The sequence below is a fragment of the Aquisalimonas sp. 2447 genome, assembly GCF_012044895.1.
GTDB lineage: Bacteria > Pseudomonadota > Gammaproteobacteria > Nitrococcales > Aquisalimonadaceae > Aquisalimonas.
Map to the genome: position 1 here is coordinate 2,951,618 of NZ_CP050695.1, position 115,343 is coordinate 3,066,960.

101 protein-coding genes and 1 tRNA gene (2 of these 102 running past the window's edge) are annotated in these 115,343 nt (G+C 66.3%); 35 read left to right on the forward strand and 67 right to left on the reverse strand.

Annotation, left to right across the window (positions count from 1 at the left end):
- Both KU884_RS13975 and KU884_RS13980 read right to left on the reverse strand, forming a co-directional pair.
- Positions 1-133: the beginning of a helix-turn-helix transcriptional regulator gene (locus KU884_RS13975; protein WP_167783189.1), read on the reverse strand. Its footprint begins 809 nt before the window's first position; the window shows 133 of its 942 coding nt (coding positions 1-133); it begins with the start codon at positions 131-133; its stop codon lies beyond the left edge, outside the window.
- A 112-nt stretch (positions 134-245) separates the two neighbouring features.
- A complete protein-coding gene (locus KU884_RS13980; protein WP_167783190.1) occupies positions 246-2,849 on the reverse strand; it encodes a PD40 domain-containing protein in 2,604 nt (867 codons plus the stop codon).
- 204 nt (positions 2,850-3,053) lie between these two features.
- On the opposite strand from KU884_RS13980, the gene KU884_RS13985 reads away from it, so the two are divergent.
- Positions 3,054-5,870: a hypothetical protein gene (locus KU884_RS13985; protein ID WP_167783192.1), complete on the forward strand. Its 2,817-nt coding sequence runs from the start codon at positions 3,054-3,056 to the stop codon at positions 5,868-5,870.
- 44 nt (positions 5,871-5,914) lie between these two features.
- On the opposite strand, the gene KU884_RS13990 is transcribed toward KU884_RS13985, so the two are convergent.
- The 6 genes from KU884_RS13990 to KU884_RS14015 form a co-directional block, all read right to left on the reverse strand.
- The gene (locus KU884_RS13990) at positions 5,915-7,369 is read right to left on the reverse strand and encodes a coniferyl aldehyde dehydrogenase (protein WP_167783193.1); all 1,455 of its coding nucleotides are present in this window, start codon (positions 7,367-7,369) and stop codon (positions 5,915-5,917) included.
- A gap of 11 nt (positions 7,370-7,380) precedes the next feature.
- The gene (locus KU884_RS13995; protein ID WP_217351376.1) at positions 7,381-9,027 is read right to left on the reverse strand and encodes a GMC family oxidoreductase; all 1,647 of its coding nucleotides are present in this window, start codon (positions 9,025-9,027) and stop codon (positions 7,381-7,383) included.
- A gap of 62 nt (positions 9,028-9,089) precedes the next feature.
- Complete coding sequence (locus KU884_RS14000; RefSeq protein ID WP_167783194.1) at positions 9,090-10,634, reverse strand: acetolactate synthase large subunit; 1,545 nt, start codon at positions 10,632-10,634, stop codon at positions 9,090-9,092.
- A gap of 168 nt (positions 10,635-10,802) precedes the next feature.
- Complete coding sequence (locus tag KU884_RS14005; RefSeq protein WP_167783195.1) at positions 10,803-12,023, reverse strand: CaiB/BaiF CoA-transferase family protein; 1,221 nt, start codon at positions 12,021-12,023, stop codon at positions 10,803-10,805.
- Positions 12,024-12,322: 299 nt separating this feature from the next.
- Complete coding sequence (locus tag KU884_RS14010) at positions 12,323-13,264, reverse strand: electron transfer flavoprotein subunit alpha/FixB family protein (RefSeq protein WP_167783197.1); 942 nt, start codon at positions 13,262-13,264, stop codon at positions 12,323-12,325.
- Between the two features lies 1 nt (position 13,265).
- A complete protein-coding gene (locus tag KU884_RS14015; RefSeq protein ID WP_167783198.1) occupies positions 13,266-14,015 on the reverse strand; it encodes an electron transfer flavoprotein subunit beta/FixA family protein in 750 nt (249 codons plus the stop codon).
- 317 nt (positions 14,016-14,332) lie between these two features.
- Here KU884_RS14015 and KU884_RS14020 point away from each other — a divergent pair, with 317 nt between their 5' ends.
- From KU884_RS14020 to KU884_RS14040, 5 genes are all read left to right on the forward strand, one after another.
- Complete coding sequence (locus tag KU884_RS14020; RefSeq protein WP_167783199.1) at positions 14,333-14,842, forward strand: Fur family transcriptional regulator; 510 nt, start codon at positions 14,333-14,335, stop codon at positions 14,840-14,842.
- Between the two features lie 105 nt (positions 14,843-14,947).
- Positions 14,948-16,339 (forward strand): TolC family outer membrane protein, encoded by a 1,392-nt coding sequence (locus tag KU884_RS14025; RefSeq protein WP_167783200.1) that lies wholly within the window; start codon positions 14,948-14,950, stop codon positions 16,337-16,339.
- Between the two features lie 57 nt (positions 16,340-16,396).
- Positions 16,397-17,335, forward strand: a complete 939-nt coding sequence (locus KU884_RS14030; protein WP_167783201.1) for a PA2778 family cysteine peptidase — start codon at positions 16,397-16,399, stop codon at positions 17,333-17,335.
- Positions 17,336-17,430: 95 nt separating this feature from the next.
- Complete coding sequence (locus tag KU884_RS14035; protein WP_167783202.1) at positions 17,431-17,676, forward strand: DUF1244 domain-containing protein; 246 nt, start codon at positions 17,431-17,433, stop codon at positions 17,674-17,676.
- Between the two features lie 88 nt (positions 17,677-17,764).
- Positions 17,765-20,362: a fused MFS/spermidine synthase gene (locus KU884_RS14040; RefSeq protein ID WP_167783204.1), complete on the forward strand. Its 2,598-nt coding sequence runs from the start codon at positions 17,765-17,767 to the stop codon at positions 20,360-20,362.
- A gap of 20 nt (positions 20,363-20,382) precedes the next feature.
- Here KU884_RS14040 and KU884_RS14045 read toward each other — a convergent pair whose 3' ends face one another.
- The 6 genes from KU884_RS14045 to KU884_RS14070 form a co-directional block, all read right to left on the reverse strand.
- Positions 20,383-21,168 (reverse strand): metal ABC transporter permease, encoded by a 786-nt coding sequence (locus tag KU884_RS14045; protein WP_167783205.1) that lies wholly within the window; start codon positions 21,166-21,168, stop codon positions 20,383-20,385.
- Positions 21,168-21,743 (reverse strand): ATP-binding cassette domain-containing protein, encoded by a 576-nt coding sequence (locus KU884_RS14050; RefSeq protein WP_167783206.1) that lies wholly within the window; start codon positions 21,741-21,743, stop codon positions 21,168-21,170. The genes KU884_RS14045 and KU884_RS14050 overlap by 1 nt, the downstream gene beginning before the upstream one ends.
- On the reverse strand, positions 21,744-22,643 hold the full coding sequence (locus KU884_RS14055; RefSeq protein ID WP_167783211.1) for a metal ABC transporter substrate-binding protein: 900 nt from the start codon (positions 22,641-22,643) through the stop codon (positions 21,744-21,746).
- Between the two features lie 13 nt (positions 22,644-22,656).
- Positions 22,657-24,144, reverse strand: a complete 1,488-nt coding sequence (locus KU884_RS14060; protein ID WP_254432064.1) for a zinc-regulated TonB-dependent outer membrane receptor — start codon at positions 24,142-24,144, stop codon at positions 22,657-22,659.
- A gap of 406 nt (positions 24,145-24,550) precedes the next feature.
- Entirely contained in the window at positions 24,551-25,621 is a 1,071-nt protein-coding gene (locus tag KU884_RS14065) for a phosphotransferase (RefSeq protein WP_167783215.1), read from the reverse strand.
- Between the two features lie 36 nt (positions 25,622-25,657).
- On the reverse strand, positions 25,658-26,416 hold the full coding sequence (locus KU884_RS14070) for an SDR family NAD(P)-dependent oxidoreductase (RefSeq protein ID WP_167783216.1): 759 nt from the start codon (positions 26,414-26,416) through the stop codon (positions 25,658-25,660).
- Between the two features lie 139 nt (positions 26,417-26,555).
- Between KU884_RS14070 and surE the strand changes: the two genes are divergently transcribed.
- Entirely contained in the window at positions 26,556-27,347 is a 792-nt protein-coding gene (gene surE, locus KU884_RS14075; protein ID WP_167783217.1) for a 5'/3'-nucleotidase SurE, read from the forward strand.
- 26 nt (positions 27,348-27,373) lie between these two features.
- On the opposite strand, the gene KU884_RS14080 is transcribed toward surE, so the two are convergent.
- Complete coding sequence (locus KU884_RS14080; RefSeq protein ID WP_167783218.1) at positions 27,374-27,832, reverse strand: MaoC family dehydratase; 459 nt, start codon at positions 27,830-27,832, stop codon at positions 27,374-27,376.
- Positions 27,833-28,073: 241 nt separating this feature from the next.
- On the opposite strand from KU884_RS14080, the gene KU884_RS14085 reads away from it, so the two are divergent.
- The 5 genes from KU884_RS14085 to KU884_RS14105 all read left to right on the forward strand — a co-directional run bounded on the left by KU884_RS14085 (position 28,074) and on the right by KU884_RS14105 (position 34,603).
- Entirely contained in the window at positions 28,074-29,255 is a 1,182-nt protein-coding gene (locus KU884_RS14085) for an acetyl-CoA C-acyltransferase (protein WP_167783219.1), read from the forward strand.
- Positions 29,256-29,339: 84 nt separating this feature from the next.
- Complete coding sequence (locus KU884_RS14090) at positions 29,340-30,533, forward strand: acyl-CoA dehydrogenase family protein (protein WP_167783220.1); 1,194 nt, start codon at positions 29,340-29,342, stop codon at positions 30,531-30,533.
- A 30-nt stretch (positions 30,534-30,563) separates the two neighbouring features.
- The gene (locus KU884_RS14095) at positions 30,564-31,715 is read left to right on the forward strand and encodes an acyl-CoA dehydrogenase family protein (RefSeq protein ID WP_167783221.1); all 1,152 of its coding nucleotides are present in this window, start codon (positions 30,564-30,566) and stop codon (positions 31,713-31,715) included.
- 269 nt (positions 31,716-31,984) lie between these two features.
- The gene (locus KU884_RS14100) at positions 31,985-33,790 is read left to right on the forward strand and encodes an acyl-CoA dehydrogenase (RefSeq protein WP_167783222.1); all 1,806 of its coding nucleotides are present in this window, start codon (positions 31,985-31,987) and stop codon (positions 33,788-33,790) included.
- Between the two features lie 48 nt (positions 33,791-33,838).
- Positions 33,839-34,603 (forward strand): class II aldolase/adducin family protein, encoded by a 765-nt coding sequence (locus tag KU884_RS14105; protein ID WP_254432065.1) that lies wholly within the window; start codon positions 33,839-33,841, stop codon positions 34,601-34,603.
- A gap of 290 nt (positions 34,604-34,893) precedes the next feature.
- Here KU884_RS14105 and KU884_RS14110 read toward each other — a convergent pair whose 3' ends face one another.
- The 12 genes from KU884_RS14110 to KU884_RS14165 all read right to left on the reverse strand — a co-directional run bounded on the left by KU884_RS14110 (position 34,894) and on the right by KU884_RS14165 (position 46,705).
- Positions 34,894-35,901: a patatin-like phospholipase family protein gene (locus KU884_RS14110; RefSeq protein ID WP_167783223.1), complete on the reverse strand. Its 1,008-nt coding sequence runs from the start codon at positions 35,899-35,901 to the stop codon at positions 34,894-34,896.
- Between the two features lie 74 nt (positions 35,902-35,975).
- On the reverse strand, positions 35,976-36,386 hold the full coding sequence (gene sufU, locus KU884_RS14115; protein ID WP_167783224.1) for a Fe-S cluster assembly sulfur transfer protein SufU: 411 nt from the start codon (positions 36,384-36,386) through the stop codon (positions 35,976-35,978).
- A gap of 17 nt (positions 36,387-36,403) precedes the next feature.
- Positions 36,404-37,198 carry an XdhC family protein gene (locus KU884_RS14120; RefSeq protein WP_167783225.1) on the reverse strand — a complete coding sequence of 265 codons (795 nt, stop codon included), beginning with the start codon at positions 37,196-37,198 and terminating at the stop codon, positions 36,404-36,406.
- Positions 37,195-37,794: an NTP transferase domain-containing protein gene (locus KU884_RS14125; protein ID WP_167783226.1), complete on the reverse strand. Its 600-nt coding sequence runs from the start codon at positions 37,792-37,794 to the stop codon at positions 37,195-37,197. Before KU884_RS14125 ends, KU884_RS14120 begins: the two co-directional genes overlap by 4 nt.
- The gene (locus KU884_RS14130; protein ID WP_167783227.1) at positions 37,791-38,687 is read right to left on the reverse strand and encodes an XdhC family protein; all 897 of its coding nucleotides are present in this window, start codon (positions 38,685-38,687) and stop codon (positions 37,791-37,793) included. Before KU884_RS14130 ends, KU884_RS14125 begins: the two co-directional genes overlap by 4 nt.
- Positions 38,688-38,694: 7 nt before the next feature.
- A complete protein-coding gene (locus tag KU884_RS14135; RefSeq protein WP_167783228.1) occupies positions 38,695-39,828 on the reverse strand; it encodes a VWA domain-containing protein in 1,134 nt (377 codons plus the stop codon).
- Positions 39,828-40,703 carry a MoxR family ATPase gene (locus tag KU884_RS14140; RefSeq protein ID WP_167783229.1) on the reverse strand — a complete coding sequence of 292 codons (876 nt, stop codon included), beginning with the start codon at positions 40,701-40,703 and terminating at the stop codon, positions 39,828-39,830. The genes KU884_RS14135 and KU884_RS14140 overlap by 1 nt, the downstream gene beginning before the upstream one ends.
- A 3-nt stretch (positions 40,704-40,706) precedes the next feature.
- A complete protein-coding gene (locus KU884_RS14145) occupies positions 40,707-43,790 on the reverse strand; it encodes an aerobic carbon-monoxide dehydrogenase large subunit (protein ID WP_167783230.1) in 3,084 nt (1,027 codons plus the stop codon).
- An 82-nt stretch (positions 43,791-43,872) separates the two neighbouring features.
- Positions 43,873-44,367 (reverse strand): (2Fe-2S)-binding protein, encoded by a 495-nt coding sequence (locus tag KU884_RS14150; protein WP_167783231.1) that lies wholly within the window; start codon positions 44,365-44,367, stop codon positions 43,873-43,875.
- A 1-nt stretch (position 44,368) separates the two neighbouring features.
- Positions 44,369-45,238 (reverse strand): xanthine dehydrogenase family protein subunit M, encoded by an 870-nt coding sequence (locus tag KU884_RS14155; RefSeq protein WP_167783232.1) that lies wholly within the window; start codon positions 45,236-45,238, stop codon positions 44,369-44,371.
- A 195-nt stretch (positions 45,239-45,433) separates the two neighbouring features.
- A complete protein-coding gene (locus KU884_RS14160) occupies positions 45,434-46,165 on the reverse strand; it encodes a LytTR family DNA-binding domain-containing protein (RefSeq protein ID WP_167783233.1) in 732 nt (243 codons plus the stop codon).
- Between the two features lie 84 nt (positions 46,166-46,249).
- Complete coding sequence (locus KU884_RS14165; RefSeq protein ID WP_167783234.1) at positions 46,250-46,705, reverse strand: hypothetical protein; 456 nt, start codon at positions 46,703-46,705, stop codon at positions 46,250-46,252.
- Positions 46,706-46,772: 67 nt separating this feature from the next.
- Between KU884_RS14165 and KU884_RS14170 the strand changes: the two genes are divergently transcribed.
- Positions 46,773-47,882: a PQQ-dependent sugar dehydrogenase gene (locus KU884_RS14170; protein ID WP_167783235.1), complete on the forward strand. Its 1,110-nt coding sequence runs from the start codon at positions 46,773-46,775 to the stop codon at positions 47,880-47,882.
- Between the two features lie 25 nt (positions 47,883-47,907).
- Complete coding sequence (locus KU884_RS14175) at positions 47,908-49,080, forward strand: nitrate/nitrite transporter (protein WP_167783236.1); 1,173 nt, start codon at positions 47,908-47,910, stop codon at positions 49,078-49,080.
- Between the two features lie 22 nt (positions 49,081-49,102).
- On the opposite strand, the gene KU884_RS14180 is transcribed toward KU884_RS14175, so the two are convergent.
- From KU884_RS14180 to KU884_RS14215, 8 genes are all read right to left on the reverse strand, one after another.
- Complete coding sequence (locus tag KU884_RS14180) at positions 49,103-50,194, reverse strand: PAS domain-containing protein (RefSeq protein WP_167783237.1); 1,092 nt, start codon at positions 50,192-50,194, stop codon at positions 49,103-49,105.
- 13 nt (positions 50,195-50,207) lie between these two features.
- On the reverse strand, positions 50,208-51,023 hold the full coding sequence (locus KU884_RS14185) for an alpha/beta fold hydrolase (protein ID WP_167783238.1): 816 nt from the start codon (positions 51,021-51,023) through the stop codon (positions 50,208-50,210).
- Positions 51,013-52,482, reverse strand: coding sequence for a protein adenylyltransferase SelO family protein (locus KU884_RS14190; RefSeq protein WP_217351377.1), 1,470 nt, complete (start codon positions 52,480-52,482; stop codon positions 51,013-51,015). Before KU884_RS14190 ends, KU884_RS14185 begins: the two co-directional genes overlap by 11 nt.
- Before the next feature lie 44 nt (positions 52,483-52,526).
- Entirely contained in the window at positions 52,527-54,026 is a 1,500-nt protein-coding gene (locus KU884_RS14195; protein ID WP_167783240.1) for a PH domain-containing protein, read from the reverse strand.
- Complete coding sequence (locus tag KU884_RS14200) at positions 54,023-54,574, reverse strand: PH domain-containing protein (RefSeq protein WP_167783241.1); 552 nt, start codon at positions 54,572-54,574, stop codon at positions 54,023-54,025. Before KU884_RS14200 ends, KU884_RS14195 begins: the two co-directional genes overlap by 4 nt.
- Positions 54,575-54,596: 22 nt before the next feature.
- Positions 54,597-55,190 carry an RDD family protein gene (locus tag KU884_RS14205; RefSeq protein ID WP_167783242.1) on the reverse strand — a complete coding sequence of 198 codons (594 nt, stop codon included), beginning with the start codon at positions 55,188-55,190 and terminating at the stop codon, positions 54,597-54,599.
- 58 nt (positions 55,191-55,248) lie between these two features.
- Positions 55,249-55,806 (reverse strand): NUDIX domain-containing protein, encoded by a 558-nt coding sequence (locus KU884_RS14210; protein WP_167783243.1) that lies wholly within the window; start codon positions 55,804-55,806, stop codon positions 55,249-55,251.
- Between the two features lie 149 nt (positions 55,807-55,955).
- Positions 55,956-56,357, reverse strand: coding sequence for a DUF4168 domain-containing protein (locus KU884_RS14215; RefSeq protein WP_167783244.1), 402 nt, complete (start codon positions 56,355-56,357; stop codon positions 55,956-55,958).
- A gap of 186 nt (positions 56,358-56,543) precedes the next feature.
- Between KU884_RS14215 and KU884_RS14220 the strand changes: the two genes are divergently transcribed.
- Together KU884_RS14220 and KU884_RS14225 are read left to right on the forward strand one after the other, a co-directional pair.
- Complete coding sequence (locus KU884_RS14220) at positions 56,544-57,350, forward strand: sulfite exporter TauE/SafE family protein (RefSeq protein WP_167783245.1); 807 nt, start codon at positions 56,544-56,546, stop codon at positions 57,348-57,350.
- Between the two features lie 75 nt (positions 57,351-57,425).
- Positions 57,426-58,748 (forward strand): DUF3422 family protein, encoded by a 1,323-nt coding sequence (locus KU884_RS14225; RefSeq protein WP_167783246.1) that lies wholly within the window; start codon positions 57,426-57,428, stop codon positions 58,746-58,748.
- Between the two features lie 155 nt (positions 58,749-58,903).
- Here KU884_RS14225 and ffh read toward each other — a convergent pair whose 3' ends face one another.
- Entirely contained in the window at positions 58,904-60,295 is a 1,392-nt protein-coding gene (ffh, locus tag KU884_RS14230; protein WP_167783247.1) for a signal recognition particle protein, read from the reverse strand.
- A 242-nt stretch (positions 60,296-60,537) separates the two neighbouring features.
- Here ffh and KU884_RS14235 point away from each other — a divergent pair, with 242 nt between their 5' ends.
- A complete protein-coding gene (locus tag KU884_RS14235; protein ID WP_167783248.1) occupies positions 60,538-61,338 on the forward strand; it encodes an inner membrane protein YpjD in 801 nt (266 codons plus the stop codon).
- 42 nt (positions 61,339-61,380) lie between these two features.
- Positions 61,381-62,661 carry an HlyC/CorC family transporter gene (locus tag KU884_RS14240; RefSeq protein WP_254432066.1) on the forward strand — a complete coding sequence of 427 codons (1,281 nt, stop codon included), beginning with the start codon at positions 61,381-61,383 and terminating at the stop codon, positions 62,659-62,661.
- Between the two features lie 165 nt (positions 62,662-62,826).
- On the opposite strand, the gene lnt is transcribed toward KU884_RS14240, so the two are convergent.
- The 5 genes from lnt to miaB form a co-directional block, all read right to left on the reverse strand.
- Positions 62,827-64,368 carry an apolipoprotein N-acyltransferase gene (lnt, locus tag KU884_RS14245; RefSeq protein WP_167783249.1) on the reverse strand — a complete coding sequence of 514 codons (1,542 nt, stop codon included), beginning with the start codon at positions 64,366-64,368 and terminating at the stop codon, positions 62,827-62,829.
- Between the two features lie 77 nt (positions 64,369-64,445).
- The gene (locus KU884_RS14250) at positions 64,446-65,342 is read right to left on the reverse strand and encodes an HlyC/CorC family transporter (protein ID WP_167783250.1); all 897 of its coding nucleotides are present in this window, start codon (positions 65,340-65,342) and stop codon (positions 64,446-64,448) included.
- 64 nt (positions 65,343-65,406) lie between these two features.
- On the reverse strand, positions 65,407-65,886 hold the full coding sequence (ybeY, locus tag KU884_RS14255) for an rRNA maturation RNase YbeY (RefSeq protein ID WP_167783251.1): 480 nt from the start codon (positions 65,884-65,886) through the stop codon (positions 65,407-65,409).
- A complete protein-coding gene (locus KU884_RS14260) occupies positions 65,883-66,881 on the reverse strand; it encodes a PhoH family protein (RefSeq protein ID WP_167783252.1) in 999 nt (332 codons plus the stop codon). The genes ybeY and KU884_RS14260 overlap by 4 nt, the downstream gene beginning before the upstream one ends.
- Positions 66,882-66,897: 16 nt before the next feature.
- Positions 66,898-68,268 carry a tRNA (N6-isopentenyl adenosine(37)-C2)-methylthiotransferase MiaB gene (gene miaB / locus KU884_RS14265; RefSeq protein ID WP_167783253.1) on the reverse strand — a complete coding sequence of 457 codons (1,371 nt, stop codon included), beginning with the start codon at positions 68,266-68,268 and terminating at the stop codon, positions 66,898-66,900.
- A 261-nt stretch (positions 68,269-68,529) separates the two neighbouring features.
- Between miaB and rpsT the strand changes: the two genes are divergently transcribed.
- Entirely contained in the window at positions 68,530-68,793 is a 264-nt protein-coding gene (gene rpsT / locus KU884_RS14270) for a 30S ribosomal protein S20 (protein ID WP_167783254.1), read from the forward strand.
- Positions 68,794-68,900: 107 nt separating this feature from the next.
- Here the strand turns inward: rpsT and proB are convergent, their stop codons facing one another.
- The 4 genes from proB to rplU all read right to left on the reverse strand — a co-directional run bounded on the left by proB (position 68,901) and on the right by rplU (position 71,790).
- Positions 68,901-70,043 carry a glutamate 5-kinase gene (proB, locus tag KU884_RS14275; RefSeq protein WP_167783255.1) on the reverse strand — a complete coding sequence of 381 codons (1,143 nt, stop codon included), beginning with the start codon at positions 70,041-70,043 and terminating at the stop codon, positions 68,901-68,903.
- Positions 70,040-71,077 carry an Obg family GTPase CgtA gene (gene cgtA / locus KU884_RS14280; protein WP_167783256.1) on the reverse strand — a complete coding sequence of 346 codons (1,038 nt, stop codon included), beginning with the start codon at positions 71,075-71,077 and terminating at the stop codon, positions 70,040-70,042. The genes proB and cgtA overlap by 4 nt, the downstream gene beginning before the upstream one ends.
- A gap of 124 nt (positions 71,078-71,201) precedes the next feature.
- Complete coding sequence (gene rpmA / locus KU884_RS14285; RefSeq protein ID WP_167783257.1) at positions 71,202-71,459, reverse strand: 50S ribosomal protein L27; 258 nt, start codon at positions 71,457-71,459, stop codon at positions 71,202-71,204.
- 16 nt (positions 71,460-71,475) lie between these two features.
- Positions 71,476-71,790 (reverse strand): 50S ribosomal protein L21, encoded by a 315-nt coding sequence (gene rplU / locus KU884_RS14290; RefSeq protein WP_167783258.1) that lies wholly within the window; start codon positions 71,788-71,790, stop codon positions 71,476-71,478.
- A 268-nt stretch (positions 71,791-72,058) separates the two neighbouring features.
- Between rplU and ispB the strand changes: the two genes are divergently transcribed.
- A complete protein-coding gene (gene ispB / locus KU884_RS14295) occupies positions 72,059-73,027 on the forward strand; it encodes an octaprenyl diphosphate synthase (protein WP_167784270.1) in 969 nt (322 codons plus the stop codon).
- A gap of 21 nt (positions 73,028-73,048) precedes the next feature.
- Positions 73,049-73,125 (forward strand) — tRNA-Pro (locus tag KU884_RS14300).
- A gap of 41 nt (positions 73,126-73,166) precedes the next feature.
- On the opposite strand, the gene KU884_RS14305 is transcribed toward KU884_RS14300, so the two are convergent.
- From KU884_RS14305 to KU884_RS14315, 3 genes are all read right to left on the reverse strand, one after another.
- The gene (locus KU884_RS14305; RefSeq protein ID WP_167783259.1) at positions 73,167-73,607 is read right to left on the reverse strand and encodes a hypothetical protein; all 441 of its coding nucleotides are present in this window, start codon (positions 73,605-73,607) and stop codon (positions 73,167-73,169) included.
- The gene (locus tag KU884_RS14310) at positions 73,525-74,427 is read right to left on the reverse strand and encodes a hypothetical protein (RefSeq protein WP_167783260.1); all 903 of its coding nucleotides are present in this window, start codon (positions 74,425-74,427) and stop codon (positions 73,525-73,527) included. The genes KU884_RS14305 and KU884_RS14310 overlap by 83 nt, the downstream gene beginning before the upstream one ends.
- 445 nt (positions 74,428-74,872) lie before the next feature.
- Positions 74,873-76,366 carry a phospholipase D-like domain-containing protein gene (locus KU884_RS14315; RefSeq protein ID WP_167783261.1) on the reverse strand — a complete coding sequence of 498 codons (1,494 nt, stop codon included), beginning with the start codon at positions 76,364-76,366 and terminating at the stop codon, positions 74,873-74,875.
- A gap of 250 nt (positions 76,367-76,616) precedes the next feature.
- On the opposite strand from KU884_RS14315, the gene KU884_RS14320 reads away from it, so the two are divergent.
- The 13 genes from KU884_RS14320 to KU884_RS14380 all read left to right on the forward strand — a co-directional run bounded on the left by KU884_RS14320 (position 76,617) and on the right by KU884_RS14380 (position 92,163).
- A complete protein-coding gene (locus KU884_RS14320) occupies positions 76,617-78,647 on the forward strand; it encodes an EAL domain-containing protein (protein WP_167783262.1) in 2,031 nt (676 codons plus the stop codon).
- Between the two features lie 12 nt (positions 78,648-78,659).
- Positions 78,660-80,084: a sigma-54-dependent Fis family transcriptional regulator gene (locus KU884_RS14325; RefSeq protein ID WP_254432067.1), complete on the forward strand. Its 1,425-nt coding sequence runs from the start codon at positions 78,660-78,662 to the stop codon at positions 80,082-80,084.
- Between the two features lie 275 nt (positions 80,085-80,359).
- Positions 80,360-81,466, forward strand: a complete 1,107-nt coding sequence (gene dctP / locus KU884_RS14330; RefSeq protein ID WP_167783263.1) for a TRAP transporter substrate-binding protein DctP — start codon at positions 80,360-80,362, stop codon at positions 81,464-81,466.
- Positions 81,467-81,589: 123 nt separating this feature from the next.
- Positions 81,590-82,084 (forward strand): TRAP transporter small permease subunit, encoded by a 495-nt coding sequence (locus tag KU884_RS14335; protein WP_167783264.1) that lies wholly within the window; start codon positions 81,590-81,592, stop codon positions 82,082-82,084.
- A gap of 3 nt (positions 82,085-82,087) precedes the next feature.
- Positions 82,088-83,413, forward strand: a complete 1,326-nt coding sequence (locus KU884_RS14340; RefSeq protein WP_167783265.1) for a TRAP transporter large permease subunit — start codon at positions 82,088-82,090, stop codon at positions 83,411-83,413.
- Between the two features lie 55 nt (positions 83,414-83,468).
- The gene (locus KU884_RS14345; protein ID WP_167783266.1) at positions 83,469-84,251 is read left to right on the forward strand and encodes a 3-hydroxybutyrate dehydrogenase; all 783 of its coding nucleotides are present in this window, start codon (positions 83,469-83,471) and stop codon (positions 84,249-84,251) included.
- A 62-nt stretch (positions 84,252-84,313) separates the two neighbouring features.
- On the forward strand, positions 84,314-86,293 hold the full coding sequence (locus KU884_RS14350) for an acetoacetate--CoA ligase (protein ID WP_167783267.1): 1,980 nt from the start codon (positions 84,314-84,316) through the stop codon (positions 86,291-86,293).
- A gap of 294 nt (positions 86,294-86,587) precedes the next feature.
- The gene (pilB, locus tag KU884_RS14355; RefSeq protein ID WP_167783268.1) at positions 86,588-88,312 is read left to right on the forward strand and encodes a type IV-A pilus assembly ATPase PilB; all 1,725 of its coding nucleotides are present in this window, start codon (positions 86,588-86,590) and stop codon (positions 88,310-88,312) included.
- Between the two features lie 5 nt (positions 88,313-88,317).
- The gene (locus KU884_RS14360) at positions 88,318-89,544 is read left to right on the forward strand and encodes a type II secretion system F family protein (protein WP_167783269.1); all 1,227 of its coding nucleotides are present in this window, start codon (positions 88,318-88,320) and stop codon (positions 89,542-89,544) included.
- Positions 89,545-89,562: 18 nt separating this feature from the next.
- Positions 89,563-90,435, forward strand: a complete 873-nt coding sequence (locus KU884_RS14365) for an A24 family peptidase (RefSeq protein ID WP_167783270.1) — start codon at positions 89,563-89,565, stop codon at positions 90,433-90,435.
- A 75-nt stretch (positions 90,436-90,510) separates the two neighbouring features.
- Positions 90,511-91,149 (forward strand): dephospho-CoA kinase, encoded by a 639-nt coding sequence (coaE, locus tag KU884_RS14370; protein WP_167783271.1) that lies wholly within the window; start codon positions 90,511-90,513, stop codon positions 91,147-91,149.
- The gene (gene zapD / locus KU884_RS14375; RefSeq protein WP_167783272.1) at positions 91,149-91,940 is read left to right on the forward strand and encodes a cell division protein ZapD; all 792 of its coding nucleotides are present in this window, start codon (positions 91,149-91,151) and stop codon (positions 91,938-91,940) included. Before coaE ends, zapD begins: the two co-directional genes overlap by 1 nt.
- A 10-nt stretch (positions 91,941-91,950) precedes the next feature.
- Positions 91,951-92,163 (forward strand): DNA gyrase inhibitor YacG, encoded by a 213-nt coding sequence (locus tag KU884_RS14380; protein ID WP_167783273.1) that lies wholly within the window; start codon positions 91,951-91,953, stop codon positions 92,161-92,163.
- A 118-nt stretch (positions 92,164-92,281) separates the two neighbouring features.
- Here the strand turns inward: KU884_RS14380 and KU884_RS14385 are convergent, their stop codons facing one another.
- The 3 genes from KU884_RS14385 to secA are packed head-to-tail and all read right to left on the reverse strand — an operon-like array spanning position 92,282 to position 97,194.
- Positions 92,282-93,211 (reverse strand): Nudix family hydrolase, encoded by a 930-nt coding sequence (locus KU884_RS14385; protein ID WP_167783274.1) that lies wholly within the window; start codon positions 93,209-93,211, stop codon positions 92,282-92,284.
- Between the two features lie 10 nt (positions 93,212-93,221).
- Entirely contained in the window at positions 93,222-94,433 is a 1,212-nt protein-coding gene (gene argJ, locus KU884_RS14390) for a bifunctional glutamate N-acetyltransferase/amino-acid acetyltransferase ArgJ (protein WP_167783275.1), read from the reverse strand.
- Between the two features lie 13 nt (positions 94,434-94,446).
- The gene (gene secA, locus KU884_RS14395) at positions 94,447-97,194 is read right to left on the reverse strand and encodes a preprotein translocase subunit SecA (RefSeq protein WP_167783276.1); all 2,748 of its coding nucleotides are present in this window, start codon (positions 97,192-97,194) and stop codon (positions 94,447-94,449) included.
- A gap of 134 nt (positions 97,195-97,328) precedes the next feature.
- Here secA and KU884_RS14400 point away from each other — a divergent pair, with 134 nt between their 5' ends.
- Positions 97,329-97,790 (forward strand): DciA family protein, encoded by a 462-nt coding sequence (locus KU884_RS14400; protein ID WP_167783277.1) that lies wholly within the window; start codon positions 97,329-97,331, stop codon positions 97,788-97,790.
- Between the two features lie 6 nt (positions 97,791-97,796).
- On the opposite strand, the gene lpxC is transcribed toward KU884_RS14400, so the two are convergent.
- The 16 genes from lpxC to rsmH form a co-directional block, all read right to left on the reverse strand.
- Positions 97,797-98,717: a UDP-3-O-acyl-N-acetylglucosamine deacetylase gene (gene lpxC / locus KU884_RS14405; RefSeq protein WP_167783278.1), complete on the reverse strand. Its 921-nt coding sequence runs from the start codon at positions 98,715-98,717 to the stop codon at positions 97,797-97,799.
- 227 nt (positions 98,718-98,944) lie between these two features.
- Positions 98,945-100,081: a cell division protein FtsZ gene (gene ftsZ, locus KU884_RS14410; RefSeq protein ID WP_167783279.1), complete on the reverse strand. Its 1,137-nt coding sequence runs from the start codon at positions 100,079-100,081 to the stop codon at positions 98,945-98,947.
- Between the two features lie 66 nt (positions 100,082-100,147).
- Positions 100,148-101,386 (reverse strand): cell division protein FtsA, encoded by a 1,239-nt coding sequence (gene ftsA / locus KU884_RS14415; RefSeq protein ID WP_167783280.1) that lies wholly within the window; start codon positions 101,384-101,386, stop codon positions 100,148-100,150.
- A gap of 16 nt (positions 101,387-101,402) precedes the next feature.
- Positions 101,403-102,206 carry a cell division protein FtsQ/DivIB gene (locus tag KU884_RS14420; RefSeq protein ID WP_167783281.1) on the reverse strand — a complete coding sequence of 268 codons (804 nt, stop codon included), beginning with the start codon at positions 102,204-102,206 and terminating at the stop codon, positions 101,403-101,405.
- The gene (locus KU884_RS14425) at positions 102,203-103,141 is read right to left on the reverse strand and encodes a D-alanine--D-alanine ligase (protein WP_254432068.1); all 939 of its coding nucleotides are present in this window, start codon (positions 103,139-103,141) and stop codon (positions 102,203-102,205) included. The genes KU884_RS14420 and KU884_RS14425 overlap by 4 nt, the downstream gene beginning before the upstream one ends.
- Positions 103,138-104,052, reverse strand: coding sequence for a UDP-N-acetylmuramate dehydrogenase (murB, locus tag KU884_RS14430; protein ID WP_167783282.1), 915 nt, complete (start codon positions 104,050-104,052; stop codon positions 103,138-103,140). The genes KU884_RS14425 and murB overlap by 4 nt, the downstream gene beginning before the upstream one ends.
- On the reverse strand, positions 104,049-105,500 hold the full coding sequence (murC, locus tag KU884_RS14435; protein ID WP_254432069.1) for a UDP-N-acetylmuramate--L-alanine ligase: 1,452 nt from the start codon (positions 105,498-105,500) through the stop codon (positions 104,049-104,051). The genes murB and murC overlap by 4 nt, the downstream gene beginning before the upstream one ends.
- A complete protein-coding gene (gene murG / locus KU884_RS14440; protein WP_167783283.1) occupies positions 105,497-106,585 on the reverse strand; it encodes an undecaprenyldiphospho-muramoylpentapeptide beta-N-acetylglucosaminyltransferase in 1,089 nt (362 codons plus the stop codon). Before murG ends, murC begins: the two co-directional genes overlap by 4 nt.
- On the reverse strand, positions 106,582-107,769 hold the full coding sequence (gene ftsW / locus KU884_RS14445; RefSeq protein WP_167783284.1) for a putative lipid II flippase FtsW: 1,188 nt from the start codon (positions 107,767-107,769) through the stop codon (positions 106,582-106,584). The genes murG and ftsW overlap by 4 nt, the downstream gene beginning before the upstream one ends.
- Positions 107,766-109,100 carry a UDP-N-acetylmuramoyl-L-alanine--D-glutamate ligase gene (murD, locus tag KU884_RS14450; RefSeq protein ID WP_167783285.1) on the reverse strand — a complete coding sequence of 445 codons (1,335 nt, stop codon included), beginning with the start codon at positions 109,098-109,100 and terminating at the stop codon, positions 107,766-107,768. Before murD ends, ftsW begins: the two co-directional genes overlap by 4 nt.
- A 12-nt stretch (positions 109,101-109,112) precedes the next feature.
- Positions 109,113-110,195 (reverse strand): phospho-N-acetylmuramoyl-pentapeptide-transferase, encoded by a 1,083-nt coding sequence (mraY, locus tag KU884_RS14455; protein WP_167783286.1) that lies wholly within the window; start codon positions 110,193-110,195, stop codon positions 109,113-109,115.
- Between the two features lies 1 nt (position 110,196).
- Entirely contained in the window at positions 110,197-111,552 is a 1,356-nt protein-coding gene (murF, locus tag KU884_RS14460; RefSeq protein ID WP_167783287.1) for a UDP-N-acetylmuramoyl-tripeptide--D-alanyl-D-alanine ligase, read from the reverse strand.
- On the reverse strand, positions 111,549-113,072 hold the full coding sequence (locus KU884_RS14465; RefSeq protein WP_167783288.1) for a UDP-N-acetylmuramoyl-L-alanyl-D-glutamate--2,6-diaminopimelate ligase: 1,524 nt from the start codon (positions 113,070-113,072) through the stop codon (positions 111,549-111,551). The genes murF and KU884_RS14465 overlap by 4 nt, the downstream gene beginning before the upstream one ends.
- Complete coding sequence (locus KU884_RS14470; protein WP_254432070.1) at positions 113,069-114,799, reverse strand: penicillin-binding protein 2; 1,731 nt, start codon at positions 114,797-114,799, stop codon at positions 113,069-113,071. The genes KU884_RS14465 and KU884_RS14470 overlap by 4 nt, the downstream gene beginning before the upstream one ends.
- Before the next feature lie 19 nt (positions 114,800-114,818).
- On the reverse strand, positions 114,819-115,106 hold the full coding sequence (gene ftsL / locus KU884_RS14475; RefSeq protein WP_167783290.1) for a cell division protein FtsL: 288 nt from the start codon (positions 115,104-115,106) through the stop codon (positions 114,819-114,821).
- Positions 115,103-115,343: the 3' end of a 16S rRNA (cytosine(1402)-N(4))-methyltransferase RsmH gene (gene rsmH / locus KU884_RS14480; protein WP_167783291.1), read on the reverse strand. 695 nt of this gene lie beyond the right edge of the window; the window shows 241 of its 936 coding nt (coding positions 696-936); the start codon falls outside the window, past its right edge; it ends in the stop codon at positions 115,103-115,105. Before rsmH ends, ftsL begins: the two co-directional genes overlap by 4 nt.

Below are 115,343 nucleotides of genomic sequence, written 5' to 3' on the forward strand. Positions count from 1 at the left end.
CCGCAAAATCGAAGCCGACAAAACGCTTGAGGCTTGCCAGTGTCGTCTGTTGAAAGCTGGCCGGCGCCAACGTACGGGCGTTCTCGTAGAGTTCCAGGAGAAACTCGCTGAGTGCCCAGCGCTCGTGCTTCATCGCGCCATGACCGCATCCTCGCAGACGGCCGGTTTCGGAATCAGTCTCTCCCAGATCTACGGGGCTGTCGAGTGACGGTAAGCCGACGACCGCGCCATCGCGGTGGTCGACGTCAATGCGACCAATGCGGCTGCTCACCCTCGGTGATGAATTCGGGCGGCTCGTCCGGCTGCTGCCCGGATGCCCGGTAGATGCTGCCATCCCGGTAGAACGCCACCCATACACCATCCGGTGACCAGGTCGGGGATTTGCCTTCCGCCAGGGTAATGACATCGCCACTACCATCGCGATTACGAATGCGCACCATGCCGTCGAGAACATAGGCCAGGCGCTCACCATCGGGCGACCAGGCCGGCTCGTTGGCGTCGGTAAAGCCCGGGATTCGTCCACGGTTGCCGCCGGCACGCTCCACGGTGTAGAGACGCACACGCGTGGAGTTTGGATCGAGGGACCAGTCCTCACGCACGCTGAATGCCAGCTCCTCGCCATCGGCTGACCAGTGCGGGTAGCGCTCCATGTCGTGGGCGCTCTGCGTCCCGGTCAGATGACTGCCCTGACCGCCGTCCGGACTCGTTACATAAATGAGGAACGGGTTCGACCCCTGCCCTTCCGCACGGCGGACGTAGGCGATCTCGTCGTGGACCGACCATGACGGCTCTGTCGCCGCGACGGTGTCGACATTGGTCAGGCGCACGGTTTGCTGATCCTCGATGGAATAGCGCCAGAGGTCGGAATTGAAGATGGCGCCATCCACGAAGACGATCTGACTGCCGTCCGGAGACCAGGCGGGGGCCGGACTGAAGCTACTGGTGCTAACCAGTAGCCGGGGATCGGATCCGTCCGGCCGGATGGTTCGAATATCGCCGCCATTGTGGAAGACGATGCGCCCGGGGATACCACCGAACGGGTCGGAACTGCTGCCGAGGAAGAGATTGCCGCCGCAGTCGATGAAGTCACCGTCGTACACGGGGTTGCTGTTGTCGGTGAACGTGGTCGTGCAGAGTTCTCCGGCCACTGCGACCAACAGGCTTTGCGGAAAATCGGTCTGGTTGTCAGTGAACTCCGAATCGAACACGCGGATATCAGCCTCGTCGGCGAACAGCATGGCCCCCGCTTGCTCACTGCGATTGCCGGAGAAAAGAGAGTCGCGAATCAGGATATCGCCGCCGGCGATCAAGTCTTCCCCCGAGAACTGCCCGATCCGGGCATTCGTGCTGACCGCGACGGCACCGCCAAGCGACGTGTTGTCCTCGAACACCGACTCTGACACCCGCACCGTGCTGGCACGGGACACCGCCAGCGCGTCGACGTAGATCGCGCCCCCGCGACCTCCGGCAGCGTGATTGCCCAAGAAAACGGTGTCGTGTACGTCGATGTCGTGAGGGCCTTGCCGGTTCGGGACACGGCGAGTGGCAATCGCGCTGCCGCCGGCGCTGATTCCGGATGTCGCCGTCGGGATACTGGATTGCTCATTACCCTCGAATCGTGAGTGGCAAACGCTGATCCCAGACTCCGCCAAAACGGCTCCGCTCCAAGATGCGGCGCGATTGTCCCGGAATTCGGCGTGTGCGATCAGCACCGGACTTGTGGCGTAAACGGCACCGCCGCGCTGAGAGGCGCGATTGTTGGCGAAGATCGTGTCATGCAGAATCAATCGCTCTTCCTGACGCACATGGATCGCCCCACCCCTGCCCGGGAAATTGGGTGCACGGTTCATGACGCGACCGTTGCGCAGCTCCAGACCGGAGAGAATCATTCCTTCGCCCCTCGGCGGCGCATACAGGATCCGGGAGTTGCCCTCGGCATCGATGACTGGCCGGCTGCCGTCCGCCTTGCGGCCAATCAGTACGAGATCCTTGCCACTCTCAACTTCCCACTGGTCGGTGGACTCGTTGAAGCCGGCCGTAATGTCGTCGGTTATGGCGATGACCAGCCTGTCGCCTGCAAGCTCGGATGGATCGGTCAGAGCGCCCACCATCTGTTCGTGGGTCTCGACCTCGTAGTGGATGTCGTCCTCGCGAATGTCGAGTTCGAACCCGGTGCAGGCCAAATCAGGCTCGAAATCGGAGTCCGCTCCCGGATCGGACTCCGGCACCAGAATGCCGGCCGGCAGCTCGCCTACATCCTCCGTGATCCAGATGAGTAGCGCTTTGAGCCAACTCTCGAGATTCCTGCCAACATCGAGATGACCTCGAAGCGCGAGCAGGTCGAAGCGGCCCTCCGCATCCTCTGGAGAGGCGAAGGGGTCGAAGGCGATACCGATACGATTGCGCAGCAAGGCGCGCGCATCCTCGAACCCCGCCCCCTGCTGTTCCATCAACTGGACAATCGCCGTACTGACGGGTGTGACGGCGCACGTCACGTCCCCATTGCAGCGGGCTCGGAGGCGACCTGCATAGGCTGTCCCGTTGAGGATTCCCCCCGATGTCTCCACCGTGTACGGACCAGGCTCGTCGACCTCGACGGAAAACGCGCCGTGCGCGTCCGCAGTGGCAGCGGTGAGAAGGTTCAGATCAGGCCCGAAGATCTCGATCTCGGCATTGGCCAGCGGACCATTGACCACCTGACCCGACAACGTGACCGTCTGGCTTTCGGCAGGCGGGTCCGATGCAACGCTGCCGCCGGAGCTGCCACTGCTTGAAGAGCCGATACAGCCCGCAAGTGCCCCGATACAGGTGCCGGCCAGAAGCATTGAGGCGGTCGTTGATCGGCTCATTTCGCGGACTCCTATGAAGTGCAGACTCGGGCCCCGCACAGGCAACCGGATTTTCATTCTTGCTAGCTCTCCGCTTCGCGCGGAATAGTGCAAATGCACCATGTCGCCCCTGGTGGACAGTCACTAATCTGAAAGGACCGCCCTGACGGCGTTGAACGCCGTTCGCGGGCGCACCGAACAACCTGACTGAACAAGGGACAGGGCATGCTGAAAGGCTCCGGAGTGATCATCCTTATGCTGGCTACCCTGCTCATGGGCGGCTGCCTGAATTCCGGCTCAGGGTCCAGCAATGGATCGGGCAATAACCCTGCGAACGGCACTGACAACCAACAGGGGGCACAGGGCCCCCTGGATTTGTCGGACGTGGCGCTGGTTCGAGCGGGCGCCGAGCCTCTGGATCTTTTGCTGATGACCGGGCTGCCCGAATCCCCCGGTGTCCATACGCTCCATGCGGAATACCGCTTGGCCGGGGATGACTTGCCCATCGGCCCCGATGCCGAAGCTGGCGGACTCGCCGTCATGCTGGAGGCGGACGAGCCGGGCACCGCGTACTTGTTGGTGCCCCTGATCGAGGCGCTGGAAGGGTCGGAAATCAGGTTACGGGTGACCGATGGCACAAGTTACAGCGACACGCTGACCCTGCAGATCGGCTCGCTTGCGGCGCCGCGGCCAGGGACAGTGACACAGTGGCTGGATGCCATTGAAGGCCTGATCCAGGCCACCACGGAGGCCTACGGTCTGCAGTATCCCGATGACCTGCAAAGTTACCTCGCCTCGCCACAGAGTATCGACTACGAATTCATTCCCCTCATCCGCGGCTACCACGCGGTGACCAACCCGGATAACCCGGACAACTTGCGCAATATTGCCGCCACACTGGATGACGATGAACAGCGCCTGCTCGAGCGTGTTTTCGCGCAAACCGGCGTCATCTCAGAGATTCAGGCACTGACAAGATTCGCCGCCAGCAACGACACGCTGATCGCGGAGGCGTTACCGCATCTGCAGGTAATGATCACGCAGCCATCGCTCACCCAGTCGTTGATGATAGAGCCAATGACCGATCCGGCAGGCGAGGGCCAGATCATCCTGGATGCACCGTACGGGATCCATGGGCCAGCAGACCTCAAGGAGCGGTTGCGCGTTTACAACCAGACCCGCTTCGTCCAGCAGACCGCGGAAACCACCCAGGAATACGCGGGGTATTTCGTCACGGGGGTTGGTATCGGGGCAGCATTCGTGGTTGCGGGGCCCGGCGGCGGCGCGGGCGCGGCCAAGGCACTCAGTAGCGCAAAGGTCGCCTCGAAAGTTTTTCATGGGGCGGACGCGGTGGGCGGCGTGATGACCATCACGCGCGGGTTCTTCCCCTGCTGCCTCGTGGATGTACGCATGAGCTTGCTACCGGATTCCGGCGTGGTGCAGCACGAAGACGAAGACGACCCCTCACTGATTGTCGAAGGTGCCGTGGCCACGGTGCACAGCGACGGCATCGATCTGGTCGACGATGTTGCCCTGCGGGTCGCCAAGCTGGCGGGCAAGAAACGGATCTCCGACGCCTACAAGGATGCCTACGGCGGCGATGCGTTTCGCGATGAACTGATCGATGCCGGTATTTCGGAGATCCTCAAACAGATTGGCATCGAGGGCACCGAAATCGTGTTCGAGTGGCCGGAGGTGGACATTGCCGGCGATGCGCCCCAGGACTGGCTGGAGGTCGAGATTGAGGGTTTCGCCGGGGCGACTTCGATCTTCGAACTGTCCCCTTTCCAGGCCCCCGGTCTGGTCGCTTATCAACTGAATGCCGAGACCTTCTTCGGCAGCGAAGATGTCACCAATGTCCTGCGGGTCGGCCCGGATCCGGAGGCCTTCGAACTGAAATCCTGGCATCCACCCCTCCCGGGGGACTCCCGCACCGTAGGCGCCCGCGCCATTGAAGTCGAGTTCGACCCGCCCGCCGTGCGGCTGGATGAGCCGGGCGGGATCGTGCCCTTCACCGTCACCGCACGGCATGCACGCAACTCGGACATCGAGCTGCCGCTGCGTCACGAACCGGAAATCGGCAGCATTGTCGGCCCGCTGAATTCCGGGCAGGACGGCACTTATAACTTTGAATACCACCCACCGCCCGATGAGCTGCCAACCCCAAGCATCCTGATTGGCACTTCGGCAATTACACGCGACGGCGTTCGTGGTCGCGGCGAGCCGCCTGTACGGTCCGGCGAGTTGGTGATCACCACCGATGCGGTGGCCGTGGCCGTCACGCCGCGGCATGTCTGTCTCGAACAGGGCGAGTCCGAGATCTTCCAGGCGGCCGATCCGCTGCTCGGCAACGCCGTTGCGGTGACCTGGAGCGCAACCTTGGGCAGCATTACCCCACAAGGCCACTACACCGCGCCGGCAATGCAATCCCCCGGCTACGCCGTGATCACCGCCACTTCCACTCAGGATCCAGACGTGAAGGCCAACGCCCGCGTGACATTCGGCTGCAGTTGCTGGTGGGACGGCAGCGTCGGCGGCGACTTTGCCCAGCACCACGCGGACTGGGCCATGAGCTATTTCCTGGATGATGCCGAGAACATTACACGCCTGATGGTCACGGAGGGACAGGGCGACAGTGGTATTTCGGTGTTCATCGAGCTGGATACCCCGGTGGGCCCGGGGGTGACCGGTACGTTCACCGGCCGCACCAGTGGCGGCACATTCACCAGATCCCTGCTGCCGGAGAACATCTGGTCGAACCGACTCACATTCGTCACCCCGATGCAGAACAATCAACCACCGGTGGATCCGCTACAGGTCACCATCAGCCGACACGAGATGCTGGACCCGAGCAACCCGAATTCGAGCCGACCCAACCGGGATCTGGAAGCGACCATTGCCGGTACCGTCTACCATGAAACCGCAGACGATACCCGGGGTTTCTACTTCAGCCGCTCCGGTTCGCTGAACCTGACCATGCAGGGCAACCGCTGGTTCTCCGTCGGTTTCGGCGGGCAGTACCGGTGCAGCCCTCCACGGTAGCGCACAGTGGCCAGCATCCGGTAAGCGCAACCACCAGGACGCGCCTACCGGATGAGCAGTCGCCGCACCAGCTTCTGCATCACACCCCCGTAGGGCGGATACAGCAGCTTCGACGGGTTGATCCGCCCCCGGGTGAACACGGCTTTTTCGTGGGAGAACGTGAGAAACCCGGCGTGGCCGTGGTACTGCCCCATACCCGACTCCCCCACTCCACCGAACGGCAGCTCATCCTGGGCCACGTGCATCAGGGTGTCATTGATGCAGACGCCGCCGGCATGACTCTCCTCCAGGACCCGCTGCTGGGCGGCCTTGTCCTCGCCGAAGTAATACAGCGCCAGCGGGCGCGGTCGCTCACGGACGTAGGCCAGGGCCGCGTCCAGATCCGGCACCGTGACCACGGGCAGAATGGGCCCGAACAGCTCCTCCTGCAGCACCCGGGCATCCGAAGGCACATTCAGAACCAGATGCGGAGCGATCTTGCGTGTACCGTCCAGGGGCTCGTCACGGGGGTTGAGGGGAATCAGGCTGGCACCACGCTTCCCGGCATCGTCCAGCACCGCCTGCAAGCGGCCGTACTGGGCGTCGTTGATGATGCTGGCGTAATCGGGGTTGTCCCGCAGCGACGGATAGAGGCGCGGCAGTGCCGCTTGCATTGCCTCCACAAGTGCGTCCCGTCGCGCCGAGGTACAGAGCACGTAATCCGGGGCGATGCAGGTCTGGCCACTGTTCACCAGTTTGCCGAACAACAGCCGCTCCACCGTCTGGTCCAGGGGGGCGTCCGTGTCGACAATGGCCGGCGACTTGCCACCCAGCTCCAGGGTCACTGGCACCAGATGCTCCGCTGCGGCCGCCATCACCTTGCGGCCGACGCCCGTGGAACCGGTGAACAGCAGATGATCGAAAGGCAGGCGTGAGAACGTGGCGCCGGCTTCCACACCACCCTGGAACACCGATACTTCTTCCGCGGCAAAGGCCTCGGTGACAACGCCCTCCAGCACCGCGTTGGTCTCCGGCGTGAACTCCGAGAGCTTGATCATGGCGCGGTTGCCCGCTGCCAAGGCCCCGACCAACGGCCCCAGAGAGAGAAACACCGGGTAGTTCCACGGCGCAATGATGCCCACCACCCCCAGCGGCTGGTAGACCACCCGCGCCCCGGCGGGCTGCATGAGGGGATGCGGCCACCGGCGGCGGCTGCGCATCCAGCCCTTGAGGTGGCGACGGGCATGACGGGCGGCGATCAGCGTGGGCATGATATCCACTGTCAGGGTTTCGTCCACCGAGCGACCGCCGAAATCACGGCTCACCGCGTCGGCCAGGGTACGGCGGTACCGGAGCAATGCGCGACGCAGGCGGTTCAGGGCATCACGCCGTGCCGCAGCATCCGGGTGTGGTTCCGCCTGAAAGGCCTGCCGCTGTTCCTCCAGACGTGAATGCATCGCAGCGATGATCTGCTCGTCGCCGGCTGCAACCTCGTTCTGCCCTGCACTGGCTGTGCTCATGTTTTCTCCATTCAGGCATTCACCGCATTCGCGAAATCCTTGATCTCGGAAACCTTCTCCCTGCCGCGGATCAGGTCTGCGGCGCGCTCGGCTACCGCGGTAACCGGTGCGTTGGTGTTACCACCAACGAGGCGCGGGAACACCGAGGCGTCCACGACGCGCAGGCCGCGCAACCCGTGGACGCGGAGCTCCGGGCCCACGACGCTTCCGGCATCGACACCCATCCGGCAGGTGCCCACCGGGTGATAGATGGTCTCGGCGTGGGCGGCAACGTATCGCCGGAGCGCAGCCCGGCCCCGTACGTCACTGCCCGGTTTGAGTTCCAGGTCACCGATGGCAGCGATAGTGGAGTGCGACAGGATATCCCGCGCCCGCTCCAGGGCGTCCACCAGCCGTTCAGCGTCGGCGTCCACGGAAAGGTAGTCGGGATCAATGCGTGGCGACATCTGCGGCTGGCCAGTATGCAGCCCAATGCGGCCGCGACTCTCCGGACGCAGGAAACAGGTCCGCAGCGTATACCCGTACCCGGCGATGGTGCGCCGAAGGTCCAACCCGTGATCGTCCTCGATGGCCGGCAGAAAGTGCATCTGCAGATCCGGAATCTCGCTGGCGGCGCTGCTGTGCAGGAATGCCCCCGCCTCGGCCATGTTGCTGCACAGCTCACCACGACGGTGCCGGAAATAATCCCACAGGCCCCGGGCGCCCCGTGGCATGTAACTGGGATGGAAGGAAACACCGCGCCGGTCTTTCGTGCTCCAGGCCACGGACACATCCAGGTGATCCTGCAGGTTCCCGCCGACCCCTGGCAGCTTATGTCGCACGGCCACGCCGGCCGCCTCCAGTTCCAGGGGCGAGCCGATCCCGGAGAGCTGCAGAATATGGGGGGTACCGATGGCCCCGGCCGCAAGGATGACCTCGGTGCCGGCCATGACGCTGTAGCGATGGCGACCCTTGCTGTAGAGCGCGCCATTGATGCGATCGCCTTCCTGGAGCAGTTGATGCACCAGGGCACCGGTAATCACGGTGAGATTGGGGCGCTTGCGCACCGGGTGCAGATAGGCCCAGGCATTGCTGCAGCGACGCCCATCCTCCTGCATCACGTGGTAAGGGCCGACGCCCGCCTGAGTGGCTCCGTTGAAATCCGGATTGTGCGGAATGCCCGCATTCACCGCGGCATCGACGAAGGCCTGACAGAACGGGTTGAAGGTGCGCAGCGGCTCCACCGACAGGGGGCCGCTGTCGCCGTGCCAGGCGTCCGCGCCACCGGCGAACCGTTCTGAGCGCCGAAAATAGGGAAGCAGCGACTGCCAGTTCCAGCCGGTAGCACCATCGGCTTCCCAGGCGTCGTAGTCCGCCGGGTGGCCTCGGGTGTAGCACATGGCATTGATGGCGCTGCTGCCGCCCAGGGTCCGTCCGCGTGGCCAGAACATGCGGCGGTTGTCCAGCCGCGACTGTGCCTCCGTGCGATACGCCCAGTTGAACCGGCGGCTGCGCATCAGGCCGGTAATACCCACTGGCACCCGGATCAGCGGATTCCAGTCCGGCGGCCCCGCCTCCAGCAGGCAGACCCGCACGTCGGGATCTTCGCTCAGGCGGTTGGCGAGCACGCACCCGGCCGATCCGCCACCAATAATGAGGTAGTCCACAGACTCCGCCACGATCCATTCCTCCCTGATTCGTGTTACTGCGATCCCGGCATCTTAAGGGCAACCCGGCCTGATCACAGGACCACCTCAAGCAGTCGCGGGCCCGGCTCGCGCATGGCGGCGGCGAAGCGGGTGTTAAAGGCGTCGATGCTCTCGATGCGATGGGCCTCCAAACCCATGCCCCGGGCCAGCGACGTCCAGTCCAGGTCCGGGTTGCCGATATCCATCAGCGCCCGGGCGCTGGCGCCGACCTCGCCCAGCCCGAGCCGGTCGAACTCGTTGTGCAGGATGCGATAGCTACGGTTGGCGTAGACCACGATGGTGATATCGAGGCGTTCGCGGGCCATGGTCCACAGGGACTGGACGTTGTACATGCCGGCGCCATCCGCCTGCAGGCAGACTACCTTGCGATCGGGACAGGCCACCGCGGCACCGATGCCCATGGGCAGGCCGCCGCCCAGGGCACCGCCCGTCAGCGACAGCCAGTCATGGGGCGGGCACCCCGCCGTCGCCTCCGGCAGGCCGCCGCGAGAGGTGACCGCCTCGTCGGAGATGATGGCACCCTCGGGCAGATGGGCGGCGATGCTCTGCCCCACGGTCTGTGGGGTGAGAGCCCCGGAGGCGGGTTGGGGCACGGAGGACTCCTGTACCGTTGCCCCGTCGGCGGCGGCACCCAGCCGATCGCACAACTGCTGCAAGGCACCGATGGAATCCTCACCCGGCGCGGCCAGGGTGTGGATATGACAGGAGTCCGGCGTCAGCCAGCTGGGCTGCTCCGGGTAAGCGAAAAACCCCACCGGCGGCACAGTCTCCACCAGGATCAGGTGGCCAGCCTCGCGCAACAGCGCCTGCCCCTGGTCCGGGTAGCGCGGGAAACGCTCCACGGGACTGCGGCCAGCGCCCCGCTGGAGCCGAGGAGTGAAGGTATCGGCGAAAACCTGAGCACCCGTGGCATTGGCCAGGCGACTAGCGGCCTCCAGGCCGTCGGCGCGCACCGCGGCACCGTTCATGAGCACCACCACCGGCTCCCCGGAGCGCAGGACTTTCTCCAGGTGGTCGAGCACGGTGGCATCCACCGGGGCGCGCCGGGGGGCCTCCAGGGCCGGTGCGGGCTCGCCCGCCTCGTTCCAGCTGCAGTCTGCGGGCAGGATCAGGCTGGCAATCTGGCCCGGAGGGCCGTAGGCGGCATCCACCGCTGCGCGGGTATCCGCAGCCAGCAGGCGGGACGAGGCGCAGGTCCGCAGCCAGCCGGACACCGGACGCGCGTAGGCGGCGACGTCCGAAGCCAGGGGCGTGTCGTACTGCCGGTGCCAGGTGGCATGCTCGCCCACCACGTTGACGATGGGTGTCCGGGCCTTCATGGCGTTGTGGAGCTGGGACAGCCCGTTGCCCAGGCCCGGGCCAAGGTGGAACAGCGTGGCCGCGGGCTTGTCCGCCATGCGGGCGTAGCCGTCGGCGGCACCGGCGACGACACCCTCGAACAGCCCCAGCACCGGGCGCATCCCCGGCACCCGATCCAGGGCTGCCACGAAGTGCATCTCGGAGGTCCCCGGATTGGCGAAGCAGGTATCAACGCCGCTGTTCAGAAGCGTGCGTAACAGCGTTTCTGCACCATTCATGAATCTCTCCCCCTCTGACCGGATCGGCCGCGTTCTTGTTATGTACCGACGGCGCGCCGCCGGCTCCGCCAGCGATCAGCGCACGAGTGCCCACTCTGCGCAGGCCCTTTCGGGTTACGAACCATCAGTTGAACGCAACAGCGACGCGCCGTCAAAGGCGGCGAAGGATCAGCCCAGCACGCCCTTCTCTCGCAAAGCGGCGATGTCCTCGGTGGAGTGGCCAAGTAGATCGCGGAGGACCGTATCCGAATGCTCGCCAAGCCCCGGTGCCGGTGCATGATCACCCAGCGGCGTGGCGGAATAACGAATCGGGTTGGCCACGCCGGGGATTGTGCCCAGTTGGGGGTGATCGGTGTAGGTCTGCATGCCGCGCGCCCGGATATGAGGGTCGTCGAAGACGCGGTCGATACGGTTGACCGGGCCGCAGGGTACACCTGCGGCTTCCAGGTCCCGCAGCCAGTCATCCGTGGTCCGGGTGCGGAACACGGCGGCAAGCTCGGGGACCAGCGCATCCCGGTGCGCGACCCGCCCGGCGTTGGTGGTAAACCGGTCGTCCGCCGCCAGGTCGGGGCGACCCATGATCTCGCCCAGGCGCCGGAACTGGTCATCGTTGCCGACGGTGAGCACGAGATACCCGTCCCGGGTCGGGAAGGTCTGGTACGGCACGATGTTGGGGTGGGCGTTGCCCATCCGTTGCGGCACCTGCCCGCCCACCAGGTAGTTCATGGCCTGGTTGGCCAGGGTGGCCACCTGGACGTCCAGCAGCGCCAGGTCGATGTGCTGCCCTTCACCGGTGCGCTCGCGGTGGGCCAGCGCCGCCAGGCTAGCCACGGAGGCGTACATGCCGGTGAGGATGTCGGTGAGGGCGACGCCCACCTTGGTGGGCTCGCCGCCCTGGTCGTCCGGCGCCCCGGTGATGCTCATGAGCCCACCCATGGCCTGCAGCAGGAAGTCGTACCCGGCACGCTCCCGATAGGGGCCAGTGTGTCCGAAACCGGTAATCGAGCAGTAGATGAGCGCGGGGTTCACGGCCTGGAGGCTGGCGTAATCGAGCCCGTACCGGGCGAGACCGCCCACCTTGTAGTTCTCCAGCAGGATGTCGCTCTTCGCCGCCAGCTCCCGCACCAGCGCCTGCCCGTCGGGCCGGGTGATGTCGATGGCCACGGAGCGTTTGCCGCGGTTGGCGGAGAGGTAATAGGCGGATTCAGCGTCGTTGCCTTCGGCGTCCTGCAGATAGGGCGGCCCCCAGCCGCGCGTATCATCCCCCCGCCGGGGCCGCTCGACCTTGATCACTTCGGCACCGAGATCAGCGAACAACTGGCCGGCCCACGGACCGGCGAGGATACGGCTCAGATCGAGAACTCTGACGTGGCCGAGAACGGAGGTCATGACTGTCGCTCCTGAGTCGTGTGGCCTCCTGACGGAGACATACGGATGGGTCGGCGCAGGCAGGTGGTGGTCTCGACTCCGCCCCCTGCGCGACAATCCGCGTAGGGTGGACCTTCAGGTCCACCATGGCTGGCCTCGATGAGCCACCTTGGCTTGCATGTCCGGGGAAGGTGGACCTGAAGGTCCACCCTACGCAGGCTTGATGCACCCTACAGCCGACCCGCCGGCCTCTCTCGAACGACAAGCGGGGTGCCAGCAACACGCTGCGCACCCCGCTCCAGGGACCGAGGTCCGAAGGCTCAGCGGACCTTGTCCAGCTCCTTCGAGAACTCCGGCACAGCTTCGAACAGATCCGCCACCAGGCCGTAGTCGGCCACCTCGAAGATCGGCGCCTCCTCGTCCTTGTTGATGGCGACGATCACCTTCGAGCCTTCCATGCCGGCCAGGTGCTGGATGGCACCGGAGATGCCCACCGCCAGATACAGGTCCGGAGCCACGATCTTGCCGGTCTGGCCCACCTGGTAGTCGTTGGGCACGAAGCCGGCGTCCACCGCGGCGCGGGAGGCGCCCATCGCGGCGTTGAGCTTGTCGGCAACCTCTTCCAGGATCTTGAAGTTGTCGCCGCTGCCCATGCCACGGCCACCCGAGACCACGATCTTCGCGGAAGTCAGTTCCGGACGATCCGACTTGGTGAGCTCCTGGCTGACAAAATCGGCGACGCCGCTGTGCTCCAGGGCATCCACCGACTCCACCGAAGCGGAGCCACCCTCAGCAGCTGCCGGATCGAAGGCAGTCGGGCGCACTGTGATCACCTTGATCGCATCGGTGGCCTGCACGGTCGCCATGGCGTTACCTGCATAGATCGGCCGCACGAAGGTGTCGTCCGATTCCACACTGGTGATCTCGGACACCTGGCCAACGTCCAGCAGTGCCGCGACGCGCGGCATCACGTTCTTGCCGAACGTGGTGGCCGGCGCCAGCACATGCCCGTAGTTGCCGGCCATGGAAGCAACCAGGCTGGCCAGATCCTCGGCCAGTCCGTGCTCGTAGTGCGGCGCGTCGGCGAGCAGGACCTTGCTGACCCCGTCCACCTTGGCCGCGGCATCCGCCACGCCACTGCAGTCCTTGCCGGCGACGAGCACGTGCACGTCACTGCCGATTGCCTTGGCGGCGCTCACGGTACCCAGCGTCGAGGACGCCAGGTGCGTATTCTCATGTTCTGCTACGACAAGAATGGTCATCTCAGATCACCTTCGCTTCGTTCTTGAGCTTGTCGACGAGTTCGGCCACGTCCGCCACCTTGATACCGCCCTGGCGCTTCGGCGGCTCGGAGACCTTGACGGTCTTCACGCGGGGCGTCGTGTCCACGCCCAGCTCATCCGGCGTCATGGTGTCGAGCTGCTTCTTCTTGGCCTTCATGATGTTCGGCAGCTTGGCATAGCGCGGCTCGTTGAGGCGCAGGTCGGTGGTGACCACCGCCGGCAGCTTCAGGGACACCGTCTCCGCGCCGCCGTCGATCTCGCGGGTGACCTGGACCTTGCCCTCCTGCACGTCCACCTCGGAGGCGAAGGTGCCCTGGCCCCAGCCCATGAGCGCGGCGAACATCTGACCGGTCTGGTTGGCGTCGTCATCGATGGCCTGTTTGCCGAGGATCACCATGTCCGGGTTCTCCTTCTCGGCCACGGCCTTGAGCATCTTCGCCACTGCCAGCGGCTCCAGCTCATCACTGGTCTCCACCAGAATGCCGCGGTCACCGCCCATGGCCAGCGCCGTGCGAATGGTCTCCTGACACTGGGTCACGCCCATGGAAACGACGACCACCTCTTCGGCAACGCCCTTTTCCTTGAGCCTCACGGCCTCCTCGACGGCGATCTCGTCGAAGGGATTCATGGACATCTTGACGTTGGCGGTTTCTACGCCGCTGCCGTCCGCCTTCACGCGGACTTTCACGTTGTAGTCCACCACGCGCTTCACAGGCACCAGAATCTTCATAGCATCTCCATTCTGCGTTAGTGCGCTTGGCGACAGTCGATTGATTCAATCGTGCCGGACCGGGACCGGCTATTCCGCTCTGCGAAATCGTGTTTCGCTACAGTGCGGTGAGCATAGATAAGCATCTGATAGCTGTCAAATTGCACCGGCGATGACCAGGGGCGGATGACACACTACGACGCATTGTACATAAGGCGCGCCTGCTGTCGCTTGTCCAGCAGCGAAATCCGCCGTTGGCATTGTGTCGCGACCCCGGATCCGGCACACGACGCCGACGACGTGTTACATTATTGCTTGAGCAGTATGGAGCGGGCGCGATGAGCACGACAGTGGTAACACCGTTCAAGCACGAAGACCATGATCACGATCATTGCGTGGACGACGCCCTTGCGCGTGCGGAGCGTCAGTGCGAGCGACGCGGCGTCCGGCTGACGCCGATCCGGCGGCGGGTGCTGGAACTCATCTGGCACCGGCACGAGCCCATGAAGGCCTACGATCTCCTGGACATGCTGCGCGCCGAACGGCGGAGCGCCGCGCCACCCACGGTGTATCGCGCCCTGGATTTTCTTCTCGAGGAAGGCCTGATCCACCGGATCGAGTCCCTGAACGCCTACGTGGGATGCGGTGACCCCGATCGACCGCATGTCGGACAGTTCCTGATCTGTCAGCACTGCAATGCGGTGGCCGAAATGAATGATGCCGACGTCCATCAGGTGCTGGCGGACAAGGCCGGGGATCTCGGCTTCCAGGTCAACACGCAGACCATCGAGATCAACGGCCTGTGCCCGACCTGCCGTGACCAGGGGTATGCCCTGAACGCTGTCTGATCTCTCCTCGAGAGACCGGCTGACCGCGCGGTCGGCTTGCCCCTGACCGGTATCCGTCATAAGGTTATCCCGCCTGCTTCAATGTACACGGAGAAGTCCCTCGTCATGCGTGCACTCACCCGGCGGCTCGGTTTCGTCCTCTGTTTCGGCGGTGTCTCGCTGATGACCGCCCAGACGGCCATCGCCAACGACACCATGGACCTCAGTGAGGCCTACCGGCTCGCGGTGGAGCAGGATCCGCAGCTGCGCGCTGCCCAGGCACGCCTGCGCGCCAGCGAGGAGCTCAGCAATCAGGCCCGTGCGCTGTTCCTGCCGGATATCAACGTCCAGGCGGGGGCAAACCAGAACTGGGAGAATTCCCAGTTCGGCGACCAGTCCCGGAACAGTGTTGACTACCAGAGCTGGTCCGCCGGCGTTGAGCTGGTCCAGCCCCTGTTCCGCCGCGAGAGCTTCGCCATTGCCGACCAGAACGAAATCCTTCAGGACCAGGCAGGGCTGCAGTACGCCCAGAGCCAGCAGGACATCCTGCTGCGGGTCAGCGAGGCCTACTTCGACCTGTTGCTGGCCCAGGACACCCTGGAATTCACGGAAGCGGAACTGGAGGCGGTGGAGTCGGAACTGCGGCGGGCCGAGCGCGCCCTGGAGGTCGGTAGCGGCACTGTCACCGACCGCGACGAGGCGCGGGCCAGGGTGGACCAGGTGGAGGCCCAGCGCCTGCGGGCCCAGAACGACCTGCAGATCGCCCGGGAGAATCTGCGCAGCCTCATCGGGCGCCCTCCCGCTGAACTGGTGGGCCTGCGCGAGGACTTCACTGCCCAGCCACCCTCCCCCGATTCGCCGGAAGTCTGGGCGGACCGCGCCGAGCGCAACAACCTCACGGTGCGTCTGTCCGAGGGCGAGTTCCGCCGGTCCCGGGCCGAGATCCGCCGGATCGAGGGGGAGCGTAGCCCGCGGGTGGATTTCGTCGCCAGTTACGGCCGCAACTACCAGAGCGACAGTCTCGGCTTTGGCCAGCAGGAGCTACCGGGCATCGACGGCGAGATCGACAGCGAACAGACCCAAGTGGGCATCAGCGTCACCATGCCCCTGTATACCGGCGGGCGTATCGGATCCCAGTCCCGCGAGGCCCAGGCGGAACGCGATGCCTTCTTCGAGGAGTCCATCGACGCCAAGCGCCAGGCCCGCCTGCAGGCGGAATCCGCCTACCTCAACCTGGTGTCGAACCTGCGCCAGATCAGCGCGCTGGAGCAGGCGCTGGAATCGGTTCGCAGCACCGAACGCTCCACCCGGCGTGGTCTGGAAGTCGGACTGCGCACCACCCTGGATGTGCTCAACATCCAGCGGGACCGCTTCGCCACCAAGCGGGATCTGGCCGAGGCCCGCTACAATTACCTGCTGAACTACCTGCAGCTGCAGGTCGCCGTGGGCTCCGGGCTGGACGGCTCCACCGTGGACGACGTGAACTTCTTCCTCGCCGGTGACGGCAACACGGAGTAGCCCGACGTGGCGGCCGCGGCGCTCCCCGGACCTGCCCGAGGCATCCGCCGGGTACTGATGGCGTCAGTGGTCCTGGCGGTGCTCGGCGGCTGCGCCTCGTTCACGGCCATGGACGCCGACCAGGCGTTCAGCGACTCCCCGGAGGCGGTGGAACTCACCGACGTGCCCTGGTTCCCCCAGGAGGCCCTGCAGTGCGGGCCGGCCGCGCTGGCGGAGATGCTCGGCTGGAGCGGTTACACCACCACGCCGCACGCCCTGGAAGGCGCCCTGTTCATCCCCGCCCGCGAAGGCACGCTGCAGACTGAAATCCTCGCCCAGGCGCGCACGCGCAACCGGGTCCCCTACCGCATCCCCGGCACCTACGACGCCCTCATGGACGAACTCCGGGCGGGCCATCCGGTGATGGTGTTCCAGAACCTCGGCCTGGCGTGGCTGCCGGTCTGGCACTACGCCGTGCTGGTGGGGTACGACCCGACGGACCAGGCGTTCATCCTCCGCTCCGGTGTACACGAGCGCCACCACAGCCCCCTGGACCGCTTTCGCCGGACCTGGGAGCGGGGCGACCACTGGGCGGTGGTGATCATGCCTCCGGACCGGCTGCCGGCCACAGCTGAAGCCACTCCCTGGCTGCGCGCCGCGCATGACCTGGAGAGTACCGGCCGACCGCATGCCGCCGAGATCGCCTACCGCACCGGCCTGGAACGCTGGCCCGACCATGGCGGCCTGCACGTGGCGCTGGTCAACCTGCTGCACGCCCGGGGGGATGCGGGCGCGGCGGAGGCCGCCGCGCGGCGAGGACTGGACCAAACTGAATCCCGTCGCGACGTGCTCCGGAACAACCTGGCAATGCTGCTGCTCGAGCGCGGTGCGTGCGACGAGGCCGAGGAGCTCGCGCGGGACGCCGTCGCCGACGCCGACGGACCCTTCGCCGAAAACTTCCGCCGCACGCTGGAGAATATCCAGGAGCGCAGGGACAACGACGACGGCTGCGACTGACTCCGGGGCGCTGGTCAAGCCGGATGGTGCACGCTGGTACACTCCCGTCAGTATCCAACCCCCAGCAACGTTTCCCTCACCAACGGAGGTCGCCGATGGACGAACAGACCCGCACCGAACTGGAAGCCGCCGCATTCCGCCAGCTGGTCAGCCACCTGCGGGAGCGCACCGACGTGCAGAACCTGGATCTCATGAACCTGGCCGGCTTCTGCCGCAACTGCCTCTCCAAGTGGTACCGGGCCGCTGCCGAGGAGCGCGGGCTCGAGATGACCGATGAGGAGGCCAAGGAGATCGTCTACGGCATGCCGTACAGCGAGTGGAAGGACAAGTACCAGAAGTAACGATCCGATGGTCCTGTCTCTGCCGGCGTGCGGGACGCCCTGCTATGACATAAAATAACGGGCTTTCCGAAACCAGATCCGTTCCCGCATGCCGCGCCTTGCCATCGCCGCCACCGCCGGACTGTTCCTGCTGTCCGGGTTCGCCGCCCTGGTCTACCAGGTGCTCTGGGTCCGGGAACTCGGGCTGCTGTTCGGCAACACCGCCCAGGCCGCCGCCCTCGCCATCGCCATCTTCTTCGCCGGCCTCGCCGCCGGCGGGTGGATCTGGGGCCGAATCGCGCCGCGGGTCCGCTCCCCCCTGAAAGCCTTCGGCTTCCTGGAGATGGGCGTGGCGGCCACCGCCCTGGGCCATTTCTTCCTGCTGGACCTCTACCACGCCATCTACCCGACCCTGTTCACGGCGGCGCACGGGACGGACTGGGCGGTCATCGCCCTGCGTGCGGGGCTCGGAGCCCTGGTGCTGTTCCCGCCGGCGTTCCTCATGGGCGGCACCCTGCCGATGATGGGCCAGCACATGGTGCGCCTCACCGGCCGGCTGTCCACCACCGGCACCGCCGTTTACGCCCTGAACACCTTTGGCTCGGCCATGGGTGCTCTCGCCGCCGGGTTCATGCTGCCACCGCTGCTCGGCTTCAACGGCGCCTACATGCTGGCCATCGGTATTGACCTGGGAGTCGGCCTGGCGGCGTTGGCACTCGCCCTGGCCACCGTATCGATCAGCGCACGCCCGCGGGACAGCAAGGAGCAGCAGCGGCGGCGCCGCATGTCCGCACAACAGACACAACCGCGGACGGCACCGCCGGAAACCCGGGGCAACGGGGAGCTCCCGGGGGCACTCATCATCCTGGTCGCGTTCGTCTCGGGCACGGCGACCCTGGGGGTGGAAGTCCTGTGGACACGGCTGTTCGCCCAGGTCCTGCAGAACTCCGTGTACACCTATGCGGTGGTGCTGGTGGCGTTCCTGCTGGCCCTGTCCCTGGGGTCCCTGGCTGCCAATGCCCTCGCCCGACTCCGCCGCCCGGCGCCGCGGCATGTGCTGCTGGCCGTACTGGCGGCATCGGCGCTGGTCACGGCGGCATCGCCCTGGGCCTTCCACGCGGTCACCGGCGGGCTGTCCTACGTGGGCGCCGGCGCCTCCTGGCTGGAATACCTGGCAGCGGTCTCCACGGTGGCCCTGCTCATCATGGTGCTGCCGGGCATCCTCCTGGGCGTGACGCTGCCGTACCTGCTGCGCCTGTCGGAAGCAACCAGCCCCGAACCCGGCGAGATCCTGGGACGGCTGGTGGCGGTGAATACCTCGGGCGCCATCGTCGGCTCCCTGACTGCCGGCTTCGTGCTCCTGCCCTGGCTGGGTGTCAGCGGGAGTCTCCTGGCCCTGGCGGGACTCTACCCGGTGCTGATGATTCCGCTGATCCTGCGCGAACCGCTCTCGCTCCCGGCGCGACTGGGCTGGGCGGCGCCGGTCACCGCGGCCGCAGTGACCCTGCTGTTCCTGCGCATCGACGGTCCGGCGGCCACCCAGATCGACAGCGCCGCCGGCGAGGAACTCATCGAACTGATCGAGGGCACCCACGCCACCGCCGCGGTGATCGAGCGCGGCCCTCACCGGCTGATCCGCGTGAACAACTTCTACACGCTGGGCGGCACCGGCGCCCTGGAATCCGAACGCAACCAGACCCTGATTCCCATGCTCACCCACCCGGAACCGCGACGGGTGTTCTACCTGGGCATGGGCACGGGCATCACCGCCGGTGCGTCGCTGCTGTTCCCGGTGGAACGCGTGGATGTCTGTGAGCTGCTGCCGGAGGTGGTGGAACTGGCGGAGCGCCACTTCCGGCCCTGGACCCAGGGCCTGTTCGACGACGACCGGGTCAACGTCCGCGCCGAAGACGGTCAGCACTGCCTGCGTCACGCGGACACCGAATACGACCTGATCATCAGCGACCTGTTCACCCCATGGAAAGCGGGCAGCGGCAACCTCTACACCGTGGAGAACTACCGCACCGGCCGGGAACGTCTGGCGGAGGACGGCCTGTTCGTGCAGTGGCTGCCGCTGTACCAGCTCACGGAAAAGGAGTTGTCGTCCATCGCCCGCACCATGCAGGCGGTGTTTCCCCGGGTGGTGATGTGGCGGGGCGATCTCTTCGCCGACGGCTCCATCGTCGCCCTGGTGGGGACTGAGGAAGGCGTCACGGTGGACCCCGAGGCCATGGTGAACCACGGCCGAGCCCTGGCGGACAACCCGGCCCTGCCCGAGGACCTGCTACGGGCGGTGGGACTGCGGTTTTACGCCGGCAACGTGGGCACCAGCGATCTGTTCGCGGACGCGCCGCTCAACACCCGGGACCGCCCCGTGGTGGAATACGAGGCGCCCCGCAGCCAGCGCCGGGTGCAGGCCGGCGAGGACACCTGGATGACAGGTTCACGGCTGGGCCTGCTGTATCGGGAGCTGCTGGAACAGACGCCGCCGGCACAGGACCCGTACCTGGCATCACTGCAACCGGAGGATCACGGCTTCGTGCAGGCCGGCCAGCACTACTACTTCCACAATGTGCTGCGGTTCAACGAGCGCCACGACCTGGCCCGAGCCCAGTTGCAACGGTTCCTGGCACTGACACCCTTCGAGGAACCGCCACCGGATCCGGACAGCCCGGAGACGCGGTCACGCTGGGAAGAGGGACGGTAGCGACAACGGATACGGGCCGGTCAGCGGCGTGGCAGCAGCCGCAACAGCGCAAGCCCCACGACGATGGCGACGAAGGCGGGCCCGAAGGGCAGATCACCCACCAGCGCGATGACGAACGCCGCCAAGTAAGCCAGCACGCCCAGCACCGCTGACAGCGCCACGGCAACCCGCCAGCCCGGGGCCAGGGCGAAGGCCACCCAGGGCGTGACGAAAATCAACGCGAACGCGGCCATCACTCCCATGGCCATGGAGGCCAGCGCCACACCGGCGGCCACCAGGATGTTGAAGCCAAAGCCCAGGGCGGCCACCGGCCGGCCGTTGGCACGGTCCTGCCCCGGAAACAGGCGCGCGCGCAGCAGCCTGCGTGACAGCAGCGGCATGACCACGGCAAACACCAGCGCGAAGGCCAGTGCGGTGAGCAACTGGTCCATTCCGGTGAAATAGAGTTGCCCGTCCACCAGCGTCTGCGCCAGCGTGCGGGCATGGTGGCTGAACTGTGCCCCAAGAATCATTGCGGCCCAGCCGCCCAGGATCATGATCGCGTAGAGGTCATTGCCGGTGCGGCGCACCAGCCCCCGAACCGCCACACCTCCGCCGGCAACGGCCAGCGCGGCCAGCAGCGGCGGCACCCCCAGGAGACTGCCCATGACACCGCCGGCGCCGCCCAGATGGGCGAAGCCCAGCGCGGCCAGCCACTCCTCGCGCATGCGCAGATAGAGCCCGAGGACGGGCAGCACGCCGGCGAACACCAGGCCGGTGAAGAACGGCAGACGGAACAGCGGATCGAACAACAGGTCCCAGGGCATCAGGCGATCTCCACCATCCGGTCCACGACCTGGGTCAGAAAATCCCGCTCGTGGGAGATCACCAGCGCCGCGCGGCCCGGTGCCAGGGAGCGCAGGGTGTCCGCCAGCAGCGCCTCGCCGTCGGTATCCAGGTTATTGGTGGGTTCGTCCAGCAACAGCAGATCCGCCGGATGGCCGATGGCGGCCCAGACCATGAGCAGTTGCTGCTGCCCGCCACTGAGGCGGTCCACCCGCACGTCCACAAGCGCGGCCAGCCTGGCCGGCAGAGTATCGGCCGGGACGTCCATCAACCGCAGCACTTCGCGGACACGCAACGGGATTTCGCTGACGGCACCGCCGGTATTCAGGCCATACTGGGGTTGGTAGGCCACGCGGAGGGCTTCACGGCGCGTCACCGTGCCGGCGAACACCGAGGCTTCACCGGTGAGCACGCGCATGACCGTGGACTTGCCACAGCCATTGGGACCGGCGAGCCCGACCACCTCGCCGGCCTCGACGAAAAAATCGAGGGGCCCGACCACGGGCCCCTCGTAACCGGCCCGCAGGCCGTCGACAGTCAGCAAACGTGTCGTCATTTACTCCATCGGGGATCGGATCACTTCCACCCATTCGTCCAGCAGGGCGAAGTAGTCGTCGGCATCGCCATCCACGTCGACGCCATTCATCAACGTAAAGTACTCCCAGCCCAGCTGCTCGGCGACGAACTGTACATGGTCCTCACGCTGGTACGGGTAGCGGATGATAACACCCTCCTGCCCTTCCAGGTCCCGGATCAGGGACCGCAGGTGGGAGCCCGTCGGCGGCACGCCGGGGACCGGCTCCAGGTAACCGAGATCCGGCACATTCAGCCGCTCCAGCAGATAATTGGCGTCCTCGTGGTAGAGCACCACGCCCGGGGCGCCGTCCACGCGCTCCTGCAAGTCGGCCACATGCTCCTCGGCGCGGGCCATGAAGTCCTCGGCGTTGTCCTGGAAGGTATCGGCATTGGCGGAGTCCATCTGCGCCATGCGACCGGCCAGGGCCTTGGCCACCTCGCCCATGCGAATGGGGTCGAGATAGACATGGGGGTTGCCGGCCGGGTGCACATCACCGCGGGACCGGTCTGCGGCACCGCCGCCACCGATCAGCTCCACCTGCGCGGCGGCCTCGAAGTAGCCAGAGCGACCGGCACGCACGCCGGGGTTGTTGGCGCCGTTGATGGCCGCGGGCAGCCAGCCCTCCTCCAGTTCCGCGCCGACGGAGACCACCAGGTCGGCCCGACGGATGGCGGCCATCATGGACGGACGCGCCTCCAGGTAGTGCACGTCCCGGTCCGGCGGCGCCATGGTGGTGACTTCCACGTGCTCGCCGCCCACATGCTTGGCCAGCATGCCCATGTTGGAGGTGGTAGTGGCGATGTTCAGGGCCTGCGCCGTCGGCGCGACCACCAGCGCCGCACCCAGCAGGCCTGTCAGTAGTGTGCGTTTCAACATCATTCTGCTCCCTCGCTTAGAACGGGTGGGCGCCATGCGCGCCAAGGCTCAGGTTGTACTGGAGCATGAAGCTCCACTCGTCGTGGCGATCCCCGCCCGGATCTTCACTGGCGAAATCGGAGTAGTTCACCTGACCCCGGAAAAACGAGAAATGGGACGGATAGAACGTCGCGTTCAGGGAATAGCGGAAGCTGGTGTCAAAGTCGTCGTAGCCGTTCCCGTTGTTACGGCCGTCCCACGCCTGGTTCTTGGCAATGCCCAGAGCCTCTGCCCGTGCGCCGGTACGCCAGCGCGGCGCAATGCCGTAGACCGCCTGCAGGTAGGCGCCATCCTGCTGGAAGCGACCGGAAGTGCCATCCGCCGACGCAGTACCGCGTTGCCACTGGCCACCATCCGGATCCACTTCCTCACGCGCGAAATCGTTATTGAAGTACTCGTAGTCCACATCAATATTGCGGTAGAAGTACTCACCTTGCAGGACTAGATCGCCTTGCCCGAGGTAACCGCCGGCGTCGTACTTGTACACCGCGTCGAAGCCGGCAAACCAGGCGTCACCATCCCAGGTATCGATTCGCAAGCCCTCACTATGGCCTTCCATACGTTGGAAACTTCTTGCGTACCCGCCTGAAATACCGAACTGTGCAGCATGATCGTAGCCAAGATCCGGCCCCCATTTCAGAAAGCCGGTAAACAACCTAGGCCCGGACGCATCATCGAAAGGAAGGTGCAACTCCTCGGTCCTGAACCGTCCTGGCTGGCTACCGTCTTGATCCTCGCTGGTGTCTTCTATCCAGCCCGGGCGGGTGCTTGACTCGCCTTCGTAAGCGGCGATCCCCGAAGTGCTGCCCTGCAACACCTCCACCCCTGTTTTCAGGTACGTCCGCGTCGGCAGCAGCCAGTTCAGCTGCACGCCGGTCTCCTGAATGCCGTGATTGCCGAACAGGTGCTCGCTGACCAGGGGGCGGTCGACGAAGTCCCACTCGTGGGGGTGCTGACTGTTGATGTAACCGATGTCCGAGAGGAAGCGCCCGCCCTTGATCTGCAAACCGCCCGGCAGGCTGGTGGTGGTGAAGTAGGCTTCCTCCAGGTCCACTCTGTCCGTGCCCTCGATCACCAGCATGGCGAAGGCGTCGAAGTACGGGTCCACGGACGCCTCGAAGGCGAACTCCGTCTCGCGGAGCTGGAAGCCGTCGCCCATGCCGTGTCCATGGCCATGGCCGTGATCATGCCCGCCCTCGAAGCCGCCCGGATCGTGGGCGTCACCGCTGAAGGTGTTCTTGTAGACACCGTCCAGGATCACGGAGAGAGACGGGTTAAAGGCGGTGCCGGCGCCGATGCGTTCACTGGAACCGGGTAACAGCCCGCCCAGCATGCCGCCCTCTTCTTCCAGCATCTCTTCCTGAGTCGCGCCGTCGGCCTGGCCGTCCTGTTGCGCCAGCGCCACGCTGGATGCCAGCAGTAGCGCCGCTGTCGCGGCCCCCTGCACGAAATACGCTCGCTTCATGATTGCCCTCATGCTCGCGTTGCTCCGGAAACTCTGGGTGGATTGATTGGTCCGGCTTTGGCCGGAAAATGGAATTATATAACATTCGATTGGCAATGCAATATTATTACGTTGCTTTTGTGCAACAAAGAGAAGGAAAAGGCGTTTGGGATGCTCTATTACCGTGGGTACCGCGGGTTGCCCGCTCCTACGGGGCAGGAGGGTTTGTAGGGTGGATCTTCAGATCCACCGTCACGGTCTCAGATCTGTGAGAGGCCGGAATCGTAGGCAGGCGTTCGGCGGATCTGAAGATCCGCCCTACCTGTCACTCCATAGCCGAATGCAGGAGCGGCGCGAGCCGCGACCGGAGGTGGGTATACCCGGGTGGTCGCGGCTTGCGCCGCTCCTACGGCGGGAGTTCGGCCGGTTACTTCTGCAGGCGCTGCGCTTCCTGCCAGCCGGCGTCCGCCAGAATGGTGGCGCCCTCGCCCACCTTCAGGGCGTCGGCGTTGGCGGCATTGCCGTCCAGGGCCCGCTTGTAGACGCCCTGCAGGATGGCAGCGAGCCGGAACAGGGCGAAGGCGGTGTAGAAGGGCCAGTCGGTGATGCCCTCCGTGCGCCCCGCCTTGTCGCAGTACATCTGCACGAACTCCTCCTCGGTGGGGAGTTGGCGCTCCTTGAGGTCCAGATCCTTCAGCCCGCGGATGCCCGGCAGGCCGGAGGGCAAGTGGTAGGGAATGCAGCAATAGGCCAGATCAGACAGCGGATGGCCCAGGGTGCACAGTTCCCAGTCCAGCACCGCCACGACTTCCGGGCGCTCCGGATGGAGCATCAGGTTGCCCAGGCGGAAATCACCGTGGGCAATGGTGGTCTCGTCACTGTCAGCCGGGATGTTCGCCGGCAGCCATTCCATGAGTTTTTCCATGGACGGGTTGTCGCCGGTTCTGGAGGCCTCGTACTGTTTGGTCCAACGGCCGATCTGCCGGCCGAGGAAATTGCCCGGCTTACCGAAGTCCGCCAGACCCACGGCCTCGTAGTCCACCAGGTGCAGCCGCGCCATGGTGTCGGCCTTGGCCTCGAAAATCCTTGCGCGCTCCTCCGGCGCGACATCTTCCAGCGCGGGGTGGCTGTAGACCCGCCCCTCGATGAACCGCATGACGTAGAACGGTGTGCCGATGATGCTGTCGTCCTCGCAAAGCAGCAACATTTCCGGCACCGGGACGTCGGTGTTCTGCAGCGCACGCATGACCTGGTATTCCCGCTCCACCTGGTGTGCGGATGGCAGCAGCTTGCCCGGCGGTTTCTTGCGCAGCACATAGCGGCGACCGTCGCAGGTCAGCAGGAACGTCGGGTTGCTCTGCCCACCCTGAAACTGCTTGATGGCGAAATCGCCGCTGAATTCCTGCGGCAGATGCTCGCGCAGGTAGGCGGCAAGCTTGTCTTCGTCGAAGCGGTGGGCTTCCAGGACGTCGACCAGCTGTTGATCTTCTTGACTCATGTCGTTGGTGTCCCCGTAGATGGTCTCTCGTATGGCTCAGGCGGAGACGGTCTCACCGCCGTCGGCCACGATGGTCTGCCCCGTGACGTAGGCGCCCATGCGCGAACCCAGGAACAGCGCCACGCCGGCGATGTCGTCCGGCTCGCCGATCCGGCGCAGCGGCGTCTGGTTCTCGACGCGCTTGAGGCGCTCGGGATCTTCCCACAATGCCTTGGCAAAGTCCGTCTTGACCAGTCCGGGGGCGATGGAGTTGATGCGGATGTTGTGCGGCCCCCACTCCAGCGCCAGGTTGCGCGCCAACGCTGCCTCGGCGGCCTTGGACATGCCGTAGCAGCCGATCACGGTGTTGCCACGCAGGGCGGCGATACTGGAAAGCAGGATCACCGCACCGTCACCCCGTTCGGCCATCTGCGGCAGCACCATGTTGCACAGCTGCCAGGTGCTCTTGACGTTGGTGTTCATGATCTTGTCGTAGGCTTCGTCAGAGAGCTCGGCCATGGTCCCGTACACCGGGTTGGTGGCGGCATTGGCCACGAGCACGTCGATGCGCCCCCACTGCTTCATGGTGGCGTCCACCAGCTTCTGCAGTTCGCCCTTGTCGCCGATGTGGCAAGGCACGGCGATGGCTTCAAAGCCCTGGTCCGTGAGCTCCCTGGCCACCTGCTCGCAGGCCTCGGCCTTGCGGCTGGAGATCACCACCCGGGCACCGTGGGCGGCGTACTGCTCGGCAATGGCCTTGCCAATGCCGCGGCTGGAGCCGGTGATCAGCGCAACTTTCCCCTTGAGATCGATCATGGCGGTTCGTCCTCCTCTATTGGATTCGAGTCGTATGTGGTGTGGTCCGATTGCCGTGAATCAGGAGCGCCGGTGGAGTGCCACCCCGCTGCCGCGCATAATGGGCCGCCTTTGCACGGCAAACCCGAGGAGCGGATTCATGAGCAAGCCCCTGTCGCGTGTCCTGCTGACCAACGATGACGGCGTCGACGCCGACGGCCTGTCCTGTCTCGTGGATGTGGCCGAAACCCTGGCCGACGAGGTATGGGTGGTCGCGCCGGAGCGTGACCAGAGCGGCAGTTCCCACAGCGTCAGCCTGCACGAGCCGATCCGCTGTCGGCAGCTGGCCGAACGCCGCTTCGCCGTCAGTGGCACACCCAGCGACTGCGTGATCATGGCCAGTCAGCACCTGATGCAAGACGCCCTGCCCGATCTGGTGCTCTCCGGCGTCAATCGCGGCGCCAACGTGAGTGACTCCGTGGCTTACTCCGGCACCATCGGCGCCGCCATGACGGCACTGGTCATGGGCCTGCCGGCGGTCGCCCTGAGTCAGGCCTTCCGCAGCCCCGAGCCGCCGCCCTGGCACACGGCACGCCGCCATGCTCCGGAGATCATCCGTGGCCTGCTGGAGCTGGACCGGGATGCCGCGCTGTGCTTCAACGTGAACTTCCCGGCGGTGCCGCCGGAGGCGGTCCGTGGCCGCACCATCTGCCGCCAGGCCCGGGGTTCCATCGCCAGTGCGCGGGTAGAGGCGCGGGTGGATACCCGCGACAAGCCCTACTACTGGTTCGCCTTCCAGCACGAGTCCTCGGTGGTCACGGACCCGGACTCCGACGTGGCCGCGCTGCGCCGGGACTGCATCGGCATCTCGCCCCTGAGCCTGGAGCGCAACGACACGCGCAGCGAAGCCCTGCTGGCGCAACGGCTGGACGCCACGGCGCCGGCCGGCTGACCACGACAGCGGTTCGCCCGCCCGGGTCACGGCAGAACGATGCTCACGGATTCGGCCACGCAGGCGGGCTTGTCGACGCCTTCCACCTCGATGACCACCTCGCCGGTCATCTGCACGCTGCCGTCGTCCCGGTCCTGCACGTCCTTGATCTTCTGCTGCAGGCGCACGCGGGACCCGGCCGGCACGGGACCGGTGAAGCGCAGCTTGTTCAGCCCGTAGTTCAGGCGCGCGCTGATATTGCGAATCTCCAGCACCTGCGCCGCCAGCATGGGTAACAGGGAAATGGTGAGAAAACCGTGGGCGATGGTGGTGCCATAGGGCGACTCGGCCCGGCAGCGGGCCGGGTCCACGTGGATCCACTGGTGATCTCCGGTGGCCTCGGCAAAGGCATTGATCCGCTCCTGGTCCACCAGCACCCAGTCACTGGCACCCAGATCCCGCCCGGCGAGCGAGCGCACTTCTTCAATTCCGTCAACGACCAGCACAGTTGTCCCCTCAAGTCGGTGGTGTTCCCGGGAGCAATATTCCGCTATGCGAAATGCTATTTTAAAATTTTGCATCAATCGAGGAACACCCTATACTGAAGCACACTTGACGTGAAGCAGCCAGCCGACGTTTGTTGCTATGCACAACAACGGGTTGGACACCGATTGACCGCCGCCCACGGCCATCGCCGGGCGGATCCCTGTGGTAGTGAAGAACTCAGAACCCGACGAGGAGTTGACCATGTCCGACGCTGTGATTGTATCCACCGCCCGTACGCCGCTGGGCAAGTCGTTCCGTGGCGCCTTCAACATGACCCACGGCGCCGACATGGGCGCGCATGCGCTCAAGCATGCGGTGCAGCGCGCCGGCGTGGAACCCGGTGAAGTCGAAGACGTGATCATGGGCTGCGGCCTGCCCGAGGGCGCCACGGGCCACAACATTGCCCGGCAGATTGCGCTGCGGGCCGGCATGCCCATCACCACCGGCGGCACCACCGTGAACCGCTTTTGCAGCTCCGGCCTGCAGACCATCGCCATGGCCGCGCAGCGCGTGCTGGTGGACAAGGTGCCGGTGATGGCCGCCGGCGGGGTGGAATCCATCAGCCTGACCCAGGCCAACCTCAACAAGAACAACCTGCACAACGAGTGGCTCAAGGAACACAAGCCCGAGATCTACTACTCCATGATCGAGACGGCGGACATCGTCGCCCAGCGCTACGGCGTCTCGCGGGAGTACCAGGACGAGTACGCCCTGCGCAGTCAGCAGCGCACCGCCGCCGCCCAGGAAAAGGGCTATTTCGACGACGAGATCGTGCCCATGGACGTCACGCAGGCGTTCAAGGACAAGGAGACCGGCGAGACCTGGACCGAGCAGCGCACGGTCAAGATGGACGAGTGCAACCGTCCCAACACCACACTGGAGGGCCTGGCCTCACTGGAGCCGGTGATGGGCCCGGACAAGCACGTCACCGCCGGCAACGCCAGTCAGCTCTCCGACGGCGCCTCGGCCTGCGTGGTCATGGACAGCAAGCTCGCTGAACAGCGCAACATCGAGCCGCTGGGCATCTTCCGCGGTTTCGCCGTCGCTGGCCTGGAACCCGACGAAATGGGGATTGGTCCCATCTATGCGGTGCCGCGGCTGCTTGAGCGGACCGGGGTGAAGATGGACGACATCGGTCTGTGGGAGCTCAATGAAGCCTTCGCCGTGCAGGTGCTCTACTCCAAGGACCAGCTCGGCATCCCCGACGAGATCCTCAACGTCAACGGTGGCTCCATCTCCATCGGCCACCCGTTCGGCATGACCGGTGCACGCTGCGCGGGCCATGCGCTGATCGAAGGCAAGCGCCGTGGCGTCAAGTACGTGGTGGTCACCATGTGCATCGGCGGCGGCATGGGTGCAGCGGGCCTGTTCGAGGTCTGCTGAGCCCATTAGTGATCCCCGCCCCCGGCCGGCTGGCTGGGGGCGTCTCAACTGACGGTTCCACCAATCGCCTGGAGTCAAGCAGCGATGGATATCAATTTCACCCCCGAGGAACAGGCCTTCCGCAAGGAAGTGCGCGAGTTCCTGCAGCAGAACCTCCCGCGGGAGCTGAGCGATAAGGTCCACAACCACAAGGAACTGACCAAGGACGATCTCGTCCGGTGGCAGAAGATCCTCTACAAGCAGGGCTGGGCCGCACCCGGCTGGCCGAAGAAGCACGGCGGCCCGGGCTGGACCCCGGTGCAGAAGTCCATCTTCGAGGAAGAGACCGCTCTGGCGGGCGCGCCGCCGCTGCTGCCCTTCGGCCTGGCCATGGTGGCGCCGGTGATCATGAACTTCGGCTCGGAGGAGCAGAAGGAGCGCTTTCTGCCGCCGATCCTGTCCGCGGACGCCTGGTGGTGCCAGGGGTATTCCGAACCGGGCGCCGGCTCGGACCTGGCCTCGCTGAAGACCCGTGCCGAGCGCCAGGGCGACAAGTACATCGTCAACGGCCAGAAGACCTGGACAACCCTGGGCCAGCACGCCGACTGGATCTTCTGCCTGGTGCGGACCGATCCCAACGCCAAGAAGCAGGAAGGCATCTCGTTCCTGCTCATCGACATGAACACGCCCGGGATTTCTGTGCGCCCGATCCAGCTGCTGGACGGCGGCCACGAGGTCAACGAGGTGTTTTTCGACAACGTCGAGGTGCCGGCCGAGAACCTGGTTGGCGAGGAGAACAAGGGCTGGACCTACGCCAAGTTCCTGCTCGGCCACGAGCGCAGCGGCATCGCTGGCGTGGGCCGGGGCAAGATGGAGCTACGCCGCCTCAAGCAGGTCGCCAGCAAGGAGCAGAAGAACGGTCGCCCGCTGATCGAGGATCCGGCCTTCCGCTCCACCATCGCCCGCATCGAGATGGACCTGGACGCCCTGGAAATGACCGATCTGCGGGTCACCGCGGCGGTGCAATCCGGGCAGTCGCCGGGGCCGGAGGCCTCCATGCTCAAGATCCGCGGCACCGAGATCCGCCAGGAGATCTACCACCGCATCCGCGAAGCGGTAGGTCCGTACGCCCTCCCCTTCCAGCCGAAAGCGCTGCAGGGCGAGACCGACGACGCGGTGGCACCGGACTATGCACTGTCCTCGGCGCCCACGTATTTCAACAACCGCAAGCTCACCATCTTCGGTGGTTCCAACGAGATCCAGAAGAACATCATCTCCAAGATGATTCTGGGCCTCTGAGCGAACACAACGGTTACGGAGCAGGAAACGATGGATTTCTCTCTTACAGACGAACAGCGCATGCTCCAGGACACGGTGGAGCGCCTGGTACAGGACCAGTACGGATTCGAGCAGCGCCGCGGCTACATGCAGGCGCCAGGTGGCTTCACCCGGGAGATGTGGAATCAGATGGCCGAACTAGGCCTGCTGGGCGTGCCCTTCGCCGAGGAGATCGGCGGCTTCGGCGGCGGCCCCATCGAAACCATGCTGGTCATGGAAGCCTTCGGCAAGGGCCCGGTGCTGGAACCCTATGTGGCCACGGTCGCCACAACGGGCCAGCTGATCGCGGACGCCGGCAGCGACGCGCAGAAAGAAGCGATTCTCGAGCCCATGGTTGGCGGTGAGTTGATCCTGGCCTTCGCCCACGGCGAGCGGGATAACCGCTACAGCGTGAACCAGGTCTCCACCCGCGCCGAGCGCGGCGGTTCCGGTTACAAGCTCAGCGGACAGAAGACCGTGGTCCTGCACGGCGACAGTGCCGACAAGCTGGTGGTGAGTGCCCGCACCGGCGGCGACACCATGGATGCCGAAGGCATCAGCCTGTTCCTGGTAGACGCCGACGCCAAGGGTGTAAGCATCCAGGGCTACCCGACCATCGACGGCCTGCATGCAGCCGACGTGACGCTGGACGGCGTCGAGGTGGCCGAAGACGCCCTGATCGGTGCGGAAGGCAAGGCCGCCGCTCTGATCGAGCTCACCCAGGACCGCGGTGCCTTCGCCGTCTGCGCCGAGGCCGTGGGTGCCATGACCGTGGCCTGCGACATGACCCTGGAGTACCTGAAGCAGCGCAAGCAGTTCGGCGTGCCCATCGGCACCTTCCAGTCGGTCCAGCACCGCATGGTGGAAATGCGCATCGAACTGGAACAGGCGCGCTCCGCCACCATGAAGGCCGCGGCCAAGCTGGCCGGTGACAGCGCCGAGGAGCGTCGCCATGCGGTCTCCGTGGCCAAGCACCAGGTGGGCGTCGGTGGCCGCTTCATCTCCGAGCAGTCCATCCAGCTGCACGGCGGTATCGGCATGACCGAGGAGTACGCCTTGGCGCACTACGCCAAGCGCATCGCCATGGTCAACAACCAGTTCGGTGATGCCGATTACCACCTGGACCGGTTCGCGGCCAACATGACGGTGCCGGAGACGGCATAAGGCGTGTGGTCGGTCGCGGCTTGCGCCGCTCCTACGGCGGGGCCGGGGCCGCCTCGCTCGCCGGTCGGGTGATCCGGTCACGGACCGTCTCCAGCCATGGACGGCTGGAGACGAGCCTACATGGACGTACTCGCGGCGTGTCCGTGACCGGATCACCCGACCGGCGAGCCCCTGACCCAAGGCATCAGGGCAACGATAAGGCCTGTCACGGGTGACGCCGTTCACACACGATCTCAACAACCCACTGGCACCTACAGCGCGAGACGACCATGACCAGCCCCATCGTCAACCGGCGCGACCTGGATTTCCTGCTCTACGAGATGCTCGACACCGAGGCGCTCACCGAGCGCGAACGCTTTGCCGAGCACAACCGCGAGACCTTCGACGCCGCCATCGAAACGGCCCACAAGGTGGCGGTGGATTACCTCTACCCGCACAACCGCAAGAACGACCTCCAGGAACCCGAGTTCGACGGCGAGACCGTCACCACCATCCCCGAGGTGAAAGAAGCCCTGGACGTCTACTGCGACACCGGCCTCCTCGCCGCGGCCCAGGACTTCGAGCGCGGCGGCATGCAGCTGCCCGCCACCGTGGCACAGACCTGCACCGCCATCACCAAGGGCGCCAATGTGGGCACCTTCGCCTACATGGGCCTGACCGTGGCCGCCGCCAACCTGATTCTGGCCCATGGCAGCGAGGAACAGGTGGAGCGCTATACCCCGCACATGCTCAGTGGCCGTTTCTTCGGCACCATGTGCCTGAGCGAGCCCCAGGCGGGCTCCTCTCTGGGCGACCTCCGCACCCGGGCCGTGCCTCAGGACGACGGCACCTACCGGCTCCAGGGCAACAAGATCTGGATCTCTGCCGGCGACCACGAACTCTCCGAGAACATCGTGCACATGGTGCTGGCACGGCTCCCGGACGCGCCGGCTGGGGTGAAGGGCATTTCCCTGTTCATCGTGCCCAAGTACCTGGTGAACGACGACGGCAGCCTGGGCCGGCGCAACGACGTCAAGCTGGCCGGCCTGATCCACAAGTTGGGCTACCGCGGCACCACCTCCACCATGCTCAACTTCGGCGAGAACGACGACTGCGTGGGCTACCTGGTGGGCCAGCCCGGCGACGGCCTCAAGTGCATGTTCCACATGATGAACGAGGCGCGCATCGGCGTCGGCCTGGGTGCCGTCATGCTCGGCTACGGCGGTTACCTGTACTCGCTCAACTATGCCCGGGAGCGTCGCCAGGGTCGTGCCCCCGGCGAGAAGGATCCCACCTCGCCGCAGCGGCTGCTGGTGGAACACGCCGACGTCCGCCGCATGCTGCTGGCCCAGAAGAGCTACGTGGAAGGCGGCCTGGCGCTCGGTCTCTACGGCGCCCGCCTGGTGGACGACGAACGCACCCACCCCGACCCGGCCGTGCGCAAGGATGCCGCCCGGCAGCTCGCCATTCTCACACCCATTATCAAGTCCTGGCCGTCGGACTACTGCCTCCGGGCCAATGACCTGGCCATTCAGATCCTGGGCGGCTACGGCTACACCCGGGAGTACCCGGTGGAGCAGTATTTCCGCGACAACCGCCTGAACCCGATTCACGAGGGCACCCACGGCATCCAGGCCCAGGACCTGCTCGGCCGCAAGGTGCGCCAGGAATGGGGCGAGGCCTTCCGCAGCATGGTGGATGCCATGCGCCGCACGGTAGACGGCGTGGACAGCGACGGACCGCAGGAATTGGCCGACCAGGCCGCGACGCTGCGCCGTGCCCTGGACACCCTGGAGGACACCACCCGGACCCTGGGCGGCGTTGCGGAAACCGGCGACATGGAGCGCTACCTGGCCAATGCCAGCTATTATCTGGAGATGTTCGGCCACATCGTCATTGCCTGGCTTTGGCTGCGCCAGGGCGTCACCGCCGCGACGGCCACACCGGGCAGCGATGACGACCAGGCCTTTTACCAGGGTAAGCTGGCGGCATGCCGCTACTTCATGAATGCCGAACTGCCGAAGATCCACCACCTGGCGGACCTGCTGCGGCAGGAGGAAGACACGCCCCTGAGCACACACCCCGACTGGCTATAGGATGGCTGCGGGAGCATCTCGACAATCCATAACGGAGGAGACCGCACCATGGACATGAAAGCCGACGATCCGGCACTGAAGATGGACTACGACACCCTCACGGAGTGGGACGCCCGCGTCCAGCTCGCCGCCGCATATCGCCTGGTGGCGCACTTCGGCTGGGATGATCTCATCTTCACCCATCTCTCCTGCCGCGTACCGGGGCCGGAGCACCACTTCCTGCTCAACCCCTACGGTTACCTGTTCCACGAGATCACCGCCTCTTCGCTGGTGAAGGTGGACAAGGACGGCAACGCCGTGGACGACGACGGCAAGGGCAAGATCAATCCGGCGGGCTTCACCATCCACAGCGCCGTGCACATGGCCCGGGACGACGCCCATGCCGTGATGCACCTGCACGAGCCCAACTGCATGGCCGTCTCCGCCACCGAGGGCGGGCTCAAGCCGCTGAGCCAGACCGCCATGCTCTGCCAGGCCCATCTGGCCTTCCACGAGTACGAGGGCGTGGCGCTGAACCTGGACGAGCGCGAGCGCCTGATCCGGGACATGGGCGACAAGAACATCATGATGCTCTGGAACCACGGCGTGCTCACTGCAGGCAAGACCGTGCCGGAGGCGTTCATCTACCTCTACTTCTTCACCCGCGCCTGCGAGATCCAGGTGCGCGCCGGCAACGGCCCGCACCATCTGCCTCAGCAGCAGGCCATCGACACCACCCGCGACCAGGGCCAGATGCTTGGCGGCGCCGGAAAGCTGGCCTGGCCGGGGCTGGTCCGCATCGCCGATGACCTGTATCCCGGGTTCCGGGACTAGGCGGGGCATCTAAAGAGCGGCTGTCGCGACTGACGTCGCTCCCACGGGGATGTGCACCTGTTCTCCTGTGGGAGCGACGTCAGTCGCGACAGCATACGAACGGCATCCAGGCGGCACGGAGGCTTGATCGGCCCGGTTGCCGAGCTGCTCTCCCTCCTTTCAGCGATCAGGCTCGAGAAGGTGCATCAAGATGCACCCTACGGACCGGCCGACGCGCCGGGCCGTGGCCCACGGCGGGTGCATCTTGATACACCGCCAACGCCATCCCCGGGTCGCGGCTTGCGCCGCTCCTACTCCTCGAACAGGTCCTTCAGTGCCGGCGCCATGCGGCGGATGCTGGCCTCGCCTTCGGCAATGGCTTCCTCTGCGCGGTCGAACTCCAGCAGCCCGATCTGGGCGAGTCGGGGTGAGACCAGCAGATCCGGCGGATCGCCGGCCATGCGGCTGCGGGTGATGCGGTCCTGCATGATGTTGATGGAATTGGCGGTGACCTGCATGAGGCCGGGGCCAGGCTCGGTTGCCGGTGTCCCCCGGGCGCCGGGCCTGAACTGGGCCATCTGCTGGAAATAGGGAATCTGCGGGAGTGGCGGCATCTGGGGGATGGGCGGCATTTTCAGCCACGGGGCGTGGGCACGGATGCCGGCAGCCAGGCGGTCCACCCAGTTGGGATCGGAACGCTCCGCAGCACGCTGCCGCGACCCCGTGCCGCCACGACGGAAGTGGCGACCGAGCAGGTCCCCGTTCAGGCTCACGGCAATCACCCGCTCGGCGCCCATGGCACGGCACAGGGACACCGGCACCGGATTCACCAGACCACCGTCCACCAGCCAGCGGCCGTTGTGGTGCACCGGCGTGAACATGCCCGGCAGCGACATGGAAGCGCGCACGGCCTCCGCCACCGAGCCCTCGCGCATCCAGACTTCCAGCCCGGTATCCAGTTCCGTGGCCACGGCGCCGAAGGGCAGACGCAGATCCTCGAACTGCGCGTCGCCGAAGTTCTCGTGGAAGGTGCGTACCAGGCGCTTGCCCTCGAAGAAGCCGCCCGGAGAGAACCCCAGATCCATGTAGCCGATGATGTCCCGGCGGGTGAGCCGCAACACCCATTCCTCGAAGCCCTCCAGGGCATCCAGGCCGTAGATGGCGCCGACGATGGCCCCCACCGATGTGCCCGCCACCAGATCGGGCTCGATATCCATCTCGGCCAGTGCCTTGATCACGCCCACGTGGGCCCAGCCACGGGCGGACCCGCCGCCCAGGGCGAGACCAATGCGCGGGCGCTCGGAATCGGATGCGTTCACCTGACTTCCCCCGCTCCTTGCCGATCTTTCACGCCCTCATCATACCGACCAGCCCAGGGGTGCTGGAACGCGTGTCACTCCGGCGGCAACGCGGCCAGCAACGCCTCCAGCGGCAACAGCAGGCAACGGTGACGTGCAGGATGGTCGCGCAGGGCGGACAGGCCTTCCAGCGGGCTGGGCAACGGGGTGCCGGCGTCGGCGACCAGGGCGTCGCGGGCAGCCTGCTCAAGGGCGGTCACCGTGTCGGCATCCAGGCCGGGCAGGTGCTCGGTGAGCAGTGAGGCCGCGGCCATGCACACGGCACACCCACGTCCATGAAAACGCACCTCCTCGATGCGCCCATCCACGAGCCGCAGGCCCATGCGAATGCGGTCCCCGCACAGGGGGTTGTCCGCCTCCGCGGTGACGGGAAGATCATCTACCGGTCCGTAGTTCCGCGGGTGCCGGTAGTGATCCAGGATCTGGTCGCGATACAGGGCTTCCATAGTCTGGTGTCCGCTCGCTACAAGGGTTTGCGGTCCTTCAGCCGCTGGCCGGTGCCGCCGTGGCGCAGCAGGACCATCTCTCCCAGGATCGCCAGGGCGATCTCCTCGGGTGAACGCCCCCCCAGGTCCAGGCCAGCCGGGGCCACCACGGCCTCCAGTTGTTCGCCGGTAAAGCCGTCTCCGCGAAGGGACTCCAGCACCAGGCGGGCGCGCTTGCGGCTCGCCACCAGGGCAATATAACCGGCCCCGGCGTTCAGGGCCCGGCTCACGGAGTGGTGATCACCCTTGTGCTGGGTGGCGACCACGACGAAGTCGTCGCGGCGGGGTTGCAACTGGCTGTAGTCGAGATCATCAGTGTATACTCGCACGGCGTCGGGAAAGCGTTCCGTGGTGGCACGCGGATCGTCGACGATGACGTCGAACCCGCTCACCGTGGCCATGCGGCACAGGCTCTCCACCAGCCGCCCCTGACCCAGCAGCCACACCGAGGGCCGCGGCAGCATGGGCTCCACCCACACCTGCATGCTGCCGCCGCAGGGAACGCCGGTGCCGAGAATCTCGTCGTCCATGTCGATGGGCACCAGCTTGCCTTCACCGGCCGTCAGCACTTCCCGCGCGGCGGCGGAGGCAGCGCTATCGGCACAACCGCCGCCCACCCAGCCCGCAAGCAGGCGGCCGTCGGCGTCGAACACCGCCTTGGCTCCCTTGTCGGCGGAAACCGACCCCTCAATGCCCACCACAGTGGCCACCACATGGGCCTCGCCGCGGTCGCGCAAATCCACCAGCACGTCGAGAATGTCCCGGTTGGTCACGTTCGTCGCTCCTCAATGCGTTGCAAGTCCGCCGGCGTATCCAGGTCCACCACCACGTGGTCGTTGGCCATGGGCACGGCCAGAACCTCTTCCGGACGGCGCTCGATGAGCCGCCGGCAGCCGAGATTCCGCTCCCCGGCGAGAATGGCGTCGCGATGCTGCCAGTCCAGCAGGATCGGGTTACCACGCCGGCCGTCGTAGGTGGGGACCAGGATGGAGCGCCCCTGACGCTCGTCGAAGGCGTCGATCAGGTGATCCACATCTTCCGGCTCCAGTCGCGGCTGGTCGGCCAGGGCGATGAGCACGCCGTCAAAGCTGCCTTCCAGCGCCGCCAGGCCGTGATGAACGGAGGTCATCTGGCCTTCGCGATAGTCGGGATTCACCGTGGTTGCCACAGGCAGGTCGGCCACCAGGCTGGCCGCCAGTTCGGCTTCGTGACCGAGCACCACCACGACCTGGGCCACCCGCGAAGCCACCAGGACGCGGGCAGAGCGTGTAAGCATTGGCTCACCGCCAACCACGAGCCCAAGCTTGTTGCAGCTGCCCATGCGGCGGGACTCCCCCGCCGCCAGAAGGATGGCGGCGATGCGGCTCACGATGCGCCGCCTCCGCAGCAGCCACTGCCAACGACGGCGGCCTCTGCCACCGCCGTTGAAGCCGGCGCATCCGCTGTCGCGGAGGCGGACGCCGATGCCGCCCTCTCCCCGAGTCCGGCGCGCCGCCACTGCACCACCTGCGCCAGCACCGCCAGCGCAATCTCCACCGGCGTGCGGGCACCTATGGCCAGTCCCGCCGGCGCGTGCACTGCAGCCAGCCGTTCCGCCGCATGCCCCCGCTCGGCCATGCTCGCCAGCAGCGAATCCGCCTTGCGCCGACTGGCGATCAGGGCAATCGCCTCCGCCGGACCGCTCAGTGCGGATTCCAGGGCCGGACGGTCGCCCTGGCCCTGGGTGGCGACCACCGCCCAGCGCGGCTCCGGCCAGTCGGCGGGAACCGTGTGATCAGCGGCGTGGCGGGTGGCGCCATCAAAGTCTCCAGCCTCGGTCCCGGGCGCCAGCACCTGGACCTCCAACCCGGCACGTGCAGCCAGCCCCGCAAGATGACGGGCAGTGGGTGCCGCGCCATGAATCCGCAGCACCGGCGCCACCGTCATCGGCTCCACAAACAAATCCAGGGTGCCGCGGCTGGCACACCCCATGTTGAAATCGACAATCCCTTCCTCGCCCCGCTCCTCGCTCTCGCTGGGGGCCACACGGATCAAGCGCGGTTCCCCGGTGGCCAGCACGTCCCGGGCGGTCCGCGCGACCGCCGGCTGCACGCAGCCGCCGCCGATCCAGCCGTGGATGGTGCCGTCGGCGGTCACCACGGCCTTGTCCCCCGGCTTGCCCGAGGTGGGTGACAACGCCCGCACCACGGTGACCACAGCACAGGGCTCACCCTGTGCCTGCAGGCGCGTGAGCGTATTCCAGATGTCGTGCAACTGTGTCATTCGGACCTCACAAGCGCACCAGATCGTGCTCCAGGGCCAGCAGACTCTCCAGGCTGTGGGCCGGCGCGAGCCGATCCAGGTAGGGCAACGCCGCCTTCATGGCCCATGCTTCGGGGGCGTAGCCGCGGCGGCCCATGAGCGGGTTCAGCCACACCAGGCGCCCGGCACGCCGACGCAGCTCGGACAGTGCTTCCACCAGGTCGGCCGGTTCCCCCGTATCCAGGCCGTCACTGAGCACTACCACCACGCTGCGCCGACGCACCGCCTGCCCGTACTGGCGGTTGAAGGCCGCCAGGCATTCGCCGATCCGGGTCCCCCCGCTCCAACCGGACGACAGCAATGCCAGTTTCTCCCGCATACGCTCCGCCGACGGCTCGGCCAGGGCATCCGTGACCCGCACCAGGCGGGTATGGAACACGAACGCCTCCGAGCCGGGAAACGCTGCCATGGCCCCGGCGGCAAAACGCAGGAAGCGATAGCTGTAGAGACTCATGGAGCGGCTGGCGTCCACCAGCACCACCAGGTTCGGCGGCTGCCGGCGGACCCGCTGCCACACCGGCTCCATGGGCACACCACCCTGCCCCAGGCTGCGCCGCAGGGTCCGGCGCAGGTTCAACCGCCGCCCCTTGCGCACCGTGCGCCAGCGCCGCCGCAGCCGGTGCTGCCAGCGGCGGGCCATGCGATCGGTCAGGGCGTCCAGGGCGCGGCGCTCCTCCGGGTCATTCAGGTGGCGGAAGTCCGTGCGACCCAGGCTTTCCGTGCCGGTGGCGCCTTCCCGGGTGCCACCGGGGTCGGCCTCGTCATCGCCACTGCCCTCGCCGGGCCGGTCAGGCTGACTGCCGACTTCGCCGCGCCCGCTGCCAGGCACCGGCTGCAGGCCACCGCCCGCACCGGTGGCCTGGGCACGGACGCCGCGCTTGGGAAACCAGAAGTCGGCGAAGATGGTATCGAATTCCCGCCACTGTTCCGGTGTGCCGCAGTACAGCGCCCGCAGGGAATCGCGCAGGTGCTCGCGCCGGCTGACATCCACGGCCTCGGCAATCCGCAGCGCGTCGTGCTGCTCCTGGATGCCCACGGGCCAGCCCCGTGCCCGCAGGGTGCGGGTGAAGTCCAGCAGACCTGCCGTCACCGGCGCTGTCATCAGCGGGCTCCCGCCGCCAGGGCGGCCACATCCTCGCGGGTGAGGCTGTCCCGGTCCTGCCGGGTCTTGATCAGGCAGGAGAGCGTGTCCAGCAGGGCATCGGCATCCATGTCCAGCCGCTCAATGCCCAGGCCGTTCAGCGCCGCCGCCCAGTCCAGGGTCTCGGCCACGCCGGGGGCCTTGCGCAGCCCCTGCTGCCGCAGGGCCTGGACGAAGCGCACCACCTGGCCCGCCAGCACGGCATCCACCTCCGGCAGCCGGGCGGCCATAATGGCCTGCTCCTTTTCGGCGCTGGGATAGTCCAGATAATGGTACAGGCAGCGCCGTCGCAGGGCATCGGAGAGCTCCCGCGTGGCGTTGGAGGTCAGGATCACCCGCGGCCGGCTGCTGGCCGTCAGCGTGCCGAGTTCCGGGATGGTGATCTGGAACTCGGCCAGCACCTCCAGCAGGAAGGCCTCGAACTCCTCGTCGGCGCGATCGATCTCGTCCACCAGCAGCACCGGCGGCTCCGGCTGGGTAATGGCCTCCAGCAGCGGCCGGCGCAGCAGGTACCGCTCCGAGAAGATGGCGGCATCAGCCTGATCGGCGGCGCGGCCCTCGGCCTCCAGCAGGCGGATGGCGAGGAGCTGGCGCTGGTAATCCCACTCGTACACCGCGGTCTGGGCGTCCAGGCCCTCGTAGCACTGCAGGCGGATCAGGCGGCAGCCGTGCACGGCGGCCAGGGCCTTGGCCACGTCGGTCTTGCCGACGCCGGCCTCGCCTTCCAGCAACAGGGGCCGTCCCAGGCGGTCCGCCAGGGACAGGGTTGCCGCAAGCGCCGGCTCCGCAACGTAGCCTTCCCTGGCCAGCGCCTCCCGGTAGGCCTCGGGCTGCATGGGTTACCGCTTGCCGCCGAACAGGCCCTTGATCATCTGCCAGAGCATGGTCAGGGCGCTCATCTCTCGCGGGCCCTCTTCGACGCGTCGGCGGGCCTCCTCGGCGTCGGCGCCCTCACCCCTGGCAGCCACGTGGTTGCGGAAACTCTCCACGAACTGCTCCAGCATGCGATCGGAGACGCTCTCCAGCATGCGGCCGCCGAAGGAGGCCAGCTTGCCCTTGAGTTCGATGCGGGTGCTGCCCACCAGCTCGCAACGGTCCGGGCCCTTGTCCTCGATGCGGGCGGTGAGGGTCATCGTGGCCGATGAACTGCCCTTGGTGTCGCCGCCGGTGCCGGACATGCGCATCTCCTTGCGCTCCGCATCCACGCCCAGGACCTCGATATCGCCCTTGAAGCTGGAGGTCACCGGCCCGACCTTCAGGCGCATCTCACCCAGGTAGGTGTTCTCGCCGGTCTGTTCGATGATAGCGGCACCCGGCATGCAGCCGGCCACCTGACGCACGTCCCGGAGCAGCTCCCAGGCGGCATCCGCCGGCACGTCCAGCGGGTAGGTGCGGTCCAGGGTAACTTCCATGCCCTTGGTGGACGCCTTGTCCGGAGAGCTGACACCAGCGGAGGACGGCGCCGGCTGGTCGTCGCCCTTCTTGCGCCTGGGCTCGAAGGGCGTGACGTTGGCCGCCTCGGGGCGCTGGTCCAGCTTCAGCTCACGCAGTGTCTGCCAGATGCGGTAGGCGTTGTGGGGCATGTTCACGTGGGACACGCCGAACTGGTTGAAGGCGTCGTTGATGGCATTGGAGAAACACGGAATGCCACCCACGTGGGAGGACTCGCCCACGCCCTTGGCACCGATGGGGTGGTGCGGCGACGGCGTGACGGTGTGGTCCAGCTCCCAGTGCGGCGTCTCCACCATGGTCGGCAGGAAGTAGTCCATCAGTGATGCGCCCTGGATGTTGCCGGCGCCGTCGAAGGGCAGCTCCTGCCCCATGGCCACGGCGAAGGCCTCGCACAGCCCGCCGTGGACCTGCCCCTCGATGACCATGGGGTTGATGCGGGTGCCGCAGTCATCCAGCGCATAGAACCGCCGGATGGAGGTTTCGCCGGTGTAGCGGTCGATGTCCACCACGCAGAGGTAGGCGCCGAAGGGATAGGTCATGTTGGGCGGATCGTAGTAATCCACCGCCTCCAGGCCAGGCTCCATGCCCTCGGGCACGTTGTTGTAGGCGGCCCAGGCGATCTTGGGCATGTCCACCTGCTGGTCCGGTACGCCCTTGACCCGGAAGCCTTCGCCGGTCCACTCCAGGTCGTCCTCGCTCACCTCCATGAGGTGGGCGGCGATCTTCTTCGCCTTGTCGCGGATCTTGCGCGCAGCCTGGGCAGTGGCGGCACCGCCAACCGGGGTGCTGCGGGAGCCGTAGGTGCCGAGCCCGTAGGGCGCGGTGTCGGTGTTGCCCTCCTCGATGATGATGTTCTCCGAGGGCAGGCCCAGCTCGGTGGCAATGATCTGGCCGTAGGTGGTCTCGTGTCCCTGCCCCTGGCTCTTGGTGCCCATGCGGGCGACCACGCTGCCGGTGGGATGGACGCGGATCTCGGCGGAGTCGAACATGCCCACGCCAAGGATGTCGCAGTTGCGGGTCGGCCCGGCGCCGACAATCTCGGTGAAGGTGCACAGGCCGATACCCATGATCTCGCCGCGCTCGCGCTTTTCCTTCTGCTCCCGCCGCAGGCCCTCGTAATCACAGGCCTCCATGACCTTCTTCAGGGCCGTGGGATAGTCGCCGCTGTCGTACTCCCAGCCCAGGGCCGACTGATAGGGGAACTGCTCCGGCTGGATGAAGTTCTTCAGCCGGATCGCCGCCTTGTCCATGCCCAGTTTCTCGGCGAGCACGTCGATCATGCGCTCGATGAGGTAGCACGCCTCGGTGACGCGGAAGGAGCAGCGGTAGGCGACACCGCCCGGGGCCTTGTTGGTGTAGACACCGTCCACCCGCGCGTAGGCGGTCTTGATGTCGTAGCTGCCGGTGCAGATATTGAAGAACCCGGCGGGGAACTTGCTCGGGTCGGCACAGGCATCGAAGGCGCCGTGGTCGGCCAGCACGTTGGTGCGCAGGGCGGTAATCCTGCCGTCCTTGGTCGCCGCCAGTTCACCGGTCATGTGGTAGTCCCGGGCGAAGGCGGTGGTGGAGAGGTTCTCGATGCGATCCTCAATCCACTTCACCGGCCTGCCCAGGACGATGGACGCCACCGTCGCCACCACGTAGCCCGGGTAGACCCCCACCTTGTTGCCGAAGCCGCCGCCGATATCCGGGGCGTTAATGTGCACCTTGCTCTCGGGGATGCCGGAGAGCATGGAGAACACGGTGCGCACCACATGCGGCGCCTGAGAGGTGAGATGGACGGTGAGCTCGCCCTTGACCTTGTCGAAAGAGGCGACGGCGCCGCAGGTCTCCAGCGGGCAGGGGTGCACCCGGGGGTAGAGCATGTCCTGCTTGACGGTGACTTCGGCCTCGTTGAAGGCCTTGTCAGTCGCCTCGGCGTCGCCCACGTCCCAGGTGAAGATGTGGTTGTGGTGAACACGGGCACTGTGGGCGCCTTCGGTCTGGCCCTCCAGGTCCGGGCGGATCACCACGGCGTCGTCGTCCATGGCCCGATGGGGGTCCACCAGCGCAGGCAGCTCTTCGTACTCGACTTCCACCATTTCGATGGCGTCGGCGGCGATGTAGCGGTCATCGGCAATGACCATGGCCACTTCCTGGTTCTGGAAGCAGACCTTGCCGTCGGCCAGCACCATCTGCTTGTCGCCGGCCAGGGTGGGCATCCAGTGCAGGCCCAGAGGCGCCAGGTCCTCGGCGGTGAGTACCGCGTGGACACCCGACATGGCCAGGGCCCTGTCCTTGTGAATGGCCTTGATGCGCGCGTGGGCGTGGGGGCTGCGGACGAAATCCCCGTACACCATGCCGGGCAGCTGGATGTCGTCGACGTAGTTTCCCTTGCCCTGGATGAACCGGGCGTCCTCGGTGCGCCTGCGGCGGCAGCCCATGCCGCCGAGCTTTTCGTTGCGTTCCAGGTCCTCGGCTGTTGTCGCCATGGGTCCTCTCCTCCGGTGCTGTTCTGTTGGCGGGCACGGCATCGGCATGCCTCCGCCCGCGAGTTTCATGCCTGCCGACGGATCACTCCGCCGGTTCCGCCTCGCCCTGGCGCAGCTTCTCGCCGGCGACGCGGACGGCGTTGATGATGTTCTGGTAGCCGGTGCAACGGCAGAGATTGCCGGCCATGCCGTGGCGAATCTCGTCGTCAGTGGGGTCCGGGTTCTCCTGCAGGAAGCGATAGGTGCGCATGAGCATGCCGGGGGTACAGAACCCGCACTGTAGCCCGTGCTCCTGGGTGAAGGCCTGCTGCACGGCGTGCAGCCCGTCAGCCGTGGCCAGCCCTTCCACGGTGTGAATCTCCGCACCCTGGCACTGCACCGCCAACAGGGTGCAGGACTTCACCGACGCGCCGTCGATATCCACCGTGCAGGCACCGCAGTGGGACGTCTCGCAGCCGATATGAGCACCGGTGAGGCGCAGCCGGTCGCGCAGGGTGTGGATCAGCAGCTCGCGGCTGTCCACCGCCACGTCCATGGCCTGACCGTTGACGTTCAGAGTGATCGCGTGCTTCGCCATGTCAGCCTCCCCGGGCGCGTTCCAGCGCGGTGTGAAGGGCGCGGCGGGTCATTTCGCCGGCCATGTGGGTCTTGTACTCGGGACTGCCGCGCAGATCCTCCGCCGGCTCGCAGATACTCATGGCGGCCTGGGCGGCCTGCTCGATGCGCTCCGGCGTGATGCTCTCGCCGGTGAGCAGCTCCTCGGCATCCTCGGCACGCAGCGGCGTGGGACCGACGTTGGTCAACGTCAGGCGCGCTTTGCGGCAGATGTCGCCGTCCATTTCCAGCAGGCAGCAAGCAGCGGCGGTGGCGTAGTCACCGGTCTTGCGCTTGAACTTGGCGTAGGCGTAGCCATGGCCCGGTGCGGGAATCGGGATGCGGATGGCGGTGACCAGATCGCCGTCATCCAGGCGCGTGAGGTAGGGCCCCAGGTAGAAGCCGTTGGCCGGCTCCCGCCGTTCACCCTTCTGGCTGCGCACCACGAACTCTGCCTCCAGGGCCATGAGCACCGCCGGGTGATCGTTACCGGGGTCACCGTGCAGCGCATCACCACCGATGGTGCCGCGGTTGCGCACCTGCGGATCGGCGATCAGCTTCGCCGTCTCGGGCAGCACCGGACAGCGACGCTGCAGAACCTCGGAGGCGATCACGGCGTTCTCACTGGTCATGGCACCGACGATCAGGGCATCGCCGTCTTCACGGATACCGCGCAGCTCGTCGATGCCGTTGAGATCGATCAGGTGGGCGGGCTCGGCGAAGCGGAGTTTCATCATGGGCAGCAGGCTGTGGCCGCCGGCAAGCAGCTTGCCGTTCTCACCATGTTCGGCGAGCAGGGCGACGGCCTCATCCACCCCTGACGCCGAGTGGTACTCGAAGTTTCCAGGGATCATACGGACACCTCAATCGGGCGACTTCTTGGTTTTCGCCCCGACGCGCCGTCACCGGCGCCATCGGGCTCCTCCTCCACGGACCGGTCATCGCCGGCACCTGTGGAATCCAGTACAAGTCAGTCCCGGCGCTCGCTGCAACCGCTACTGCAGGAGCGGCGCCTGGGCGACTTGAGCGGCAGTCTGCCTGCATGAATGTCACGCGAGACCGAACAAACCCTTTACATGATTTATATTGCTGCGACTCACGGGCACGCGCGTCTGCCCGGGATCGTCCATGACCAGCAGATACTGTTCCTGTTCACGTTCCAGCGCCGCGGCACGGCGGAGGTTGACCATGTAACTGCGGTGCACGCGGACGAACTGCTGATCGTCCAGGCGCCCCTGGAGGTCGGCGAGGGAGAGATTGCAGAGATAGTGCTCCCCGTCCATGGAGACCTCCGTGTAATGTCCTCCGGCCTTGAGATAGACCAGATCATCCATGTCCAGCAGCATCACGCGCTGGTGCTTGTAGACCGGCAGCTTGAACAGCCGCCTGCGGCGCTCGGCGCCATGCCCGGGAATCTCATCGGACGTCACGTCGGTGAGATCGAAGAACACCAGACAGGAGCCCACCGCTTCGTTATTTGCCCCGAATATACGCGATAGCTTGATCAAAAGCACACGGTCGGGGATGTTGATCATCATGGTCATCGGCGGCGGCGACGTCACCGGACAGCCGTCGGTGTCCTCGGCCGACTGCAGCAGCCATGCGATCTTGTCGCGGCTCTTCTCCGGGTGCAGCTGCAGAACCTCGTGCCCCAGCACGTCACCGATGCGCACGCCGAGGATCTGGCTGGCGACCCCGTTCATCCCGGAGACGTGGTGATCACGGTCGAGCCAGATGACTCCGGGGTCGAACTGCTGAAGGCGATGCTCGAAGGTCGGCATGGACGCACCCTTGTGACACGAGGCAGTGCACGCGCCAACGCGATGCTGCACCAGCGCTCAGACTGCGGCCATCGCCGCCGCTGGTCAACCTGCAGCGGCCCGGCCCGGTGTCAGGCGCGCGAAGACCAGGCCGCCCACAGCGCCGCCCAGCGCCATCAGTGCCATCGCGGTGGGAAAGCGGGCCGCCGCAATGGGCGTGATGGGCAACACCGTGGCCATGAGCCCCAGGGCGAACATGACGGCAACGCCGCCGGCAAGAAAGTACAGTGAATGGCGCCCCCCGCCCAGCAAACGAGCCAGCAGCGCCGCCACCGGCAAGCCCAGCAACAGGGCCACGGCGACCACCGCGGCCCAGAACGGGGCAAAAAAGACCAGATCGTGCGCCGGCGCCCGGAACCACTCCCGGATGGGAACGTCCACGCCCAGACCGGCGATCGCCGACATGTTGTAGACGGACTGAACAATGCTCCCCAGGGCGGCCGCCACCACGACGGCGAGCACCCATGCCAGCACAACGCGCATCAGGATTCCCGCTTTCATGCGCTACAGAATCCCGGCTCAGGTGCTAGGGTGTCAATTCCCGTACCGCAGCCCGATAATCCAAGCAATGACCAGACACCTCCTCCTTGCCATCGCCCTGATGCTGCTCTCGACCCAGCCCGCCCTGGCCGAACCACTCGCCGAAACGCAGCGCGAGACGGTGGCGGACAGCCTTGAACACCCCTGGTCCCTGGCCTTCCTGCCGGACGGCCGCACGCTGATCACCGAGCGGGCCGGCCGACTGCGCGTGATCGAGGACGGCGAACTGCTGCAGGACCCCGTGGCCGGTGTCCCGGAAACCTACGTGCGCAATCAGGGCGGCCTGTTCGAAGTCCTGGCCCACCCGGACTGGGAGGACAACGGCTGGATCTACATCTCCTTCGCCCACGGCGATGACCGCGCCAACACGACCCGTGTCGTCCGCGGGCGGCTGGACGGCCACCGCCTGATCGACGTGGAGCCGGTGTTCACGGCCACCCCCACACGGGACACGCCGGTGCACTTCGGCGGCCGCATGGCGTTCCTGCCCGATAACACCCTGCTGATCGGCCTGGGCGACGGCTTCGACTACCGGGAAGATGCCCAGAGACTGGACAGCCACACCGGCACGGTGGTGCGCATCACCGATGATGGCGACATCCCCGGTGACAATCCCTTCGCTGATGCACCCGACGCCCTGCCGGAAATCTTCAGCTACGGTCACAGGAACGTCCAGGGCATCGTCCACGACCGTGAGCAGGACGTGATCTGGTCCCACGAGCACGGCCCCCGCGGCGGCGACGAACTCAACCGGCTCTCGCCCGGCTCCAACTACGGGTGGCCGGTGGCCACCCACGGGCGCGACTATTCCGGTGCCCGCATTACCCCGCACAGGAGCCTGCCCGGCAAGGAGGACCCTCTGCACGTGTGGACACCGGCCATCGCGCCGGCGGGCATGAGCCAGTACCGGGGCGACCTGTTCCCGGAACTGGCAGGGGATCTGCTGATCGCCGGGCTGGTGGCACGCAGCGTGGTGCGCGTGCACCTGGACGGCACAACCGTGGCGGACACCAGCAGGCTGTTCGACGACCTGGACCGGCGGGTCAGGGACGTTCGGGTGGGACCGGAGGGCGCCCTGTACCTGCTCACCGACCACGCCGACGGCGAGCTCATCCGCATCACCCCGGCCGGCGACTGACCGTGACCACAACGGATTGACCTCCATGGAGCCATCCTCGCCGCCACGCTGGATATTGCCGGCCATCGTCATCGCTCAGCTTCTGGCCACCAGCCTCTGGTTCGCCCCCAACGCGGTGATCGGCGAACTGCAGGCAGAGTGGAGTATCAGCGGCGGCGAGGGCATCGTCACCACTGCGGTACAGCTGGGCTTCATCACGGGCACCCTGTGTTTCGCCCTGTGGGCCATTGCCGACCGTCACCACCCCGGAGCCGTTTTCCTGGTCTCGGCGCTGATCGGGGCCGCCGCCAACGCGTCCGTCCTGCTGTTCCACGACGCCTTCGCCGCAGTGCTGGCGGCACGCTTCCTGGTGGGGTTCTGCCTTGCCGGGGTCTATCCCGTGGGCATGAAAATGGCCGCGGGCTGGTACGGCGGGGGGCTGGGATGGGCCCTGGGCTTTCTCACCGGGGCACTGGTCCTGGGCACCGCATCCGCCCACCTGCTGCGCGCCGTCGGCGCGGACTGGAACTGGCACCTGGTCCTGCTGGGCACGTCCACACTGGCAGTGGTGGCCGGGGCACTGGCGTACTGCATTCCCGAAGGGCCGTACCTGAAGCGCGGCGCCCCCATCCGCTTCGGCGGTGTGCTCCAGGCCTTCCGTGTGCCCCGCTTCCGTGCCTCGGCAATGGGGTACTTCGGCCACATGTGGGAGCTGTACGGCTTCTGGGCCTTCGTGCCCGTCTGGCTGGCCGCCTACGGGCTGGGCGGCACCCAGCTCTCCCTGGGGGCCTTCATCATCATCGGCGTGGGCGCTCTGGGCTGCGTGGTCGGCGGGTTGCTGGTGCGGCGCTTCGGCGGCGGCAAGATCGCCATCTCGCAGTTGGGCGTCTCGGCGCTGTGCTGCCTGGTGTCACCACTGTTCCTGGCGGCGCCGCCGGTGGTGTTCGCGGCATTCCTGCTGGTCTGGGGAATCACGGTGGCCGGCGACTCGCCGCAGTTCTCTGCCCTCAACGCCCGGAACGCCCCGCCCGAGCTTGTGGGCTCGGCCCTGACCATGGCGAACTGTATCGGCTTCTCGGTGAGCATCGGCAGCCTGACGCTGCTGGAATGGTTGCAGCATCAGGTGGACCCGGCGTGGCTGCTGTTGGCGCTGCTGCCGGGGCCGCTGCTGGGGATCGTGGCGGCAAGACCGCTGTGGCACAGCCAGGAGTCAGGCTGACGGCAGCGGCCCGTCGATGCGATCAACCCTGCGCTGGCGGGCCCGCCAGCGGTAGCGTCAAGGTGAACGTAGAACCCCGACCGGGTTCGCTGCGGACGGTGAGCTCGCCCTCCATGGCCAGAGCCAGCTCCCTGCTGATAGCCAACCCCAGGCCCAGGCCGCGATAGGACGCGCGCAGTCCGTCACGCCCGATCTGCACGAACGGCTTGAAAATGCGCTGCTGATCGTCCACCGCAATGCCCGGCCCCGAATCCGTGACCTGCAGATCCACCCAGCTGCCACGCGCCACGCACTCACACCGGACATGACCCCCGGCATCGGTGAACTTAATGGCATTGCCCAGCAAATTCACCAGAATCTGCTGGGCGCGATCGGGATCGGCCCAGACAGCAATCTCCTGCTCGGCACCGTGCACTTCGAACTGCATGCCCTGACGACTCAGCTCGGTAGCCATGAGCCGCTCGATCCGCTCCATCAAACGCCCCACCGGGACCCGCGCGGGATGGAGTTCCGGCAGCCCCGATCCCATCTGCGTGAATCCGAGAATGTCCTCTACGAGGGTGCCCAGGTAGCGCCCTGCGTCCAGGATGTAGCCCACCTGCTGCGCCTGTTCCTCGGTCAGGGCGCCGCTGTGTCCGCTGTCCAGCAGGTCGGCAAAGCCGATCACGGCGTTCAGGGGGGTGCGCAGCTCGTGCGACACCGTGGCCAGGAAGCGTTCGCGTGCCTCCACTGCCGTTTCCGCCCGGCGTCGGGCCTCGACCAGTTCGTCCTCGAAGTCCCGGCGATCCCGCGCTGTCAGGAACACGTAGTCCAGCACCCACTGGTCACTTTGACGGCGGGCGGCACTGCAGAGCACCGGCAACTCCTCCCCACGGCCGTTCAGCAGGCCCAGAAGAACCTCCTGCACCTCACCCTGCAGTCGCGTCAGCGGTATCACGTGAGTGGCGTGGAAAACCCGTGCGCCGGGACTCAGGAGTTCGCTCAGGAGCCGCCCCTGCAGCTGATCCGGTTGCAGCTCCAGCATGCGACACAGGGTGGCGTTGATCTGGAGCACGACGCCGGCATCGTCGGTGGTGAGAAACCCGCAGGGGGCGTTGTCGAGAAGGCCGTCCATGAGGTGTCCTGCCTCAGGCGCCGGCCCGGGAACCCAGGTAGTCAAGGATGATGGCCGCGGTGGCCCGTGGCGCACTGACGTGGGGGAAATGCCCGCTGGCCTCCACCATTCGCAGCTCGCTGTCCGCCAAGTGGGCCTTGAGGTAGTCCCCGGCCTCCGGCCTCGCCAGTGCGTCGTCGGTGCAGTGAACGATCAGGGATGGCGTGCTCACCTGCGGCAGCAGCTCCCGGTTATCCGAGAGAAACGCCACCTTGGCGAACTCCAGGGCGCGGACGGGATCGTTGGCGTTGAAGGCATTCTCCAGTTCGCCGGCAAGCTCGGGCTGCTCCGGATTCGCCATGACCTGCGGCGCCAGCATGCGGGCCCAGTTGACGAAATTGCGCTCCATCATCTCCAGCAGCGCCTCGATGTCCGGGCGATCAAAGCCGCCCACGAACTCCGGGTGAATGTTGGCGTAGGAAGGCGACGCGGCAACCAGCACCAGGCTGGAGAAGCGCTCCGGTTCGCGGATGGCGGCGCGCAACCCGACCATGCTGCTGATGGAGTGGCCGACGAACACGGCGTCTTCCATGTCCAGGGCGCGGCAGATATCCAGCACGTCCTGGGCATACCCATCCAGGCGGCTGTACCGGCGGCTGTCGTAAGCCCGGTCATCGGAGCGCCCGGAGCCGACGTAATCGAACAGGACAACGCGGTAGTCATCCTCGAACCAGGGCAGCAGACGGGACCAGATGGTCTGGTCACAGCCGAACCCGTGGGCCAGGATCAGCGGCCGCTCACCGCGACCAAGTATCTGCACGTTGTTCCGCTGCAGGATGTCACCGCTCATTGCCACACCGTTCTTCCCTGTTGCGCATTGCGTCCGGCGTGAAACCCAGCGACCGGTACGCCTCGGCCATGGAGCGTATCCCATCGATGGTCCGGTGAAACAGCGACCAGTCGTCCCTTTGGGCAATGGCGTCCCAAAGGGCCTCCACCTCGCGGATCACCATCCCGCACGGGGCGTCCCGCTGCCAGTATGGGTGGGCCGCAAGTGTGTCAGCCGCCGGCAGGGGCTCGCACCCCTGCAGGGCCTCGATCACCGGGCGCCACGCCTCGCCCCGGTAGACACTGCGCTCGGGGCTCGCCGCCATGCGCACCTCACGGGCCCCGCCCACCAGATCGAAGAACGGACGCTGAAACGGCACCTGCGTCCGGTGCATGGCATCGAAGAAGCGCCCTGCCAGGGACCGGGCCTCCTCGGACCCCTCTGGCGGGTGCAGCCCCAGGCGGGCAAAGGTGCGCACCACCACCGCCCGGTCGAAGACGTCTTCGAAGGCACTCACCCGTCGCTGAAGAGTCACGGCGCTGCTCAGCGGCGCAAGGCTACGGGCCAGTTGCTCCAGGTTCCAGATCATGGCGCCGGGCTGGCGCGCGAAAGCGTACAGGCCCATGTGGTCGAAATAGGCGGCGGTGAACCCCGGGTCCATGTGCGGCAGGAAACGCCAGGGGCCGTAGTCGAAACTCTCACCGGTGATGACCACGTTATCGGTATTGAGCACGCCATGAACGAACCCCGCCACCCACCACTCAGCAGTCATTTCCGCGGTGGCCCGCACCACACAACTCAACAGCCCCGCAACGGGATCCTCATCCCTACCCGCCTCGGGCCAATAGTGCTCGATGCTGTAGTCCACCAGCCGGCGCAGTGCATCGTGCTCCCCCAGCAACTCCAGACGCTGGAAGGTGCCGATACGGATGTGGCTGTGGGACAGGCGCACCAGCACCGAGGACCGCGTCGGCGAGGGCTCGTCGTGGCGCATGAGGGGTTCGCCGGTCTCGATCAGGCTGAGACTCTTCGAGGTATAACACCCCAGCGCCTCCAGCATCTCCTTGGCCAGCACCTCGCGCACGCCGCCCTTCAGGGTCAGGCGGCCATCCGCACCGCGGGACCATGGCGTGCGCCCGGAGCCCTTGGTGCCGAGATCCAGCAGGCGACCATCCACCGGATCCTGCAGCTGGGCGAACAGGAACCCCCGGCCGTCGCCGAGTTCCGGGTTGTAGGTGCGGAACTGATGGCCGTGGTAGCGCAGGGCCAGCGGCTGCCGGAGATTGTCCGGCAGGGGATCGAACCCAGCGAAGTGCCGGCACCACTCATCATCCGTCAGAGGCCCGAGACCGATGCGCTGGGCCCAGGGCTGGTTCCGGAAACGCAGGCGGTGCTCGGGAAACGGAGCCGGTTCCACGACATCGTGGAACGCGGCACCGAGTTCCTGATGACAGGGGGCCGGCAAGTAGTCAGGCGCCACGGGCATACACACCCTCGAGGGGGAGGAACAGCATGGATTGCGAGTCAGTCGACGGCAGGATCGGCGCCCCGCACCTCGACCTGGTACAGCGTAACATTCGCCAGGGCCAGGGCCTGCTCAAGGGGAATCCAGGGAATGGCCTCCGGGCCGCTGGCCGGCGTCAGGTGCAGCGTCGCCAGGCCGCGGCGCCGCTGGAACCAGCTCTGCCGCACTTCCACCGCCTGCACGTTGATCAGCGGAAAGGTGACCGTGCGACGCCCCAGCAGACCGCGGCGCACCACCACGTAGGGGCCGTCGGTTCGCCAGCCCACGGCCCGCCAGCGCAGATGCCCCAGCACCCAGGCCAGCATCGGAACAGCCGCCAGCGCATAGAGCACATCGACACGCCCACTCAGGCCGGCCATGACCACAACCACCAGGGCAGCAACCGGCACGAGCCTCAGTGCCACGGACCGGCGGTAATACCGGTGCACCCGGCGGCATTCGGCGTCCAGATCCAGCCGCGGCCAGAACGCCTGCACCAGCTCCCCGCCCCGGCTGCGGGCAAGTCCGGGGATCAGGAAGTTGCGGCCGGCGTGATCCGCCGCCTGGGGCAGCCCGCCGTACTGCCGGCAGACCAGGTAACCCAGCCCCAGCAGGCGCCCCAGTGCGGTCTGGACCCACTCCACCGTCTGCAACTTGGTGCCGGACAGCTCCTGTTCCTGACGATTGAAAAGGCCGCTGGACTGCACGAAACGGTCACCGGTACGGCTCAGGGTGAAACCGTGGAAGCGTAGCCAGGCCACGATCACGGCGGCGATCATGAGCACCATCATCAGGGCCAGTAGCACTGCCAACGCCACCAGGACGGGCGCGTCACCGGCACGCTCCACCCAGGCGGCGTCCTCCAGGTTTTCCAGGTACGGACGGCCGAGGCGCTCCAGGGGCTGCAACACGGGGGCCAGCAGTGCCGCCACAACGTAGATGGAATTGCTGGTGAGACCGTGCAGGGTCAGCGCCCCGGGCCGGATGCGAAACAGCTCCCGCTGCCTGGGCCGGGGCCCGGCCTCCTCGGCGGCCGTCTCCGCTGGCACGGCATCCGGTGTGCTCAGTGCCTGACGCAATGATTCCGCCACCGAGCTCGGAATGCCGGGGAGTTCCAGCTCCGCGGTCACGCCCCCGGGGGTGTCGGCGCTAAAGCGCACCACACCGAAGGGGCGCATGTAGGCCGGCTGCTCCAGGCTGACGTGCTGTACACGCCCGGCGCTAACCTTGAGCTCGGTGCGCTCGAACAGGCCCTTCTGCACCAGCAGCACATCCCCGTCGAAGCAGAAGCGGAACCGCCGGTAGTAGAGCAGGCTCAACAGCAGCGCCAACAGCAGCGCCGCGCCGCCAGCGAGCACCACCTCCACCATGCCGATGCGCTCGATCACGGCTACGCCGGCGCCGGCACCCACCAGCACGGGAATATTCTCGCGGGCAAAGCGCACCACGCCACGGACGAAAAGGAACACCACCGCCCAGGGAGAGAGGCGCTGCCAGTGCTCCAGTGACTGCGCGGTCACGCGTCGCCGTCCGCTGCCGGGTCGTCGGCGGTGCTCCCTTCACGGATCCGGGACAACAGGTGCTGGCGCAGGCGATCCGCCGTCTCCGAACGCAGGCCGGCCATGACCAGGTCGGCGCTGGAGCCGCCGGCGGTAAAACAGGTCAGCCGCACCAGACCGAACAGCCGCTCCAGAGGGCCACTCACCGTCTCCACGTGCTGAATGCGGCAGACCGGCAGAATGGTGGTGCGGCGCACCAGCAGGCCGCTGGTGTAGATGACGTCCTCCCGGCGCAGACCGAACGCGCGCCGTCGCGCCTCGATGGCCGCCAGCAGCGCCAGACCGAGCCCCGCCAACAACACGGCGCCACCCAGTGCGCCCCGAACCGGCCATGGCAGCTCGGGCCCCACCGGTGCCACCCCCACGGCCAGCGCCAACGGCATCCAGAATGCCAACGTGCCCAGTACGCGGTAGGGCGCGAAACGCGGCGACACCGGCGTCAGCGGTACCGCCTCCAGGGCGGGCAACTCCCCGGGGGAGACCGGCGGATTGAATGGTTCCTGGTTCATGGGCGCCTCCACCGGTAATCCATCAACCCCGCGGCCGCACCACGAGGGTGCCGGCGATGAGGTCATGGAGGCCCTGCTTGCGCGGGTGGAACGCCACCATGATGTAGCCGATCATCAGCAACAGGGCGGAGAGGATCTCCGCCAGGTAGCGTGCGGTGGCGCGCAGGAACGAGATGCGCTGACCCTGCAGATCGGTGACCTGCATCCCGAGGGCCATCTTGCCCAGGGTGGCCTGCCAGGCGGAGCTGTGCATGCCGGCCCAGTAAAGCCAGGCAGCGATGGCTTCCAGCGTGTGCCACCAAGTCCACCCGGTGACCGGGTCGGCGGGCATGCCATGCCCACCACCCTGGCCGCCATGCTGCCCGGGCCCCATGGTCCCGGGGGCAAACAGCCACTGCAGCACGGTGAGTACGGTCACCAGGATCACCACATCCACCAGTGCCGCCCCCGCGCGTCGCCAGAAACCACCGTAATCGGCGACGTTCGCGGGCCGGTCGGTATAAGCACCGGTCTCCCGGGCCAGCAGGTGGCGCTCGGCGGGGTCCATGGGCGCACCGCAGTTCTCGCAGAACCGGGCATCGGCGGAATTTCGCGCACCACACTGGGGGCAGTACATGTCACGCTCCATTGTTCATGGTCCGAGTCGGATGCGCTGCCGGCCGCTCGGGCCGCGGCTAGAGCCCGCCGGGCAGTTTGCCGGCAGCGTCAACGGGATTGCGACGCGGCGCGAACACCGCCTCGTTCCGGGTTTCGTTGAAATGGGCAAGCGCCCACCGGACACTCGGAAACGCCAGGGCATCGTGGGGGATTTCGTCGGGATGGAACAGCGCCACCTCCCTGGACTCCGGTCCGGCGGCAACCTCGGGTGAGGTCAGGCGGGCGCGGTAAATCAGTTGTACCTGACTGATGTGCTCGATGGAGTAGACCCCGAGGAGCTGCTCGATCTCCATCCGCGCCCTGGCCTCTTCCCAGGCCTCCCGCAGCGTCCCGGCCTCGGCATCCTCACCCAGTTCCAGGTAACCCGCCGGAAGGGTCCAGTAGCCGACGCGCGGCTCGATGGCCCGGCGGCACAGGAGAATACGGTCCTCCCAGTAGGCCACGGTGCCCACCACGATTTTGGGATTCTCGTACTGGATGAAGCCGCAGTCTTCGCACACCAGGCGCCGGCGGTCGTCCCCGTCCGGGATGCGGCGGGTGAAGTTGGAGGGATCGTAAGGGTTGCCGGTACTCATCGCCGGGAAGTGTACTCATCTTCGCCGACAAATGGCCAGCCAACAAAAAAACCGGGCGGGGTGAGACCCGCCCGTAATGGAGGGCAACCAACCACTTGAAGACAACTCAGCAGACGCGGAACGACTCGCGGGAGTCGTTCCGCGCTGGTTCACGCCTCAGTTGCAGCCTTCAGCTCAACCTGGGCCTGAAACTCTTCGTCCTCATGGACGAAGTAACCGATGTCCCGATACTCGCTGACGTCGATACCTTCCGATTCGACGGCATTCACCATCTCTTCGTTGGCGTCGGCACGCAGCTCCTCGTACGCTTCCGGATCGTCGGCGATTTCGCCGGCATATTCATCGCGGATGTCCTTGATGGCATCGGAGGCAGCGATGAAACTGGCGATGGCGTCATCCTCGATATCGCCAACCTCGATGGAGGGCGACTCCGCCATTTCCTGCTCGTACAGATCGTAATCGTCGGCGCTCGCAGCCAGAGGCGCGGCGGACACAGAGGCCACGAACCCAGAAATCAGAACACTGGTGGTAATGCGGGCCTTGCGTTTCATGACGAAAGTCTCCTTTGTCGCTGAGCGTAACGCCGGGCGCGTATGGCATGCTGCGCTTCCGGCGTTTGCATCCGGAGCCTTTCATGCATCGTGCCAACTTCACTGATCGCGGCGTGACGGGGTTTTCCGCACACCACCCCGACACGAACCCCGCCTGGAGCACGTGTCACATTGGCACATGTGCGCATGAGCGTCGCCACCGCATGCCCGGAGGCAGTCGTGGTGGCTGACTGGCTGCTCTCACTACTGCCACCAGAGTTACCGGTCTACGCGATCGTCGTACTCCTGCTGGCAAGCGCCCTGACGTCCTTTATCACCGCCGCCTTCGGTGCCGGTGGCGGCGTTCTGCTGCTGGGGCTGATGACCCTGTTCCTGCCCGCCACTGCGGTGATCCCCCTGCATGGCGTCATCCAGGCGGGCTCGAACGCCGGGCGCACCCTGGTCACCTGGGGCCACATCCAGTGGCCGCTGGTGGCCGTGTTCTCCCTGGGCGCAGTGACTGGGGCCACGGCCGGTTCCGGCATTCTGGTTCAGCTGCATGCAGGCTGGCTGGAGCTGGCACTGGGGGCCTTCATCCTATGGTCGTGCTGGGCCCCACCGCTGGCCCTGCAGCGCGCCGGCCGTGGACGGATCGCCCTGGGAGGTGGCGTCACCAGCCTGGTCACCCTGTTCGTGGGTGCCACCGGCCCGTTCGTGGCCGCACTGTTACGCCCGCTGGGCCTGGAGCCGCGTCGTCACGTGGGCACGTTCTCCGCCTGCATGGTGGTCCAGCACGGCCTGAAGATCGGCGTTTTCGGGCTTCTCGGTTTCGCCTTCGGGCCGTACCTGCCCTTCCTCGCCGGCATGCTCGCGACGGGCTTCCTGGGCACGCTGCTGGGCCGCATGGCCCTGGAGCGGCTGGGAGACCGTCGTTTCCACCACCTGTTGAATATCATTCTTACGGCACTGGCACTGCACCTGCTCTACCGCGGCGCCGCCGCCCTGCTCGGCTGAGCGAAGGCGGCGGACTTGCCGATTGCGGTCGCCTGACCGACCATGAGCGCTGACAATCACGGACGGCGGGATACCATGACAAACTACGCCGCAGCAGCCGCCCCCACAGGTCTGCAGGAACATGCGCAGCGCCGGCACATCGCCGCCGAAGTCCATGCGCGGCCCTTCGAGACCCTGAACGGGCCCTTGCGCGCCACCCATCTCGCCATGCTCAGCAGCGACGGCAACGCCGACCAGGAACAGGTGCGGGCGCTGTGCCAGTCCCTGGAGCAGACGCCGCCACAGCCGGATGCCACCCACCACAGTGTTGACCTGGGCGGGTTTCGGCTGCGCTGGGAGCGGCACACGGAGTTTTCCACTTATACGTTTTTCATTACCGGTGTGGAATCCGACCCCCTGGAACCTTTCGCCCGCACGGCGCTGCAGATGGTGCCGGCGGACTGGCTTGCCGGGCTGCCGGGGGAACTGATCGCCGCCGTACACCTGACCATGGAGGGGCGCTCGGCGCCGGAACGGCCCGTGCACGAGCTGGCGGAGCTGTTCGGCACAGAGAACGTTGCGGGCAGCGAAGTGGCCGACGGGGCGGCGCGGGTGTATACCGATTTCCGCCTGCACGCCGACGGCTTCGGACGGGTGCTCATCCAGGACCGTGGCCTGCCGTCGCGGCGTGCCGGCAGGCTGGTGCAGCGGCTGCTGGAGATCGAAACCTATCGACTGCTGGCGCTGCTTGCCTTCCCCATGGCCCGCGAGGCGGGGGGAGAGCTGACGCGGCTGGAGAGTGACCTGGGGGCGGTCACGCGGCGGATCACCCGCAGTGGCAGCCTGGAGAACGAGCAGACACTGCTTTCGGAGATCTCGGCCCTGTCGGCGGACCTGGAGCAGACCACCTCCCGCACCAGCTACCGCCTCAGCGCAGCACGCGCCTACGATGCCCTGGTCCGGCGCCGCATCGACAACCTCCGCGAACAGCGCATCCGCGAACTGCAGACCATCGGCGAGTTCCTGGTGCGTCGCTTCCGCCCGGCCATGCGCACCTGCGAGTCCGTGGCGGAACGCCAGGAGAATCTGGCACAGCGCCTCTCCCGCGCCGCAGACCTGCTGCGCACCCGGGTGGACATCGCCCTGGAAGGGCAGAACCGGGACCTGCTGGCCTCCATGAACCGGCGCACCGACCTGCAGCTGCGGCTGCAGCAGACGGTGGAAGGCCTCTCCGTGCTGGTCATGAGCTACTACGGCACGGGCCTGATCTACTACGCCCTGAACGGACTGCACAGCGCCGGGGTGGAGTTCAACGTCGATCTGGCAGTCGGCGCGGCGGTGCCCATCGTGGTGGTGAGTGCGTTCCTGGGTATTCGCTATCTACGGCGCAAGGTCCTGGGGCCGGAAGAGAGTCATTAAAGAAACGCTGAACGCCACCCCCGTACGCCCGGCTATTCAGGGCGTAGGGAGGACCTTCAGGTCCGCCGTCTCCGCTCTGCAGGCCAAGGCAGCTTGGCCAAGGCTGGAACGGTGGACCTGAATGTCCACCCTACGGCTCCCCGCACTCCGGTCGTTTAGCGGGGCAAGCCCCCGCCGGGAGGCATGCCGCCGCCCGGGGGCATGCCTCCGCCACCGCCGAGCTGGCGCATCATCTTCTGCATGCCGCCCTTCTTGTTCACCTGCTTCATCATTTTCTGCATCTGCTTGAACTGCTTGAGCAGCTTGTTCACGTCCTGCACCTGGGTGCCGGAACCGGTGGCAATGCGGCGCTTGCGTGAGCCGTTGATGACATCCGGACGGCGGCGTTCCGCGGGGGTCATGGAGTTGATGATGGCCACCAGACGGCGCACGTCCTTGTCGTCCACCTGGCCCTTGACCTTGTCGGCCATGCCGCCCATGCCGGGCATCTTGTCGATCAGGCCACCAATGCCGCCCATATTGCCAAGCTGACTCATCTGGTCGCGGAAGTCCTCCAGGTCGAAGCCCTTGCCCTTCTTGAGCTTCTTTGCCAGGCGATCGGCATCCTGCTTGTCCACGCCGCGCTCGACTTCCTCCACCAGGCTGAGCATGTCGCCCATGCCGAGGATGCGCGAAGCCACCCGGTCGGGATGGAACGGCTCCAGCGCCTTGGTCTTCTCGCCGGTCCCCAGGAACTTGATGGGCTTACCGGTGATCTGGCGGATGGACAGCGCCGCACCGCCGCGGGCGTCGCCATCGGTCTTGGTGAGGATGACACCGGTGAGCGGCAGGGCGTCGTTGAACGCCTTGGCGGTGTTGACCGCATCCTGGCCGGTCATGCTGTCCACCACGAACAGCGTCTCCACCGGCTCGATGCCTTTGTGCAGTTCACCCACCTCGGCCATCATGGCCTCGTCCACATGCAGGCGCCCGGCGGTATCCACCAGCACCACGTCATGGAACTGCTTGCGGGCGTGCTCCAACGCTGCCCGGCCGATATCCAGCGGTTTCTGGTTGCTGTTGGAGGGGAAGAAATCCACTTCCACCTCGCCGGCCAGGGTCTGCAGCTGATCAATGGCGGCCGGACGGTAGATGTCGCAGCTCACCACCAGCACTTTCTTTTTCTCACGCTCGCGCAGGTAGCGGGCCAGCTTGGCAATGCTGGTGGTCTTGCCCGCCCCCTGCAGGCCCGCCACCATGACCACGGCGGGCGGACGCACGTGCAGGTTCAGGGCGTCGTTGGCCTCACCCATGACCCGGACGAGTTCGTCCTTGACGATCTTGATGAACGTCTGCCCCGGCGTCAGGCTGCGCTTGACCTCCTCGCCCAGGGCGCGCTCCTTGACGTCACGCACGAAGTCCTTGACCACGGGCAGCGCGACGTCCGCTTCCAGTAGCGCCATGCGCACTTCCCGCAGGCTTTCCTGGATATTCTCTTCGGTGAGCCGCCCCTGCCCGCGCAGGCGCTTCATGACGCCGTCAAGGCGCTCACTCAGGTTGTCAAACATGCCGTGGCCTCTCGCCGGTGATCGGTGCGGAAACGGCGGGCGCCGAGTGATTGACTGGACACCCACCCATCGTGCAGACGTTCGGTAACCGGCAAAGGTAACGCCTGGCTGCCGGCCGATCAATCTCAGCAGGCCATGGCCTGCTTTGCCCCCGGGTGCATGTGTGCGATGATTCCGGTTCTGAGAGCCCGGCCTGCGGGCGTCCGCACGCGGCCGATTCGTTCCGGCATTCAATGGATTCCATGTTCCCGACCCTCGTCTCCGCCGTTCTCTACCTGCTGGTTGGCGCCGGCCTTGCCTGGCGCCTTGCCCGGGGGCCAGAACAGCTGCCGTGGCGACGCAGTCTGCTGGCCGCGGGCTGGGCCGGATTGACTCTCCATGCAGCGTCACTCTGGGCGCACATGGAGACGCCGGTCGGCCTGGACCTGGGGCTGCTTAACGCGGCATCCCTGGTGGCGGCCCTGATGGTGCTTATGGTGCTGATCGGCGCCATTCGGCGTGCCATCGAGAATCTCATGGTGTTCATCCTGCCCGTGGCCGCCCTGGTGCAGATCATCAATCAGACGTTCGGCGCCGGCGAGGGGGCCATCACGCGCTTTCCGGCCGGGCTGGAGGTGCATGTCATCACCTCGGTCCTGGCCTTCAGTGCCCTCAATGTTGCGGTGATCCAGTCGCTGGTGCTGGCGTGGCAGGATCATCGCCTGCGCCACCGCCAGCCCGGCGGCCTGGTCCGGGCACTGCCGCCGTTACGGGAAATGGAAGAGCTGCTGTTCCAGATGCTCTGGGTGGGCTTTCTGCTGCTCACCGTGGCGCTCGGCTCCGGCGCACTGTATCTGCAGGATCTGTTCGGCCAGCATCTTGCACACAAGACCCTCTTCTCCATCGCCGCCTGGCTGGTCTTCGCCACCCTGCTGTTCGGACGCTGGCGTTACGGTTGGCGCGGACGCACGGCAATCCGCTGGACCCTGGGCGGTTTCATTGCGTTGCTCATCGCCTATTTCGGCACCAAACTCGTTCTGGAAATCATCCTGGGCCGCGGCTGACGCCACGATGCCCGGAACCGCACAGAAGCGAGGATTGACCCCGTGAGCGAACTCCCCCTGGGTATCATGTTCGGCATCCTCGCCCTGCTGATCATTCTCTCGGCATTCTTCTCCAGTTCCGAGACGGCGCTGATGAGCCTGAACCGCTATCGGCTCCGACATCTGGCGCGGGGCGGCTGGCGTTCGGCACGGCTGGCCACCCGCCTGCTGGAGCGGCCCGACCGCATCCTCGGCGTGATCCTGCTGGGCAACAACTTCGTCAATATCCTCGCCGCCTCTCTGGCCACCGTCATCGCCCTGCAGCTCTACGGCGAGGGCGCCATCGGTATTGCCTCGCTGGTGCTGACCCTGGTGATCCTGATCTTCGCCGAGGTTGCCCCCAAGACCCTCGCCGCGCTGCACCCGGAACGCATCGCCTTTCCCGCGTCCTGGCCCCTGGCGGTGCTGCTGCGGGTTCTCTACCCGCTGGTGTGGATGATCAATGCCGTCGCCAACGGCCTGTTGCGCCTGCTGCGGGTGGATCCACGGGTCAGCGAGAACGAGAACCTCAGCCGCGAGGAACTGCGCTCGGTGGTGAATGAGGCCGGCACCCTGATCCCCAGGCGACACCAGAAGATGCTGCTCAACATCCTTGACCTGGAGAAGGCGACGGTGGAGGACATCATGGTGCCGCGCAACGAGATTGTCGGCATCGACCTCACCGACGACTGGGACGAGATCGTCGCCCAGCTCGCCAATACCCAGCACACGCGCCTGCCGGTGTTCCAGGAGAGCATCGACGATGTCCAGGGCATTCTTCACCTGCGGCGGATCATTCCCGACCTTACCGAGCGGCGGCTGACCCGGGACCATCTGCTCGCCCAGGTGGAGCCCACCTATTTCATTCCGGAGGGGACCCGCCTGCATACGCAGCTGGTGAATTTTCAGCGGCAGCGGCGCCGGGTGGGCATGGTGGTGGACGAGTACGGTGACATCATGGGGCTGGTCGCCCTGGAGGACATCCTCGAGGAGATCGTGGGCGAGTTCACCACCGATCCGGCAGCTCACTCCCGATACCTGCGGCCGCTGGAATCGGGGGCGTATCTGGCCCAGGGCAGTATCAGCGTACGCGAACTCAACCGGGCCCTGGACTGGGACCTGCCCACCGACGGCCCGAAGACGCTGAACGGGCTGATCCTGGAGCAGCTGGAGTCCATCCCCGAGCCGGGGACCAGTCTGCTCATCCACGGCTTTCCCGTGACCATCGTCCAGACCCAGGACAACAAGGTGAAGACGGCGGAAATCCAGCCGCGGCTGGTGCGCCAGCGGCGGCGTCGATCCTGACGCCGGCCCGGAACGACACCTCGGCCCCACGGGCCGGACCTGCAGCGCCGGTCGTAGGGCGGACCTTCAGGTCCGCCAAACGGGCTTCGATAAACCGCCTTGGCTGGCATGTCTCGGGACGGCGGACCTGAAGGTCCGCCCTACGCCTATACACATGCAGACCAATCAGGAACCGCCCGGCGTGTCGCCGTCGTCCGGCGGTCTGCGCACGTACCGGCGAACCCGCCACGCGCCAAAGGCCACCAGGCCGAAGCCGGCACCCATGACCACCGGGGCGTCCAGCCACCGCAGATAGGGCGTCATACCCTGCCGCGGCTGAATGGTGGTGCCCAGCGCCACCGGCCGGAACTGCGGGGCGCGGTCGATGACGCGACCGCGCTCGTCCACCGAGGCGGTAATGCCGGTGTTGGTGCTCCGCAGCAGCGGTCGCTGGAACTCGATGGCGCGCATGCGCGCCTTCTGGAAGTGCTGGTGCGGTCCGATGGTGGTACCGAACCAGGCGTCGTTGCTGACGTTTACCAGGTAGCTGGCGTCGGACAGTGAGGCCGCCACTACCGGGGCAAAGGTGATCTCGTAGCAAATGGAGATGGCGGCGTTGCGACCGCCTGCGGCCAGCGGCTCCGGCGAACGCCCGGGGGTGAAATCCCCCAGCGGCGCTCCGAACACGTCCAGCAGCGGCCCCAGTTGCTCCCGGAACGGCACGTACTCGCCGAAAGGCACCAGGTGGCGCTTGTGGTAGTAGTCCACATCCTCACCCAGACTCATGACGCTATTGAAGACCTGGTCGCGCCCGCGATCCAGGGTGGGCAGACCCAGTAGCAATTCTGTTTCGTGGAAGGCAGCCTCGTCGCCCAGCGGCGCCAGATGTTCAGCGGCCTGGTGCTGAACCATGGGCACGGCGGTCTCGGGCCAGATCACCAGGTCCTTGTCCCAGTGCTGGGCGGTGAGATCCCGATACCGGTTCATGGTCACGTCACGGTAATCGGGGTCCCACTTCACGTCCTGGGGGATATTGCCCTGGAGCAGCCCCGCGGTCAGCGGGCCGCCGTCAGGCTCGGTCCACTCCACCTGGCGCAGCAGCAAGCCGGCGACGAACACCAGCACGAAGCCGGCGGCCACCGGCAGGGTTCGCAGCTGCACCGGATGGCGCGCCGCCCAGGCCACTGCCCCGGCACCCAGCGCCACCAGCAGGCTGATGCCAAGACTGCCGATCACCGGGGCAAAGCCGTTGAGCCAGGTCTCCGTCTGGCTGTAGCCCAGTTGCAGCCAGGTGGTGCCGGTGAACAGCCAGCCGCGGATCCACTCCACAACCACCCACGCCAACGGCATGGCCACCAGCAGTGCCAGGGCATCGCTGGCGGGGCGCAGGCGCTGCCAGAGCGCCACCGTGGCCAGCGGTATCAACGCGAACAGCAGCGCCAGCACGGCGCAGAACACCATTGCAGCCCAGAAGCCACCGCCGTAGAACATGATGCTGTGATAGATCCAGAAGGCACCGGCGGTGAACCAGCCAAGCCCCCAGGCGTAGGCAACCCGCCCCCGCCCGGCCTCCGGCCCGCTCACCAGGTAGAACAGCACGGCTGGTGACACGAAAGCGATGATCCACCAGCCAAAGGGATCGTAGGCCAGCGGGGACAGGGCGCCGGCAAGCAGGGCCAGCAGCAACTGGGGCCAGCGGTGACGGTCAGCGGTGAAGGTCGGGATCATGAGCGGGCGCGTTCCTGGCGATGGCAACGGCGCACACTGTCATTGGATTGCCGCCGATTTGCAAGACCGGGGAACGGTCAGGAACTGGACTGGATATCCGCGCCGGCTCCCGAAGCCGTCTCGACACCCTCTTCAGGGTCAGGCATGACCATCAGCAGATGGATGCGCCGGTTGTCGGCGCGCACCACTTCGAAGCGGTATCCCTCCAGGGACACCGCTTCGCCGCGCCCGGGAAGATGCCCGAAGGCGTGGGCGATGTAGCCGCCGATGGTATCGAACTCCTCGTCACTGAACGCCGTGCCGAAGTGAGCGTTGAAGTCCTCCAGGGGCGTGAGCGCCTTGACCACGCTGCTGCCCTCGCGGTGACTGAGGATGTAGGTGTCGTCATCCACGTCGTGCTCGTCGTCGATCTCGCCGACGATCTGCTCCAGCACGTCCTCGATGGTCACCATGCCGGCCACGCCACCGTACTCGTCCACCACAACCGCAAGATGGTTACGGCTGCTGCGGAACTCCTTGAGCATCACGTCCAGGCGCTTGCTCTCGGGCACGAACAGCGCCGGCCGCATGACTTCCCGCATGTCGAAGCGGGTCTGGTTCTCCGGGGAGGAGTAGACCAGCAGGTCCTTGGCAATGAGGATGCCGATGACATCGTCCCGGTTCTCGCCGATCACCGGGAAGCGCGAGTGGCCGGACTCGATCACCGGCGGCAGCAGTTCGCCCGGGGAGGCATCCCGGCGGACCACCACCATCTGCGAGCGGGGAATCATGATGTCGCGCACCTGCATCTCGGAGACGTGCAGGGCGCCCTCGATCATCGCAAGCTGATCGGCATCCAGCAGACCGCGGCGCTGCGCGTCACGCAGCACATCCACCAGGCTGTCGCGATCCCGCGGTTCGCCGGAAATCGCCTGGCTGATCCGTTCCAGCCACGAGCGCTGGTCACTGCTGCTACTTCGGTCCTCGCTGTTCATGGACTCCCATGCCGTTGCCAAGAAATCAGGGGTCAGGAGTGCCGGGGCGTTCCCCGTACACTACTCACGCCTGTGGACTTGCGCCGGCCTCCTCGCGGTAGGGGTCGGGGATGCCGAGCCCGGCCAGGATCTTCTGCTCCGCCCCTTCCATCTCCAGGGCTTCGGTCTCTTCCATATGATCGTAGCCCAATAGATGCAAAGTGCCGTGCACCACCATGTGTGCCCAGTGGTGCTCCGGCGGTTTGCCCTGCTCCGCCGCCTCGCCGCTGACCACCTCGGCACAGATGACCAGATCCCCCAGCTCCGGCAGATCCTCGTCCAGGCCCGGGGGTGCCTCGAACGGGAACGACAGCACGTTGGTGGCGTAATCCCGCCCGCGGTAGTCGCTGTTGAGCCGGCGCCCCTCGGCGGGCGTTACCACCCGCACCGCCACCTCGGCCTCGCCCCGGTGACCGGCCAGGGCGGCGCTGACCCAGCGCTCCACCTGGGCCTGTGACGGCACGGCGTCGGCTTCGCAGGCGACCTGGTAGACGACGGTGATCATGCGCGCTCGCCGCCGCGCTCCCGCGCCTCGCTGATACGGTCGTACGCCTGGACGATACGCTGCACCAACGGGTGCCGCACCACGTCGGCGGCCGTGAAGAAAGTGAAGCTCACACCCTCCACTTCGTGGAGTACGTCGACCGCATCGCGCAGCCCGGAGGCGGTGCCCTTGGGCAGGTCCACCTGGGTCACGTCACCGGTGACCACGGCGGTGGAACCGAAACCGATGCGGGTGAGGAACATCTTCATCTGCTCGACGGTGGTATTCTGTGCCTCGTCGAGAATAATGAAGGACTGGTTCAGCGTGCGCCCGCGCATGTACGCCAGCGGCGCGATCTCGATGACGTTGCGCTCGATGAGCTTGGCCACGCGGTCGAAACCGAGCATCTCGAACAGGGCGTCATACAGCGGTCGCAGATACGGATCCACCTTCTGGGCCAGATCGCCGGGCAGGAAACCCAGCCGTTCGCCGGCTTCCACCGCCGGCCGCACCAGCACCAGGCGACGCACCTGGTCACTCTCCAGCGCTTCCACGGCGGCGGCCACCGCCAGGTAGGTCTTGCCGGTACCGGCGGGGCCGATGCCGAAATTGAGATCATGGTCGCGGACGTTGCGCAGGTAGAGTTGCTGATTCGGCCCCCGGCCGCGGATCTCCGCCTTGCGGGTGCGGATCACCACTTCCTCTTCGCGGGCCTTCTCGTGGCCCTGGCGGACGCGCTCGTCCACGGCGGCATCCTGGAGGTACATGTGCACGTTCTCCGGCGAGAGTTCCTCCTCGGCGCTGGCCTGGTAGAGGTCCTGGAGAACGCTCACTGCGGCGGTGACCGCCGCCTCATCACCAATGACGCGGAAACGGTGGGCGCGATTGCTGATCTCCACGCCCAGGCGGCGCTCCACCTGGCGCAGGTTTTCATCGAACTGACCGCAAAGATTGGCGAGCCGGTCATTGTCCGCCGGCTCGAGGCTGAAATCCTGGGATTCGGGCTGTGCTTTCAATAGTGCCTCGGATACCTCACGCCGTGACGGCCCCGGACAGAAGGTCCCCGGGCTCATCGTGAAAATCCACCAGTTCCCCGCGCAGGGAGTTGGGCAGTGCCTCGGTGATATACACCTGTACGAAACGACCAATCAGCCGGGGATGTCCGGGGAAGTTCACCACCCGGTTGTTCTCGGTGCGCCCGGCGATCTCGGCGTCATTGCGGCGGGAGACGCTGTCCACGAGAACGGTCTGCACCGTGCCCACCATGGCCTGGCTGATGCGCCGGGCGTTGGCCTCGATGGTCGCCTGTAATCGCTGCAGTCGCGCTTTTTTTACCTCGTGGGGCGTGCTGTCCGCCAGTGACGATGCCGGGGTGCCCGGACGCGCGCTGTAGATGAAACTGAAGGAGGTGTCGAAGCCGATTTCCTCCACCAGGGCCATGGTCTCCTCGAAGCAGTCCTCGTCCTCGCCGGGGAAGCCGACGATGATGTCCGTGGACATGCTGATGTCGGGCCGGATCTCCCGCAGGCGGCGCACCTTGTCCTTGAACTCGTCGATGGTATGGCCGCGCTTCATGAGTTTGAGCACGAAATCGGAGCCGCTCTGCACCGGTAGGTGCAGGTGATCCACCAGCTCGGGTATTTCGGCGTAGGCCTCGATGAGGCTGTCGCTGAACTCTACGGGATGCGAGGTGGTGTAGCGGAGGCGGTCGATGCCGTCGATGGCGGCGACGTAATGGAGCAGCAGGGCCAGGTCGGCTTCGGTGCCGTCGGCCATCTCTGCACGGTAGGCGTTGACGTTCTGACCCAACAGGTTGATCTCGCGCACGCCCTGATCCGCCAGATCGGCGATCTCGGCGATGACGTCATCGAAGGGACGGCTGATTTCCTCACCACGGGTGTACGGCACCACGCAGAAGCTGCAGTACTTGCTGCAGCCCTCCATGATGGAGACAAACGCGGTGGGACCGTCGGCGCGGGGCTCCGGCAGGCGGTCGAATTTCTCGATTTCGGGGAAGGACACGTCCACCTGGGCGGACTCGCCCGCGCGCACGCGATCCACCATCTCCGGCAGCCGATGCAGCGTCTGGGGGCCGAACACCAGGTCCACGAAGGGCGCCCGCTTCTGCAGGGCGTCACCTTCCTGGGAGGCGACGCAGCCGCCCACGCCGATCAACACGTCGGGGTTGCGCTCCTTCAGGCCCTTCCAGTGGCCAAGCTGGGAAAAGACCTTCTCCTGGGCCTTCTCGCGAATGGAACAGGTATTGAGCAGAATCAGGTCCGCCTCTTCCGGCGTGCTCACTCGCTCATAGCCGCGCTGATCGACAAGCACGTCCGCCATCTTGGCGGAATCGTACTCGTTCATCTGGCAGCCATGCGTCTTGACGTAGACCTTGCCGTTCATGGGCCCTCGGGTCACCTTCTATAGTGTCAGTTTAGAACGATGAAAGGGCCGTGCCCACCATGCGGGCAAGGTCCTGAAAAACATCGAAACCGGAGTGACGGCGAAGGGTAACCCCGGGGTGAATCCCACGGCAAGCACCGAACCGCCTCAAGCGACGCGGCTCGCTCCCATCCCGGTGCCCCGGGACTTGACACGCACGCCCGGAATCAGCATATTACCGGGCCTTTCCGGACCGTGAAGAACTTCGTCAGGAGCTGAACCTTGGCCAACTCGCCGCAAGCACGGAAACGTGCCATCCAGAACGAGACGCGTCGCGTGCACAACAAGTCGCGCCGTACCACGATGCGTACGCAGATCAAGAACGTTCTCAAGGCCATCAAGTCGGGCGACAAGCAGCGCGCGGAAGAGGCGTTCAAGACCGCCACGCCGCTGATCGACCGCATGGCGACGAAGGGCATCATCCACAAGAACAAGGCCGCTCGCCACAAGAGCCGTCTGAACTCGCGGATCCGCGCCCTGGGTTGAGCCCGCGCCGCCGGAACACGGGGTGATTCATCGACCGCCGCCTCCCTACCGGGATGCGGCGGTGTTTTTGTGCGCGGGAACCGGCATATCCGCCGACGGTCGACGCTTCAGAGCAGGACCAGGTTGTCCCGGTGGATCAGCTCGGGCTCGTCGACATACCCGAGAAGCGACTCGATGCGATCACTGGCGGCGCCCTTGATACGGTCGGCCTCTGCCGCATCGTAATTGACCAGCCCGCGGGCAACTTCGCGGCCGTCCGGGCCGACGCAGCTGATGATTTCACCCCGGGCGAACTGTCCCGCCACGGCCGTCACGCCCACGGGGAGCAGGCTGCGCCCGGACTCCTGAAGAACGCGGACGGCGCCGGCGTCCAGGTAGACCCGCCCCCGCGCCGTCATCTGGCTGGCCAGCCATTGTTTCCGCGCCCCCAGTGGCTCCCGGGCCGGCTTCAGGTAGGTGCCCACGCGCTCATCCCGGCGCAAACGCTCCAGAACCCCGGGCTCGCGTCCCGACGCAATCGCGGTGGCCGCCCCGGAACGCGCCGCACGGGCCGCAGCGCGGACCTTGCTGAGCATGCCGCCACGCCCGTACTCGCCGGCACCCTCCCCGCACAGGCGCTCCAGGTCGGGATCTCCGGCGTCGCCCTCGGTGATAAGCCGGGCATCGGGGTACTGTCGTGGATCCGAGTCGAACAGCCCCTGCTGGTCGGTCAGGATGACCAGGCGGTCCGCCTCCACCAGATTCGCCACCAGCGCCGCAAGCGTGTCGTTGTCGCCGAAGCGGAATTCGTCGGTGGCCACCGTGTCGTTTTCGTTCACCACCGGCACCACACCCAGCTCCAGCAGCGTACGCAACGTAGTACGTGCGTTCAGGTAGCGCTGACGATCGCTGAGATCATGGTGGGTCAGCAACACCTGCGCGGTATGCAGGCCGTAGCGCTGGAACTCGGATTCGTAGGCGTGCACCAGACCCATCTGCCCCACGGCCGCCGCGGCCTGGAGCTTGTAGAGTTCCCGCGGGCGATGCCGCCACTGCAGTCGCTGCATGCCCTCCGCCACGGCCCCCGAGGACACCATGGTCACCTCGACACCCCTGTCCCGCAGCGCCGCCAGCTCTGCCACCCAGCCGGCGATGCGGGCGTGATCCAGGCCACGGCCCTCATCGGTCACCAGGGCACTGCCTACCTTGACCACCCACTTGGCCACGCCGGAACGGGCTCCGCACGCAGCGTTCGCCTCCCCGACGTTCATGCCTGGGCCTCCCGGGCCGCCTCGTCGATCTGCTCCAGCCGCGCCATGACATCGCGACACAGCGCTTCGGTGCCGACACCGGTCAGGCCCGATACGGCGTATACCGGCCCTTCCCAGGCCATTGCCTCCACCAGCTCCCGTTTCCAGGGCTCACGCTCGTCTTCCGGCAGCAGATCCAGTTTGTTCAGCACCAGCCACCGCTCGCGCGCCGCCAGATCGGGGCTGAAGCGCTCCAACTCGCCGACCAGCCGTTGCATGTCCTCCACCGGGTCCTGTTCCGGGTCATGGGGCACCGCATCCACCAGATGCAGCAGGATACGCGTACGCCCGAGGTGCTTGAGAAAGCGCACCCCCAGACCGGCCCCGTCGGCGGCGCCTTCGATGAGACCGGGGATGTCGGCCATGACAAAGCTCTGGGCCGGGCCGACACTGACCACCCCGAGGTTGGGATGCAGGGTGGTGAACGGATAGTCCGCCACCCGCGGCCGGGCAGCAGAGACAGCGCGGATGAGTGTGGACTTGCCGGCGTTGGGCATGCCCAGCAGGCCTACATCCGCCAGCACCCTGAGCTCCAGGCGCAAATCCCGCTCTTCCCCGGGCTTACCTGAGGTGGTCTGGCGCGGTGCCCGATTGGTGGAGCTCTTGAAATGCACGTTCCCCAGGCCGCCGCGACCGCCCTTGGCCACCAGCAGGCGCTCGCCGTGGCCGGTCAGGTCACCGAGTTGTTCGCCGGTGTTCTTCTCCACCACCACCGTCCCCACGGGCACGGCAATGACCACATCCTCGGCGCTCTTGCCGGTACGCTGCGAGCCCATGCCGTTCTGACCCCGTTCCGCCCGGTAGCGGCGCACGTGACGGAAGTCCGCCAGGGTGTTCAGCCCTTCGTCCGCCTCCAGCCACACGCTGCCGCCGGCCCCGCCATCACCCCCGTCGGGGCCGCCCAGGGGAATGAACTTCTCGCGCCGGAAACTGGCGGATCCATCGCCGCCGCCACCGGCGGCAACATGGATGGTGACCTCGTCGACGAACTTCATGGGACACGCTCTCGTGGTGAACGCCGGCGTTGCGGACGTCTCTGCGAATCAGTATGAACGCACCGGAAACAAAAAACCCCGTACGAAGACGGGGTTTCCGGAGCGCCGCACTGAGGTCGGGCCTTCAGTGACTGCGGACGCTCACGTACTTGCGGTTGAGCGGGCCTTTGCGCTCGAACACCACCTGACCGCCGGACTTGGCGAAGAGGGTGTGATCGCGGCCGATGCCGACACCTTCACCGGGGTGGAAGTGGGTACCGCGCTGGCGCACCAGGATGTTACCCGGGACCACTTCCTGCCCACCGAAACGCTTCACGCCAAGGCGCTTCGACTCGGAATCGCGACCGTTACGAGTACTGCCGCCTGCCTTTTTATGTGCCATATCCTGCTCCTGGAACTCAGCCTGCGGAAATGCCGGTAATCTTGACTTCGGTGTAGGGCTGACGATGACCCTTGTGGCGGCGATAGTTCTGCCGCCGCTTGAACTTGATGATATGGACCTTTTCGCCCTTGCCGGCGTCCGTGACCTCAGCCTGCACCTTGCTGCCCTCGAGCATCGGCGCGCCAATCTTCACGTCGTCACCGTCGGAGACCAGCAACACCTGGTCGAACTCCACGGACGAGCCCGCCTCGGCGTCGAGCTTCTCGACGCGAAGGATGTCCCCTTCAGAGACACGATACTGCTTGCCTCCGGTTTTGATCACGGCGTACATGGTCCGTTCAGTCTCCGTCGCTTGGTCGCTTCAATCGAAATGCGGTGAGAAGGCGCGAAATAATAGCTGCAAAGGGAGGACAGGTCAAACGGCGCTGCGCTTGCCACCAGCCCACCACGATTCCGGTTGGTGATTGCGGCATCCTGCCCGTGGCCACCTTGACACCCCAAGGGCCCACACCTACTGTAATGCTCCGCCGCCGCAGCCCGGAATTGCGGCCCAACCGACCGGCTCTCGGATGACCCACGCAGTGTCGCCCTCACACGCCATGAACATCGATGACATCCGCGCCCTCATGGCGGACGACATGAAGGCAGTGGACCGGTTGATCCAGCAGCGGCTGCGCTCCGACGTGGTGCTCATCAACCAGCTCGGTGCATACATCATCAACAGCGGCGGCAAGCGGCTGCGCCCCCTCCAGGTGCTGCTCGCCGCGCGCGCGTGCGGGTACGAAGGTGACCATCACCGTGAACTCGCCGCCGTGGTGGAGTTCATCCACACGGCCACCCTGCTCCACGACGATGTCGTCGATGCCTCGGAAAAGCGCCGCGGCCAGGCCACGGCCAACGAGCTGTGGGGCAACGAGGCCAGCGTTCTGGTGGGCGATTTCCTCTACTCCCGCGCCTTCGAGATGATGGTTGCCGTGGGCAGCATGCCGGTGATGGACGTCATGGCCCACACCACCAACACCATCGCCGAGGGCGAGGTGATGCAGCTGCTCAACATCAACGACCCGGACACCACCGAGGAGCGGTACCTGCACGTCATCTACTCGAAGACCGCGACGCTGTTCGAGGCCGCCACACGCCTGGGCGGCATTCTCGCCGAGCAGGACGAGGACGTCTGCGACAACCTGGCCGAATACGGCAAGCAGCTCGGCACCGCGTTCCAACTGGTGGATGACGCCCTGGACTACACCGGCAACGCAAACACCACAGGCAAGAACATCGGCGACGACCTCGCCGAAGGCAAGCCGACCATGCCCCTGATTCACGCCATGCGCCACGGCACGGAGCAACAGGCGGCGGTCATCCGCGGCGCCATCGAGCAGGGTGGGCGCGAGGAGATCGACACCATTCTGGAAGCGATTGAAACAACCGGAGCGATCACCTATACTCGCGCCCTCGCGGATCAGGCAGTGGAAAAAGCCGTCGCCAGCCTCGGGCAACTGCCTGAGACGCCTTACCGGAAGGCGATGGAATCACTGGCCAGGTTCAGCGTGGAGCGCGACTACTGAATGACGCGCTTGTGACAGTATCGGGGTGTAGCTCAGTCTGGTAGAGCACTGCCTTCGGGAGGCAGGGGTCGTAGGTTCAAATCCTGCCACCCCGACCATATTCAGAAAGGGCCCACGGCATCGCCGTGGGCCCTTTACTTCAGGGGCACGGCGGGATGCCTTGCAGGTCAGGTGCTGCGGGATCGGTGAATCGGCAACCGAACTCCGGGTCGGCGACCTGCTCCGGATCCGACACCGCATCTCCCGCGGGGACGGCACCTTCGTCTACCCACGCGTGCATGGCAGCAAACGAGTCAATCTTCTCCTGATCGGTGAAGTCGCAGTGACCCGTCGAGCGGATTGCCCGTTGAACAAGGTAATCGGCACTGCCGTTCGCTTCAGCCCGATCGTGGTAGATCTGTTGCATTTTCAAGGGGACGAAAAGATCCCCGGTGGTATGGGTACTGACCACGGGCACGCTGAACTCACCGTTGATCCGGGGAATCCAGCGCAGGCCATCATCTCTGGCGATTGGCGCCGGGATCAGGCGTGACGACCAGGATGGTGTCGTTGAAAGACACAGGATCACCACTGGCGTCACGATAGATAATGTCCGACGTGTCCAGGACGTTGCTGTTCAGAATGCCATTCACCGTGCCATCCGCCGGCAGGTACTGCTGTAGCACTTCTTGCCATTCCCCGAAACCCTGCTCGTAGCCGGGACGCTCACCACCCGAGAGGTTCATCAGCACCTCCTTCAGCAACTGCCCGTCCGCGTTGACGTTCCCGGGGTCCTCGTCGAAGTCATCCCAGAGGGCCTCCCGGATCTGGCCATTGACCTCCTCCGCATCGGCCGGATCCACCGGGAAGTCGGCTCCCACGCCCGCGATCTCCATGGCCGCGAGGTTGTAGGCAAGAAAATAGTTGAACAGCTCCGTGTCGCCCATGACGCCGCAGAACGGTGCGGCACCGTCATACTCGACGACATGATTCGCGCTCTGGCGTGTCTCCTGCTCGATGGCCGCACCGGCGATATGGCCACCCATTGACACGCCCATGATGTATTTCCTTGCCGGCGCGGGAAGGTCCTCACGCCCGTTCTCGGCGGCGATGTCGTTGAACGCAAGAGCCAGTGCGTTGGTGTCCTCGATGCCGGAGCGCACGTCGTAGTAGTTGGCGCTGTAGCTGGACGCCGCCCAGGCGAAGTTGTTGTCGATCAGGTATTCGCGGATCTGCGGATTGGTGACGGTGAGTTCCGGAGGATCACCGGTACGATACCCATGGGCGTACATCACCAGTATCCCGTTCCAGTTCTCCGGCACCTCCACGTGGTACCGAGCACCGTTGAGTTCGCCCGTCCAGCGGTCGGTCTCGCGGCCGTCGAGCGCCTCGAACTCGTCGGAGCCTGCGGCGTCGATCACGAATACCCGCTGATCGTGGGGGCGGGTTTCTGTTGTATCCGGCGAGTCATCCTCATCATCTCGCCCACTACTGGAACTGCCACCGCCAAGACAGACGGATACCGCAAACCCGGCAGTTGCAATGACACCTAGATATGCCAATCGAGTCGTGTGCCTTTCCATTGGTTTTCTCTCCCGGAGCCACAAAGCCCAAGCGCCAGAAGCGCTGGTCGTTGGCACCAGCGCAAGTCACCCTGAATGCGCTGGTGTCCGGGAACGCTAACGGCTGGTTCCGAGTGCATTCTGTTCGGCACCGCACAGTGGCGGGGCGGCCGCGCCGGATGGCGCCGGACAGGCGCGGGCTGCACGCGACTTCAGTGTCCTCGTGTCCTGTAACCCAAGTTCGGTAGGCGGGGTACTGTTGCGCGGCCAACGCTTCGGTGGTGGCCGACGGATCTTTCTCCGGTCAGAAGGTCGACAGTCCGGTGGCTTCCATAAATCGATACTGCCAGTAGCGAAAACGACTCTCCTCCTCGTATTCGCTGTAGGGCAGACTGAACTCCTGGCCGGGGCGATTGTGCCAACGACCATCGAAGTAACCGGCTGCCTCTTCCATGACGGGAGCGTCCTGCGTGGCCCGGACGCTGACACTGGTTTCCAGGTTGAAATTGTCCAGGTTGCGCCGGGTGAAATTGGCGGAGCCCGCGATGAATTCACCCCGGCCGTCGTTGCCCCGATGCAGGATGAATTTACTGTGACATTGCTCCCCCCGGGTGTTGCACCAGCGCACGGGAATGCCGGCCTGGTGCAGCTCATGAGCAACCGGCTGATTCGGGACACCGGCCTTTTCACGACCGAAGGCCCCCTCATTGGGATCCATCAGCACGCGCACCCGGACCCCGCGCTGATGAGCTGCCAGCAAGGCCTCCACCGTGTCACGCTGGGACAGATAGAAAATGGCCAGATCCACGGACTCACCGGCCCGGGAACGCTCCAGCAACGCCAGAATGCCCTCCAGTACCGCCTCCTCGGTAAGGACCTGCACACGCATGTCCGATGCATCCGCCGGGACCGCTTCTTCTTCCGCCGCGGCCTGTAGCTGATCGAGTTCGGACCAGTCCAGTTCGGGGCGGGAGAATCGGGCCACGGCGCGCTCGGTTGCCAGCAGATCCAGGGCGGCCTGGCCGGAGAACTCCACAGCGATGTTGCCGTGTGCACTGGAGGCATCATGGGGATTCCCCGAGGTCACCAGTCCCGTCCAGCCAGCCGGCGTGTCGGCAAACAGGGTTTTCCGGTGATTGGCCTTGAAGTTGAGCAGGGCCAGAATGCTGCGCATGGGAACCGGCTCCTCTCCGACCGGGTTGGGCAGCCACCCACTCGGTGAATTCCCAAACCACTGGCAGCAGAGACGCCACAAACCGGACCAGGTCGGGTTGGAGTCACGCAGGGCCGTCAGGCGGGTAACGATCACGTCCACACCGGCCGCTTCCAGGCGCTGCAGATGATCGTTCTCGATGCCGCCATAGAGCGTGTTGATCGGGTCGGTAATGAGGATAACGGGCATGTCCGGCCGCTGCTCTTTCCGCTGGATCAGTGCATCGGCCACTTCCGCTGACAGCGGGCGCAGATCGGCATCGTCGCTGGCGCCGGCAAAGTCGTTGAAGAGAAACATGTCCAGGACGATCAGGCGTTCGGCCCCATCAATCAGGGCAAGGATCCGATCGAAGATCTCATGATCCATCTGGCGGCGACCATCCTCATCCAGCCAGGTGTAATCGGCCAGGAAGCGAACCTCACCGTCGGATCGGGGGGGCATTGCGGCGTTCAGCCCGTCCGGCAACGGCTTGATGGTGTGGTAGACCGCGACGCCCGAATAGACGGACACCAACAGCGCCAGTACCAGGAGTCCGATGCGTCGGCACCGCTTGGCCGTCCACTGGCGCCACCCGCTGCGTGTCATCGTCGACCCATCCGTCCCGACTGCTCATGGTGAGCTTCATTGTAGGCGAGTCAGGCCGGTGAGCACAGCGCTCGCCTGCATCAGCCCCCGCGCCCCGACCCGGGAACGACGTTGGCGCTTTGGCAAGGAAGACTCCGACCGGATCCGGCAACACTTCCGGGGGTTGCCGCGGGAGCTTTTCCCTCAACCATCGGGGTCCGCTATGCTGGTTGCCGATCGCGGGACACGATAGGGCAACGGAGGCGAGCGCATGACCGCAGGGAGTGACACGAGCACGGGTACCGCTCGGGGCGACGCACCGGTATTCCTGGTGTTCAAGGACGGCAGAATGGGCGAGCAACTTGCCGGCAGACTGCGGGACTTCGGCCTGCGCACCCGCCACGCGGTCAACCTGGACGTCTTCCGCAACGCTGCCGCGGCAACACCACCCAGCGCAGTGGTGCTGGACGATGAGCTCCTGCCCGACGACGCCACCTCCGCGGTGCTGGAGGATATCCATGCAAGCGGGCGATGCGGCCCGGCGCCGTTGGTCGTCGTGGGCCGGAATGACGGCGTTGAACAGCGTCTGCGGGCCGTACGTGCCGGCGCGCAGGCCTGGTTCACACGCCCCTTCAACCCCTCCGTCCTCGCCCACCGGCTCCATCAGCTGCGTGGACTGGGCGCGGCCGAGCACCTGCACGCACTGCTGGTGGACGATACCGGCGCCCTCGCTGACACCGGCGCCAGCCTTCAAACCGGCGGCATGACCACCACCGTTCTGGACGACCCCATGCGGCTGCTGGATCAAGTGCGTGCCAACCGACCGGACATACTCCTGGTCTCGGGGGATCTGGCCGCGGTGGACGCTGCGGAACTGATGCAAATGCTGCGGCAGGACAGCCGGCATTACGGCCTGCCGGCCCTGATTCTCACCGCCGGCGACAAGCGACGTTTCGATGGCCTGGCCGCCCGCGCCGGGATCGACGGTGTCGTCGGGCTGCCGGTACCCGCTACGGACCTCACGGCGATTGTCCGCAGCCGGCTGGAGCGTGTGGCCGGGCTGCAGTCCAGCGCCCGCTACCTGGCACGCCGCGATCCGGACACGGGCCTGGACAGCCCCGGTCATGTGCTGGAGGAGCTCCGGCAGGCACTGGCGCTGAGCCGCGGCAACGAACAGCGCACCACCTTGCTCTATCTGCAGGTGGAGGCGGCGGAGGCTGCCGCCGGCCGGGACCCTCGGGTTCAACGGGCCCTGATGGTCGCCACGGCGCGCAGGTTGCAGATACTGCTCCCCGCCACTGCGCTGGCGGCACGTATTGATGAGGGTGTCTACGCCGCCCTGCTGTTCGGCGCCGATGCCGCCGAACTGGAGCATCTCACCGCCCGCCTGCAGGAGGCACTGGAGCAGCAGGCACCCGCCACGCGCGCACGCCTCGGGTTGACCCTGCTGCGCGCGGACCTGAGTAACGCCGACGCAGCCCTGGCACGCGCCCGGGACGCGGCGCTTGCGGGTGACACAGCGGCCGAGCCGGCCACCACCGGCGACGCTACGGCAGAAACCATCGACTGGAGCGGTCCTCTCACGAACGCCCTGGACCGGGGGCGCTTCCGGCTGGTGTACCAACCCATCGCCAGCCTCAGCGGCACCCCCGTTTCCGTATACGAGGTGTTCGTGCGCATGCTCGACGAGCAGGGCGGCGAAGTGCTTCCCCAGGAGTTTCTGCCGGCCGCGCAACGCCTGGGCCTGACGACACCCCTGGACCGCTGGATCGTTGGTCAGGCGGTGGACGTTCTCGCCAGCCAGGCGCGGCGCGACCACCGACCCATCCTGTTCGTGAAGCTGTTTCCGGAGACAGTGGCGGACAGCCGTTTCCCCCGCTGGCTCGCGGATCAGTTGCGTGAACAGGGCGTCCCCGGAGATCGCCTGGTATTCCAGCTCACCCAGGAGGCCGCCGCCACCCATCTCGCCGAGACGGCGGCGCTGATGGATGCATTGCAGCCCCTGGGCTGCGCCCTCGCCCTGGAGCATTACGGCGCGCGGGCAGACGGCAACAATCTGCTGCAGCGTTTGCCGCTGAAGTACATCAAACTGTCACCGGCGCTGACCCGGGAGATCGGCACGGACCCGACACTGCGCGCCGACGTGCAGGCCATCACCAGTCAGGCCCGCAGTGCCGGTGTACGCACCGTTGCGGCCTTGGTCCAGGACGCCTCCAGCCTGTCCGTGCTCTGGGGCGCCGGTGTGGACTACATTCAGGGCTACTTCATGCAGGCGCCCAGCGACGTTTTTGCCGGTGAGTAGGAAAGTGTAACGATGACGGGCATGGAACCGGCCGAATCATTCCGTGACCCCGCCATGGGCGTGACGCGGGAACTCATGAAGGCACTGCTGCCCCACCTGGAGCAGGCCAGTGCCGGCGCCATCGCCGTGGACGCCGACGGCCGCATCAGCTGGATCAACCCCAGCTACGCACGCCTGATCGGTGAACCGCCGGAGCAGCTTGTGGGACGGCCAGTGCGCGAGGTCATCCCCAACACCCGCATGCCGGAGACGGTCCGGACCGGGCAGCCGAAATTGCTGGACATCATGGAATTCCGGGACCAGCAGCTGGTGGTGACGCGGCTGCCGGTGGTCGACGGCGGCCGCGTCATCGGGGCGTTGGCGTTCGTGGTGTACGACGATCTCCAGCCCCTGGCGCCACTCATGGGCAAGTACCGCCGGCTCCAGGAAGACCTGGCAGCCGCCCGCCGGGCGCTGGCCCGTCGCTCGGCGCGTTACAGCCTGTCGGATTTCGTCGGCGCCAGCTCGGCGGCACTGGAGGTCAAGCGCCGGGCCCGGCTTGCGGCCGGCCGTGAAACTCCGGTCCTGCTGCTGGGGGAGACGGGCACCGGCAAGGAGATCCTGGCGCAGGCGATCCACAGCGCCTCGGCCCGGGCGAATCGCCCTTTCGTTGGCGTCAACCTGGCGGCCATCCCCGAGAACCTGTTGGAGGCCGAGTTCTTCGGCGTCGCACCGGGCGCTTACACCGGCGCCGGCGAGCGGGCCCGGGAAGGGAAGTTCCAGCTCGCCCACGGCGGCACCCTGTTCCTGGACGAGATCGGTGACATGCCCCTGGCGCTGCAGGCCAAGCTGTTGCGAGTGCTGGAAGAGCAGGAAGTGGAGCCCCTGGGGTCCAACACCGTCCATCCGGTGGATGTGCGGATCATTGCCGCCACCAGTCGCGACATGGACGCCATGCTCCGCGACGGCACCTTCCGCTCCGACCTCTACTATCGGCTCAACGTCCTGGAGATCCGCGTGCCTCCGCTGCGGGAGCGCCTCAACGATCTGGGGGTGCTGTGCGAAACCCTACTGGAGGACATCGCCCTGGGGGGCGAACTCCATGCCGAACTCACCGCCGAGGGCCTCGCCGTACTGCACCAGTATCACTGGCCCGGAAATATGCGTGAACTCCGCAACGCCCTGGCCCAGGCGCTGACGCTGAACGAGGGCGAACAGGCACTGTCCGCGGCGGACATGGCAGCGGTACTACCGGAGCCCACGTACCACCGTCGCGGGACGCCCTCCACGGACGCCCCCGCCGGCCCGGTCAGGCCACTGGCAGAGACGGTGGCCGCCGCGGAGCAGGCAGCGATCGAGGACGCCCTACGGGCGACGGGCGGAAACCGGAGCCAGGCAGCCCGCATGCTGGGCATCTCCAGGTCCGTGCTCTACGAAAAACTGGCGCGAATGCCCTGAATTCCGGACACATGCCCTGAATTCCGGACATCCACCGCACAAAAAAGGCAAAGAGTGTCCGAAAATACGGACACCCACTCGCCACCAGTCCTCCTCGCGGTGCCGCAGCACACACAGGAACGTCGTTATATCAGCATCTTGGGGCATCACTCCGGGGCATGGCACGGAGCGTGCTAGGCAGGTATCGAGTCGCTGCATGGCGACGCCCGTGCAGCGATGCCAGGGCTCGCCGGCACATCCGTGCCGGACGACACAGAATACGCAGGAGGAGAACCATGAAACACTTGACCCGACTCGCCATCGGCGGCCTGACCGCCGGCCTCGCTCTTGGCACCATGAGCACCACCGTTCACGCTGATAAGGCGGAATGGACCATGACCACCACCTGGTCCGATTCCATCGACCTAATCCAGATCGATCGCCGCTGGGTGGATACGGTGCACCGCATCGCCGGAGACGATATCGAGATCGACTTCCGTGCGGGCGGCAGCCTGATGCCTGCCGGCGAGGTGTTCGATGCCACGGAGACGGGCAGCATTGACGCCTCGGGGGACTGGCCGGGCTACTGGGCGGGCCGGGACACCGCCTTCTCGCCCCTGGCCACCCACACCATGCTGTTCAATGCCGTTGACTACCTCAACTGGATCTTCGAGTGGGGTGGTTGGGATATCTATCAGGAGATCTACGGCGAGTACGACATGGTGTATCTGCCTTACGGCATCACCAACAACGAGTCCGGCTTCATGGGCCGCACCAAGATCGAGTCCATCGACGATCTGGACGGCATGCGCCTGCGCCTGGCCGGCCGTGACCAGGGCCGGGTTCTGGAGCGCCTCGGTGGCTCCCAGGTCACCCTGGCCGGTGACGAGATCTACCAGGCGGTGGAACGCGGCGTGGTGGACGGCGCCGAGTTCTCCACCCCGGGCGTGGACTACAAGATCGGCTTCCACGAGATCGTGGACTACTGGGCCACACCGGGCTGGCACCAGTCCGCCAGTGTCTTCGGCGTGATGATCAACAAGGATTCCTGGGACGCCCTGCCCGAACAGACCCAGGAGGCACTGAAGGTCGCCGCGGAGGCCACCATGGCCTGGTCCATCGCCTGGTCCGAGCGCGGTTCCATGGAGGGCACCGAGGGCTTCCAGGAGGCCGGTGTCGAGATCAGCCAGATGCCGGAAGAGGAACTGGAGCGGGTGCAGCAGGTGACCAACGAGGTCATCGTCGAGGGCGCCTGTGAAAACCCGCTGCATGCCAAGGTGTACCATTCCCAGATCAGCTATCTGGAGGAGTACGCCACCTGGCGGGATCTGTCCGTGCCGTTCAACATGAGCCGCACCATGGACAGCCTCCCCGACCTCGACGCCATCGAGGAATGCCTGTAACGCCTGCCAGGGCGTAGGGTGACTCTCGTGGCACGGGCCGCGGTGACCATCCTCATCAGGTAGTCCGGCGTGGCCGCGGCAAGCGGCCACGCCTCCTCGTCTGCGACTCGGGGGCCCAGGCTCATGCTTCTCGTCAGCCGTTACATCGATTTCTTCAATGACTGGTTCGGGCGCATCGTCGCGCCCCTGATCGCGGCGATCGCGATCGTCGTTGTCTACGACATTACTCTGCGGTTCTTCATCGGCCGCCCCAGCGACTGGGCGTTCGAAGTCACCAAGCAACTCTACGCCGCCCACTTCATGCTGCTGGGGGCCTATGCGCTGTTCCATCGCGCCCACGTCGAAGTGGACGTGATCAAGAACCTCTTCTCGCGCAAAGCTCGGGCAATCCTGGACATTCTGGGTTATCTGTTCTTCTTTGCCCCGTTCATCTGGATCTATCTCGAGTTCAGCTGGGGCTACGCCATGCGCTCCTGGAACCGCGGCGAGACCACGTCGGGCATCGTCGCTATCCCGGTGTATCCCGTGAAGATGCTCATGGTGATCACCGGCGCTCTGTTGCTGCTGCAGGCAGTCTCCATTGTTCTCAAGGCCATCCAGCAGTTGCGGGAGGAGTAATTCATGGGTCCTGAGCTGCTTACACTGTTCATGTTTCTCGGGCTGCTGATCGGCCTGTTCATGGGCCATCCCCTGCCCTTTGTTCTCGGCGGCATTGCGGTCCTGGCGGCGTTCTTCGGCCCCGGCCCACAGGTTTTCGGCACCATCGTGGGCAACATCTTCGGCCGGGTCATGGACAACTATGTGCTGGTTGCCATACCGCTATTCATCCTCATGGCGCGTTTCCTGAACGACTCCGGAGTCACGGAGCGGATGTTCGAGGTCATGCGCCTGCTGTTCGGTCGGGTGCGCGGCGGCCTCGCCCTCACGGTCGTGGTGGTTTCGGTGCTGCTGGCGGCGACCACCGGCATCGTGGGTGCATCCATCGCCGTCATGGGGCTCATTGCCCTGTCGCCGATGCTCAAGTACGGCTACAACAAGTCACTGAGCTCCGGTGTGATCATGGCCAGCGGCAGCCTGGGCATTCTGATTCCGCCGAGCATCATGCTGGTGCTCATGGCCAGTTATTCACCGGTCTCCGTGGGCAAGCTGTTTGCCGGCGCCCTGATTCCCGGGCTCATCCTGGGCACGCTCTACGCCATCTATGTGGCCGTGCTGTGCTGGTTCCGGCCGGAGTACGGCCCACCGGTCGGGGCGGAGGAGCGCGCAGAGACCAGCACCGGGCGACTCATCTGGCTTCTGATCAAGTACGTGGCACCGCCCATGGTCCTGATCGTCGGCGTGCTCGGCGCGCTGTTCACAGGCTTTGCCACCGCCACCGAGGCCTCGGCCATCGGTGCGCTGCTGGCCTTCCTGCTGTTCCTGATCTTCGGTGACCGGTCCATCCGCACCTGCTTCAACACGTTCATGGAAGCGGGCAAGACCACCGCCATGGTGGTGTTCGTGATCGTGGGTGCCACGGCGTTTACCGGCGTCTTCTCCCGCGGCGGCGGCATGCAGTTCGTCCAGCAGGTGATGCTGGGTGCGCCGGGCGGCGAGATCGGCATTCTCATCCTGATGCTGTTCATCGTGTTCCTGCTGGGCATGTTCCTGGACTGGACCGGTATCGTGCTGCTGAGCTTCCCGATCATGCTGCCGGTGGTACAGGCCATGGAGATCGACGTGCTGTGGTTCATCGTCATGAACGCCGTCATTCTGCAAACGTCGTTCCTGACGCCGCCGTTCGGCTATGCCCTGTTCTACCTCAAGGGCGTGGCCCCGCCGGGGGTGGAGATCCTGGACCTTTACAAGGCGGTGATTCCCTTCTGCATTATCATCGTGCTCACCTGCATCCTGCTGGCACTGTTCCCGGGGCTGATCACGGGACTGCCCCAGGCGTTGCTGGGATGAATGACGCCGCCCTGACGTGACGGCGGGACACAAATAACGGAGGAGGACGCTCGCGATGCGCATGAACGGACAGGTAGCGCTCATCACCGGCGCCGGGCGCGGCATCGGTCGGGCCATTGCCGAGGGGTTCGCCCGGGAGGGCGCCCGGGTGGCCGTGGCGGATCTGAGTAAGGAATCCGCCAGCGAGGCAGTGGAGACCATTCGTGGCAACGGCGGCGACGCCATGGCACTGGCCATGGATGTCACCGACGAGGAGGCAGTGAATCGCGGCGTCGACGACATCTGCAATCACTGGGGCAGACTGGACGTGGCGGTCGCCAACGCCGGTATCCAGCACATCGACCCGCTGGACCAGCTGGACTTCGCCGACTGGCGCAAGGTCGTCTCCGTCCACCTGGATGGCGCCTTCCTGGTCACCCGGGCGGCCCTTCGGAAGATGTACGCCGGAGACCGTGGCGGCGCCATCATCTACATGGGCTCTGTGCACTCCAAAGAGGCCTCGCCCCTGAAAGCGCCCTACGTTGCGGCGAAGCATGCGCTCAACGGCCTGTGCCGCTCCGTTGCCAAAGAAGGCGCCGCCCACGGTGTACGCAGCAATATTATCTGCCCTGGCTTCGTACGCACGCCGCTGGTGGACAAGCAGATCCCGGAACAGGCCCGGGAACTCGGCATCTCGGAGGACGAAGTGATCCGCAACGTGATGCTGAAGCAGACCGTGGACCAGGAATTCACCACCCTGGAGGATGTGACGGAACTGGCGGTTCACCTGGCGGCTTTCCCGTCCAACGCGCTTACGGGACAATCCATCGTAGTCAGTCATGGCTGGCACATGCAGTAATTGCCAGGCCGCGGTGTCGACCCTCGCGCCGACCCCAACGAAAAACGACGGAGGAAGAGACGATGTCCGGCGACATCCTTTGGCAGCCCGGCGAACGGGAGCTGCGCAAGAGCAACATGGCGCGGTACATGGACTGGCTGGCCGAGAACGGCTACGGGCGCTTCGGCAACTGGCCGGCGCTGTACCAGTGGTCGATCCGTGACATGGAACAGTTCTGGGAGTCGGTCTGGACGTTCAGCGGGCTCCACGCCGACACTCCCTGGGAGAGCATCCACGACAACCAGCCCATGCCGGCCACCCGCTGGCTGCCCGGGGCGCGGCTCAATTATGCCGGCAACATGCTGCGGCATGCCCGGGGCGAACGCGCCGACCAGGAAGCGGTCATCGCGGTGGCCGAGGGTCGCGAGACCTCCCGCACCACCTGGCGGGAACTGGAGCGCCAGGTCGGCGCATTCGAGGGCTGGCTACGGGCACAGGGCGTCGAAGCCGGCGACCGGGTTGCCGGGCTGGTTTGCAACGGCCTGGAGGCGCTGGTGGGCATGCTCGCCTGCTCCAGCCTGGGCGCGGTCTGGAGTTCCGCTTCGCCGGATTTCGGCGTCCAGGCCACAGAGGACCGGTTCGGCCAGATCGAGCCCAAGGTTCTGGTGGCGGTGAACGGTTACGGCTTCAACGGCAAGCACTTCCAGCGCGCCGAGCAGATCCGGCAATTGGCCGAGCGGATCCCCAGCGTACAGGCCGTTGCCGTGATCCCGCAGTTGGACGATGCCGCCATGCCCGAAGGCGACCGCTTCGTCCCCTGGGACGAAGCCCTGGCGGCCCATGACGGGGCGAATCCTTCCTTCACGCCGTTGCCGGCAGATCATCCGCTCTACATCCTGTACTCCTCCGGCACCACCGGCAAGCCGAAGTGCATCGTCCACGGAGCCGGCGGCATCCTGCTCAACCACGCCAAGGAACTGATCCTTCACGGTGACGTGGCGATGGGCGACCGTTTCTTCTACTTCACCACCTGCGGCTGGATGATGTGGAACTGGCAGGCGTCGGCACTGCTGGCCGGGGCCACGCTGGTGGTCTACGACGGTTCCCCCGGCTATCCGGACGTGGGCATGCCCTGGCGGCTGGCGGAAGCAGAGCGTCTCACCCACTTCGGCACCAGCGCCCGCTTTATCGCCGCCTGCCGTAAAGCGGAGATCGAACCCGGGCACGACCAGGACCTGAGCGCCCTGCGGGTGGTGTTCTCCACCGGCTCACCGCTGCTGCCGGAGGACTACGACTGGTTCTATACCGCCGTCTCCCGGGATATCCTGCTTGGCTCCATCGCCGGCGGCACGGACATCTGCGCCTGTTTCGTCGGCAGTAATCCGCTGCTGCCCGTGCGTCGCGGCGAAATTCAGGGGCCCATGCTGGGCGCCGACGTCGCAGCCTTCGATGAAGATGGCCAGGCGACGGATGGCCGGGGTGAACTGGTCTGTCGCCAACCGCTGCCGTCCATGCCGGTGGCGTTCTGGAACGACCCCGACGGCAGCCGTTATCGCGAAGCCTATTTCGACACCTTCCCCGGGATCTGGGCCCACGGTGATTTCATCGGTTTCACCGATGCCGGGGGCGCCATCATCTACGGGCGCTCCGACGCGGTCCTCAATCCCGGCGGTGTCCGCATCGGCACGGCCGAGATCTACCGACAGGTAGAAACCGAGACCCGCATCGCCGACAGCCTGGTGGTGGGCCGCCCGGTGGAGGGCGATGTGGAAGTCGTGCTGCTGGTCGTGCCGGCAGAGTGCGTGACTGTGGACGGCGAATTGCGCAAACAACTGCGTAACCGCATCCGCGAGGGGGCAAGCCCCCGCCACGTTCCCCGCCACATCGTCGCCGTGGACGACATCCCCTATACCCGCAGTGGCAAGAAAGTGGAACTCGCCGTCACCCGGATGCTGCGCGGCGACCGCAAGGAAGAGAACCGCGCGGCACTGTCCAACCCGGAATCCCTGGACCACATTCGCGCCACATTGAGCGAAACCGGTTTGCTGCCGGGGACCGACTGAACCGGCAGGCCTCGCCACCATCGTCCGTCACGGCAGCCACCGTGACGGACTCTTCGATCCATAATCGGAACTGTGTCGCATCAGCGACACCGGTCAAGTGCTAGGTTTTTCTTGCGCGCAGGCTTCGTTTATAGTCCCGTGTCAGCAAGGATGCAGCAATGATAACGACACGACGGGCGCCTGGAAGGCCTCCTTTCGACTTCCGAACCGCCTGCTGAAGTGACATGACACTGTTGCTGGATCGTCCGTCACGGGGCGCTCCGGCCCGTGAAAGGAACGGCAGACTCCCAAGCAATGGCGACCGCGAATCCCACCATGAAACTCAGTGGCCTGGCCGGACGACTGGTCCGCGACGGGCTCATCCAGGAAGCGGACGCGCGTGGTGCCATTGAGGCCGCCCGCAAGGCCCGCGAACCGCTGGTCGCCCACCTGGTGGACAAGGGGCTGGTCAGCGCCCGTGACCTGGCGCACGCCGGCGCCGCGGAGTTCGGCGTACCGCTCATGGACCTGGACGCCATGGAGCCGGATACGGCGGTGGTCAAGCTGGTCAAGGAAAAGCTGATCCGCCATCACCAGGTGCTGCCACTGGTCAAGCGAGGCAAGCGGCTGTTCGTCGCCGTGACCGATGCCACCAACCTCGAGGCGCTGGACGAGTTCAAGTTCCACACCGGACTTACCACGGAACCGGTTCTGGTGGAATACGACAAGCTGCAGCGCGCCATCGAGAAAGCGCTGGATGCTGCCGACAGCAACTTCGGCATGGGCGACGACGATCTGGACGGGGACCTGGAGAACGTTCAGGTCACCAGCGGTGACGACGACGATACCGTCACCGACGCCTCCGAGGCGGATGCAGACGACGCACCGGTGGTCCGTTTCGTGAACAAGGTCCTGGTGGACGCCATCAACAAGGGCGCCTCGGACATCCACTTCGAGCCCTACGAGAAAAAGTACCGGGTCCGCTTCCGCCAGGACGGCATGCTGCATACCGTGGCCAGCCCCCCGTTAGGCCTGTCGCCGCGCATCTCGGCGCGGCTCAAGGTGATGTCGCGGATGGACATCGCAGAGCGACGGGTGCCCCAGGACGGCCGCATCAAGATGAACCTGTCCAAGAGCCGTGCCATCGACTTCCGCGTCAGCAGCTGCCCGACCCTGTTCGGCGAGAAGATCGTTCTGCGTATCCTCGACCCGAACAGCGCCATGCTCGGTATCGACAAGCTCGGCTATGAACCCGAGCAGAAGGATCGCTTCATGAACGCGATCCACAAGCCCTACGGCATGGTGCTGGTCACCGGCCCCACGGGCAGCGGCAAGACCGTGTCCCTGTACACGGCGCTGAACATCCTCAACACCGACGACCGCAACATCTCCACCTGTGAGGACCCGGTGGAAATCAACCTGCCGGGCATCAACCAGGTGAACATGAACCCCAAGGCGGGGCTCACTTTCGCCGCCGCCCTGCGCGCCTTCCTGCGTCAGGACCCGGACATCGTCATGGTGGGTGAGATCCGCGACCTGGAGACCGCCGAGATCGCCGTCAAGGCGGCTCAGACCGGCCACTTGGTGCTGTCCACGCTGCATACCAACGATGCCCCACAGACCCTCACGCGTCTGATGAACATGGGCGTGCCGTCGTACAACATTGCCTCGTCGGTGCACCTGATCATCGCCCAGCGCCTTGCCCGGCGCCTATGCAACAACTGCAAGACACCCCTGGACATCCCCAAGGAAACGCTGAAGGACGAGGGCTTCACCGACGAGGACCTGAACGACCTCAAGGTGTTCGGTCCGGTGGGTTGCGACCAGTGCACCCAGGGCTACAAGGGCCGCGTGGGCATTTACCAGGTCATGCCGGTGAGCGAGGAGATGGGCCGCATCATCATGGAAGGCGGCAATGCCATGCAGCTGGAGGAACAGGCCGCCAAGGAGGGCATCAATGACCTGCGTCGCTCGGGACTCATGAAAGTCATGCAGGGCGTCACCAGCCTGGATGAGATCAACCGCGTCACCAAGGATTAGAGACGATGGCACAGAAAGCCGCAAAACAGCAGCCGACGTTCACCTGGGAAGGTGTCGACAAGCGCGGCGAGCGGGTCAAGGGGGAGAACAAGGCCTCTAACGTCACCATGATGAAGGCGGAACTGCGCCGCCTGGGCATCCAGCCCAAGACCGTACGCAAGAAGTCGGCGCTGTCCAGCCTGGGCCAGCGCAAAAAGAAGATCGAGGCCGGCGACATTGCCGTCTTCAGCCGCCAGCTCGCCACCATGATGGGCGCCGGGGTGCCGCTGGTACAGGGCCTGGACATCATGGCCCAGGGGCATCAGAACCCCTCCATGCGCGAGCTGATACAGAACATCAAAACCGACGTTGAGGGCGGTACGAACCTCAGCGAGACGCTGCGCAAGCACCCGCGCCACTTTGGCGATCTCTTCTGCAATCTTGTGGAGGCCGGCGAATCCGCCGGTGTTCTGGACACCCTGCTGGACAAGCTCGCCACCTATCTGGAAAAGACGGAATCCATCAAGAAAAAGATCCGCAAGGCGATGTTCTACCCATCCGCGGTCATCGCGGTGGCATTCATCGTCACAGCCATCCTGTTGATCTTCGTGGTGCCCGAGTTCCAGAACATGTTCCAGAGCTTCGGCGCTGATCTGCCGGTGTTCACGCAGTTCGTCATCAACCTCTCGGACCTGTTCCAGAATTACTGGTACATCATCTTCGGCGGCATCATCGCTGCGGTGGTGGCCTTCGTGGCGGTGCATCGACGATCACCAAAATTCCGCCGATTCCTGGACCGTGTACTGCTGAAGCTGCCCATTGTCGGCCCCATCCTGGACAAGGCCGCCACCGCGCGCTTTGGCCGCACGCTGTCCACCATGTTCGCGGCCGGCGTGCCTCTGGTGGAGGCCCTGGAGTCGGTCTCCGGTGCCTGCGGCAGCACGGTGTACGAAGACGCCATCATGGAGATGAAGGACCAGGTGGCATCCGGCCAGCAGCTCAACGTGGCCATGCGACTGTCCAACCTGTTCCCGCACATGGTGGTGCAGATGGCCGCCATCGGCGAGGAATCCGGCTCCCTGGACACCATGCTGGCGAAGGTCGCTGACTTCTACGAAGAAGAGGTGGACAACCAGATCGACAGCCTCAGCAGTCTGCTGGAGCCCCTGATCATGGCGGTTCTGGGGGTGCTGGTCGGTGGCCTGGTCATCGCCATGTACCTGCCCATCTTCCAGATGGGCCAGGTGGTCTGAGCTGGCCCGGGAACCGCGATGACGTTACTGGACGCCCTCCAGCAGCCTGCCATGCTCGTTCCCTCGGTGTTCGTGCTGGGGCTGTTGGTGGGCAGCTTTGTCAACGTGGTGATCCTGCGGCTACCGGTCATGCTGGAGCGGGACTGGCAACAGCAGGCCAGCGAGATCCTCGGGCAGCCCCAGGAAAACGCCCCTCGCGAGCGGTTCGATCTGATCCATCCCGGATCCCGGTGCCCCGGCTGCCAGCGGCCGATCCGCCCCTGGGAAAACATCCCGGTCATCAGCTGGCTGGCCCTGCGGGGTCGCTGTCGCGGCTGCGGCCAGCGCATCAGCGCACGCTACCCTCTCGTGGAGCTGATCACCGGACTGCTCTCCGCCTCGGTGGCGTCGCACTTCGGCTGGGGCCCGGAACTCGCGGCGGCGCTGATACTCACATGGACGCTCGTTGCCCTGTCCGGCATCGATATCGATCACCAGCTGCTTCCCGACAACATCACCCTGCCGCTGCTCTGGCTTGGCCTTGGCATCAGCCTGGCCGGCCTGTTCACCGGCATCGAGGACGCGGTGATCGGCGCCATGGCCGGATACCTCAGCCTGTGGCTGGTTTTCCACGTCTTCCGCCTGGTCACCGGCAAGGAAGGCATGGGCTACGGCGACTTCAAGCTGCTGGCGTTGCTGGGCGCCTGGCTTGGCTGGCAGGCTCTGCCAGTGATCATCCTTCTCAGCTCCCTGGTGGGTGCCGTGGCAGGCATCGCCATGATCGCGTTGCTCGGCCGTGACCGGCAACTACCGATCCCCTTCGGACCGTACCTTGCCGCGGCCGGCTGGCTTACCTTACTGTGGCGGGACGATATCATCGCCGGTTACCTCCGGTGGTCCGGCCTGGGCTGAGCCACGGCGGGACATTCAAGGAGCCGTCAGAGACCTCATGAACGTCAACTCAGACCATCGCACCCGGGGCGAGCCGTGCTGATCATCGGCCTCACCGGGGGCATTGCCAGCGGCAAGACCACGGTTTCGGACCTGTTCGCAGAACTGGGAGTCCCCGTCGTCGACGCCGATATCGCAGCCCGGCGGGTTGTCGAACCGGGACAGCCGGCCCTGGATGAACTCGCGGCGGCGTTCGGCCAGGATGTCCTCACCGAGTCCGGCACCCTCGACCGCAAGCGGCTCAGGGAGCGGGCGTTCGCTGATGCCGACCTGCGGCAACGCCTGGAGGCCATCCTCCACCCACGCATCCATGAGCACATGGAGGCGGAACTGGCTGCCTGTGACGGCTCCTACGCCATCATGGCCGTGCCGCTGCTGGTGGAAGGGGAACTACTGCACCGGGTTCACCGGGTGCTGGTGGTGGACGTCCCCGAGGAGGTCCAGATCCAGCGACTGATGCAGCGCGACGGCAGTTCCCGGGAGCAAGCCCAGGCGATGCTAGGGGCACAATCACGCCGGGATATGCGCCTGCAGCACGCGGACGACATCGTCGACAACACCGGCAGCGTCGATGACCTGCGCCGGCAGATCGCCGACCTGCACCAACACTACCAGGCCATCGCCGCAGACCGTGCGGCGATGGCTCGCGGGAAGGCTGAGGAGACCGACCGCTAATGGCAGAACCAGATCACAGCGACAGTCGGGTGGTGACATTCGAGCAGCCACTCAACGAGCGCATCCGCACTCTCATGCGGCTGGAGCACCTGTTCGCCCAGGGCCGTTTCGCCGTCGCGGGCGAGACCCCGTGGCATAGTCGCCTGGCCGTGACCACCCTGGCGGAGATCCTGGATATCTTCGGTCGCGGGGACCTGAAAACCGAGCTGATCAAGGAGCTCAAGCGGGTCACCGAACTGCTCGCCCGCCTGGAAGAGCGCCCTGGCGTGGACACCGACCGGCTGCACCATGTCATGCAACGCTGTGAGACGCTGACAGAGCGGCTTGGCGCGCATACCGGACAACTCGGTGCGGTACTGCGTCAGGACGATCTCCTGGGCAACATCATGCAGCGCACCGGCATCGCCGGAGGCACCTGCGCCTTCGACCTGCCCCGCTACCACCGCTGGCTGTGCCGTCCCGCCGACGCACGGCAGCAGGACCTGGAAGCCTGGTACAGCAGTATCGATACGGTCCGGGACGCCACCGAAACCATTCTGGAGCTGCTGCGGGACAGCGCCGTGCCCACCGAATGCACCGCCGCCAACGGCATCTACCAGCGCAACCTGGACCGCAACATGGCCTACCAGCTGGTACGGGTGGATCTGCCGGCGGACAGCCGCCGATTCCCGGAGATCAGTGGCACCAAGATGTTCGTCACCATCCGCTTCATGGAACAGAACAGTACGGTTGACCGCCCGGGGCAGGCCAACGAGGATGTCGATTTCATTCTGCAACTGTGCGTGTTGTAACGTCCCGCTCATGAGCCGTCATCGCCAGGTTCCATGCCCTGTCTGCCGCAAACCCGTCGACTGGGACGCCGACGACGCGCACTGGCGCCCCTTCTGCAGCGAGCGCTGCAAGTTGGTGGACCTGGGTGGCTGGCTGCAGGAAGAAAACCGCATCCCCGGCGTGGAGTTGCCGGAGGAGTTCCTGGACGAGCTGGACGTCAACGACGATCCGGCCAACGACTGAGGGATTCGCGGCTCTTCTCCACCCGTAGGAGCGGCACAAGCCGCGACCTAGTGCCCCGTCCCAGAAGTACGTGCGCTGCAGGTCGCGGCTTGCGCCGCTCCTACGGGCTGAATTCCGGTCACCAGAGGCCCCGTATCGCCGCAACGCCCTGGGCTCGCAGTGCCCGGAACTCGGGCACATCCTCGCGACCCAGGCCACCCAGGGCGTAGACCGGGACGGGAACATCGGCGATCAGCTCGGCGAACGCGCGCTCGCCCAGGATGTCACTGTCGGGATGACTGGCCGTGGGCCGCACCGGGCCGAGCACGGCGAAATCCGCTCCCAGGGCGCTCGCCCGCCGGAGTTCCCGCGCATCGTGGCAGGAGGCCGCCACCAGTTGCCCCACGGGCAGAGGCCGGTCGGTGAGTGTTTCCAGCTGCGTTGCTCGCAGATGCACGCCACAACCCAGCTGGCGGGCCAGATCGATATCGCCGTTAACCAGCAGCCGGGCGCCGTAGCGTGCCGCCAGGTCCCTTGCACGCCCCGCCAGTCGCCGCCAACGCACCGCCGAGGCCGACGGCAGCCGCAACTGCACCAGACAGGCGCCTTCCGCCATACGCTCCGCCAGACGCTGCAGAAAGGCGGACTCCGGACCTGCCGGCATGTCGGGCGTGATCAGATAGGTTTCCGGCAGCATGGCTGCGGTGACGATGGGGCCGTTAGCCTCCGGAAACCGGTACCGCGGCAGATCGCGGGGCATGATCCACCGCAACGGCTGCTGCTCCCGCGGCTCCGGATGCCCCTGGAAGCGGCGGACCTCCCAGGTGTCCAGCAGCACGGTTTTGTCCGGGTAGCGCCAGGGGATGCGCAGCAACGGCCGGGGATCCAGGGGGCGGATCCCCAGTTCTTCATCCAGCTCGCGGGCCAGGGCGGTGACCACCTCCTCGTCAGGCTCCACCTTGCCGCCGGGAAACTCCCAACGCCCCCCCTGGTGGCTATCCTGAGCACGCCGGGTGATGAGCACGCGCCCGTCCGGCTTGCGGATCACCCCCACCGCCACGTGAATCATGAAGGGGGCCTCAGCTGCGGTACTCCGCATTGATGCGGACGTACTCGTAGGAGAAATCGCAGGTCCAGACCCGGGCACTCGCCGTGCCCCGCCCCAACTCCACAGTAACCACCACTTCATCTCGGGCCATGCGCTCGGCCGCCTGCTCCTCGCGATAGGCCTCGGACCGGCCGCCGTTGGCAGCAATGCACAGGTCATCCAGCCAGATGGCAACCCCGTCCACGTCCATGTCCTCGATACCCGCACGGCCGATGGCCGCGAGAATGCGCCCCCAGTTGGGGTCACCGGCAAAGAACGCCGTCTTCACCAGCGGTGACTGCGCGACGGTGAAGGCAACGGCCTCGCACTCGGCCTCACTGTCGCCACCCTGCACGGCGATGGTGATAAACCGGGTCGCCCCCTCGCCGTCACGCACGATGGCCTGGGCCAGCTCTTCGCAGAGCCCACGCAGCGCCTCGAGGAAGCGTTGTGCGTCGGCTTCAGTCACCACCTCGACACCACTGGCGCCGGTGGCGGCCAGCAGACAGGCATCGTTGGTGGAGGTGTCGCCGTCGATGGTGATGCGGTTGAAACTGGTGCGCACTGCCTCGGGCAACATGGCGTCCAGCTGCGACTGCTTGATCTCCGCATCGGTGGCAATGAACGCCAACATGGTGGCCATGTCCGGGCGGATCATGCCGGCACCCTTGGCCATGCCGGTGAGTACCACCTCGCCGGCGTCGAGCCGGACAGTGCGTGATGCCCCCTTGGGGACGGTATCGGTGGTCAGGATCGCCGGGGCCGCGGCCGCCCAGCCGTCCGCAGCCAGGGCGTCAAGCGCCGCCGGAATGGCTGCGGCGATGCGGTCGGTGGGCAGCGGCTCGCCGATAACGCCGGTGGAAAACGGCACCACCGCCTGCGGCGCCGTGTCGGCGTGGCAGGCAACAGCATCGCAGCAGGCCCGGGCATCACGTAACCCACGCTCGCCGGTGCCGGCATTGGCATTGCCGGTATTGATCAGCAGATAGCGCGGCCCGGTGGCAGACAAGTGCTCTCGGGCAATATGGACGGGGGCGGCACAGAAGCGGTTGCGGGTGAATACCGCCGTCGCACGGGTTCTCGGCGCCAGCTCCATGATCACCAGATCCCGGTGGCCGGGCGTCTTGATCCCCGCCGAGGCTGTGCCCAGACGGATACCCGGGACGGGCCGCATCGCCGGCTCGGGATTCAGGCCCACCGCCATGACCGCTCCTCCGTCAGCTCAGCTGACCGCAGCACTGCTTGTACTTCTTGCCCGAGCCGCAGGGGCAGGGCTCGTTACGCCCGACCTTGCGGCCTTCGCGCACGAAAGTCTCCTGAGCGGCGGCACCACCGGAGCCCGCCGCGCGCTGCTGGCCGCCCTGCTCTTCGGCCTCGGCCTGCGCCAGGGCGCTCTGGGACTCCTCGTGCCGAGCACTGACATCGGCGCGATCCTGGGGGCGTGGCTGCTCGGCCTCGGCACGATCAACATCTTCCGGCTCACGCACACGCACCCGCTGGAGCAGGCTCACCACCTCCCGCTGGATGTTCTCGAGCATGGCCGAGAACATGTTGAAGGCATCCTTCTTGAATTCCTGCTTGGGGTTGCGCTGGGCATAACCGCGCAGGTGAATGCCCTGCCGCAGATAATCCATGGCCGCCAAGTGCTCCTTCCATTGGCTGTCCAGCACCTGCAGCATGACCACCTTTTCGAACCGGCGCAGGGCCTCCGCTCCCACCTGCTCTTCCTTCTCGCGGTAGGCCGCCTCCGCCTTCTCGAGAATGCGCTCGCGTAATGGCTCCTCGTGGAGGTCATCCTCCTGATCCAGCCACTGCTGAACGGGCAGCTCCAGGGCGAAATCCCGCTGCAGAGCCGCCTCCAGGCCGGGCACGTCCCACTGGTCGTCGATGCTGCCCGGCGGGATGTACTCGTCGATGACGCGGTTGATGACATCGCGCCGCATCACCTCCACAGTTTCACTGAGATCGTCATCCGCCATGAGTTCCTGGCGCTGCCTGTAGATGACGCGGCGCTGGTCGTTGGCCACGTCGTCGAATTCCAGCAGCTGCTTGCGGATGTCGAAGTTGTGGGTCTCCACCTTGCGCTGGGCGTTCTCGATCACCCGGGACACCATGCCCGACTCGATGGCCTCGCCCTCCTGCATGCCCAGGCGCTGCATCAGATTGGACACGCGCTCCGAGGCGAAGATGCGCAGCAGGCTGTCCTCCAGCGACAGGTAGAAACGGGTCGAGCCCGGGTCACCCTGGCGACCGGAGCGGCCACGCAACTGGTTGTCCACGCGCCGGGACTCGTGCCGCTCGGTGCCAATGACGTGCAGACCGCCGGCTTCAACCACTCTGCGGTGACGCTCCTCCCAGTCAGCGCGGACCTTCTCGCGCTCTTCCTCGGACGCGTCGTCGCCCAGCTCGGCCAGTTCCGCGTCCAGGTTGCCGCCGAGAACGATGTCGGTACCGCGCCCGGCCATGTTGGTGGCGATGGTCACCGCACCCGGTTCACCGGCCTTGGCAATGATCGGCGCTTCGCGTTCGTGCTGCTTGGCGTTGAGCACCTCGTGGGCAATGCCGGCGTCCTTGAGGCTGTTGGAGATCACCTCGGAGACGTCGATGGACGCCGTGCCCACCAGGATCGGGCGCCCGGCTTCCCGGTTCGCCTTGATGTCCTCGACGATGGCGTTGATCTTCTCTTCCTGGCTCAGGTAGACAAGGTCGTTGCCATCCTCGCGGACCATCGGCCTGTGGGTGGGGATCACCGCCACTTCCAGGCCGTAGATGTGCTGGAACTCGTAGGCCTCGGTATCCGCCGTACCGGTCATGCCGGAGAGCTTTTCGTAGAGGCGGAAGAAATTCTGGAAGGTGATGGAGGCGACGGTCTGGTTTTCCTTCTGCACCGGCAGCCCTTCCTTGGCCTCCACCGCCTGGTGCAACCCGTCGGACCAGCGCCGGCCAGGCATGGCACGCCCGGTGAACTCGTCGACGATGACCACCTGGTTGTCGCGAATCAGGTACTGATCATTGCGGTGGTAGAGGTGATGCGCCCGCAGCGCGGCATTGATGTGGTGCAGTAGCCCGATGTTGCGCGGGTCATACAGGCTGTCACCCTCCTGCAGCATGCCGGCCTCCAACAGCATTTCCTCCACCCGGTCGTGCCCCTCCTCGGTGAGGTAGGCCTGGCGGGACTTCTCGTCCAGCCAGAAGTCACCGGGCCCCTCCTCTTCTTCCTGCTTGGTGAGCTGGGGAATCAGGGTGTTGATCTGTTCGTAGTGCTGGGAACTCTGCTCCGCCGGCCCGGAGATGATCAGCGGCGTACGCGCTTCGTCGATAAGAATGGAGTCCACCTCGTCGACGATGGCAAAGGAGAGATCGCGCTGCATGCGGTCTTCCAGACGGAAAGCCATGTTGTCGCGCAGGTAGTCGAAGCCAAGCTCGTTGTTGGTGGCGTAGACGATATCGCTGGCGTAGGCGGCCTGCTTGTCCTCGTGGTTCATGCCCGGAATGACCACGCCGGTGGCAAGGCCGAGGAAGCCGTAGATCTGCCCCATCCACTCGGCATCACGCCGTGCCAAGTAATCGTTGACCGTGACCACGTGGACGCTCTTGCCGCTGAGCGCATTCAGGTAGGCCGCCAGGGTGGCGACCAGCGTCTTGCCCTCGCCGGTCTTCATTTCGGCGATGCGGCCGGAGTGCAGGACCATGCCGCCGATGAGCTGAACGTCGAAATGGCGCATGCCGAGCACCCGGTTGGCCGCTTCGCGCACCGTGGCGAACGCCTCCGGCAACAGCTTGTCCAGGCTCTCGCCCTGCTGGTGCCGCGCACGGAAGTCGTCGGTGCGCGCCCGCAGCTCGTCATCACTGAGCTGCTGCATCTCCGGCTCCAGCCCATTGATTCGCTCGACGGTCTTCCACAGCTTCCGGATCTGACGCTCGTTGCGCGTGCCGAAAACCTTCTTCGCGATTGCTCCTAGCATAGGGTCCTTCTCGATGACAGTATCGGCGATGACGCCAGGGGGCAGCTTGGTGCCAAGCGTCGAAACCCACAATCATACCTGATCAGCAGGTAAACTTCAGGATCACCCCGAGTGGAATCAAGGGCATTCAACGCATGAGCGGCAGCGGCAACGGCCCAAGGCGGATCGGCGGAACACTGCGCCAGCGCGATAGCGATCTCGCGGACCTCTATTCCCGGGCACAGCAACTGCGCAAGCTCGAGGAGATGATGCTGTCGGTTCTACCGGCCCAGGCCCGCGGGCATGTGCGCCTGGCACGCATCGACGAGAGGGAATTGGTGGTACTTGCGGACCGTCCGGAATGGCGGCACCAGCTGCGCTATCTGGCACCACGGCTGCAAACAACCATGGAGCAACAGGCAGGCATTCGGCCGCAACAGGTACTGGTGAAGATCGGTGACCTGCCGCGGCGCCCGGCCCCACCGCCACCGCGCCACCTGAGCACCGACGCCGGACGGACCATCGGGTCGACGGCGGCGAGCGTGGAGGATCCTGCCCTCGCCGCCGCCCTCGCCCGGCTCGCATCCCGTGCGTCAGACGAGGGTAGTGAGCGCTGAGCGGGGTCAGCTGGTGGCGGGCACCGCCAGCGGCTGATCAAAGGAAACCGGCGCCGGCTCTTCGCCCTCGAAGGTCACCATTTCCCAGGCCGACTGGTCCGCCAGCAACGCCCGCAGCAGCAGATTGTTCATATGATGGCCGGACTTGTAGCCCTTGAACTGACCGATGACGCTGTGACCGAGCTGATAGAGATCACCGATGGCATCGAGGATCTTGTGCTTGACGAATTCGTCCCGATAGCGCAGGCCGTCCTCGTTGAGGATGCGATAGTCGTCGACGACGATGGCATTGTCCAGGCTGCCACCCAGGGCCAGGCGATTCGCCTGGAGAGTTTCGATGTCACGCATGAAACCGAAGGTGCGCGCCCGCGAGATCTCCTTGACGAAGGAGGTGGCCGAGAAGTCCACGGACGCATGCTGGGTGCCCGAATCGAACACCGGGTGGTTGAACTCGATGGTGAAATCCACCTTGAAGCCGTCGAAGGGCTCGAAGCAGACCCACTTGTCGTCGTCCTCCACCACCACCGGCTTGCGGATGCGCACGAACCGCTTGGGCGCCTCCTGTTCCTGGATGCCGGCGGACTGGATGAGGAACACGAAGGGCCCGGCACTGCCGTCCATGATCGGCACCTCGGCATTACTCAACTCGACGATGACGTTGTCAATGCCGAGCCCGGCCAAGGCCGACAGCAGGTGCTCCACGGTGGCAACCCGGACGCCGTCGCGCACCAGGCAGGTGGACAACAGGGTATCGCCCACATTCTCGGGGTGCGCGGAGATCTCCCAGGAAGCGTCCATGTCCGTTCGCCGGAACACGATGCCGGAATCAGCGGGTGCCGGCAGCAGGGTCAGGAATACCTTTTCCCCTGTATGCAGGCCAACGCCGGTCGCGCGGATCACGTTTTTAAGGGTGCGTTGGCGAATCATTCGGCTATTACTCCTTGTCGCCCTGCTCAGGGCCTCGATCATGTTGCGACGACTGTTCCGGGACCATCCTTTGGAAGTGGCGCGTCATTCTACTGCAATACATGTGAATTGCATACTGCAGCGCAACATTGCCAGGCCGCCGGGTCGGTAGCGGCCTGCATGGTAGCGCTTGCCGGCATCCCTGCCCGAGCACCAGTTCACATAACAGTCATACGACGCGTCTCCAGTCAGTCCGCCTGTCGCCGCAGGAATGCCGGGATGTCCAGGTAATCCATGTCACCGGACTCCCCGTACTTGTCATTGGCTGCCTTCTTGCGCGCGGCAGCCGGCTTCTCCAGCTCGTCATAATCCACTTCGCCGGAGGCCTTTTTCACGGTCCGCAACTGCGGCGCCTTCTCTTCCGGCTTGGTCTGCCCAAGACCGGTGGCCACCACCGTCACCCGCAGCTCGTTCTCCAGCTCCGGATCGATGACGGTACCCACCACTACGGTGGCGTCCTCGGAAGCGAACTCGCGCACGGCCTGACCCACCTCGTCGAACTCGCCGATGCCGAGATCCATGCCGGCGGTGACGTTGACCAGAATGCCGTTGGCCCCGTGCAGGTTGAAATCCTCCAGAAGCGGGCTGGCAATGGCCCGCTCCGCGGCCTCCCGGGCGCGGCCTTCACCGGAAGCGGCGCCGGTGCCCATGACCGCCATGCCCATCTCGGACATCACCGTGCGCACGTCGGCGAAGTCGACGTTGATCAGCCCCGGTCGCGTGATCAGCTCGGCAATGCCGCGCACGGCGCCCAACAGGACGTCGTTGGCCGCCTTGAAGGCGTCCAGCAGCGTCAGATTGCGACCCAGCTCGCTGAGGAGCTTCTCGTTGGGAATGGTGATCAGGGAGTCCACCGTGCGGCTGAGCTCCTTGATGCCTTCCTCGGCGACGCGCATGCGCTTGCCGCCCTCGAAGGGGAACGGCTTGGTCACCACGGCCACGGTGAGAATGCCCATCTCCCGGGCGATGTCCGCCACCACCGGCGCCGCGCCGGTGCCGGTGCCACCGCCCATGCCGGCGGTGATGAACACCATGTCGGCGCCCTCCAGGGATTCGGCAATACGCTCCCTGTCTTCCACCGCCGCGTTGCGGCCCACGTCCGGATGCGCGCCGGCACCCAGGCCCTTGGTGATGCTGCTGCCCAGCTGCAGCACCGTCTTTGCGGCGGTGTTTTTCAGCGCCTGGGCGTCGGTGTTGGCGCAGATGAAGTCCACGCCCTCGATATCGGCGGCCACCATGTGCTGGACGGCGTTACCGCCACCACCACCGACCCCGATGACCTTGATTACTGCGTTCTGGCTGAAAGAATCCATGAGTTCAAACATGGCACTGCCTCCTTCTCGATGTGTTCCGCACTGCCTGCTGGCGAATGCGGACCCGACCCGTCGTCATCAGAAATTCCCCTGGAACCAGCTCTTCATCCGGTCCCAGAGCGCACTGAACCCTTCGCTCTTGTCGTAATCCACGGTGGGGGTCCGGCCACGGTGGCCCGCGCCGAAGTTCAACAACCCCACCCCGGTGGAGTAGACAGGGTTGCGGACCACGTCCGACAACCCCGTCACGTTCTGCGGCACGCCGAGGCGTACCGGCATATGAAAGACTTCCTCGGCCAGCTCGATGGCGCCTTCCATCTTCGAGCTGCCGCCGGTGAGCACCACGCCCGCGGCAATCAGGTCCTCGAACCCGCTGCGGCGCAGTTCCTGGTGCACCAGATTCATGAGTTCCTCGTAGCGCGGCTCCACAACTTCAGCCAGCGTCTGCCGCGACAGCCGTCGCGCCGGCCGGTCGCCCACCGAGGGCACTTCGATGGTTTCGTCGGCGCCAGCCAGCTGTGACAGGGCGCAGGCGTACTTCACCTTGATCTCTTCAGCGTGCTGGGTGGGCGTGCGCAGGGCCACGGCAATATCATTGGTCACCTGGTCTCCGGCGATGGGAATCACCGCCGTATGCCGGATGGCACCGTCGGTGAACACGGCGATGTCCGTGGTACCGCCGCCGATGTCCACCAGGCAAACGCCCAGCTCCTTTTCATCCTCGGTGAGCACCGCGTGGGCAGAGGCCAGCTGTTCCAGGATCACGTCGTCGACTTCCAGGCCGCAGCGGCGGATGCACTTGACGATATTCTGGGCAGCGCTGACGGCACCGGTGACCATGTGCACCTTCGCCTCGAGACGCACGCCGGACATGCCGATGGGCTCGCGGATGCCCTCCTGACTGTCGATGATGAATTCCTGCGGCAGGATGTGGAGGATCTTCTGGTCCGCCGGAATGGCCACCGCCCGGGCGGCGTCAATCACCCGGTCCAGGTCCGCCTGTCCCACCTCCTTGTCGCGGATGGCGACAATGCCGTGGGAATTGAGGCTTTTCACGTGGCTGCCGGCAATGCCCACATACACCGAGTGGATCTGGCAGCCCGCCATGAGCTCGGCCTCCTCCACGGCACGCTGGATGGACTGCACGGTGGACTCGATGTTCACCACCACGCCCTTCTTCAGGCCGCGGGATGGATGCGAGCCGATGCCGCTGATCTCCACCTGTCCGCCAGACCCCACTTCACCGACGATGGCGACTACTTTGGACGTCCCGATGTCCAGGCCCACCAGCAGGCTTTGTTCCGTCTTCTTCGTCATCTCGCGTCCTCGCTAATCAGTTGGGCGCGTTGTTGTCGTCATCACGCCAGCGCACGCTGAATCCATTGGGGTAGCGCAGGTCTGCCCGCGCCAGCTCCCGGTCCTGCTCCCGGACCAGCCCCGGATAGGCCGAAACGAAGCGCTGCAGTCGTGCATTGATGTCCTCCCGGCCCAGCCGGATGCGCGCACCTGTATCCAGCTCCGCGGTCCACGACTCCCGGGCATCCATGGCCAGCCCGGTCACCGCGAAGCCGATGCGCTCCATGGCGACTCCGAGCTCAAGGAAGCGCTCCGCCACTTCCTCCGCCCGCTCATCGGGCCCCGCCAGTTCCGGCAAATCCGCTGGCCAGCTTTCCGGCGCTGCCTGAAACACCTCGCCGGCGGTACTGAGCAGGGCACTGTCATTCCAGACCGCCGCCGCTTCGTGTTCCCGGATCTGCACCCGCAGATGACCCGGCCAGATGCGCCGCACCGCTGCCGCCTCCACCCAGGGCAGTTCCTCCAGGGAGGCGCGGATGGCATCGATATCCAGGGCCCAGAAACCGTCATTCAACCGGCCCTCCAGGGCCTCGCGCAGATCGGCCTCGCGGAGGTGTTCCAGGCGACTATCGAAGTACACGGACTCCAGCGGGAACGTGTCCGGCGCCATCAGCCAGGCGGTGCCCCAGACGCCGCCGGCCAGCGCCCCGGCGACAACCGTCGCCAACGCGCTGCGCGCGGCCCAGCGGCGGACCGCCGCCCAGCGAGCGGCTCGCACGGCGGGATCGACCCCGCGTGGCCGCCTGGCCCGGGCACCGCGTTGGCTGCTGCGCCGGTTCAATGCGCCTCCTCGCTAGTCAGCAGGATCCGCCACACCAACTCCTCGAAACTCAGCCCCGCCGCCGCGGCGGCCATGGGCACCAGCGAGTGGTCCGTCATGCCCGGAATGGTGTTCACCTCCAGCAGCCAGAAGGCGCCGCGGGCATCCCGCATGACATCCACACGCCCCCAACCGCGACCACCGAGGACGCGGAACGCCTCCACCGACAGCGCATTGAGCTCGGCCAGGGCGTCCCCCTCCAGTCCGCACGGACAGTGGTAGCGGGTATCGTCGGCCTCATACTTGGCGGCGAAGTCGTAGAAGGTGCGCGGCGTCTCCAGCCGGATCGCCGGCAGCACCTCATTGCCCAGCAGAGAAACCGTGTACTCCTCGCCGGTGATCCACCGCTCGGCAAGGATGTCACCGTCGAACCGGGCCGCCTCGTCCCGGGCGGCGGCCAGTGCGTCGGCGCTGTTCACCCGGGTCATGCCGATGCTGGAGCCCTCGTGGGCAGGCTTCACGATCAGGGGCAGCCCGAGCGCGGCGACCACGTCATCCAGGTCGGTGTCCGGGCGCAGCTCCATGTACTCCGGCGTGGGCAGACCGGCACCCCGCCAGACCTGTTTGCTGCGCAGCTTGTCCATGGCCAGGGCCGACCCGAGGACGCCGCTGCCGGTGTAGGGCATGCCCAGCAGTTCAAGGCCGGCCTGAATCACGCCGTCCTCGCCGCCGCGACCGTGCAGGGCCACGAACGCACGGTCATAGTCGCCCCGCTCCAGCGCGGTGATGACGTCAAGACCGGCATCCAGCGCGTGGGCGTCGACGCCCCGGGCCTGCAGGCCGGCAAGGACTTCCCGGCCACTGCGCAGGGAGATCTCCCGCTCGGCCGACCAGCCACCCATCAGCACGGCGACCCGCCCCATGTCGGCTGGCTGTTTGCGCATGCTGTTGCTCATCGGACCCCTCCCGCCGGCTCGCCGGCGACGCGGAATTCCGGCTCCAGGAGCACGCCGCTGCGCTCCTGGACGCGGGTGCGGACCTCGCTGGCCAGCGCCTCGATGTCCGCGGCGGTGGCACTGCCCTCGTTGAGAATGAAGTTGGCGTGTTTCTCCGAGACCACGGCACCGCCAAACCGCAATCCCTTCAGGCCCGCACTCTCGATGAGCCGGGCGGCGTGATCGCCGTCGGGGTTGCGGAACACCGAGCCGCAGCTCGCCTTGCCCATGGGCTGGGTAGCGGCACGCCGCGCCAGCAGCTCGCGGATGCGCGCCATGGCGGCATCACCGTCACCAGCGCGCAGCTGCACGCGGCAACCGATGAACCACTCCTCGGCGGGCAGTTCCACGCTGCGGTAACCGACGCGGTACTCTGCCGGCAGCCGCTGACGGATGACCCCGTCGCGGCCCACCGCGTCCACCGCCTCCACCACTTCCCAGGTCTCGCCACCGAAGGCGCCGGCGTTCATGGCCAGGGCGCCGCCCATGGTGCCCGGGATGCCGGCGAGGAATTCGGCGTCCACCAGACCTTCCCGGGCGCTGAAGCGGGCGACCTTGGCACAGGCGACGCCGGCGTCGGCGTGGACTCGGTCGCCGGGCAGGCGCTCCAGGCGATCCAGGCAGCCCTGGAGGTAGACCACGGTGCCACGCACGCCGCCGTCCCGCACCAGCAGGTTGCTGCCCAGTCCGCACCACAGCAGGGGCTCGTCATCCGGCAGCCAGCGCAGGAACGCGCCCAGATCGTCCCGGTCCGCGGGGCGGTAAAAGCGATCCGCCGGACCACCCACGCGCCAGCTGGTGTGCCGGGCCATGGGCTCGTCACGGCGCATCTCGCCGCGCAGTTCGATGGTGTCGCGTTCGGCCGTCATCATGTCCGCCCTCCCGCCAGGTGCGCCTGGAGCTGTGCCGCGGCGCCGCCAATGCTGCCGGCTCCCAGGGTCAGCAGAATGTCGCCATCGGCAAGCACCCCGGGCAGCGTGGTCACCAGCTCATCGATGCTCTGCACGAACACTGGGTTCGCCCGGCCCCGGGCGCGGATGGCAGCACACAGGGAGCGCCCGTCAGCGCCGGCGACGGGATCCTCACCGGCGGCGTAGACCTCGGTGACCAGCAGCACGTCGGCTTCGGCGAGAATCCGGGCAAAGTCATCGAACAGATCCCGGGTGCGGCTGTAGCGGTGCGGCTGAAACGCCACCACCAGGCGCCGGTCCGGCCAGCCGGCACGCACGGCGTCCAGCACGGCCCGCAGTTCACTGGGGTGGTGACCGTAGTCGTCCACCACCAGTGCCTGGCCGCCGCCGGGCAGGGCGACATCGCCGTAGCTCTGGAAACGCCGGCCGATCCCCTGGAACTCCGCCAGCGCGCGACCGATGGCGGCGCGTTCCACGCCCAGCTCGTCCGCGATGGCAATGGCGGCCAGGGCGTTGAGGACGTTGTGCCGGCCGGGCAGATTAAGGGTGATCTCCAGGGGCTCGGGATCGCCGTTGATGCGCACGCTGAATTCCGTGCGGCCGCCGCTCTGGCGCAGATTGAACGCCTGCAGATCGGCCGCGGCATCGATACCGTAGGTGCGCACCGGGCGTGTCACCTCCGGCAGCAGATCGGCCACTTCCGGGTCGTCCAGGCACAGTACGGCCAGGCCGTAGAACGGAATGTGGTGGAGGAACTCCAGGAACGTGGCGCGCAGCCGCCCGAAATCGCCGCCGTAGGTGCCGAGATGGTCGGCGTCGATGTTCGTCACCGCCGCGATCATCGGCTGCAGATACAGGAACGACGCATCGCTCTCGTCGGCCTCGGCCACCAGGAACTGACTCTCGCCCAGGCGCGCGTTGGCGCCGGCACTGGTGAGCCGCCCACCGATGACGAAGGTGGGGTCCAGCCCGCCCTCGGCCAGTACACTGGCCACCAGGCTGGTGGTCGTGGTCTTGCCATGGGTCCCCGCAACCGCAACGCCGTAGCGGAAGCGCATGAGCTCGGCCAGCATTTCCGCCCGCGGCACCACCGGAATACGCGCCTCCCTGGCGGCCTGCACTTCCGGGTTGTCCTCACCCACGGCGGTGGAGACCACCACCGCGTCGGCGTGTGCCACGTGCCCCGGTGCGTGACCGGTGCGGATGGTTGCGCCCAGCTCGTGCAGGCGCGCGGTCACCGGGTTCTCCTTGAGATCACTACCGGAGATCCGGTAACCAAGATTCAGCAGTACCTCGGCAATGCCGCTCATGCCGGCACCGCCGATGCCGACGAAGTGAATACGCCGGACCCGGCCCATGGTGCCGGGGCGAGTGTGATCCATGGGATGCGGGCGCTGGCCGTTGCTCATCGGGCCACCTCCAGACAACGTTCGGCCACCGTCTCGGCGGCATCCGGCTTCGCCACGGCGCGTGCGGCTCGGGCCATTTCCAGCAGCCGCCCACGATCGCCTCCCAGCCCTTCCAGGTGTTCCTGCAGCCGCTCCGGCGTGATTTGATCCTGGGGCAGCAACACTGCAGCGCCGGCGTCCACCAGGTGCCGGGCGTTGGCGGTCTGGTGGTCATCCACGGCATGGGGCAGCGGCACCAGGACGGCGGGCACGCCGGCAACGGCCAGTTCGCTCACCGTCAGGGCGCCTGCGCGGCAGAGCACCACGTCCGCCCACTCGTAGGCGGCAGCCATGTCACTGATGAACGCCGAAACGTCGGCATCCACGCCGGCATCGGCGTAGGCCTGCCGGGCAATGTCCTCGGTACGCTGGCCCGCCTGGTGCCGGACCGCGGGACGGTCGGCCTCGGGCATCCTGGCCACGGCACGGGCAACGGCCTCGTTGAGCGCCTGGGCACCGAGACTGCCGCCCAGCACCAGCAGCCGCCAGCGCCCGGCGCGCGGCGTCCGCTGCTCCGGGGGTGCCAGCCTCAGGATGTCGCCGCGGACGGGGTTGCCGGTCACTTCGGCGCGCCGTCCGGGGAACGCCCCGTCGAATCCGGCCAGCACGACCCGGGCACAGCGCGCCAGCAGGCGATTGGTCAGGCCGGCGCGGGCATTCTGTTCGTGAATCACGAGCGGGTAGCGCAACAGCCATGCCGCCATGCCGCCGGGACCGGCCACATAGCCGCCCATGCCCAGCACCGCACGGGGACGCTGCCGTCGCAGGACGCCCACGGCCTCGAGAGCGGCGCGCAGCACCCGTACCGGTGCCAGCAGCCAGCCGCTAACGCCCTTGCCGCGCAGGCCACGCACGGTGAGCCATTCAATGGCGAAGCCCGCCTCCGGCACCACACGCGCCTCCAGCCCTTCCCGGGTGCCCAGCCAGACCACGGGAATGTCGCGGGCACGCAGCGCGTCCGCCACGGCCAGGGCCGGGAACACATGGCCGCCGGTGCCGCCGGCCATGATCAGCACCGGCGCCTGGTTGGCTGCGGAGCGGTTCATGATGCCCTCCTGCGGCTTGCCGAACGCGCCGCCATGCGCCGCTCGTAGTCCACCCGCAGGACCACCGCCAGGGCGATGCCGGTGGACAGCATACTGCTGCCGCCGTAGCTCATCAGCGGCAGGGTGAGCCCCTTGGTGGGCAGCAGGCCCATGCTCACGCCGATATTGATGAAGCTCTGCAGTCCCAGCCAGAACCCCACCGCCAGACTGACGTAGCCGCCGAAGTGGTGATTCTCCCGGAGCGCCGCCATGCCGATGGACAGCACCCGCCAGACGATCCAGCCGTACAGGGCGATCACCACCACCACGCCCACCAGCCCGAGCTCTTCGGCGAGCACCGCGAAGACGAAATCCGTGTGCGCCTCCGGCAGGTAGAACAGCTTCTGCACGCTGGCACCGAGGCCAACGCCGAACCACTCGCCCCGACCGATGGCGATGAGGGACTGGGTGAGCTGGAAACCGGTGTTGAAGGGATCCGCCCAGGGATCCACGAACGCCGTGAGCCGGGTGACCCGGTACGGCGAGGTGATGATCAGGGCCCAGGCCAGGGCGCCGGCTCCTGCCACGAGTGCAGCAAAACGCCACAGTGGCACCCCGGCCAGGAACAGCAGGCCCAGACCGGTGGCACCCAGCACCAGCGCGGCACCGAAATCCGGCTGCATCAGCAGCAACACGCCGGTGGCCCCGAGCAGCACGATGGGGATGAGAAAACCCTGCATGGAGCCCCGCACGCGGTCGCCCCGGCGCACCATGTACGCGGCCAGGTAGAACAGCACACCGAACTTGGCCACCTCGGACACCTGCAGATGGAAGATTCCAACCGGGATCCAGCGGGTGGCGCCGTTGACTTCCCGGCCAACCCCCGGAATGAGCACCGCCACCAACAGGAGAAAAGCGCAGAGCAGCAGCAGGCCGCTGGCCTGATACCAGGCATGCAGCGGCACCTGCAGCACCAGCCAGACCCCCGCCAGGGTCATGCCCAGGAACAGCAGCTGACGCTGGAGGAAATAGAAAGGCGAGCCGAACTGGCTGTCGGCCAGTGACATGGACGCGGAGGTCAGCACCACCAGGCCCACCACCACCGCGGCGATCAGGGCCCAAACCAGGCGCTGGTCCAGATTCGGCCACAGGGCACTGGCACGGCGGGCCTCGCCGGCGGCGGCATTGAGCACGCGCACACTCATGGCACCAGCCTCCCCACGGCGTCGGCAAAGGCACGTCCGCGCGCCTCGTAACCGGCGTACTGATCAAAACTGGCACAGGCCGGGGACAGGAGCACGGTATCCCCGACCTGCGCCACCTCGCACGCCCGCGCGACCGCGTCGTCCATGTCGCGGGCACGAACCTGGGGCACCCGGTCGCCCAGCGCGCGCGCCAGGATGGGTGCATCGTCGCCCACCAGCACCACGGCGCGCGCCTTGCGCGCCAGCGGCTCCACCAGGGGCGTGAAATCGGCGCCCTTGCCCTGACCGCCGGCGATCAGCACCAGGGGCCCATCCAGACCTTCCACGGCGGCCAGGGCGGCGCCGACATTGGTGGCCTTGGAGTCGTTGATCCAGCGCAACCCGGCGCGGTCGCCCAGCCACTGCATGCGATGGGGCAAACCGGTGAAGCGCTGGAGCACCCGCAGGCAGGCGTCGGATGGCAGCCCCACGGACTCGGCCAGGGCCAGCGCCGCCAGGGCATTGAGCTGGTTATGCCGCCCCTGCAGGGCCAGGGAGTCCACCGGCAGCAGGGCATCGCGGTCCCGCGCCAGCCAGTCACGGCCGCCGCTGCGGAGAATGCCGTAGCCCTCCTGTGACGGCGCTGCCAGGCCAAACGGGCGCACTGCTCGGCCACGCCGCGCCATGGCGGCGACTCGGGCATCGTCCCGGTTCACCACCATGACGCCATCACCGTGGTAGACCCGGGCCTTGATGGCGGCGTAGGTCTCCACGTCGCCGTGACGATCCATGTGGTCGGCACTGACATTCAGGACCACCGCCGCCGCCGGGCACAGGGAATGGGTGGTTTCCAGCTGGAAGCTGGACAGCTCGAGCACGTAGAGGTCCGGCTCCGGATCGTCCAGCAGGTCCAGCGCCGGGGTGCCTAGATTGCCGCCGACACCGGCGCGCTTGCCGGCCTCCCCCGCCATCTCCCCCACCAGGGTGGTCACGGTACTCTTGCCATTGGAGCCGGTAATGGCGACCACCGGAGCACGGGCCTGGCGGGCGAACAGCTCGATCTCGCTGATCACGGGCACACCGCACAGACGGGCCTGGCGCAGCGCCGGCTCATCCAGGGAGACCCCCGGGCTGACCACGATCTCGGCGGCGTCCGCCAGCAGGGTGGCGTCGAAGTCCCCCAGGTGCAGCGGGATGGCAGGGTCCAGATCGTGAACCTTGCTTGCCCCCGGCGGGCGCCGGCGGCTGTCGGTGGCGGCGACGGCGATACCACGACGGTGCAGGAAGCGCACGCACGCCTCCCCGGTCTGCCCCAGACCGACCACCACCGTTGTACGCACGTTTTTCGCCATGACTGCCTGCATTTACCTGATCTTCAACGAGGCCAGACCGATCAACACCAGAATCACGGTGATGATCCAGAAGCGGACGATCACCCGCGGTTCCGGCCAGCCCTTGAGTTCAAAATGATGGTGCAGCGGCGCCATGCGGAACACGCGCCGACCGGTGAGCTTGTACGACGCCACCTGCAGCATCACCGAGAGGGTCTCCACCACGAACACGCCCGCCATGATGAACAGCACGATCTCCTGACGGGTGACCACCGCCACCACGCCCAGGGCCGCGCCCAGCGCCAGTGCGCCCACGTCACCCATGAACACCTGGGCCGGGTAGGCGTTGAACCACAGGAAGCCAAGCCCCGCACCCACCAGGGCACCGCAGAAGATGACCACCTCGCCAACGCCGGGCACGAACGGAATGCCCAGATAGTCGGCGAACTGGAAGTGACCGGAGGCGTAGGCGAACACGCCCAGGGCACCCCCCACCAGCACCGCCGGATTGATGGCCAGTCCGTCGAGCCCGTCGGTGAGGTTCACGGCGTTGCTGGCGCCGACGATCACCAGGTAGGTGAGCGGGATGAACAGCCAGCCCAGCTGCCAGGTCACGTCCTTGAGGAACGGCAGGATCAGCGTGGTCTCCACCGTGTTCTGGGCAGTGATGAACAGCGCGAACGCGGCGCCCAGCCCCACAACCGACTGCCAGATGTACTTGTGCCGTGCCGCCAGACCGCGACTGTTGCCGAAGCGCAGCTTGAAATAGTCGTCGACACCGCCGATCACGCCGAAGGCCAGCGTGGTCAACAGCACCACCCAGATATAACGATTGCTCAGGTCCGCCCACAGCAGCGTCGCCGTGGCGATGGCCACCAGGATCATGGCGCCGCCCATGGTGGGCGTGCCCGCCTTGGACAGGTGCGACTGCGGGCCGTCGTCGCGCACCTGCTGGCCGATCTGGTGACGCGTCAGACGACGGATCACCACCGGCCCGACCATGAACGACATGATCAACGCCGTGAGCACGCCGAGAATGGCGCGCAGGGTGATGTACTGGAATACGCGGAACCCGCTGTAGAACTCTTCCAGAAACGCGGCCAGATGGAACAGCATGTCAGCCTCTCCCCCCGGCCATGTCCCCGACCTCCAGCGCCTGCACCACCCGCTCCATGCCCATGCTGCGGGAGCCCTTCACCAACACCGTGACGTCGGCGGTCACTGCCGCGCGAAGGGCATCGATGAGCGCCTGCTGATCGTCGAAATGCTGCGCGCCTGCACCGAAGGCGGTGGCCGCCTCGGCACTCAGTGGTCCCACGGCGAACAGCCGCCGGACGCCGGCGGCCCGCGCCCGGCGCCCCGCCTCGGCATGCAGTGCGGCGCCGTCGGTGCCCAGTTCACCCATGTCTCCCAGCACCAGCCAGCTCGCGCCCTGAACCGTGGCGAGCACCTCCAGGCCCGCGGCCAGGGAGGCCGGATTGGCGTTGTAGGTGTCGTCCAGCACTGTGGAGCCGGCGACGCCGTTACGGCGATTCAACCGGCCGGCCACCGGGCTGACGCCCTCCAGGCCACTGCGGATCGCCTCCGGCGAGGCGCCCAGCGCCGACGCCGCAGCGGCCGCAGCCAGCGCGTTCATGAGATTGTGTCGGCCGGGCACCGGCAGGCGAACGGACACCGTCCCGGCCGGCAGACTGATACGAACCGGCTGTCCTGGGCTCGCCGGCGAGGCGGACACGGCGGCCGGGGCGTCAATGCCGAAGTCGACAATGGCCTTGCCGCCGGCAAGCTGCCGCCACAGGTCGGCGTAGGCATCGTCGGCGTTGATCACTGCGGTCCCCCCGGCACCCAGCCCCTGGAACATCTCGCCCTTACCGCGGGCAACGCCGTCGACACTGCCGAAGCCCTCCAGGTGGGACGGCCCGGCATTGGTCACGACGCCAACGTCCGGTTCGGCGATGGCAGCCAGGGTGGCGATTTCACCACCATGATTGGCTCCCATCTCCACCACCGCAAAGTGATCCCCCTCGGCCAGACGGAACAGGGTCAGGGGCACGCCGATGTCGTTGTTCAGGTTACCGCGGGTCACCAGAGTGGGGGCGACCTGGTTCAGAATCGCGCCGAGCATTTCCTTGACCGTGGTCTTGCCATTGCTGCCGGTAATGGCCGCGATTCGCGCGGTGCAGCGACGACGCCAGTGCCGCGCCAGGGCGCCCAGCGCACGGCGTGTGTCCTCCACCACCAGCGCCGGCGCACCGATGTTGTCACCGTGGCGGACCATGACTGCGGCGGCGCCGCGGGCCACGGCATCACTCAGGAAACCGTGGCCGTCGAAACGCTCCCCCTCCAGGGCAACGAAGAGCTCGCCCGGGTTGACACTGCGGCTGTCGGTACTCACACCCCGAAAAGCGACCGAGGGCCCGCTCAGGCGCGCCCCCAGTGGTGCCGCGAGCTCATCCAGACGGCAGTGGATCATGGCTCACCTCCCGCCTGGATGCGCTCAACCACCTCGCGGTCACTGAAATGGTGCCGCCCGGTGGCGGTGATCTGGTCGGTTTCGTGGCCCTTGCCGGCGACCAGGACCACATCGTCGACCGCCGCCTCGCTCAGAGCAGTGGCAATGGCCACGGCGCGGTCGCGGATGATCCGTGCGCCGCCCGGAGCGCGCAAGCCGTCGCGAATCGCCGACACGATGGCGTCCGCGTCTTCGCCACGGGGATTGTCGTCGGTAATGATGATCTCGTCGGCCAGCGCTTCCGCGGCGCGCCCCATCAAGGGCCGTTTGCCGGTGTCGCGCTCGCCGCCGCAACCGAACACGCACCAGACACGCCCTCGGGCATGCTGCCGCAGCGCCGAAAGCGCCGCACTCAGGGCTCCGGCCGTGTGTGCGTAGTCCACCACGGCCAGCGCCCGGCCCGCAGCACTGAAAGGTTCCATGCGCCCCGGCACGGGACGCACGCGCTGCAATTGCTGGCTGATGACATCGGTGTCCAGCCCGAGCCCGTGCAGGACGCCGATCACCGCGAGGATATTGGCGGCGTTGAAACGGCCCAGTAACGGCACGCTCACATCAAGGGTCCCGGCCGGGGTGATGGCGGTCATGGCCAGTCCTTCGGCGCGGGTCCGCAGGGAGGTGCAGAGAAGCTCCACATCGGCCCCGGCGTCCAGGCTGTAGGACAGAACCCGGACGCCGCTCTGCCGCAGCTCCCGGCGCAGGCGCAGCCCCAGGGCGTCGTCCTGGTTGAGAACGGCCAGCTGCAGGTCCCCGCCGCGGAACAGGCGCATTTTCGCCTGGGCGTAGGCCTCAACCCCGCCGTGGTAGTCCAGATGATCCCGGCCCAGGTTGGTGAGTACGGCGGTATGGAACGGGATCCCCGCCAGCCGCTCCTGCATCAACGCATGGGACGATGCTTCCATGACCACGCTGCGGGCGCCGCGGTCCGCCATGTCGCGAAGCCGCTCCTGCAGCGTGGGGGCATCCGGGGTGGTCATGCCAGTGTCCGTAAGGTCGTCTGGAAACCCGGCGCCCAGGGTGCCCACCAGCCCACACCGGGCATCCTCACGATCCAGGGCGTCGGCGAGGAAACGTGTGACCGAGGTCTTGCCGTCGGTGCCGGTCACACCGATGCATTGAAGCGCGGCAGCGGGGTAGCCATGGATACGCGCAGCCAGTTCACCGGCATGCGCTGCAAGCCCCGGCACCGGCACCAGGGGAACACCCGCCGCGTCGCAGCTGGCCCTGGCGGCGGCAACATCACCCGCACCGTCGGGTTCGTAGAGCACCGCAGCGGCACCGGCGGCCACCGCGCCGGCAACGTGAGCAAGACCGTGCTGACGTGTCCCGGGGATAGCGACGAAGGCAGCACCCGCAGCCAGACGGCGGGTATCCAGGGCCAGCCCGGTAACCTGCGTGCTCGCAACCGCGTCACTGCGGGCGATGCCCTGGAGCAGGGTCGCCAGGGGCGTGCTCAGGGTCTGGTACGCAGCGGCGCTCATTGGCGCTCATCCCCCATGGCGGTCAGCGACTCCGGCACCGGCGTCCGCTCCAGGCCGTCCGGCGGCACGTTTAGTAATCGCAGGGCGCCGCCCATGACCTCGGCAAAGACCGGGGCAGCCACCTGGCCACCGTAGTAGGCCTCACCCCGGGGTTCGTCCAGCATCACGGTGAGTACCAGCCGCGGATGACTGGCCGGGGCCATGCCCGAGAACCAGGCGACGTAACGGTCCTCGGCATAGCCACCGGCCTCGGACTTGTGCACCGTTCCGGTCTTGCCGGCGACCCGGTAGGCCGGAACCTGCGCGCGGGTCGCCGTACCGCCGCTGATGGTGGCCTTTTCCAGCATGCCGCGCACGGCCGCCGCCGCTTCCGGGCTCATGACGCGCTCGCGCTCCTCCGCCTCGTCACTGCGCAGGAATGTGGGCAGCGGCATGGTGCCGTCGCCGGCAATGGCGGCATAGGCACGAGTCAGCTGCAACGGCGTGGCGGACAGTCCGTAGCCGAAGGCCAGGGTGGCCTGCTCGATCTCGCTGCCCGAAGGCATGGAGGCAAGCCGTCCGGACGCTTCACCGGGGAAACCGACACCGGTGCGCTGGCCGAAACCGGCGCGACCCAGCAAGCGCCACAGCGCATCATCCTCAAGATCCAGCGCCAGTTTCGCCGCGCCGATATTGCTGGACTTGCTGAGCACCTCAGTGACATCGATGCGGCCGTAGTCCCGCAGATCCCGCACCCGGTGACCACCCACCCGGATCACGCCCGGCCCGGTATCGATCTCCGTCTCCGGCGTGACGCTGCCCGCGTCCAGGGCGGCCGCCACGGTGAAGGGCTTGATGGTCGAGCCCGGCTCCCAGGCATCCACCAGGGCACTGTTGCGGGAACTGCCCGACTCCATGCCGGCGCGGTTGTTGGGGTTGAACGCGGGCTGGTTGACCATGGCCAGGATTTCGCCGGTGTGCTGATCCATCAGCACCAGCGAACCGCCGGCGGCGTCATGGGCGTTCACGGCCGCCTTGAGCTCCCGATAGGCAAGATACTGCAACCGACGGTCGATGCTGAGCTCGAGGTCACGTCCCGGACGCGGCTCCCGGAGCTGCTCCACGTCCTCGATGATGCGCCCACGCCGGTCCTGCACTACACGCTTGCGGCCGGATTCACCGCGCAGCCAGCTTTCGAACGCCAGCTCCAGCCCTTCCAGGCCCACATCATCCACATCGGTGAACCCGAGCAGGTGACCGGTGACTTCGCCGGCGGGATAGAACCGGCGATACTCCCGGCGCAACGCCACGCCGGGGAGATCGAGATCCATCACCTGCTGGGCGAGGTCCGGCGACACATGCCGCCGCAGATAGACGAACTCGCGCCCGCTACGCTGGCGCAGCCGTTGCGCCAGCGCGGACGGGTCAATGTCCAGCATGCGCGCCAGCTCCGGCAGGCGGTCGGCGGCTTCCAGCAGATTGCCAGGATGCGCCCAGACGGTTTCCACCGGGGTACTGATGGCCAGCGGCTCACCGGTACGGTCCGTGAGCATGCCGCGATGCGCCGGGTCGGACACCACCCGCAGGTGGCGGGCATCCCCCTGATGCTGCAGAAAGTCCTTGCGCACCACCTGCAGATCCACAGCACGCCACCCCAGCGCACCGGCCAGCACGGCGAACGCCACCAGCACGGTGACGTAGCGCCAGTATGGCGGCTGATACGGCTTGTTGGCGTTGGCTGTGCTCACGTGCCACTCCTCATCGGGATCAATCCCTGTTCCCTGACGGCCGGCGCAGGATGACCACGTCATCCCGCCCGGGCATCACCATGTCCAGCTCCTCGCGAGCGAGCCGCTCGACCCGCCCATGGGTGGCCCACGCCCCCTGCTCCAGGCGCAACATGCCCCATTCGGCGTCCAGGGCATCACGCTCGCGGTTGAGCTCCTGCAGTTCGGCAAACAACACCCGGCTCTGGTGCTGGCTGTAGATCACCAGCAGTGCCGACAGCGCCACCGCTGCCGCCAGCCCGGAGACAACCAGCGCCGAGCCATTCATGACAGCCGCTCCGCGACGCGCATCACCGCACTCCGCGCCCGCGGATTGGCGCGGGCTTCTTCATTCCCGGCACGCACGGCGCGACCGATGGGTCGCAGGCGCGCACGCAGCCCTTCCGGCACCACCGGAATCTCCGGCGGCAGATCCCGTTGCTCGCCGGCGCCCCGGATGAATCGCTTGACCATCCGGTCCTCCAGCGAATGGAAACTGATCACCACCAGCCGGCCCCCGGGGGCG

Coding starts and splice junctions, on each gene's coding strand:
- KU884_RS13980 (WP_167783190.1), bottom strand. CDS start 2,849: ATGAGCCGATCAACGACCGCCTCAATGCTTCTGGCCGGCACCTGTATC.
- KU884_RS14160 (WP_167783233.1), bottom strand. CDS start 46,165: ATGCCGACCTTCGAGCATCGCCTTCAGCAGTTCGACCCCGGAGTCATC.
- KU884_RS14000 (WP_167783194.1), bottom strand. CDS start 10,634: ATGAATGGTGCAGAAACGCTGTTACGCACGCTTCTGAACAGCGGCGTT.
- KU884_RS14360 (WP_167783269.1), top strand. CDS start 88,318: ATGGCACAGAAAGCCGCAAAACAGCAGCCGACGTTCACCTGGGAAGGT.
- KU884_RS14020 (WP_167783199.1), top strand. CDS start 14,333: ATGAGCACGACAGTGGTAACACCGTTCAAGCACGAAGACCATGATCAC.
- KU884_RS14085 (WP_167783219.1), top strand. CDS start 28,074: ATGTCCGACGCTGTGATTGTATCCACCGCCCGTACGCCGCTGGGCAAG.
- KU884_RS14005 (WP_167783195.1), bottom strand. CDS start 12,023: ATGACCTCCGTTCTCGGCCACGTCAGAGTTCTCGATCTGAGCCGTATC.
- KU884_RS14320 (WP_167783262.1), top strand. CDS start 76,617: ATGACCGCAGGGAGTGACACGAGCACGGGTACCGCTCGGGGCGACGCA.
- KU884_RS14030 (WP_167783201.1), top strand. CDS start 16,397: ATGGCGTCAGTGGTCCTGGCGGTGCTCGGCGGCTGCGCCTCGTTCACG.
- KU884_RS14175 (WP_167783236.1), top strand. CDS start 47,908: ATGGAGCCATCCTCGCCGCCACGCTGGATATTGCCGGCCATCGTCATC.
- ftsZ (WP_167783279.1), bottom strand. CDS start 100,081: ATGTTTGAACTCATGGATTCTTTCAGCCAGAACGCAGTAATCAAGGTC.
- KU884_RS14035 (WP_167783202.1), top strand. CDS start 17,431: ATGGACGAACAGACCCGCACCGAACTGGAAGCCGCCGCATTCCGCCAG.
- murG (WP_167783283.1), bottom strand. CDS start 106,585: ATGAACCGCTCCGCAGCCAACCAGGCGCCGGTGCTGATCATGGCCGGC.
- KU884_RS14090 (WP_167783220.1), top strand. CDS start 29,340: ATGGATATCAATTTCACCCCCGAGGAACAGGCCTTCCGCAAGGAAGTG.
- rpmA (WP_167783257.1), bottom strand. CDS start 71,459: ATGGCACATAAAAAGGCAGGCGGCAGTACTCGTAACGGTCGCGATTCC.
- KU884_RS14045 (WP_167783205.1), bottom strand. CDS start 21,168: ATGCCCTGGGACCTGTTGTTCGATCCGCTGTTCCGTCTGCCGTTCTTC.
- KU884_RS14135 (WP_167783228.1), bottom strand. CDS start 39,828: ATGACAGCGCCGGTGACGGCAGGTCTGCTGGACTTCACCCGCACCCTG.
- KU884_RS14165 (WP_167783234.1), bottom strand. CDS start 46,705: ATGAAAGCGGGAATCCTGATGCGCGTTGTGCTGGCATGGGTGCTCGCC.
- KU884_RS14210 (WP_167783243.1), bottom strand. CDS start 55,806: ATGAGTACCGGCAACCCTTACGATCCCTCCAACTTCACCCGCCGCATC.
- KU884_RS14325 (WP_254432067.1), top strand. CDS start 78,660: ATGACGGGCATGGAACCGGCCGAATCATTCCGTGACCCCGCCATGGGC.
- KU884_RS14145 (WP_167783230.1), bottom strand. CDS start 43,790: ATGGCGACAACAGCCGAGGACCTGGAACGCAACGAAAAGCTCGGCGGC.
- ftsW (WP_167783284.1), bottom strand. CDS start 107,769: ATGAGTGTGCGCGTGCTCAATGCCGCCGCCGGCGAGGCCCGCCGTGCC.
- KU884_RS14150 (WP_167783231.1), bottom strand. CDS start 44,367: ATGGCGAAGCACGCGATCACTCTGAACGTCAACGGTCAGGCCATGGAC.
- ftsA (WP_167783280.1), bottom strand. CDS start 101,386: ATGACGAAGAAGACGGAACAAAGCCTGCTGGTGGGCCTGGACATCGGG.
- KU884_RS14250 (WP_167783250.1), bottom strand. CDS start 65,342: ATGAACAGCGAGGACCGAAGTAGCAGCAGTGACCAGCGCTCGTGGCTG.
- KU884_RS14425 (WP_254432068.1), bottom strand. CDS start 103,141: ATGAGCAACAGCATGCGCAAACAGCCAGCCGACATGGGGCGGGTCGCC.
- KU884_RS14070 (WP_167783216.1), bottom strand. CDS start 26,416: ATGATCGATCTCAAGGGGAAAGTTGCGCTGATCACCGGCTCCAGCCGC.
- KU884_RS14385 (WP_167783274.1), bottom strand. CDS start 93,211: ATGATTCACGTGGCGGTGGGGGTGATCCGCAAGCCGGACGGGCGCGTG.
- KU884_RS14340 (WP_167783265.1), top strand. CDS start 82,088: ATGGGTCCTGAGCTGCTTACACTGTTCATGTTTCTCGGGCTGCTGATC.
- KU884_RS14185 (WP_167783238.1), bottom strand. CDS start 51,023: ATGAGCGGTGACATCCTGCAGCGGAACAACGTGCAGATACTTGGTCGC.
- cgtA (WP_167783256.1), bottom strand. CDS start 71,077: ATGAAGTTCGTCGACGAGGTCACCATCCATGTTGCCGCCGGTGGCGGC.
- zapD (WP_167783272.1), top strand. CDS start 91,149: ATGGCAGAACCAGATCACAGCGACAGTCGGGTGGTGACATTCGAGCAG.
- KU884_RS14015 (WP_167783198.1), bottom strand. CDS start 14,015: ATGAAGATTCTGGTGCCTGTGAAGCGCGTGGTGGACTACAACGTGAAA.
- rplU (WP_167783258.1), bottom strand. CDS start 71,790: ATGTACGCCGTGATCAAAACCGGAGGCAAGCAGTATCGTGTCTCTGAA.
- KU884_RS14225 (WP_167783246.1), top strand. CDS start 57,426: ATGACAAACTACGCCGCAGCAGCCGCCCCCACAGGTCTGCAGGAACAT.
- murB (WP_167783282.1), bottom strand. CDS start 104,052: ATGATGACGGCCGAACGCGACACCATCGAACTGCGCGGCGAGATGCGC.
- KU884_RS13985 (WP_167783192.1), top strand. CDS start 3,054: ATGCTGAAAGGCTCCGGAGTGATCATCCTTATGCTGGCTACCCTGCTC.
- murF (WP_167783287.1), bottom strand. CDS start 111,552: ATGATCCACTGCCGTCTGGATGAGCTCGCGGCACCACTGGGGGCGCGC.
- KU884_RS14220 (WP_167783245.1), top strand. CDS start 56,544: ATGAGCGTCGCCACCGCATGCCCGGAGGCAGTCGTGGTGGCTGACTGG.
- murC (WP_254432069.1), bottom strand. CDS start 105,500: ATGAGCAACGGCCAGCGCCCGCATCCCATGGATCACACTCGCCCCGGC.
- mraY (WP_167783286.1), bottom strand. CDS start 110,195: ATGCTGTTCCATCTGGCCGCGTTTCTGGAAGAGTTCTACAGCGGGTTC.
- secA (WP_167783276.1), bottom strand. CDS start 97,194: ATGCTAGGAGCAATCGCGAAGAAGGTTTTCGGCACGCGCAACGAGCGT.
- argJ (WP_167783275.1), bottom strand. CDS start 94,433: ATGGCGGTGGGCCTGAATCCCGAGCCGGCGATGCGGCCCGTCCCGGGT.
- ffh (WP_167783247.1), bottom strand. CDS start 60,295: ATGTTTGACAACCTGAGTGAGCGCCTTGACGGCGTCATGAAGCGCCTG.
- KU884_RS14180 (WP_167783237.1), bottom strand. CDS start 50,194: ATGGACGGCCTTCTCGACAACGCCCCCTGCGGGTTTCTCACCACCGAC.
- KU884_RS14140 (WP_167783229.1), bottom strand. CDS start 40,703: ATGCAGCCCGAGGCCTACCGGGAGGCGCTGGCCAGGGAAGGCTACGTT.
- ftsL (WP_167783290.1), bottom strand. CDS start 115,106: ATGAATGGCTCGGCGCTGGTTGTCTCCGGGCTGGCGGCAGCGGTGGCG.
- KU884_RS13990 (WP_167783193.1), bottom strand. CDS start 7,369: ATGAGCACAGCCAGTGCAGGGCAGAACGAGGTTGCAGCCGGCGACGAG.
- KU884_RS14105 (WP_254432065.1), top strand. CDS start 33,839: ATGGACATGAAAGCCGACGATCCGGCACTGAAGATGGACTACGACACC.
- KU884_RS14400 (WP_167783277.1), top strand. CDS start 97,329: ATGAGCGGCAGCGGCAACGGCCCAAGGCGGATCGGCGGAACACTGCGC.
- KU884_RS14060 (WP_254432064.1), bottom strand. CDS start 24,144: ATGAAGCGAGCGTATTTCGTGCAGGGGGCCGCGACAGCGGCGCTACTG.
- KU884_RS14010 (WP_167783197.1), bottom strand. CDS start 13,264: ATGACCATTCTTGTCGTAGCAGAACATGAGAATACGCACCTGGCGTCC.
- KU884_RS14205 (WP_167783242.1), bottom strand. CDS start 55,190: ATGTACTGCCCCCAGTGTGGTGCGCGAAATTCCGCCGATGCCCGGTTC.
- KU884_RS14335 (WP_167783264.1), top strand. CDS start 81,590: ATGCTTCTCGTCAGCCGTTACATCGATTTCTTCAATGACTGGTTCGGG.
- pilB (WP_167783268.1), top strand. CDS start 86,588: ATGGCGACCGCGAATCCCACCATGAAACTCAGTGGCCTGGCCGGACGA.
- lpxC (WP_167783278.1), bottom strand. CDS start 98,717: ATGATTCGCCAACGCACCCTTAAAAACGTGATCCGCGCGACCGGCGTT.
- KU884_RS14050 (WP_167783206.1), bottom strand. CDS start 21,743: ATGACGACACGTTTGCTGACTGTCGACGGCCTGCGGGCCGGTTACGAG.
- KU884_RS14345 (WP_167783266.1), top strand. CDS start 83,469: ATGCGCATGAACGGACAGGTAGCGCTCATCACCGGCGCCGGGCGCGGC.
- ispB (WP_167784270.1), top strand. CDS start 72,059: ATGAACATCGATGACATCCGCGCCCTCATGGCGGACGACATGAAGGCA.
- KU884_RS14065 (WP_167783215.1), bottom strand. CDS start 25,621: ATGAGTCAAGAAGATCAACAGCTGGTCGACGTCCTGGAAGCCCACCGC.
- dctP (WP_167783263.1), top strand. CDS start 80,360: ATGAAACACTTGACCCGACTCGCCATCGGCGGCCTGACCGCCGGCCTC.
- murD (WP_167783285.1), bottom strand. CDS start 109,100: ATGGCGAAAAACGTGCGTACAACGGTGGTGGTCGGTCTGGGGCAGACC.
- KU884_RS14235 (WP_167783248.1), top strand. CDS start 60,538: ATGTTCCCGACCCTCGTCTCCGCCGTTCTCTACCTGCTGGTTGGCGCC.
- KU884_RS14380 (WP_167783273.1), top strand. CDS start 91,951: ATGAGCCGTCATCGCCAGGTTCCATGCCCTGTCTGCCGCAAACCCGTC.
- KU884_RS14055 (WP_167783211.1), bottom strand. CDS start 22,643: ATGATGTTGAAACGCACACTACTGACAGGCCTGCTGGGTGCGGCGCTG.
- KU884_RS14100 (WP_167783222.1), top strand. CDS start 31,985: ATGACCAGCCCCATCGTCAACCGGCGCGACCTGGATTTCCTGCTCTAC.
- lnt (WP_167783249.1), bottom strand. CDS start 64,368: ATGATCCCGACCTTCACCGCTGACCGTCACCGCTGGCCCCAGTTGCTG.
- KU884_RS14465 (WP_167783288.1), bottom strand. CDS start 113,072: ATGAGCGCCGCTGCGTACCAGACCCTGAGCACGCCCCTGGCGACCCTG.
- KU884_RS14130 (WP_167783227.1), bottom strand. CDS start 38,687: ATGACACAGTTGCACGACATCTGGAATACGCTCACGCGCCTGCAGGCA.
- sufU (WP_167783224.1), bottom strand. CDS start 36,386: ATGGAAGCCCTGTATCGCGACCAGATCCTGGATCACTACCGGCACCCG.
- KU884_RS14350 (WP_167783267.1), top strand. CDS start 84,314: ATGTCCGGCGACATCCTTTGGCAGCCCGGCGAACGGGAGCTGCGCAAG.
- KU884_RS14095 (WP_167783221.1), top strand. CDS start 30,564: ATGGATTTCTCTCTTACAGACGAACAGCGCATGCTCCAGGACACGGTG.
- ybeY (WP_167783251.1), bottom strand. CDS start 65,886: ATGATCACCGTCGTCTACCAGGTCGCCTGCGAAGCCGACGCCGTGCCG.
- KU884_RS14025 (WP_167783200.1), top strand. CDS start 14,948: ATGCGTGCACTCACCCGGCGGCTCGGTTTCGTCCTCTGTTTCGGCGGT.
- surE (WP_167783217.1), top strand. CDS start 26,556: ATGAGCAAGCCCCTGTCGCGTGTCCTGCTGACCAACGATGACGGCGTC.
- KU884_RS14215 (WP_167783244.1), bottom strand. CDS start 56,357: ATGAAACGCAAGGCCCGCATTACCACCAGTGTTCTGATTTCTGGGTTC.
- KU884_RS14200 (WP_167783241.1), bottom strand. CDS start 54,574: ATGAACCAGGAACCATTCAATCCGCCGGTCTCCCCCGGGGAGTTGCCC.
- proB (WP_167783255.1), bottom strand. CDS start 70,043: ATGAACGTCGGGGAGGCGAACGCTGCGTGCGGAGCCCGTTCCGGCGTG.
- KU884_RS14155 (WP_167783232.1), bottom strand. CDS start 45,238: ATGATCCCTGGAAACTTCGAGTACCACTCGGCGTCAGGGGTGGATGAG.
- KU884_RS14170 (WP_167783235.1), top strand. CDS start 46,773: ATGACCAGACACCTCCTCCTTGCCATCGCCCTGATGCTGCTCTCGACC.
- KU884_RS14315 (WP_167783261.1), bottom strand. CDS start 76,366: ATGACACGCAGCGGGTGGCGCCAGTGGACGGCCAAGCGGTGCCGACGC.
- miaB (WP_167783253.1), bottom strand. CDS start 68,268: ATGAACGGCAAGGTCTACGTCAAGACGCATGGCTGCCAGATGAACGAG.
- KU884_RS14040 (WP_167783204.1), top strand. CDS start 17,765: ATGCCGCGCCTTGCCATCGCCGCCACCGCCGGACTGTTCCTGCTGTCC.
- KU884_RS14365 (WP_167783270.1), top strand. CDS start 89,563: ATGACGTTACTGGACGCCCTCCAGCAGCCTGCCATGCTCGTTCCCTCG.